60 protein-coding genes and 4 pseudogenes are annotated in these 93,772 nt (G+C 67.1%); 32 read left to right on the top strand and 32 right to left on the bottom strand.

From position 1 onward, the window contains the following. Both TSH64_RS28715 and TSH64_RS28720 read left to right on the top strand, forming a co-directional pair. A pseudogene (locus TSH64_RS28715) lies at positions 1-724 on the top strand (hypothetical protein); the annotation flags it as partial. Positions 725-829: 105 nt separating this feature from the next. After that, complete coding sequence (locus TSH64_RS28720) at positions 830-2,704, top strand: tetratricopeptide repeat protein (protein WP_109095172.1); 1,875 nt, start codon at positions 830-832, stop codon at positions 2,702-2,704. A gap of 29 nt (positions 2,705-2,733) precedes the next feature. Here the strand turns inward: TSH64_RS28720 and TSH64_RS28725 are convergent, their stop codons facing one another. The 3 genes from TSH64_RS28725 to gmd all read right to left on the bottom strand — a co-directional run bounded on the left by TSH64_RS28725 (position 2,734) and on the right by gmd (position 5,342). Continuing rightward, on the bottom strand, positions 2,734-3,165 hold the full coding sequence (locus tag TSH64_RS28725; protein WP_109095171.1) for a hypothetical protein: 432 nt from the start codon (positions 3,163-3,165) through the stop codon (positions 2,734-2,736). Between the two features lie 69 nt (positions 3,166-3,234). After that, on the bottom strand, positions 3,235-4,230 hold the full coding sequence (locus TSH64_RS28730) for a GDP-mannose 4,6-dehydratase (protein WP_109095170.1): 996 nt from the start codon (positions 4,228-4,230) through the stop codon (positions 3,235-3,237). Positions 4,231-4,286: 56 nt separating this feature from the next. After that, on the bottom strand, positions 4,287-5,342 hold the full coding sequence (gmd, locus tag TSH64_RS28735; protein ID WP_247872677.1) for a GDP-mannose 4,6-dehydratase: 1,056 nt from the start codon (positions 5,340-5,342) through the stop codon (positions 4,287-4,289). 282 nt (positions 5,343-5,624) lie between these two features. Between gmd and TSH64_RS28740 the strand changes: the two genes are divergently transcribed. The 4 genes from TSH64_RS28740 to TSH64_RS28755 all read left to right on the top strand — a co-directional run bounded on the left by TSH64_RS28740 (position 5,625) and on the right by TSH64_RS28755 (position 9,993). Next, positions 5,625-7,559 (top strand): tetratricopeptide repeat protein, encoded by a 1,935-nt coding sequence (locus TSH64_RS28740; RefSeq protein WP_109095168.1) that lies wholly within the window; start codon positions 5,625-5,627, stop codon positions 7,557-7,559. Between the two features lie 56 nt (positions 7,560-7,615). After that, positions 7,616-8,374, top strand: coding sequence for a class I SAM-dependent methyltransferase (locus TSH64_RS28745; protein WP_109095167.1), 759 nt, complete (start codon positions 7,616-7,618; stop codon positions 8,372-8,374). After that, complete coding sequence (locus TSH64_RS28750) at positions 8,367-9,287, top strand: class I SAM-dependent methyltransferase (protein WP_109095166.1); 921 nt, start codon at positions 8,367-8,369, stop codon at positions 9,285-9,287. The genes TSH64_RS28745 and TSH64_RS28750 overlap by 8 nt, the downstream gene beginning before the upstream one ends. A gap of 88 nt (positions 9,288-9,375) precedes the next feature. Then, entirely contained in the window at positions 9,376-9,993 is a 618-nt protein-coding gene (locus TSH64_RS28755) for a CatB-related O-acetyltransferase (RefSeq protein ID WP_109095165.1), read from the top strand. Positions 9,994-10,032: 39 nt separating this feature from the next. On the opposite strand, the gene TSH64_RS28760 is transcribed toward TSH64_RS28755, so the two are convergent. Next, positions 10,033-11,166: a glycosyltransferase family 4 protein gene (locus tag TSH64_RS28760; protein WP_158285312.1), complete on the bottom strand. Its 1,134-nt coding sequence runs from the start codon at positions 11,164-11,166 to the stop codon at positions 10,033-10,035. A gap of 251 nt (positions 11,167-11,417) precedes the next feature. Here TSH64_RS28760 and TSH64_RS28765 point away from each other — a divergent pair, with 251 nt between their 5' ends. Next, the gene (locus TSH64_RS28765) at positions 11,418-12,749 is read left to right on the top strand and encodes a glycosyltransferase family 10 (RefSeq protein WP_158285311.1); all 1,332 of its coding nucleotides are present in this window, start codon (positions 11,418-11,420) and stop codon (positions 12,747-12,749) included. Positions 12,750-12,915: 166 nt separating this feature from the next. Further along, positions 12,916-14,772 carry a tetratricopeptide repeat protein gene (locus tag TSH64_RS28770; protein ID WP_109095162.1) on the top strand — a complete coding sequence of 619 codons (1,857 nt, stop codon included), beginning with the start codon at positions 12,916-12,918 and terminating at the stop codon, positions 14,770-14,772. On the opposite strand, the gene TSH64_RS28775 is transcribed toward TSH64_RS28770, so the two are convergent. Continuing rightward, on the bottom strand, positions 14,769-15,437 hold the full coding sequence (locus tag TSH64_RS28775; protein ID WP_109095161.1) for a formyltransferase family protein: 669 nt from the start codon (positions 15,435-15,437) through the stop codon (positions 14,769-14,771). The two genes, TSH64_RS28770 and TSH64_RS28775, sit on opposite strands and share 4 nt — an antisense overlap. A 43-nt stretch (positions 15,438-15,480) precedes the next feature. Further along, on the bottom strand, positions 15,481-16,605 hold the full coding sequence (locus TSH64_RS28780; RefSeq protein WP_247872676.1) for a glycosyltransferase family 4 protein: 1,125 nt from the start codon (positions 16,603-16,605) through the stop codon (positions 15,481-15,483). Positions 16,606-16,841: 236 nt separating this feature from the next. Here TSH64_RS28780 and TSH64_RS28790 point away from each other — a divergent pair, with 236 nt between their 5' ends. Then, entirely contained in the window at positions 16,842-17,810 is a 969-nt protein-coding gene (locus tag TSH64_RS28790; protein ID WP_282188131.1) for a GDP-L-fucose synthase, read from the top strand. A gap of 87 nt (positions 17,811-17,897) precedes the next feature. On the opposite strand, the gene TSH64_RS28795 is transcribed toward TSH64_RS28790, so the two are convergent. Then, positions 17,898-19,856, bottom strand: coding sequence for a tetratricopeptide repeat protein (locus TSH64_RS28795; RefSeq protein ID WP_109095158.1), 1,959 nt, complete (start codon positions 19,854-19,856; stop codon positions 17,898-17,900). Between the two features lie 362 nt (positions 19,857-20,218). Between TSH64_RS28795 and TSH64_RS28800 the strand changes: the two genes are divergently transcribed. From TSH64_RS28800 to TSH64_RS28815, 4 genes are all read left to right on the top strand, one after another. Continuing rightward, positions 20,219-22,375, top strand: coding sequence for a peptidase domain-containing ABC transporter (locus TSH64_RS28800; RefSeq protein WP_109095177.1), 2,157 nt, complete (start codon positions 20,219-20,221; stop codon positions 22,373-22,375). 11 nt (positions 22,376-22,386) lie between these two features. Next, positions 22,387-23,808 carry an HlyD family type I secretion periplasmic adaptor subunit gene (locus tag TSH64_RS28805; RefSeq protein ID WP_247872675.1) on the top strand — a complete coding sequence of 474 codons (1,422 nt, stop codon included), beginning with the start codon at positions 22,387-22,389 and terminating at the stop codon, positions 23,806-23,808. Between the two features lie 2 nt (positions 23,809-23,810). Further along, positions 23,811-25,166 (top strand): SEL1-like repeat protein, encoded by a 1,356-nt coding sequence (locus tag TSH64_RS28810; protein WP_109095156.1) that lies wholly within the window; start codon positions 23,811-23,813, stop codon positions 25,164-25,166. A gap of 166 nt (positions 25,167-25,332) precedes the next feature. Next, a complete protein-coding gene (locus TSH64_RS28815) occupies positions 25,333-25,698 on the top strand; it encodes a hypothetical protein (RefSeq protein ID WP_109095155.1) in 366 nt (121 codons plus the stop codon). Between the two features lie 104 nt (positions 25,699-25,802). Here TSH64_RS28815 and TSH64_RS28820 read toward each other — a convergent pair whose 3' ends face one another. Continuing rightward, entirely contained in the window at positions 25,803-26,735 is a 933-nt protein-coding gene (locus TSH64_RS28820) for a hypothetical protein (protein ID WP_109095154.1), read from the bottom strand. 393 nt (positions 26,736-27,128) lie between these two features. Here TSH64_RS28820 and TSH64_RS28825 point away from each other — a divergent pair, with 393 nt between their 5' ends. The 3 genes and pseudogenes from TSH64_RS28825 to TSH64_RS28835 form a co-directional block, all read left to right on the top strand. Then, positions 27,129-27,953: a radical SAM protein gene (locus TSH64_RS28825; RefSeq protein ID WP_146207958.1), complete on the top strand. Its 825-nt coding sequence runs from the start codon at positions 27,129-27,131 to the stop codon at positions 27,951-27,953. Next, on the top strand, positions 27,946-28,362 hold the full coding sequence (locus tag TSH64_RS28830; protein WP_158285310.1) for an SPASM domain-containing protein: 417 nt from the start codon (positions 27,946-27,948) through the stop codon (positions 28,360-28,362). The genes TSH64_RS28825 and TSH64_RS28830 overlap by 8 nt, the downstream gene beginning before the upstream one ends. Before the next feature lie 24 nt (positions 28,363-28,386). Next, positions 28,387-28,608: pseudogene (locus TSH64_RS28835) on the top strand (tyrosine-type recombinase/integrase); the annotation flags it as partial. Between the two features lie 64 nt (positions 28,609-28,672). On the opposite strand, the gene TSH64_RS28840 reads toward TSH64_RS28835, so the two are convergent. The 14 genes from TSH64_RS28840 to TSH64_RS36040 form a co-directional block, all read right to left on the bottom strand. Continuing rightward, positions 28,673-29,665, bottom strand: coding sequence for a diacylglycerol kinase family protein (locus TSH64_RS28840; RefSeq protein WP_109095150.1), 993 nt, complete (start codon positions 29,663-29,665; stop codon positions 28,673-28,675). Beyond that, the gene (locus TSH64_RS28845; RefSeq protein ID WP_158285309.1) at positions 29,662-32,415 is read right to left on the bottom strand and encodes an LTA synthase family protein; all 2,754 of its coding nucleotides are present in this window, start codon (positions 32,413-32,415) and stop codon (positions 29,662-29,664) included. Before TSH64_RS28845 ends, TSH64_RS28840 begins: the two co-directional genes overlap by 4 nt. A gap of 379 nt (positions 32,416-32,794) precedes the next feature. Beyond that, positions 32,795-34,021, bottom strand: a complete 1,227-nt coding sequence (locus tag TSH64_RS28850) for an FkbM family methyltransferase (protein WP_109095148.1) — start codon at positions 34,019-34,021, stop codon at positions 32,795-32,797. A 34-nt stretch (positions 34,022-34,055) separates the two neighbouring features. Next, on the bottom strand, positions 34,056-35,294 hold the full coding sequence (locus TSH64_RS28855; RefSeq protein ID WP_158285308.1) for a class I SAM-dependent methyltransferase: 1,239 nt from the start codon (positions 35,292-35,294) through the stop codon (positions 34,056-34,058). Between the two features lie 119 nt (positions 35,295-35,413). After that, a complete protein-coding gene (locus TSH64_RS28860; RefSeq protein ID WP_109095146.1) occupies positions 35,414-35,800 on the bottom strand; it encodes a hypothetical protein in 387 nt (128 codons plus the stop codon). Then, on the bottom strand, positions 35,797-38,016 hold the full coding sequence (locus TSH64_RS28865; RefSeq protein ID WP_109095145.1) for a glycosyltransferase: 2,220 nt from the start codon (positions 38,014-38,016) through the stop codon (positions 35,797-35,799). The genes TSH64_RS28860 and TSH64_RS28865 overlap by 4 nt, the downstream gene beginning before the upstream one ends. Position 38,017: 1 nt before the next feature. Next, entirely contained in the window at positions 38,018-38,593 is a 576-nt protein-coding gene (locus TSH64_RS35445) for a hypothetical protein (RefSeq protein ID WP_146207955.1), read from the bottom strand. Between the two features lie 44 nt (positions 38,594-38,637). Further along, on the bottom strand, positions 38,638-39,138 hold the full coding sequence (locus TSH64_RS28870; RefSeq protein ID WP_109095144.1) for a cupin domain-containing protein: 501 nt from the start codon (positions 39,136-39,138) through the stop codon (positions 38,638-38,640). Next, a complete protein-coding gene (locus TSH64_RS28875; RefSeq protein WP_199237385.1) occupies positions 39,135-41,156 on the bottom strand; it encodes a glycosyltransferase family 4 protein in 2,022 nt (673 codons plus the stop codon). The genes TSH64_RS28870 and TSH64_RS28875 overlap by 4 nt, the downstream gene beginning before the upstream one ends. Positions 41,157-41,295: 139 nt before the next feature. Continuing rightward, positions 41,296-43,965: a glycosyltransferase gene (locus TSH64_RS28880; RefSeq protein WP_109095142.1), complete on the bottom strand. Its 2,670-nt coding sequence runs from the start codon at positions 43,963-43,965 to the stop codon at positions 41,296-41,298. 451 nt (positions 43,966-44,416) lie between these two features. Next, positions 44,417-46,729 (bottom strand): glycosyltransferase family 4 protein, encoded by a 2,313-nt coding sequence (locus TSH64_RS28885; protein ID WP_109095141.1) that lies wholly within the window; start codon positions 46,727-46,729, stop codon positions 44,417-44,419. 328 nt (positions 46,730-47,057) lie between these two features. Beyond that, positions 47,058-49,046, bottom strand: coding sequence for a tetratricopeptide repeat protein (locus tag TSH64_RS28890; protein WP_109095140.1), 1,989 nt, complete (start codon positions 49,044-49,046; stop codon positions 47,058-47,060). After that, complete coding sequence (locus tag TSH64_RS28895) at positions 49,043-50,578, bottom strand: tetratricopeptide repeat protein (protein ID WP_247872671.1); 1,536 nt, start codon at positions 50,576-50,578, stop codon at positions 49,043-49,045. Before TSH64_RS28895 ends, TSH64_RS28890 begins: the two co-directional genes overlap by 4 nt. A gap of 57 nt (positions 50,579-50,635) precedes the next feature. Beyond that, positions 50,636-50,875, bottom strand: coding sequence for a hypothetical protein (locus TSH64_RS36040; RefSeq protein WP_199237384.1), 240 nt, complete (start codon positions 50,873-50,875; stop codon positions 50,636-50,638). A 142-nt stretch (positions 50,876-51,017) separates the two neighbouring features. Here TSH64_RS36040 and TSH64_RS28905 point away from each other — a divergent pair. From TSH64_RS28905 to TSH64_RS28925, 4 genes and pseudogenes are all read left to right on the top strand, one after another. Then, positions 51,018-51,781 (top strand): IS5 family transposase gene (locus TSH64_RS28905; protein ID WP_109095138.1). Its coding sequence is split into 2 segments (ribosomal slippage): positions 51,018-51,348 and positions 51,348-51,781, totalling 765 coding nucleotides; the frame shifts between segments, so codons are not numbered across the junction. A 921-nt stretch (positions 51,782-52,702) separates the two neighbouring features. Next, positions 52,703-53,059, top strand: coding sequence for a transposase (locus TSH64_RS28915; RefSeq protein WP_109450337.1), 357 nt, complete (start codon positions 52,703-52,705; stop codon positions 53,057-53,059). Beyond that, positions 53,056-53,406 (top strand): IS66 family insertion sequence element accessory protein TnpB, encoded by a 351-nt coding sequence (gene tnpB / locus TSH64_RS28920; RefSeq protein ID WP_109095135.1) that lies wholly within the window; start codon positions 53,056-53,058, stop codon positions 53,404-53,406. The genes TSH64_RS28915 and tnpB overlap by 4 nt, the downstream gene beginning before the upstream one ends. Before the next feature lie 70 nt (positions 53,407-53,476). After that, positions 53,477-55,050: pseudogene (locus TSH64_RS28925) on the top strand (IS66 family transposase). 148 nt (positions 55,051-55,198) lie between these two features. Here the strand turns inward: TSH64_RS28925 and mobI are convergent. After that, positions 55,199-55,744, bottom strand: a complete 546-nt coding sequence (gene mobI, locus TSH64_RS28930) for a conjugative transfer protein MobI(A/C) (protein WP_109095134.1) — start codon at positions 55,742-55,744, stop codon at positions 55,199-55,201. 2,389 nt (positions 55,745-58,133) lie between these two features. On the opposite strand from mobI, the gene TSH64_RS28935 reads away from it, so the two are divergent. The 3 genes and pseudogenes from TSH64_RS28935 to TSH64_RS28945 all read left to right on the top strand — a co-directional run bounded on the left by TSH64_RS28935 (position 58,134) and on the right by TSH64_RS28945 (position 60,226). Then, on the top strand, positions 58,134-58,517 hold the full coding sequence (locus TSH64_RS28935) for a hypothetical protein (RefSeq protein WP_146207952.1): 384 nt from the start codon (positions 58,134-58,136) through the stop codon (positions 58,515-58,517). A gap of 240 nt (positions 58,518-58,757) precedes the next feature. Continuing rightward, positions 58,758-59,435 (top strand): annotated as a pseudogene (locus TSH64_RS28940) (IS630 family transposase); the annotation flags it as partial. A gap of 371 nt (positions 59,436-59,806) precedes the next feature. Beyond that, positions 59,807-60,226, top strand: a complete 420-nt coding sequence (locus tag TSH64_RS28945) for a hypothetical protein (RefSeq protein WP_146207951.1) — start codon at positions 59,807-59,809, stop codon at positions 60,224-60,226. A gap of 16 nt (positions 60,227-60,242) precedes the next feature. Here the strand turns inward: TSH64_RS28945 and TSH64_RS28950 are convergent, their stop codons facing one another. Continuing rightward, positions 60,243-61,067: a class I SAM-dependent methyltransferase gene (locus TSH64_RS28950; RefSeq protein ID WP_109095130.1), complete on the bottom strand. Its 825-nt coding sequence runs from the start codon at positions 61,065-61,067 to the stop codon at positions 60,243-60,245. A gap of 203 nt (positions 61,068-61,270) precedes the next feature. Here TSH64_RS28950 and TSH64_RS28955 point away from each other — a divergent pair, with 203 nt between their 5' ends. Continuing rightward, the gene (locus TSH64_RS28955; protein ID WP_109095129.1) at positions 61,271-62,122 is read left to right on the top strand and encodes a hypothetical protein; all 852 of its coding nucleotides are present in this window, start codon (positions 61,271-61,273) and stop codon (positions 62,120-62,122) included. Here the strand turns inward: TSH64_RS28955 and TSH64_RS28960 are convergent. Together TSH64_RS28960 and TSH64_RS28965 are read right to left on the bottom strand one after the other, a co-directional pair. Then, complete coding sequence (locus tag TSH64_RS28960; protein WP_109095128.1) at positions 62,104-63,816, bottom strand: tetratricopeptide repeat protein; 1,713 nt, start codon at positions 63,814-63,816, stop codon at positions 62,104-62,106. The genes TSH64_RS28955 and TSH64_RS28960 overlap by 19 nt on opposite strands. Before the next feature lie 8 nt (positions 63,817-63,824). Further along, positions 63,825-64,412, bottom strand: coding sequence for an SIS domain-containing protein (locus TSH64_RS28965; RefSeq protein ID WP_098734555.1), 588 nt, complete (start codon positions 64,410-64,412; stop codon positions 63,825-63,827). A gap of 217 nt (positions 64,413-64,629) precedes the next feature. Here TSH64_RS28965 and TSH64_RS28970 point away from each other — a divergent pair, with 217 nt between their 5' ends. From TSH64_RS28970 to TSH64_RS29005, 8 genes are all read left to right on the top strand, one after another. Continuing rightward, a complete protein-coding gene (locus TSH64_RS28970) occupies positions 64,630-65,172 on the top strand; it encodes a hypothetical protein (protein ID WP_247872667.1) in 543 nt (180 codons plus the stop codon). 124 nt (positions 65,173-65,296) lie between these two features. Next, a complete protein-coding gene (locus TSH64_RS28975; RefSeq protein WP_109095127.1) occupies positions 65,297-66,898 on the top strand; it encodes a tetratricopeptide repeat protein in 1,602 nt (533 codons plus the stop codon). 133 nt (positions 66,899-67,031) lie between these two features. Beyond that, positions 67,032-68,360, top strand: coding sequence for a hypothetical protein (locus tag TSH64_RS28980; RefSeq protein ID WP_109095126.1), 1,329 nt, complete (start codon positions 67,032-67,034; stop codon positions 68,358-68,360). A 127-nt stretch (positions 68,361-68,487) separates the two neighbouring features. After that, positions 68,488-69,726: a glycosyltransferase family 2 protein gene (locus TSH64_RS28985; RefSeq protein WP_158285307.1), complete on the top strand. Its 1,239-nt coding sequence runs from the start codon at positions 68,488-68,490 to the stop codon at positions 69,724-69,726. 64 nt (positions 69,727-69,790) lie between these two features. Beyond that, entirely contained in the window at positions 69,791-72,850 is a 3,060-nt protein-coding gene (locus tag TSH64_RS28990) for a glycosyltransferase (RefSeq protein WP_109095124.1), read from the top strand. Between the two features lie 158 nt (positions 72,851-73,008). Next, positions 73,009-73,674, top strand: coding sequence for a hypothetical protein (locus TSH64_RS28995; protein ID WP_146207950.1), 666 nt, complete (start codon positions 73,009-73,011; stop codon positions 73,672-73,674). A 426-nt stretch (positions 73,675-74,100) separates the two neighbouring features. Continuing rightward, a complete protein-coding gene (locus TSH64_RS29000) occupies positions 74,101-74,838 on the top strand; it encodes a hypothetical protein (RefSeq protein WP_146207949.1) in 738 nt (245 codons plus the stop codon). 148 nt (positions 74,839-74,986) lie between these two features. Beyond that, a complete protein-coding gene (locus TSH64_RS29005) occupies positions 74,987-78,094 on the top strand; it encodes a M10 family metallopeptidase C-terminal domain-containing protein (protein WP_109095175.1) in 3,108 nt (1,035 codons plus the stop codon). A 15-nt stretch (positions 78,095-78,109) separates the two neighbouring features. Here the strand turns inward: TSH64_RS29005 and TSH64_RS29010 are convergent, their stop codons facing one another. The 6 genes from TSH64_RS29010 to TSH64_RS29035 form a co-directional block, all read right to left on the bottom strand. Next, positions 78,110-78,973 (bottom strand): FkbM family methyltransferase, encoded by an 864-nt coding sequence (locus tag TSH64_RS29010; RefSeq protein ID WP_199237383.1) that lies wholly within the window; start codon positions 78,971-78,973, stop codon positions 78,110-78,112. A gap of 100 nt (positions 78,974-79,073) precedes the next feature. Beyond that, positions 79,074-81,335, bottom strand: coding sequence for a biotin/lipoyl-binding protein (locus tag TSH64_RS29015; RefSeq protein ID WP_109095120.1), 2,262 nt, complete (start codon positions 81,333-81,335; stop codon positions 79,074-79,076). 45 nt (positions 81,336-81,380) lie between these two features. After that, positions 81,381-82,841: an HlyD family efflux transporter periplasmic adaptor subunit gene (locus TSH64_RS29020; protein ID WP_109095119.1), complete on the bottom strand. Its 1,461-nt coding sequence runs from the start codon at positions 82,839-82,841 to the stop codon at positions 81,381-81,383. Continuing rightward, positions 82,838-83,701, bottom strand: coding sequence for an efflux RND transporter periplasmic adaptor subunit (locus TSH64_RS29025; protein ID WP_247872666.1), 864 nt, complete (start codon positions 83,699-83,701; stop codon positions 82,838-82,840). Before TSH64_RS29025 ends, TSH64_RS29020 begins: the two co-directional genes overlap by 4 nt. Beyond that, positions 83,698-85,878, bottom strand: a complete 2,181-nt coding sequence (locus TSH64_RS29030) for a TolC family protein (protein WP_247872665.1) — start codon at positions 85,876-85,878, stop codon at positions 83,698-83,700. Before TSH64_RS29030 ends, TSH64_RS29025 begins: the two co-directional genes overlap by 4 nt. Positions 85,879-86,001: 123 nt before the next feature. Continuing rightward, complete coding sequence (locus tag TSH64_RS29035) at positions 86,002-93,660, bottom strand: Ig-like domain-containing protein (RefSeq protein WP_247873203.1); 7,659 nt, start codon at positions 93,658-93,660, stop codon at positions 86,002-86,004. Positions 93,661-93,772: the final 112 nt, after the last annotated feature.

A 93,772-nucleotide genomic window follows, 5' to 3' on the forward strand; every position in this document is an offset into this window, starting at 1 on the left:
CTCCGGTTCCGACATCGTCAGCCTCGGCGACGGCGGCAACACGGTCCTGCTGCGCGGCATCGAGACGCTGACCGGCGGCGCCGGCAACGACGTCATCACGCTGGGCAACACCGGTGTGACGATGTCGGTCTCGGGCGTCGAGACGCTGGTCGGCGGCACGGGCACCGACGCCATCACGGTGACCGGCGGTGCGGGCATCCGCTTCCAGGCGGGTTCAGGCGACAGCATCGCCCTGGCTTCGGGCAGCGGCACCGACACGGTGGTGTACTCGTCCTTCACCGACATCTCGGCCCCCGACAACTCGACGTTGGGCGTGAACACCGGCTTCGTCTCGGTCTCGAACTTCCAGTCGGGCACCGACAAAGTGCAGCTGACCGGTACGGCCCGGACCGCTGCGGACAAGAATGGCGATGCCTCGCTCTCGACGGCCTCTGCTGCGACCAACGGCGTGAACATCGGCTCCAACGAGCTGGTGAGCCTGACCTCGGTCGTCAGCGGCAGCCTGACGGACGCTTCGCTGGCCAGCTTCCGCTCGGCCCTGGGGACGCTGACGAACTCGTCGGCTGGTGCAAGCACGCTGGTTCTGGCCAACAACGGCACCAGCTCCGGCCTGTACCAAGTGGTCGACACCAACGGCGACGGCCAGGTGGCCGCCACCGAGGTCCGGCTGCTCGGCGTCTACAACGGCACCGTCCTCTCGCTCTCCGACATCAACCTCGGTTGATGATGGGGGCCTGAGCCCAAGCCTGCTAAAAGGAGGGGGCGCCCGCAGGGGCGCCCCCTTTCCCTTTGTGCGGACCTATTCCGGTAAGCGGTGTTTCGGTTCCCGATGGCCTTGATCCAAGATGTCTTCACCCATGCCCAGCAGCGTCATGCCGCCGGGCATTTCGCCGAGGCAGCGGCGCTCGCGCGGGAGGTGCTGCGGCTGGCGCCCGATCATGCCGTCACCCGCCACATGCTCGGCACCGCCTTGTGCGCATCCGGCCATGGCGAGGAGGGGCTGGCCCACATTGGTACGGCCATGCTTCTTGATCCGGGCCAGCCGGTCTATGCGGTGAACCTGGCCATCCTGCTTCATTCCCTTGGTATCAAAGCCGATGCGGCTTTCCGTCGCGCCTTGCGGCTGCGGCCGGGCGATGCCCGGTTGCTCGACGGGTTGGGAAGCTGCATGAGCGAGCAGGGCGATAACCCGCAAGCGCTCACTCCCTTGAAGCATCGGCTGGCGCTGGAACCCAACGTGGCCGAGGCCTACCGCAAGGTCGCCATCGTTGCCCAGCGTGCCGGCCAACTGGAGGAGGCGCGGCGGGCTTACCGCCGGGCTTGGCGGTTGGGCGGAGGAGACGGGCTTTTGGTGCGCGAGGCGCTGACCTTGCCGGCCATCCCCCATTCAGCGGCCGAGATCGAGGAAAGCCGCGCCCATTGCGCCGCCGTGCTGCGGCAGGCGCGCGAGCACGGCCTGCGCATCGACAATCCGCTGCGCGAGGTCGGCGTCACGTCCTTTTTCCTGTCCTATCATGGGCTCGACAATCGTGCCTTGAACGGCGAACTGGCTGCCTTGTACCAGGAGGCTTGCCCCTCCTTGCTCTACACCGCCGCGCATTGCCGGGAGTCCGGATGGCCCAGCGCGGCGGAGGACAGGGCCGGTCGGCGGCTCCGCGTCGGCTTCATCTCCGACTATTTCCACAACCACACCATCGGCATGCTGAACGAGGGGCTGATCGAGCGGCTGTCGCGCGAACGCTTCGAGGTGGTGCTCTTCCTCACGCCAGGGCCGGACGACGACCTGCGGCGCCACTTGCGCACCGTGGCGGACCGCGCGGTCGACATTCCGCACGATCTCGGTGCCGCACGGCATATCGTCGCCGAGGAGCGCTTGGATGTCCTGTACTACACCGACATTGGCATGTCGCCCTTCACCTACTTCCTCGCCTTTGCCCGGCTGGCGCCGCGGCAATGCCTGAGCTGGGGGCATCCGGACACCACCGGCATTCCCACCTTGGACGTCTTCTTGAGCTGCGATGTGATGGAGCCGGAGGATGGCGAGGCTCATTACAGCGAACGCCTGATCCGCTTGCCTGGCCCGACCGTCTGCTACCGGCGCCCGCGGCTGGCCGAACCGCGCAAGACCCGCATCGATTTCGGCTTGGCCGCCGAAAGCCGGCTCTACCTCTGTCCGCAGAGCTTGTTCAAGATTCATCCCGTCTATGACGACGCCCTGATCGCCATTCTGCGACGGGATCGTGACGGCATCCTAGTCTTTGTCGATCCGCGCGGCCAAGGCGCTGCCCTGACGCGGCGGCTGAGCGCCAAGGGACCCGATGTGGCCGCCCGCATCCACCTGCTGCCGGGGCTGGGGACCGCGGATTTCATCGCACTGACCGCCGACGCCGATGTCATGCTCGACCCGTTCCATTACAGCGGTGGCAAGACAAGCCTGGAGGCCCTGGCCTTCGGCACGCCGGTGGTGACCTGGCCCGGCGCCTTCATGCGCGGACGCCATACCCTGGGCTTCTACAGGCTGATGGGGCTTGACGACTGCGTGGCGAACGATCCGGCCGATTATGTCGATCGGGCTGTCCGGCTCGGCACCGATCAGCGGCTGCGCGCCCAGGTCCGGCAGCGCATCCTTGAGCGAAGCGCCGTCCTGTTCGACGACGGGACGTCGATCCGGGCGATCGAACGCTTTTTCCAGGAAACGTCCTGACCGGAGCGCGGCCAAGCCGTTTGGGGGGATCAGTGCGCGGGCAGGGCCGACAGGCGGTCGGCCATCCGCAGGACGCCCTGGGCCAACCGGACGATGGCGGGAGAGCCGATGAACAGCTCCCGCAGGGCCGCCCCTTCGCCGAAGCGCAGGACAAAGCCGTTCGGGTTGAAGACCACAGCGACCTTGGCCGTCTCCGACAGGACATGCTGGGTGCGGCCCTGGAACACGGCGTCCAGGATCGACCGCGCAAGCTCGCGGGCGTCCTCGACGTCCAGGGAGGCTATCTCCGGCCCGAGCCGGCTTTCGTTGAACAGGAAGACGCCCTCCAACCGCAGGACGCCTTCGCCGTCCGCCGCTTCGCCTTCATGCAAGGCGATGTGGGACAGGAACTTTCCGTCCGGGAACAGGACGGTGCGGTCGTCCACCTCGATGTTGATGACGAGCTTGCTCCTGGCCGACATGGGGCGGGCTTTCTTCGGAAGGCTGTTCCGGACGGATTAGGGTCTCGGAAAGCGAATTGGGACGGGGACTCAGGCGACCGACCGGCGTGCCATTTCGGCATCCGCCAGCCCGGCGACCACCTGGGCCATGCGGCGTTCGGCACGCCATCCTAGCATCCGGTCCGCCTTGGCGGAGTTGCCCACGCTGAAGGCGATGTCCGAGGGGCGGAGCAGGTCCGGATTGCCGCTGACGTGACGGCGCCAGTCCAGGCCGAAATAGGAGAAGGCCTGGGCGACGAATTCCTCCAGCCGGTTCGCCTCGCCGGTGGCGATCACGAAATCATGGGGTTCGTCCAGAGCCAGCATGCGGGCCATGGCGTCGACATATTCCGGGGCCCAGCCCCAGTCGCGGGCGATCGACAGCGTCCCCAGCTCCAGGACGTCGGTCTTTCCCTCGGCGATGTCGGCAGCCCCGCGGATGATCTTCTGCGTGACGTAACGGGTGGGCCGCAACGGCGATTCATGATTGAACAGGATGCCGGAGCAGGCGAACAGGCCGTAGGCCTCGCGGTAGTTGGCGACCGCCCAGAAGGCGGCGGCCTTGCCGACGCCATAGGGGCTGCGCGGATGAAAGGGGGTGGATTCGTCCGCCGGCGCCTTGGTGTTGCCGAAACATTCGCTGGAGCAGGCGCTGTAGAAGCGGGTATCCAGCTTCAGGAAGCGGATCGCTTCCAGAATGTTGATGGTGCTGGAGATGGTGCTGTTCAGCGTCTCGACCGGCTGGTCGAAGGACAGTCCGACCGAGGCTTGGCTGGCGAGATTGTAGATCTCGGCCGGCCGGACCCGGGCGATGACCTCGACCACGCTGCGGAAGTCGGTCAGCACGGAGGAATGGAGGATCACCCGGCCGAAAATGCCGAGCCGCCGCAAATTGGCGAAGCCCGCCATCTCCCGGTCGCGCGAGGTGCCGTGGACCGCATAGCCCTTGTCCAGCAGAAGCTGGGAGAGATAGGCGCCATCCTGGCCCGAAACGCCGAAGATCAGTGCGGTCTTCGGCTCGCTTCGGGCCACTCCTCCAATGGTCATCGGACGGCGCCTACATCGGTTGCTGGGCGGTCACTGAGCGGCCGCGGGTGGCGGTGTCAGCGGTGATCGCCGCCGCCGGCGAGAAGACGCATGTCGGACTCGACCATCTCCCGGACCAGATCGCGGAACGCGGTGGTGTGGGTCCAGCCCAGCTTCTCGCGCGCCTTGCTGGGGTCGCCCAGCAGCAGGTCGACCTCGGTCGGGCGGAAATAGCGCGGGTCGATGCGGACCACCACCTTGCCGGTCTTCTGGCAGATGCCTTCCTCGTCTACGCCTTCGCCGCGCCATTCGATCCCGCGGCCGATGTGGCCGAAGGCCAGCTCGACGAACTCGCGCACGCTGTGGGTCTCGCCGGTGGCCAGCACGTAGTCGTCCGCCTCGTCCTGCTGCAGGATGCGCCACATGCCCTCGACATAGTCGCGCGCATGGCCCCAGTCGCGCTTGGCGTCCAGGTTGCCGAGATACAGGCAGTCCTGGCGGCCCTGCTCGATGCTGGCCACCGCGCGGGTGATCTTGCGGGTGACGAAGGTCTCGCCGCGGGTCGGGCCTTCATGGTTGAACAGGATGCCGTTGCTGGCGTGCATCCCGTAGGCCTCGCGGTAGTTCACCGTGATCCAGTAGGCGTACAGCTTGGCCGCGGCGTAGGGGCTGCGCGGGTAGAAGGGCGTGGTCTCGCGCTGCGGCGTCTCCTGTACCTTGCCGTACAGCTCCGAGGTGGAGGCCTGGTAGAAGCGCGCGGTCTTCTCCAGACCCAGGATACGGATCGCCTCCAGAAGACGCAGCGTGCCGATGCCGTCGGCGTTGGCGGTATATTCCGGCGTCTCGAAGCTCACATGCACGTGGCTCTGGGCCGCCAGATTGTAGATCTCGGTCGGCTGCACCTGCTGGACTAGGCGGATCAGGTTGGTGCTGTCCGTCAGGTCGCCGTAATGCATGAAGAAGCTGACGTCCTCCTCATGCGGATCCCGGTAGAGATGCTCCACCCGCCCCGTGTTGAAGGACGACGACCGGCGCTTGATGCCGTGGACGATATAGCCCTTCCCCAGCAGAAGCTCGGCAAGATACGCGCCATCCTGGCCGGTGGCGCCGGTGATGAGGGCAACTTTGCGCAAAGGACCGACCCTTGATCTGTACGGCGTTAATGATCGGGCACTATCCTCAAAGGATCCTGGCAAGGCAAGGGGCGTTGCGCCCGATCCCAGATAAGGCACGGGCATCGTGCCGCATTATCGGCTTTCCGGCAGGGCGATGGAGAAGTCGGCGGCGGCACGAACGGAGTTGAAGCGCCTATCGCGGAACGATAGGGTGCGCGCCGAACGGGCCGGCCATCCCCGGCGGCCCCGGTCGGGTGCGGCCGTGGAGCCGGGGCCGGAGGCCGCACAGCACGGATTGTCATGGCTACCGTCGCCGAAGCATTGCAGATCGCCGTGGGACTTCAGCGTGCCGACCGCCTGGACGAGGCGCGCGCGCTCTATCTGCGCATTCTGGAGGTCGATCCACGCAATGCCCATGCCCTGCATCTGCTGGGGCTGATCGAGCGGCGCCAGAACCGCCGGGACAAGGCGCTGGACCTGATCCGGGCCGCTCTCGACATCGCGCCGGAGATGGCGGACGCCGCCTGCAACCTTGGCAGCACCCTGTCCGAATTGGGGCAAGTGGATGCCGCCGCCGCGGCATACCACCGGGCGATCCAGCTTGACCCGTCGCTGGAAGGGGCGCATCTGGCGCTTGCCGCCCTGCTGGGCGGACGTGGCGGGCCGCGCGACTGGGCGACGGCCGCCATGGCCTATCGCCGCGCCCTGCGGCTGAACCCCCATCGTCCCGAAAGCTATCACGACCTCGGAATCGCGCTGCGGCAGGACGGAGCGGTGGATGAGGCGCAGGCAAGCCAGCAGAGGTCGCTCGCCCTGCATCCGGGCTTTGCCAGTGCCTATGCAAAGCTTGGAAACATCCAGCTTGAATTGGGCGATCCTTCCGGTGCCCTGGTCTCCTTCCGCCGCTCACTCATCCTTGAGCCGGGGCAGGGGAGTACACTCTACAACCAGGGCAACGCCCAGCATGCCGCCGGCCTCGCCGATGCGGCGGTCGACAGCTATGCCGCCGCGGCGCGTGCCGGCGTCACTCTGGCGCTGACCCGGCTGGCCGACGTGCTGACCGGCCTTGGCCGGCTGGCCGAGGCGGAACAGGTGCTGCGTCTGGCGCTGACCCGGCCGGGCACCGATGTGCACGGCGCCATCGACATGCTGTCGGCCCTGCTGGCGCGCCAGGGGCGGCATGAGGAGGCGCGGCGCTTCTTCGCCGACTACCGCTATCCGCATGCGGCCGATCCCAACGCCTTCAGGATCGAATGCCTGACCGCGGTCGCCGAGAACTGGCTGGCCGCCGGCGAGATCGACCGTGCGGTGGATGTGCTGGCCGGGGTTCATGGCCATGGCAGCCGCTTCTTCACGGTGAAGTCGATCGCCGGGCTGCAGCAGGCCCTGGCCCGGCAGGGCCGGCGGCTGGAACGTCCGGCCAACCCCGACCCGTCCCTGCCGCGCATCTGTTCGTCCACGCTGGCGACCCATGGCCGCTTTGCCCACAACGTCCTGGAATATGTGCTGCTGCGGCTCTATGCCGAGACCTACGGCTACCGGCTGGAGACGCCGGACTGGGTCGGCGGCTATTACTTCGATCTCGACGATCCCAGGCCCGGTGGCGGGCTGAAGCCGATGCATTTCGGCCGGCGCATCCTGAACGACCTGGTGACCGGGCGGCGCTGCGACCCGCGCCCCGGCGTCGACATCCTTTCGCCGCTGTTCCTGTTCGAGTATCGCGAGGCGTGGCGCGAGCGGGTGCAGTCCTGGCTGCGGCCGCGGCCCGACTGGCTGCCTTATGTCGATCCGGTGATGCAGGCATTGAAGGCACGCGGCAACACGGTGGTGGCCCTGCACATCCGCCGCGGTGACTTCGTCTGGTTCCGCTACACCATCACCGAGACCTCTTGGTACGTCGACTGGCTGAAGGCGCTGTGGCCGACGCTGGACCGGCCGGTGCTGTACATCGCCACCGACGACCCGGCGACCATTGGCGACTTCGCGGAGTTCGCGCCGGTTTCGCTCGACGATCTGGCGAAGGACGGGGCGGTCGAGCCGTGGAAGGGGCTGGAGTTCCTGCAGGATTTCCACGTGCTGATGAACGCCGACGTGCTGGGCGTCAGCGCCCAGAGCGGTTACAGCCAGCTTGCGGCCCTGCTGAACCGCAACGCCCGCCTGTTCGTCGAGCCGGATGCGGCGGCGCAGCGGATCAGGCCCTATTCCCCCTGGACGAGTTCGTCCGGCACCCCTTAAGACCACCGCCATCACGATCAACGCGACGCCCTCGAAAAGGGCAGGAGGGCAGCCCCATGGATCTCGCGACCAAGGAATTCTACGACGACTTCTGGCCCCGTTTCGTGCCGATCTACGACGAGACCAAGAAGTACATGCTGGAGACGCTGACCGAGCGGCAGATCGGCCAGGCTCTGGATGCCGGCTGCGGCCACGGCATCTGCTCCGTCATCCTGTCGGAAATGGCGGAGCGGGTGGTGTCGGTCGACGTCTCGTCGGACAGCCTCGCCACCGCCCGCCAGCAGGCCCAGCGCTTCGGCCGCGACAACATCGAATTCCACCACCAGGATCTGCAGGAGCTGGACACCAACCTCGGTCCGTTCGATCTGGTCTGGTGCTGGGGGGTCGCGATGATGGCGCCCGACCCGATGAAGGTGATGCGCAACCTGATGGCCGTCACCAAGCCGGGCGGCACCGTCTATCTCGGCCTCTACCTGAAGACCTGGCTGTCGCCGGTGCATGAGGGCGTGCGCCATTTCTGCCGCGCCTACATGGACACGCCGGCCCGGCGCAAGCTGGTCGGCGGCTTCTTCACCGGCCTGACCAAGGTCGCCTGTGCGCTGAAGGGTCAGGAGATCAACCGCCGCGCCGACAACGTGTCGATCCAGGCCCAGGTCGAGGACTGGTACTACCCGCCCTACAAGACCTTCTATTCGATCGAGGAGATCGTGGCGCTGTTCGAGCGCAACGGCTTCAAGGCCGACTGCATCCAGGACCGGCTGGGCCGGATGAAGAGCGCCACGATCTTCGTGATCCGGGCGACGAAGAATGGCTGAGGCGGCGGCGGGCTGGCAGGACCGGGCGGCTCCCCCCGACTGGGAGGAGCTGGGCCGGCTGCTGTCCCGCGGCTACATTGACAGCGGCTTCATCGGCGGCGTCACCCGCGTGCCGGTGAAGGACGTCGTGCGCGACATGCTGTCGGAGGCGCGCGCCGACGAACAGGTGGCGGAACTGCGGCGGACGGCCGCGGCTGCCGGCGTCGATGCCGGCAAGGCCCGCATCCTGGAGGTCGGGTCCGGCTGCGGCATGACCGTGGTGCGCGGGCACACGGCGCACGGGCTGGACATCCACGGCATCGAGCCCAGCATGGGCGAATACAGCTCCACGCTCGATGTCTGCCGCCGGCTGATCGAGCATTACGGCCTGCCGGCGGATGCGGTGCGCGACGCCACCGGCGAGGCGATCCCCTTTCCGGACGCCAGCTTCGACATCGTCTATTCCTCCAACGTGCTGGAGCATGTCGGCGATCCGGCGGCGGTGCTGGACGAGGCGCTGCGGGTGCTGAAGCCGGGCGGGCTGCTGCTGATCGTCGTGCCGAATTACGGCTCCTGGTGGGAGGGGCATTACGGCATCCTCTGGCTGCCGCGGATGCCGGCCGGTCTGGCGAAGCTCTATGTCCGGCTGTTCGGCCGCGACCCATCCTATGTCGACACCCTCAACCTGATCGACCGTCCCTGGTTCGACCGCTGGCTCGGCCGCCATCCTGGCCGGCTGGAGGTGCTGGACTGGGGCTGGGGCGTCTTCGAGCAGCGGCTGCGCACGCTGGGCTTCGGCGACTGGGCGGCTCTGTCGGTCGCCAAGCGCATCGTCACCTTCGTCCACCGCTCCGGCCTGCTGGAACCGGCGATCTGGCTCGCCCGGCGCCTGCATTGGGAAACGCCGATCATCTTCGTGGCGCGCAAGGAGTGAGACCCACGCAGACGTCGATCAGGCGTGCTATTCAGCCCGCAGGCGATCCAGAAATTCTGATTTACTGCGATAATCAGGTATAGAAACCATGTATATTGCATTCAATCATAAAGCAAAAGACAGAGACACCGCATACAGTTTTAGTGCAAATGGAAATCCGTGTTTGGTTTTCGTCGGAGCGTTCACCTATTTTTCTGCACCTCTTGAGATCGTTTCCTATGGGGAGTCTGGGCGGATCGAAATCGGAAGATTCTGTTCGGTTGCAGATGGCGTTCATATTTACTTTGGCGGAATGCACGCCATGGATGGTGTCTCGACCTACCCGGCCGAAATGCTGGCGGAATGGATGCCTGAACTTGCCGGGCCGAACAGCACGTTCAGCAAAGGTCCCGTCATCATCGGCAACGACGTGTGGATCGGGGAAGGGGCATCCATACTTTCCGGCGTCACTGTGGGGGATGGAGCCGTCATCGGCGCGCGCGCTGTCGTGTCCCGGGACATCCCGCCCTATAGTGTGGTGGCCGGGAATCCTGCCCACATCGTCCGCAAGCGGCTCCCCGACGCCGATGTCGACTTCCTTCTGTCGATACGCTGGTGGTCCTGGCCCAGCGACAAAATCCGCAAGTTGGCCCACCACATATTCGGCGGCGATGTGGAAGCACTCCGTCTTGCCGTAAGCAGCGAACCGAATGCCTCTCTGAAATGACCCGGCTTCCGCCGTTCGGCGGATCCGGTGACGGGCCGGTCAGCGCCCCATCCGGTACAGGGCGATCAGCGACTTCCATTCCAGCGCCCGGTTTTCCCAGCGGTAATTGGCGCCGATCGCCTGCCGCTGGTGCCGGAGCGACGCCTGGAGGTCCGCTCCGTCGCCGTCGCTCCACTGCCCGATCTTGGCGATCAGGGCGTCGGTGAAGGCCTTTTCGAACCCGCCCCCGCCCTCGCCATAGGGGACCATGGTGGCGAAGCCGGCCGCGCTTTCCGGCAGTGCGCCGCGGTCCGTGCAGACGAGGCTGCAGCCGGCGGCGAGCGCCTCGATGGGGGCGATGCCGGAGGTCTCCTCGAAGGCGGTGGGGTAGGCGACGACGGCGGTGTTCAGCAGCCGCTCGGTCAGGCGGGCATGGGAAAGCGGGCCGCGATAGTCGACGCCTTCCATCGTCATGCCGCTGAGCAGGCGGTGGATGGGGTCGTCGGCCTGCGCGACACCGTAGATCGACTGCCCGGAATAAACGGTCAGCGTTGCGGCCGGGCATTTCGCCCGCACCTCCGGCCACAGCTTCAACAGGGTTTCCAGTCCGCGCGTCGGTGCCGAGACATAGGCCACCTCCAGTGCCGCCCGCTTGGCCGCGAACAGCCCCGCCTCATCGTGATGCCGCCGCAGGACGAAGGGGTTGCAGGCGTTGCGGATCACATGGCACCGCTCCGCCGGGATGGTGTCCCTGAACTTCTCCAGGAAGACCCGCTTCTGCCATTCGCTGACAAACACGATGCCGTCGGCGGAGCGCGCGTGGTCGGTGTCCAGATAATGGGCCAGGCATTTCAGGTCGTGGAACCACACATCGTGCTGGATATGGACCCACAGGAAGACGGGCACGGAGGGGACAAAGCGCTTCACCGCCGTCACGTTGTCGGCGTTGTTGCTGACGATGACCGCGTCGGTCCCGGTCAGGTCCCCGGCGGTGATCTTGGTGCAGTCGACGACCTTGACCCCGCTGTGGCGCGCATCCTGCCCGCTGCCGATGGCAAGCATGACCTCGTGCCCCTCGGCGGCGAGGCAGTCGGACAGGTAGATCAGCGACGAGGCGATGCCACCCATTCCTTCCGTTTCGCTGTAGGCATCGCTCGCCTTCGTCAAATGGGAGTCGATGAGGAGGAGCTTCATGGGTCGAAAAGCCTTTTTCGGAAGGGCGGCAGGCAGCAAGGGGCCGGTGGAGCGGGACCGGTCGGCGATCCCGGAGTTATAGGCCGCCTGCCCGCCGGTTTCATAGCGTCTGCATCCGCCGGACGGCAGGTGCCGGACGATAAGCGCTTCATGTTGAAAAGGTGGGCGGACTGTCCGAGATTGGCCGCCTCTCAGCCTCATCCTTCGCCGTGACGGGCGGGGGAGACAACCTTTGAATGGTCAGCCGATCGATGCGTCAGCGCCTTCAGTTCACCGCCCCGGGCCAGTTCGAGGCCCTGCTGCGGCAGTGCGTCCACCGCCTGTCCATCGATCCGGCCGATGCCAACCAGTGGTTCGTCCTGGCCCAGGGGCTGGAGGGCGTCAGGCGGGACGGGCAGGCGCTTCGCCTTGCGCGACGGGCGATGGCCCTGCTTCCCGGCCAGCCCGTGCTGCTGCGTTTCGCCGGGGCGCTGTCCAAGCGCCTCAACCGGCTGGACGAGGCGAAGGACTGCTATGGCGAGCTTTCCCGCCTTCTGTCCGGCGACGAGAAAGCCCTGGCCGAACTGGCCGACATCGACAGCCGGCAGCGCATCCTGAACGCCCCCCTGCGCGTCCGGGCGGAGCCGAAGGGGGCACCGTCCGCTCCGATCACCGTCAACCTGCTGTACAAATGGTGGGACCAGCCCTGGCTGCGGCAAACCCCCGGCGGCACCGGGCGCTGGGGAAACCACCAGTTCGTCGCCAACCAACAGGGCGGGCAGTCGGACTGGGTGGTTGTCTACGAGGACTTGGACGTGCCGAGGACGGTGACCTGCCGGCAGGGCAACCTCGTCCTGGCGACCGGGGAGCCGCCGTCCCTGTCCCGCTACAGCCGCGGATATTTGGACCAGTTCGATCTGGTCGTCACCTCCCACGAGGATCTGGAGCATCCCCGCGTCCTGCTCTCGCAGGTTCCGCTGCCCTGGCACATCGGGCTGTCCGGTGTGGAGGCGTGGCCCGGCTCCGGACCCATCGGCTACGACCTGCTGTCCGGCGTGACGGGGCTGGACAAGGCCTTCGCCGTCTCCGCCATCGTATCCGACAAGGTGCTCACCGAGGGGCATGTCGTCCGCGGGGAGTTCCTGCGGCGGCTGAAGGACCTCATGGGTGACAAGCTTCACCTGTACGGCCGGGGCTATTGCGAGGTCGCCAACAAATGGGCGGCGATCGCTCCGTACAAATTCCATCTGTGCATAGAGAATTACCAGAGCAGCCATTACTGGACGGAGAAGCTTTCCGACGCCTATCTCGGCTGGTCGATCCCGATCTATCATGGGTTCACCAAGGTCAGGGAGGCATTCGATCCCTCGACCTTCTGCGAGATCGACATCCGCGATCCGGAAGCGACATACCGGCGGATCATGGATTTCATGGAACGGCACAGGGACACCGACGTGTCCGACCTGCTGGCCCGGCAGCGTGCCGCCGTCCTGAACGGCCACAATATGTTCAACCGCCTGGCCGAAATCTGCGCCGATGCCACGGGAACAGCCTGGCGTCAGGTGACCATTCATCCCGAGGTCTCCTTCCAGAAAGGCCGCTGACGGTCCACCCTCCGGGGATCGGGCCGCCGGGTTCATTTGACCGGCCAAATTGGCCTGTGCTATGCCGCCGGAAGGGCCGGGGATCGGGCGGGGTGCCGTTTTCCTCGCCCGAGTTCCTCGCCCAAGCGTCTGCTTTCCCCTGTTCTTCCCCGGTCAAGGCCACGCCATGGGACATGTCACCGATCGCGCCATCGAACTGTACAAGGCCGGGCGCCGGGACGAGGCGCTGTCCCTGGTCGAGCAGGTGCTGCGCGAGGATCCCGTCGACCGAGACGCCTTGAGCCTGGCGGGTGCCATCCTCTACCAGTCGGACCGGCTGGACGAGGCGGAGCGGATGCTGCATCGGTTGATTGCCGGCCATCCGCTGTTCGCGCAGGGGCGCATCAATCTCGCGACGGCGATGCTGGCGCGCGGAGCCAAGCAGGAGGCCCTCCGTCATCTGCGCGTCGCCTGCCTGCTGACGCCCGGGGATCCCGATGCGCACGGCCGTCTCGGCAACCTGCTGCACGGAACCGGCGATTACGCGGCGGCGACGCGCCACATGAGCCATGCCGCCCGGCTGTGCCCCGCCGATCCCGACCGGCAGGTCCTGCTGGCGGTGACCCTGCTGTCGCACTGCGACCATGCCGGGGCGGTGGAGGTGTTGACTCCCGTCCTGGCCCGGCATTCCGGCCATACCGATGCCCGCACCCATCTGGCCGCGGCCTGGCTATCGCTCGGCCGTCCGGATCTGGCGGAAGAGACCCTGCTGGCGGCGGGAAGCGCCCCGTCCGGCGACTTCCCTCCATCGGGTGGCGTGCAGGAGGCCGCGCAAAAAACCGCGCAGGGCGATCCCATACTGTCCCGCGCCCGGCTCTACCGCCAGGTCGCCGCCGACGCCCAGCGGCCCCACACGCCGGAGGGGCTGCTGGTCCGCGCCCCCTTCTCCGTGCTGTCCGGCTATGGCGACTTCGCCCAGCATTTCGTGCGCAGCCTGATGGAATGCGGGACGACCCTGCGGCTGGCCGGGCTGATGGGGGAGGAAAGCTGGCGCCCGGCCTTCACCGACCCGATCCTGCAGGCGGCCGCCCGGCGCCTCGGCGATCCGGTGCGGGCGCGGCTGGCGCTCAGCGTGCTGACCCCGCCACTGGTGGAGCCGGTCCCCGGTCTGCCGACGGTCAACTACACCATGTTCGAGGGGCCGCGCATCCCGGCCTCCTGGGCCGTCTGCAACCGGGCCCACGAGATGGTCGTCGTGCCGACCGACTCCTCGCGCCTGGCCTGGATCGCCGCCGGCCATCCCGAAGACCGCATCCGCGTCTGCCCGCCCGGCATCGCCCCCCATCCGGCCGATGCGGCGGCACAGCCGCTGCCCATCGTCGGTCCGGGCGGTCGCAGCGTGATGGATTACCGGGTGCGGGTTCTCAACATCTCCGACTTCGTCGCGCGGAAGAATCTCGCCGGGCTGCTGCGGGTCTGGCTGCGCGGCACCCGTGCCGACGACGATGCGATCCTGATCCTGAAGGTGGGAAAGGGCGGATCGTCCCTCATGGGCGAGATGCGCCGTCTGGTCGAGGGGGGCATGCGCGCCACCGGCCGGCGGCTGGATGAGGCGGCTCCCATCGCCCTGCTGACCGACCGCTACGACGATGCGGGAATTGCCGGCCTCTATGCCATGGCCACCCATTATCTCAGCCTGTCGCATGGCGAGGGCTGGGACCTGCCGATCACCCGCGCCGGCTGCCTGGGGGCCGGGCTGATCGCGCCCCGGCACAGCGCCTACACCGCCTATCTGAACGACCGGGTCGCCCACCTGATCCCCTGCACCACCGGCCCGGCGCTAATGCCGTACAGCAGCGCCTATTACCAGCCCTTCCATGGGCTGGACTGGTGGCATCCGGACGAGGATGCCGCGGCCGACATCCTGTCCCTCGTCATCCGCGACCCCGAGGGGGAGCGCCGCGACGCAGCCCGTCATCTGATGGACAATTTCACCTGGGACGCCGCCGCCCGCCGTCTGCTCGACGCCCTCGACGGCGTCTAATCCTCCAGCACGAAGCGGCGGCCATGCAGGGTGATGCGGGGGCGGATCCCCTCCTGCTCGACGCTGCGCAAGGCCCGGATGCGGCGCTCCATCTCTTGCGCACCGATGTCGGAGGGCAGGGTGCGGAGGTCGTCCAGCGCCTTGGCCGTGCAGCGGCGGCTGTGGTCCCAGGCAAGCTCGGTGCGGGGCAGAGGCCGGCCGGTCGCCGCCAGCTGGGGCGCCAGTATCACGAACAGATGGACCAGCGCGGTATGGGCCTGGTCGATCAGCCAGACCGGGTCGGGATCGGCGGGCAGGGCGAAGCTGAGTGCGCCGACGATCGGGCCGGCATCCACCCGCTCCACCATTTCGTGGGCGGTGACCCCATACTCCGCCACCCCGTCATAGAGTGCGAAGGCGAAGGGGTAGCGGCCGGGATAGGCGGGCGGGGCCGGGTGGAAATTGTAGGAGGGGCCCGAAACCCGCCGCAGCAGCTCCGCCGGCACCACGCAGTTGGTCCGGAAGGCGACGAGGCGGTCGATCTGCCCACGGTCCGCCATCGCGGCTTCCAGTTGCGGGCGGTCGGCGACCGTCACGACGGTCAGGTCGTGGTTGGCTCCGGCGAGGATGGCGGCAAGATGGCGCGCATCCCCCGGCTGGGCCAACAGGACCAAGTTGGCGGGCATAACCGGACCTCCTCCCTCAAAAATCCTGGCGAAAGCCCCGGTTTCACTGCGTGGCGTCGACGAACGCCTCGGCGAAGGCGCGCCAGCTGCGCTCGGTGCGGATGAAGGCCTTGGCGCGCGCGGCGCGTGCCTTGGCCGCGGCACGGTCGGCGTAGAGCCGCTCCAGCGCCTCCACCAGCTCGTCGACCGAGGATTCGCCCCAGCCGAAGCGGCTGCCTTCGCGGTCGGCGACCGGAACCTGACGGTCGAGCGTCAGGCAGAGGTCGTCGCCCTGGGTCGGGCTCTTCAGCAGGTCGCGGTGGCCGGTGTTGTTGGACAGAACCACCGGTACGCCGCAGGCCATCGCCTCCATGGCGACGAGGTTGGTCGCCCCCTCGCAGCGGTTGGGGAAGACGGCGGCGTGGCAGTCGGCAAGGATCCCGGCGATCTGGTGACGGCCGAGGAAGCCCAGATCGACGAAGCCCTCCTCGTCGGCGCCGTTCTCCATCGCCCAGCTCTTCACGTCGATCATGTTGTTGGGCATGACCCGCGGCGGCTTCGACGCCAGCGGCGATTCCGCCATCGTCATGCCGACCTCCGGCCAGGCGTTCTGCCAAGCGGTGACCAGCAGCGCGTCGGGATGGCGCTGACGGAAGGCGAGGAAGGCGGCCAGCACGATGTCCTGGCCCTTGCGGAACTCCAGCTTGCCGCCGGAAAAGACGACGAAGCGGTCGCCGAAGCGGCTGCTTGGGCGAGCCTCCACCATTTCGGTCGGGTCGATGCCCTGAAAGGCGAGGCCGACATTGTCGAAGCCCCAGATCTCCAGAAGCTGCTTGTTGTAGGTGGAATGCACGACGATGCGGTCGTACTGGCGGGCGCGGGCCATCACCTCGGGCGTGAAGCGGGTATCCTCATAGGCGATGACGCCGATGTTGCGCCGGCCGCGGAAGCGCGTCGACGGACCGCCTGCGGTGAAGCCGTTGCCCAGCGCGTGCAGGACGTCGAACTCCTTCAGCAGCAGCATGTGGCCCTTGGCGTTGTCGGCCATGGCGGCGATCTGCTGGTAGGGGGCTTCCAGCGGCTGCAGCTTTTCGCGGTTTTCCGGGCGCAGGGTGCCCATCAGCGGCTTTTCCAGCAGCAGCGGCGGCCGCCCGGCGTCGGCGAGGTAGAGGGCGGTGTGGACACCCACCAGCCCCCAACCGTGGACCTCCGTGAGCTGCCAGGTAAAAGCCAAGTTCGGAATCATGATGGAAACCCCAATTCTGGGTGCAGGTCAGCGAGCCCAGGCGGGCGCCGGGTGGGCGCCGGGCGGCGGGAAGATCCCGCGCCGGGGCGGCGCTTGTCAAGCCGAGCGGAGCGGACTGGATTCCCCGCCTGCCCGATGCTACGACAGCGGCGGCTTTCCATAGCGGGATGGTGCTCAAGGTGCGGACGGAATCGCTTTTCTCCCTGGAGGGCAAACGGGTCTGGGTGGCCGGGCATCGCGGCATGGCGGGCGCCGCCGTCGTCCGCCGGCTGGAGCGCGAACCCTGCGACCTGCTCACCGTCGGGCGCGACCGCGTAGACCTGCGCCGCCAGTCGGAGGTGGAGGACTGGATGGCCGAAACGAAGCCGGACGTGGTCTTCGTCGCCGCCGCCACCGTCGGCGGCATCCTCGCCAACTCCACCCGGCCGGCCGAGTTCCTCTACGACAACCTGGCGATCGAGATCAACATCATCCATGGCGCCTACCGGACGGCCGTGAAGAAGCTGGTCTTCCTGGGATCCTCCTGCATCTACCCGCGGCTGGCCGAGCAGCCGATGCGCGAGGACGCCCTGCTGACCGGCCCGCTGGAGCCGACCAACGAGTGGTATGCCATCGCCAAGATCGCCGGCATCAAGATGTGTCAGGCCTACCGGCGCCAGTATGGCTGCGACTTCATCTCGGCGATGCCGACCAATCTCTACGGACTGAACGACAATTTCGACCTGCAGGGCGGGCACGTCGCCGCAGCGTTGCTGGCCAAGATCCACCGGGCCAAGGTGGAGGGGTTGCCCTTCGTCGAGCTGTGGGGCACCGGAGCGCCCAGGCGCGAATTCCTGTTTGCCGACGATCTGGCCGATGGCCTGGTCTTCCTGGCCCAGCATTATTCGGGCGAACCGCACGTCAATGTCGGCACCGGGATCGAGGTGTCGATCCGGGAACTGGCCGAGCTGATCCGCGACGTCGTCGGCTATGAGGGCGAGTTCCGCTACGACACCTCCAAGCCGGACGGCAGCCCGCGCAAGCTGATGGACGTCAGCCGGATGAGCGGAATGGGCTGGACCGCAGCCACGTCCTTGCGCGACGGCTTCGCCACCACCTACCGCTGGTTCCTGGAGACTGTCGACCGCGGCGGCCTGCGGGGGGTGTGACCCCCGAACGGTGAAGCCTGCCGGGAGAGGGCGCGGCGCCGACGGGGCCGTGCCCTCTCCTCTTTCATCCCCTCGGGTGGCGTTCCCTCAGGCGGCGCTGCGGGCCACCCAGTCGCGCCACATGGCGCGGTAGGCCGCCTCGACCCCACGGGCGAAGCCCGTGTAGTCGGTCAGCGGGGCGGCGCTCAGCCGGCTGCGCATCGTCCGGCGCAACCGGTCCAGGCGGCCCGGGTCGCCGGCGAGCGCCACTGCGGTGGCGATGTAGCCCTCCATGTCGGAGGCCACCAGCTCCGTCAGCCCGCAATGGGTCAGCAGGCTGGCGCCGACGCGGGCGACATGGTTGGCGCCCGTCAGCGTCACCACCGGCACACCCATCCACAGGGCCTCGCAGGTGGTGGTGGTACCGTTGTAGGGGAAAGGGTCGAGCCCGATGTCGATGCGGTCGTAGGCGCGCAAATGCCCGTCGGCCGCGTCGATGCGGGCCAGAAGCTCGATCCGGCCGGCGTCGATCCCGCACTGGACGAAGGTGTTCAGATAGCGCCGGCGCGTCTCCTCGTCGCCCATCTGGGCGCTCTTGACGATCAGGCGCGAGCCCGGCACCCGCTTCAGGATCTCCGACCAGACACGCACCACCTCCCCTGTCACCTTGGAAGTGTTGTTGAAGGAGCCGAAGGTGACATGGCCGTTGGCGCGGAACGGCGGTTCGGCCGGCGGGGCGACGTCCAGCGGCGGGCGGTAGCTGTGGAAGCCCTGTGGCAGCCTGACGATGCGTTCCGCGCTCAGCCGGTCGGCCTCGCCCGGGGGCTCGGCGATGGCGTCGCTGAAGCGCCAGTCGATGGCGCGCATGCCGGTGGTGTCGGGATAGCCCAGCCACGTCGCCTGCACCGGCGCCGGCTTGCGGGCGAACAGGGTCAGCCGGTTGTTGGCGGTGTGGCCGGTCAGGTCGACCAGGATGTCGATGCCGTCCTGCTCGATCAGTGCCGCGGCGCGGGCATCGTCCACCCCCACCAGCGACCGCCAGCCGTCGGACAGCCCCTTCAGCCGTTCCGTGACCACGTCGGAGCGTGCGGACGCGGGGTAGCAGAAGACCTCGAAGTGCTCGCGGTCATGCTCGCGGATCAGCGGCTCCGCGAAGAAGGCGACCGAATGGGCGCAGAAGTCGGGCGAGACGTAGCCGATGCGCAGCCGGCGATCGGGATCGCGCGGGTTGGCATGGCGCCTGTCGGCGGGCAGCAGCGGGTCGGCATGACGCTGTGCCCACGCCATATGGGCCCTGAAGATGGTCTCGGGCGGAACGGCCGGGGTGTAGTGCAGGGCCAGCAGCAGGTTGGAATGCATCAGGGCGTGGGTGGGGTGCGCCTCCAGCCCCTTCTGGAAGACGCCGACCGCCTCCTCGATGCGTCCCATCTCCTTCAGCGTTTCGCCCAGGTTGTTCCAGGCCTCGGCCGATTTCGGATCGGCCTTCAGCGCGGCGACGAAGCACTCCACCGCGCGGGTGAGTTCGACCGCCCCCTTGTGCAGGTCGCCCAGGTTGCACAGCGCCGCCGCCATGTCCGGCTTCAGGCGCAGCGCCTCGCCATAGGCGGCCTTGGCCGCCTCGCGGTCGCCGCGGTTGCGCAGGATGTTGGCGAGGTTGAAGTGGGCCTCGGCATATTCGGGCTTCAACCGGATGGCGGTGCGCAGCGCCTCCTCCGCCTCGGCGCTTCGGCCCATGTCCTGCAGCAGGCAGCCATGGTTGCTGTGGACGAAGGGATCGGCCGCGTTGCGGGCAAGCGCCCGGCGGTAGCAGCCCAGCGCCTCCTCCCAGTCGCCGCGGGCGCGCAGGATGATGGCGAGGTTGTTGTTGGCGTTGGTGTGGCCGGCATCGGCAGCCAGCACGGCGCGGTATCCGGCCTCCGCCTCGGCCGTCCGGCCTTCCCGGTGCAGGCTCAGCGCCCGGCCGAAGGCGGCGTCCCCTGCCGAAGCCGCCGGAGCCGTGCTCTGCGGGGAGGGGGCCGGAATGGCCGGGCGCTTGGCCCTGGCCTGCTTGTGTGAAGGCTTTTTCATCGGGCTGACCGCTTGGCGTTAAGTCTTCGTCGGCAGAAAAGCCGTCCTGCCGGTCGATAGCAATGACCATGCGCTGCCGCAAGCGGCATCTCGTCTCCGGATGGATGTGCCGCAACGGCCACATGGGGTGGAGACATATGATGGATGGCGGATGGGCCCTGGGACAGATGGCTTGCCGCTGTTGGGCCAATTCTGCTATCTCAACGGAATCGCGTGGCTATGCATCGTTCGCAAGTGGCGGACTCTACGCGCTTCGTCGCGCCCTGGCCCCCAAGGAGCGCATGGTCGATCGAAACCGGGTGACCGAACGGTATGAAGACCTTGCCTTCGCGACGCATTCCACATTTTTCACGGCGGTTCCCATGACCTTAGCTGCGGAAGTCCCCTGCGCCCACACCGGGCTGCATTCCCTGGCTGTCGTCGCGCGCCAGCGTGGCCTCGACGTTTCGGCCGAGCGGCTTCAGCACAGCAACGTCATCGGAAACGAGGAGCTGGACACCGCGCGCTTGCTGCGCGTTGCCAAGTCGATCGGCCTGAAGGCCGAGGCGACGACGCTGGACTGGGACGATCTGGGCAAGCTCCAGGATGCCTTCCCCGCCATTCTGCGCCTGCGCAACGGCAACTCGATGGTGGTGGTCGGCTTCGGCAAGCAGGGCGACACCGACGTCGCCATTCTGCAGGATCCGCTGGCCGGGCAGGAGTTGATCCTGCCGGTCGACCGCATCCGCCTGAGCCAGGCCTGGGCCGGCGAGGTGGTGCTGCTGAAGCGCGACTACGGCCTGGCCGACGCCGAGCAGCCCTTCGGCCTGAAATGGTTCGTGGTGGAGATCCTGCGCCACAAGCGCATCTTCCGCGACATCGGCATCGCCGCGATCCTGATGAGCCTGTTCGCGCTCGCCGTGCCGATCTTCTTCCAGCTGGTGGTCGACCGCGTGCTGGTCCACCGCAGCCTGGGCACGCTGGGCGTGCTGATGGTCGGCATGATCGGCGTCATCCTGTTCGAGACGGCCTTCTCCTACCTGCGCCAGTACCTGATGCTCTACGCGACGAAGAAGATCGACGCGAAGATGAACGTCCAGGTCTTCAACAAGCTCGTCGGCTTGCCGATGCATTATTTCGAGAAGGTGTCGTCGGGCGAGATCGTCAAGAACGTCCAGCAGGCCGAGCGGATCCGCACCTTCCTCACCGGCCAGCTCTTCATGACGCTGCTGGACACGGTCTCGCTGGTCGTCTTCCTGCCGATCATGTTCATGTACAGCGTGCCGCTGACCGTCCTGGTCCTGGCCTTCTCCATCCTGATGGCGATCAACATCGGCATCATGATCCCGCTGATCAAAGGCCGGATGAAGGATCTCTACCAGGCCGAGGTGCGCCAGCAGTCCTTCCTGATCGAAAACATCCACGGCATGCGCACGGTGAAGTCGCTGGCGCTCGACGCCCGGCAGAAGCAGGAGTGGGACCACCGCGTCGCCCGCGCCGCCGAACAGCGCTTCGACGTCGGCCGCATCATGATCATCGGCCAGACGGTGGCCATGCCGCTGAACCAGCTGATGATGGCCTGCCTGCTCGGCCTCGGCACCTATCTGGCGCTGAACGGCGACATGATGATGGGCGCGCTCATCGCCTTCTACATCCTGGCCGGCCGCGTCACCCAGCCGCTGCTGCAGATGGCCCAGCTGGTCCAGCAGTTCCAGGAGGTGTCGATCTCGGTCCAGATGCTGGGCACGATCATGAACCACGCGCCGGAAGAGGGCCGCACCGGCCGCGGCCTGCGCACGCCGCTGCGCGGCACGGTCGAGTTCCAGGAGGTGCGCTTCCGCTACGCCCCCTCGGCGCCGCCGGCGCTCGACGGCGTGTCCTTCGCCGCCACCGAAGGCACCATCCTCGGCGTGATGGGCCGCTCCGGCTCGGGCAAGACCACCGTGACCCGTCTCCTGCAGGGGCTGCACCGGGCGCAGGAAGGCCTGATCCGCATCGACGGCCACGATCTGCGCGAATACGACCTCGACCATCTGCGCGCCTCGATCGGCGTCGTGCTGCAGGACAATTTCCTCTTTACCGGCACCATCCGCGACAACGTCGCCGCCGCCAAGCCGGGGGCGACGACCGACGAGATCCTGAAGGTGATCCAGCTGGCCGGCGCCGACGAGTTCGTGGAGCGGCTGCCCAAGGGCCTCGACACCATGCTGGAGGAAGGCTCGTCCAACCTGTCCGGCGGCCAGCGCCAGCGCCTGGCCATCGCCCGCGCCCTGCTGACCAACCCGAAGATCCTGATCATGGACGAGGCGACCTCGGCGCTCGACGCCGAGAGCGAGGCGATCGTCCAGGCCAACCTGATGAACATCGCCCGCGGCCGCACCATGATCATGATCTCGCACCGCCTGTCGTCGCTGGTGCCGTCGGACACCATCCTGGTGATGGACCGCGGCAAGGTGGTCGACAGCGGCCGCCATGACGAGCTGCTGGGGCGCTGCGACATCTACCAGCATCTCTGGCACCAGCAGAACCGGCACATCTAGGAGCGCGTCCCTTGACCGCACAGAAGCTTGCGAAAATTGAGACGACGCGCATCCCCGCGAACGATGCCGTAGCGCGCAACCCGGCCTCCCCGCTCGACAAGCGCGCCAAGGCGCGCGGCAAGGCGGCGGTCGGCGCCTTCCAGAAGGACACGGAGGCGATCCAGAACGCCCCCGATCCGTTCCTGGCGCGCATCACGCTGCATCTGCTGGCCCTGTTCGTCATCGGGGCGATCACCTGGGCGTCGCTGTCCTACCTGGACAAGATCGTCGCCTCCCAGGGCAAGATCATCTCGACCGAGCCCAACGTGATGATCCAGCCGCTGGAGATGGCGGCGATCAAGCAGGTCCTCGTCCGCGCCGGCGACGTCGTCCACCAGGGCCAGGCCCTGGCGACGCTGGACCCGACCTTCACCCAGGCCGACGTCCTGCAGCTGGAATCCCGGCTCGCAAGTGCCGACGCCCAGATCGCCCGGCTGGAGGCCGAGCATGACGGCAAGCCCTTCGTGGCGGGCAGCGACCGCTATGGCTACGGCACGCTGCAGCAGGCGCTGTGGCGCGAGCGCCAGGCGCAGTACCAGTCGCAGATGCAGAATTACGAGGAGAAGCTGGCCCGCCTGCAGTCCAACGTCTCCAAATACGAGATGGACCGCGTCCATCTGAACGAGCGGCTGAAGGTGGTGCGCGAGATCGAGACCATGCGCTCCTCGCTGCTGGCGACGCAGGTCGGCAGCAAGCTGAACCTGCTGCAGGCCACCAGCGACCGCATCGACATCGAGCGCAACCTGGTCCTGAACCAGAACGAGCTGCAGGGCAACCGCCACGACCTGCAGGCCCAGCTGGCCGAGCGCGACGTCTTCATCCAGCAGTGGAACGGCAAGATTATCGAGGAGCTGACCACCCAGCGCAACGACCGCGAGGCCGTGCGCGAGCAGCTGACCAAGGCGCGCAAGCGCCAGTCGCTGGTCCAGCTCGACGCACCGGTCGACGCCATCGTGCTGGAGGTCTCGCCCAAGGCCACCCCCGGCTCCATCGCCAAGGAGGCCGAGCCGCTCTTCACCCTGGTGCCGGTCGGCGCGCCCCTGGAGGTCGAGGCCAACATCGACGCCCGCGACCTCGCCTTCGTCCAGATCGGCGACAAGGTGCGGGTCAAGCTCGACGCCTATCCCTACATGCAGCACGGCTCGCTCGAGGGCGAGGTGGCGACGATCAGCGAGGACTCCTTCTCCAACAGCAAGGACAACACGAATGGGATGCTGTTCTACCGGGCGCGGATCAAGCTGCTGACCACCGGTCTGGACAATGTGCCGTCCAACTTCCGCCTGATCCCCGGCATGCCGCTGACCGCCGACATCAAGGTCGGCGAACGCCGGATCATCACCTATTTCCTGCGCCCCATCCTGCGCGGGTTCGACGAAAGCCTGCGGGAGCCCTGATCTTGTTCGGCAAGATGCTGAAGCGAAGCAAATCCACCACCGGTTCCCGCAAGCCCGATTTCCGGCGCGGCCTCGCCGCCTTCGAGGCGGAGGACTATGCCGCCGCCGTCGCCGACTGGATGCCGCTGGCCGAACGCGGCGACGCCGAGGCGCAGTACCGCATCGGCCAGCTCTATGCCCGCGGCCAGGGGGTGGTCCGCGATTTCGGCGACGCCGCCCACTGGTTCCGCAAGGCGGCGGAGCAGGGCCACCGGGACGCGCAGTTCTCGCTCGCCCTGTGCTACGCCAACGGCGAGGGCGCGGCGCAGGACAACGCGCTGCCGGTGCGCTGGTACAAGATCGTCTCCAAGGCGAGCCCGCCGACGGCCGACGCGAATCTCGCTCTGCTCTATCCCAACGGGCTGGGCATCGCACCGGACATCGCCCAGGCGGTGCATTGGTACCGGCTGGCCGCCGAGGCCGGCCATACCGAGGCGCAGCACCACATGGGGCTGCTGCATGCCTTCGGGCAGGGGGTGGCGCAGGACCATGCCGTCGCCGCCGACTGGTACCGCCGCTCCGCCGAGGCCGGCTATGCGGTGGCCCAGCATGCGCTCGCCTCGCTCTACGCCAACGGCCAGGGGGTGGAGCGCGACGTCGGCCAGGCGATCGCCTGGTACGGCCGAGCCGCCGAACAGGGCTTCGCCAACGCCCAGCTGGCGCTCGCCGTCATCCACGAGCACGGCACCGGGATGGAGCCCGACCCGGCCCGGGCGGCGGAGTTCTACCGCCAGGCGGCGGAACAGGGCCATCCGGTGGCGCAGGTCAATCTGGGCCTTCTCTATGCCCGCGGCCACGGCGTGCCCAAGGATTACCGCGAAACCCTGAAATGGTGCCGGCTGTCGGCCGAGAAGGGCAACGTCAACGCCCAGTTCAACCTGGGCCTGATCTATTCCAACGGGCTGGCCGGCTCCCCCGATTATGCCGAGGCGGCGGTCTGGTACCGCAAGGCGGCGTTGCAGGGCAATGTCGGCGCCCAGGTCAATCTGGGGCTGATGCTGGTCCATGGCTGGGGCGGCCGCCCCGACCTGGTCGAGGGGGTGGACTGGCTGCGCAAGGCCGCGGCGCAGGGCCACACCGGCGCCATGACCAACCTGGGCGCGCTCTACGCCAGCCCGGACAGCAAGGCCCACAACCCGGTGCAGGCCTATGTCTGGTATATCATGGCCGCTGCCGGCACCCAGCCCGGACCCGAGCGCGAGGAGCTGGAAGCCAAGGCGCATGAGCTGGGCAACCAGCTGACCAGCGAGGACCGCCACAAGGCCCAGGTCATCATGGAGGATTGGAAGAAGAACCCCAAGCTGGTGGCGAATGCCTAGCCGGCCGGCGTGATCGTCCGGCCCCGATCGGGGGCGTGACGGCCGCGGCCCCAGTGGGGGGGAGCGGCTATCCGCCTGATCAGGCAGGATTTTTCCCGGCATTGTTGACCGGTATCCTATCGCGTGCATTTATTCCTTGCGGATCAATCCGCATGGAGCCGCAGCGATGATGACCCCCTACACCCATGTCCAGCCGATCGCCGAGCTTCCCGGTTCGCTGGGGTTCACCGTCTGGGGCGTCGGGACCCGGGACGAGATGGCGACGGTGCTGGCGCCCGGCTATTTCGGCACCAACGCGCGCCTGATGAATGACGGCGACATCGTCATCGTGAACCGCCGCCCGCCCCGAAATGCGTCGGCAGGCGGTGCCGAAAAGCTGGTGCTGGCCGTGCACAAGGACCGGGAGGGAACGATCACCCTGCGGCAGGTCCTGCATATGCCGGCTTTGCCGCAGGAGGCGGCGGCATCCCCCGCTTCGGGAGAAAAGCCGAAAGGCTCAGGCAATGCCGGCCGGGGGGCGGCCCGCTCCTGATCTGCGGGGCGTCGTTTGGCTATAGCCCTATCATGCCTGGGCCGAGGACGGCCTCATGGCGGCGTGACCCCAAGCCAAAGGGCCTCCGGCAAACCAAGCGCGGTTCAAAGGGCCGCCTCATGGGAAGCCGGGGAAACGGATTGATGGGAAGAGACGGCGGGGATGACCAAGTCTTCCCGTTTCGCCCATCTTTCCAGAAAGTGGGATTTCGCCGCTTCTTCCATTTTTCTGTAAAGCGCTTCATCGCTGTTCGATTGGTGGCCACCATTGCTCGCGTTCGTCCAGCCATGAATGGTGTGATCGTACCAGTTCAAAAAGCGGTGCCCACGCAAGAAAAGCTGGCGGAACCAGTCCACTCCAGTGTCGAGACCCATCATGCCGATGGGATGGACATCTCCCCTGGGCGAAACCACGTCCCGGACTTTGCCGATGTCGATCAGGCAAAAGAACTCGTTCAGCCGGCATTCGGGCAGCGGCATCGGCTGCCGGCGATCCACCGTGTCGGGCGATGTCCGCGGTGACGGGTGCTTTTCGATCAGGGCGCAGATTTCTTCATAAGTCGGATTGTAGCTCTCGTACCGGGAGCCGTCGCAGACCCCGGCATGATGCGCCGGGCAGTTCCAGCATTGGCCGATTGGGCCGATGCCGCTGTATTCCGAGCCATCGATCTTCGACAGCATGTCCCCGATGACGTCCTGGGAGAAGAGACAGTCATTGTGCATGAGAAACAGGTATTTCTTGTCGGTATTCTCCCAGGCATATTGGTAACGGATGGAGTTCCGATAATCCTCATCGGACAGCCTGTTGGGATCGTGTGGATACCAGCCATGATGGATTGGCGGTATGTAGTGAATTATATCCGCGTCTTTGATGTGCGACTTGATGAATGAAAAGTCGGAGTCGAAGGGATGGCTTCTTTCTTCCTGGAAATAGATTTTGTCGATATGCGCGCCGCTATGGTCCAGCAGGGACAGGATCGAAACGGCGGTGTGGTATGGCTTTCCGTAAGCACAGATCGCAACATCGACTTTCTTCAACGCTGTTCCCCTGAGCTGCTCACGGACCGGATTCGACACAGCCGGGAGACGATCCGACCCACCCCTCGGTCGGCGTCACTGTAGGCTGACCATCCCCCGGCCGGAAAGTGGAATGACGATGGCAGGGGGCGACGCTCTCAAGCTGCCGGGCGGACTGACTGCCCGGCATGGGGGATGATCGACGGGGTCTGATCCACTGGTATTTCCAGCCTCCGGATCATCGCCGCCGACCCTCCGTCGCGGCTTTCTGGTTTCGCCTCGGCGATCATGCTATGTGGCTTTCCCAGCAGCGCACAATCAGGCGTTTGTGATGGATGGAGCGCATGCTTTCCAGGGTAGCGGAGATCACCGGAGGCTGTGCATGGGCGACGTGATGCCGGGAAGGATATTGTCGTGACCCCCAGGGACAACGAGGCACTCGCTCTGGCCGAGTGCCGGGCGAGGACCTGCGTGGTGGCGAGCACGCCGGTGATGGTGACGCTGGAGACGTCGTCGATCTGCAACCTGCGCTGCGTCATGTGCCCGCACAGCATCGGCGCCGTCGAGCGCCCCAAGCACCTGGAGGAGGCGCTTGCCGAGACGGTCGGTCGGTTCCTCGGCCAGGCGAAGAGCGTCCAGCTCCACGGCATCGGGGAGCCCCTGGCAAGCCCGGCCTTCTGGTCCGTGCTGGAACGGTTGCCCGAGGGCTGCGACGCCTCGATCAACACGAACCTGACGCTGCTGGATGACCGCAGGCTCTCGCGCCTCGTTGCCTCCAACATCGGCCTGATCAACGTCTCGGTCGACGCCGCGACGGCGGAGACCTACCGGAAGATCCGCGGGCACGCCTTCGAGGAACTGACCCGCAACGTCGAGCGCCTTATCGCGGCTCGCGCCGACGCCGGCAAGCCGCGCCCGCTCGTGTACCTGAACATGACCCTCATGCGGGCGAACATCGAGGAGGCGCCGGCCTTCGTCGAACTCGCGGCGGGGCTCGGCGCCGACGCCGTCTGCTTCTGGCATCTCAACCGCTGGCCGGACCAGGAAATGGCCCGCTACCGCACGGAAAAGGGCGGGTGGGTCTTCGATTATGCGGCTGAAGGACTGTGGAGTCACCCGGCGCTGTCGAACCGGTGTCTTCGGGAAGCGGTGGAGGAGGGCCGGCGTCTCGGCCTGCCGGTGCATCTCGACCACAACAAGGGCGTCTTCTTCGACGAGGAGGGCTCGGGCCATGACTGAGACCGTCAAGGACTGTCACTATCCCTGGACATGGATGATGGTCACGGCCGACGGCGCCGTGAAGCCCTGCTGCTTCGCCTCCGGGTTCCTCGGCAACCTGCATGAGGCCTCGGCCGAAGAGATCTGGAACGGCGCCGTCGCCGTGGAACTACGCCGGTTCATCAAGGAGGATCGTATCCATCCCGTCTGCGCCAAGGCGCCCTGCAAGTACGTCCAGGGCATGCAGGCGGCCATGGAAGAACTTCCAACGGGGATTCCGGTGGCCGACACGCCGGAGCAGTTCGATGAGGCTTGGTACCTCAATGCCTATCCAGACGTCGCCAAAGCGGTGCAGTCGGCGGCGTTTGCATCCGGGTGGCAGCACTACTGCCTGCACGGCCGGTCCGAGACACGACGTCCAAGGCCATAATGCACGTGCTATTACAATACCTGGAAGAGCGTGAAGGAGGCGGCGGGCCTGCCGACGGACCTGCGCCTCCACGATCTCCGCCACACCTTCGCCAGCACCCTCGTGTTGAAGGGGCGGACCCTCTACGAGGTCAGCCAGCTGCTCGGCCACAGCCAGATGTCGATGACGATGCGCTACGCCCACTTGGCATCACAGCGCCTGCTGGAGGCCACCAACGAGGTGCTTCCGGACCTGTCGTCGGTATGAATGGAGGTGCCCCATCTTTGGAGTCCTTCTTTTTCGTCGCCGCACGTATTCTCTTCAAGTCAGCTCAGAGCCTATGCCGGCAAGATGCTCTTGAAGCTGGCCCGCCAAGCGTGAGGCTTGCGGGCGCCAGCACCGGCAGCGGTCGCGCAGCCGACGCGATCTGCACCGGCAGGCGGGCGACGATGTCGCCGTCGGCCTGGACCGGTTCCCCCGCTGGCCCTTCAATGGACACTGTCCCAGCTGGGATTACGCGGTAGTCCGGCAGTCGGTGCAGGCGCCCCATGGCGATGCTGCACATGTAGCGCACCGCGTTCCACTGGCCTGGCCGACGGAACAAACAGACGTGCAGGCCGGGTACAGCAAGGCTGGCCTGCGGCGCGCAGACGAAGCGCCCGCCGTAGAAACGCCCGTTGGCGACGACCACCGACGCCACCTCCCAGCTCTCCTCATTCACCTTCACGTGGTAGACATGGTCGGTCCTCCCGCAGAGCTGGACGAGCGTGCTCGTGGCGTAGGCGGCTTTCCCCACCACGCGCTTGAAGCGGGTCGAAACGCCGTCGACCACCCGGGCATCGAGGCCCACGCCAGCCATCATGCTGAAATACCGGCCGTTCACCACGCCCAGGTGGATCGGGCGCCCCCCACCGGTCGCCAACAGCGCCGCAGTGCCGCTGGGGTCAAACGGCAGCCCTAGTTCATGCGCCAGGACGTTGGCGGTCCCCAATGGAATGATGCCGAGGGGAATGCCGACGGGGGCGGCGCAGGCGGCTAGACCGTTGATCGCCTCGCTAATGGTGCCGTCCCCGCCGGCGACGGCTATCACGTCATAGCGCCCTGACTTAACCGCCGCAGCCATTGCCTCGGCGTCGCCAGGCTTCGAGGTGGCCCACACCGTCACGTTGGCGCCATGACGCTGCGCCAGCTCCTCGATAGTGGCGTACAGGCGCAACGCCCGGCGCCCCCCGGCAACGGGATTATGGATGACCAGGACGCGCCGTGGTTTCGCGTCGGGCCGGAGCCAAGCGTCGGGCGCGGGAGAAGCGACGGTAGGTGTCAAGGCAAAAGGGCTCGCACGTTCGGCGCGCCGGCGGGATTGATCTCCTCCGCGGCTTCGACATCGGCCAAGGCGTCGGCCAAGCTGCCTCGCGCGACGTGCAGGCGGATGCGGTGGTAGAGAGCCCAGAACCGGTCCCCCATGGCAACTGCCCGGTCGAGCGCGGCCTTGACGCCGTCATCAATGCGCCCGACGTCGATCCGCGTTGCCGCCCAAAGCAGGTCCGCCTCAGGAGGTGATACGCCGGCCTCGACCAACGGCTCGAGAAGGGCCAGTGCGGCCTCCCGGTTCCCGGCTATGAAGACCGGCCGCACCAGCCCCATCAGGGCAGAGATCAGTTCCCCGTCCGGCTGCTGCCGGTCCCGCAGTAGCTGGGCCGCCGCCGCTGCGATTTCGCGGACGCGAGCGTGGTCCTGTCGGGCGAGAAGAAGGCGGAGATGGTGGTAATAGGCCCAGAACGGCTCCGGCGCAGCGGCGGCGCAATTCAGGGCGGTGTCGATGGCCGCATCAGTCCGTCCTACGTCGATCTGCATCGCCGCCCACACTAGATTCGCGCCCGGATTGCGTTCCCCGGCATTCACCAGCGGATCAAGCACGGCGAGCGCGCCTGGAAAATCGTTCAGTGCGAAGCGGCTTTTCCCGAGGGCAACGAGATTTGAGCTTTCTCCCGACCCAGTGGCATGTGCGGCTGCCACGTCGGCCGACACGGCGGCGTAGTCGCCCCGCATGAGGTTTAGCCGGGCACGATGGAAATAGCCCCAGAAGGGGTCCGGGCTGGCGATCACGTTGACCAGCGCCTGCACGACTTCGTCATCCGTGCGCCCTAGGTCGATCTGGCGCGCTGCCCAGAGGAGTTGGGCGCGGCCGATTAGGACGTCGTCCTTCGGAAGGGTCGCGTAGAGAGCGTCGAACTCGTCGTAACGCCCTTCTTTCATCAGCAGGAACAGAGTGTCAATTTGACGGCTGCTGGTGTTATAGCGGCCGTAAAGCTTTGAGTTGAGTTCGTAGCGCTCCCCCTCCGTCGTCGCGACGAGATCCTGCGTCAGGAGCTGCGCCCCGTAGATCGTATCATAGGCATAGACGGCACGATCCTCAGGAGCCATGCGACACGCCCGAAGGGCGCCGAACGCGGCCTCGTCGGCGATCCCCAGCCGGGCCAGGATCTCCGCCCCGAGGTCGTTGGCGTCAAGTGTACCGAAGGGGGTATCCGCCACGCCAGGAACGTTGGAGAATACGAAGAGGGGGGTCCGAAACAGGTCATCTTCCCGGACTTGGTCGTTTCCGAGAGTCATGAGGATGTCCCTCCAGACCTCAAGTCCATTCAGGCTGTTCGTGAAAAACGGTACATGGTCCCCGAAGACCACAAGGACATAGGGACGAGCCCGGCTCTCTAGGCCCCGGTGTAGGCGGGCCAGGGCGCGGTCGGTCGCTGCTGTGACCCTGCAGTACTGGTCGACCACCTTCTGAAGCGGCTGACCCTTGAAGAAGCTGGGATCGACGAAGTCGGTCCTGTCGTGCTCGGCTGGCGGGTAAGGGCCGTGCCCCATAATAGAGACGCCGAAGACGAAGTTCGGCCGGTCGGCCTCAAGCTTTGAAAGGATGAGGTCAACGAATGCGTTGTCGGAAATCCGGTCGAATTGCCGCGCCGCGCCGTAGAAGCTCTCATCGGCGAAGAACTCGTCGAAACCCAGCTTCCGGTACACTCTATCGCGGTTGTAAAACCACCGGTGGAAGGGGTGCACGGCGCAGCTCGTGTACCCGCGGCGCTTCAAACAATGGGGAAGCCCGTAGACGCCGTCGTTAAGCCTGCTCATATAGGGGAGCATTCCGCTCCCGTCCGACCCTGTGGGAATGCCCGTCAACACCTCGAACTCGGTATTACAGGTGTTTCCGCCGACGACGGGCACATTGAGACGGCCGCGAGCGCGCTCCGGCCCTTCCGCCTTGACATAGACAAGTGGTTCCGCCGCGAGTGGGATGCCAAGTTCCGCCAAATCGGCAAGGGACTCCATCATCAGCACAATGACATCAGGATCGCCTGCGGCTTCGCGGCATCCATCCGGCTGACCGCCGACCCGGCGCACCTTCGACAGAACGTCGATGCGCCGGTCAAACTCGTGGGGCTTGTGCGGTCTCGACATCCTGACTAGCAGGAGCCAGCCTTGTAGAAGGAAGCCGAGCCGCCGGACGTTAATGTTTTGGTCTGTCTGCGAGTAGGCGAGGGCATCGTCGACCTGTGGCCATGCGCGCGCCCGCCACCACAGTACGGCCCAGCCGGCCATGCTGGCCGGCAGAAGCCCGAGGCGGAACCTCGAACCCGACATAAAGGCCAGGGCGGCGTTGGCGCAGTGTCCCAGCAGCATTGCGCCAGCCGCAGCGAGGGCCAGGGCGATCGCTATGACGGCAAGGCGGCGCGGCGGCACATAGCTCGGCAGGAAGGTCAGCGCCTCACGGACGCTGTTTAGGTCTCCGGGCGACAGGACGCGGCCAAATAGTCTGTGCAGAGCGATGTTCGTAGCGTAAAGCGCAAGAATGACGCACGCAGCCAACTCTGTGCCGATGACGCCGGCCAGCGCGAACAAGGTGCCGTGCAGGGTGGCCGCGACGGCGGTGTTCCACCAGAAGCGGCGGTGGTTCGCAATCGGAGCCGTGTCATAGGCAAAAGCAAGCTGGTCCTCCAGCCGCCTTTGCAAGTATGCGCAAAGCAGTGCAAAGATAGAGCAGCCAGAAATATAAACAAAAAATATGACCATTGGGTTCCATATGTGCATATTCAAGAAAATTAAATCCGTGGCCCTTGCCGGTTAGGATCGCCTGTATATTCGAGTAATTGAAAGGTCATGCTCGTCATCTGATGAATGGTGATTTTTCCCCACTGTGGAGACGAGGGATGTATCTGAGCCCTGCTGGTGCGCCGCGGTCGGGGAGAGGTGCCGATGTGCCGCCCCTCCGTCGTAAGGTCAGGCGCTCATCGCCCCTTCTCGAACGGTACGCCGCGGCCACCGCCTACATCTCCGGCGGCCTGCTCTCGTTCGAGAAGGGGCGATGAGCGCCTGACATCTTCGGACAGATCAGATCCAGTCGGTTTCCGTCTTGTAGACAGTTCGGCCTGGAGTGGGTTCACCCGCCCATCTACCTCCAGCGGCCAGTGCCGGCCGCAGCAACCTCCCGCATCCGTTCGGTCGGAATGGCAAGCACGTCCCATTCGTACTGGTCGTCCAGAGAGCGCTTGGGGAAGCCTGCTGCCCCCACCTCGACGTCCGCCCGGTGCCGGAAGCCATAACCCAGGCCGCCGAGAAATTCGTAGATCACTCGATAATCATACCCAGCAAGTTGCATCCAATGGGGTGACACTTCGAAAAACACAAACGGACGGTGTTCGCGTAGGCACCGGTCAAGACCGCGCAGCACGAATAACTCGTAACTCTGGACGTCGATTTTGATGAACCCAATCCTGATGTCGGGAAAGGATTGCTGGAGAAGATCGTCCAGAGGTGCTGCGTCAACTGTTTCCGCAGCAGCATTCTCTGGCGGCTGTGGATTGATGCCAAGGCTCCCGAAATTGCACTCATGCTCGTAATCGATGGGGTACAGCGTCAATTTCCCAGGTCGATCCGACGCGGCGACATGCACCGTCCTAACGTTTCGGCAACCGTTCAGCACGCAGTTCGCATTCAGCAACTGGTACATGACCCGCTGCGCTTCGATTGAGACGACAACCCCCTCCGGCCCGACCAGTTGGGAGAAAACGACCGAGTGATGGCCGAAGTTCGCACCGACATCGAGCACGGCATCGCCGCGTCGGACACACGCCTTGAACAGCCCGATGTCGTCCCCGCCCCATGTCCCTGTGGACTGGATGACGTTGGGAATGTCCTTGTCTGTCAGCAGAACGAGGAAGCGCCCCCACTCGGCATTGATCAACTTGCAGCCGGGCGACAACGTCAGGACGTCTCCCCGCTCGTCCGGCAGAGCCTCCACGGCCAATCCGACAACCCAGACTTGATCGCCGCCGGACGTTGAGTTCCGCCGTCCGAGAACCCGGACAACGACTTCGGCAGCGCCGTGCGGACCGGCGTCGATATAATGAAAGAAGCCCTCGTCCTGGTGTTCGGCGTAGAGGTCAACCACAATGGAGTGGCCGGCGCAGGTGATCTCCACGAGCCCGCTCCATGCGTGCCGCAGCAGCCAAATGCCGACGCGGCCGGGCGGGCACATGAACGTCATAGTGGCCCCGGCCGTTTCCGCCATCTGGGCAACCGTCCCCAGCTTCGGCAGGTCGTAGGGTTTCCACTCCTGCGTTGTCGCCAGTGCGTATAATCCTCGACGTGTGATCTCAGGAACCTGAAGCTTAATCATTCTAATTGTCCTCGGAAGCAAGGCGCGCAGATAATCAGATTTTGGTACCGCACAACCAAACACCGTTGGCAATATATTTCAGTCGATCATATGTCACTAGCTTGTCCCATTCCTTTACTGTTTCCAAAATATTCTGAACTTTTCTGGAGTCCGCAAGTCGATCGACATGAGTGCATTGTATCATCCACTCGATCAAGAAACTCATGGAGCCCTCCCAGAAGACGTCATCGATCCGAAAATCCTTGAGCATCTCCTCAAGACCCCAAACCGTTCCATTGAAGAAGTGTTGTCCTTCGCTGTGGATCGGCTGCATGAACGCCATGCCGATGAGGACTTTCCCACCGGGCTTCGTGACGCGATAAATTTCCTTCCCAGCGAGATTTGGATCTTTCAGGTGCTCGATGACGCCGGTCGAATATATGAATTCAAAAGTGTCGCTCGCGAACGGCAACTTGAGCGCATCGCCGACGATGTCAGGTTCGTCATATGGAGCATAATCGAGGTTGACGTATCGGGGATCGTCTAACTGCCGGTTGCCACCTCCAATGTCGAGACACAGGCCGCTGGCCGGCACCGCTGCCAGCATTTCTCTGAACCGGTTCGTATAGCTGGCGCCCCGGACACGCAGCTTCTTCTCGAAACGGATAGGCTCGACCTTCTCCGTGGCAATTTCGCACCCCGAAAACAGGCACTGTTGGCCCATACTCTGCGTCGATTGGGTGCCCTTGGCATGGACGACGACTTCGGATGGGGTGTCCGGCCGGGCCGGCTTGACGGCGACGGTTCTCGGAACGGTCGTGTGCGGCTCGTAGAGGTCGAGCTGGTGGATCACTTCCCCATTGACGAGCACATCCACATGGCCCGACCAGGGATGCGCGCCGAAGATAATTTGGCATGGACGGTCGATCTGCCAGCGAATGGTTGTTGGCCTTGTTTCGCAATCCGTAACCACCATGTTCTCAATCGGGCGCCAGTCGCCGCTGTACGTGAACAGGGCATCGTTGGGAGGGAATGCGGTCCAGACTTGCTGCTGCTCCTCATACGACGGCAGGTGCCCTTCGACAATACGCGCTCGGATCGTACCCACGTCGATCCCCGACTGGAAACGCACGAAGTCGATCTGGAAGTTCCGGATCTCGCCGACGACGGACCCGAGCCGCGGGCTCCATAGGACTGCTTCCTTCACCGCTCCGGCCGACTGCACCAGAGGCAAGACCTCCAGCGCGCCGCGCGTTATCGGGCAGGCGAGCCGACCGAGGAGCTTCTGCTGCACGATCGCTGCGGACGAGAGAGTCGCTATTTCACTCATTTGCCAGAAGCCCAACTTACACGATAAAGACAGACACCAGAGCACATCATGCTGCGATCTTCCACACCGGACCGCATTCACCACTAGAGCGTCCCGTTCTTACCAACAGCAGCAATCTTGTTCTTCAGGCCAAGTATTTCGGTTTCGAGTTGATTGAGTTCTTCCGTCTTTGATACCCACCTTTTCTGCTTCTCGTAAAGATCATGAAGCAGAGAGCGCTTCATCCGCGCCCGTAGCAGAGCCGCGTCGGGAGAGGCGAGTAACGAGCGCGACATGGGCCCCGAGAGTTCCTGGAGGGTCGCCGCCACCTCCGGGTATTTGGCTAGGAAATCGGTGTTCAGCAATATGTGGCATAGCAGGTCCTTGGGACCTTCCACATAGGAGAGGAGCTTGCTCACCTCGATATCGGAGGGCTGAACATCCGTGAAGGTGTCAAGTGCCTGGACGACCATGTTTCGATCCAGCCTCATGATCTGACTTCCTCCAGCGCTGTGTTAGAAGACGTGTCCACCTCTTGGAAGGAGGCGTAAGCAGCCTCGATGCCTTCGACCATCTGCTCCAAGGTGTATTTCGCAAGGAAGCTCTGCCGGGCAGCATTTCCAAGTTGCCGGCGAAGGTTTCGGTCGTGGACGAGTTTGAGAACGGCCTGCGCGATTTCTTCGGGATCGTTAGGATCGACGAGAAGCCCCGTCTTCAACGGCTCAACAACCTCCGCAAGTCCACCTACGTTACCAGCAATAACGGGTTTTCCGTATCGCATTGCTTCGATGGCCACAAGGCCGAAGGATTCGAAGCGGGAGGGAGCGAGAAAAATGTCGCAGTTGGCGTAGGCTTCGGCCAGTTGGTCGTCCGGACGGTAGCCTTCGATATGGATCCGCTGTGCCAGCACCGCGGATGCGCCCTCTTGAAGACGATGGACCGCTCGCTTGCTGTTCTGGTCTTCCGTCGTGGCGCCGATAAAGCGGAATGAGACGTCGGGAACCTGCGCGCAGACACGAAGGGCCGCATCCAGCGCCGTGTCGAACCCCTTGCGGGTTTCCTGGCGCCCGACGAACAGGACTGTGATCTCGTCGCCCGCTTCCGTCTTCATAGTCTTTGGCATTTGCGGCACGGAGACACCGTGGGGGACGATGATCGTCCGCGGCGCGATGTCGACGCCGTAGGCGTCGTGGATTTCCTTCACGACCGCTTCCGTGTTGCCGAGGAAGTACGGTGCCTTTTCGAAGAGGAACTGTTCGGCCTTGATGACGCGCTGGACGTGGTTAAAGTCGTACAGGGGGCGGTGCCAGTCCGGCTTGTGAGGGTAGGCGAGCTTATAGGTGGTGTGCAGAGACGTCACCACGGGGATGGGCGAGAGTAGCAGGGGGACGAGTCCCTCGACGTCCCAAATTGGCGCGGAAACCAAATCTAGGTTCGTAAAACCGATCTCCTGCAGTTCCACGTACACGCCGGCCGACCAGTGGGCGAGGTCGCCCGGTATGTCGATCGCGGCGGTCACCTCACCGAGTTCTCCACCCTCAACAGCTCGCACCTTGTGGACCCAGACACCGTCCCGGAAATCGACCGTCGGTTCGGCTTCTGCGCGGGTAATGACATGAACCCGATGCCCGCGTGCCGCGAGGCCACTGGCGACATGCTCCGTCCACCGTGCGATGCCAGCGGTGTCGTTTGGAGGATATCCCTGAGAGACCAGCGCGATCCGCAGCTTTTGGGCGCCGCGGGCGTTGAACCCCTTGAAGGGCCTTTTGGCGACATCCGCCGCGCGTTCCAATAGGTTGGTGGGGGCGGGACGCCGGGACAGCTCACGGCCTTCCTCGATGCCGAGTTCCACCTCCTGGTTGAGGAGCGCTTCGGCAGCCGGGCTGAGATAGTTGTGCTCGCGGAGCCACCGGTTGTCCCGGCGCAAGCCGTCGCGGTACTTAACGATTTCGACCGTCACAGCGATCTCGTCTAGTGCCGTCACGCCATGTCGGTACATGAAGTAGGCCTTGCTTCGGCTGGGGATATGCAACGTGGTCGGAACCTTATTTGGGTTCCGCAGATGGCTCGGCGCGTAGCGATGATAGATAAGGGCATCGGGGGCGTACACGATCTGCCCACCTTGGTCCACGAGCCTTAAGCAGACGTCCGTCTCATCGAGGAAGTAAGCGAAGGTTTCGTCGAAGCCACCAATCTCTCGCAGCGCCGACGCGCGGAACGACGAGTTGGTCCCAAGAAGAGAGGGAAACAGAGGCGATCCGGGGAAGCAAAATATTTCGCGTGAAATCCCACTGGGTACAGTGTAGGCATTTCCCAGTCTATCGCAAAGTGTGGAAGTTGCTTGGTATCGCTTTCCTGTATGATCTCTGGTAAAGCCGCCAACCCCAACAACATCGTCTGAATTATACTTTTCCAGAAGCTTGTTTAACCAAGACGGATGGACCACTGCGTCGTCATCTATAAATGCAATAATGTCACCCATCGCGTTTGCAATACCAACATTCCGCGAAACGGAGAGATTTCTTTCTGGGCATTCGAGATATGTGATGGATGAAGCGTATTCGTTGCAGAGTGCTCGCGTCTCGTCTGTCGACGGACCGTTCACAACGACGACCTCGAATTGACCTTCGAGGTTGCGAAGGGCACGTAGGCAATCGCGGAGCTGAGATGCTCGATTATAAGTATTGATCACGATTGAGGTATTCATATTAATTGCCTTCAGTATTGGCGCGCAACAAAGCAATCACATCCATATTTTTCTCATGAAATTCGGGAGATCGAAACAGAGCAGCAAACAAGCTATCCTTAGATCTGTGCACAGATAACTGATGATTAATCGCGTCATCGCTCTCTGGGATACGATGAAATAGAAGTCCGAATACTGAAATAACGTCTTCTCTAGTCAATACGCAAGTGGGAAGGTTTTCCGTTAGCCTGATCTCAAGTAGTATATGCTGTTGTTTGCCGGAATCCACGACAATCTTCAACTTTCTCTCGTTTGCTCTCGGCTTCAAACGAACTCGAAACCCGACCTCGACTCTCGGCACACCAGCATCGTTAACATCAGGTCGAGCCAGATCTGCTTTTCCGCGACCGATTATTCCGGTGGACCCAAAGACCAGTATTTCAGGGGTACTGTCTGGGCTCGCCGCATCGAATGCCCAGCCGTATATCAGCGCAGCACCATGATCAAAATCGAGTCCGTCGAAATTGGCATAGATACTGGTCCCTTTAATAGCGGGAAGCGTAGCTAGAAGGCCCGCCGCCTCTATATATTGCTGCATATCACTTATCTCCTCATGTGAAAAATCGGGAATGAGAAATATTATTAAATCACGATCGAAGTATCCAACCTTGACCAATAACCATCGTCTAAGCGAATAATTTCATCTTCGCCGAGATAAGCCCTTGACTGAACCTCGATCAAGTGTAGTGGCACCTTTCCTGAATTTTCCAGCCGGTGCGTCGTTCCCATCGGGATGTAGACGGACTGGTTCCCGGAGACGAAGATCTCCTCCTCCCCGCGTCTGACCAGCGTCGTACCCTCGACCACGATCCAGTGCTCCGCCCGGTGTTGGTGCATCTGCAAGGACAGCCGCTCGCCCGGCTTGGCGGTGATCCGCTTGACCTGGAAACGGCTGCCACGGTACGAGCCCCAGGGGCGGTGCACGGTCTTGTGCAGGGCGTGCTCGTCGCGCCGCTCGGCCTTGAGGTGGTCGACGATGTGCTTCACGTCCTGCGCGTGGTCAGTGGCCAGGGTGGCATCGTCGGTGGCGATCACCATCACATCCTCCAGCCCGACCACATTCCCCCTGATCTGCCCGGTCATCGGACCGCACCCGCCTGTGCCGACCAGCCCAGCAGGGCGGCATATCCCGCGCCGACCGCTGCCGGCGCGTAGGTCGCCGCCGTCAGCCTCTGCCCCTGCTCGGCCAGCCGTCGGCGCAGCCAATCATCCTCGACCAGCCGCCGCATCCACCAGGCGGCGTGGGCTCCATCCGGCTCGGCCCACAGCTGGCCGCCGGCGAACGGGTATTCCTGCGGCGACACCGGGCGCAACCGGTGGTCGACCAGCGCCGCGCTGCCCGGTGTCGTGAAGTCCATGTTGCCCGAGAAGCCGGTGACGACTACCGGCTTGCCCAGCATCATCGCCTCGGCGATCCCGCGCCCGAAACCCTCGGCCCGGTGCAGCGAGACGAAGGCATCGCACGCCCGGTAGAGGTCGAGCACCGCGCCCCGGCTCAGCGTCTCGTCGATGATGGTGATGCGCCGGTCGGCCCGGGCCTCCTCCAAAAGCGCCTGCCAAACCGGGTTCTCCGGCGTCCCGCGCATCGCCTTGACCACCAGCCCGACCGGCTCATGCCCAAGCGGGAAGGCCTGCTTGAAGGCCCGCACGCAGGCCTGCGGGTTCTTCCGGGCCAAGCTGGACAGGACGTCGAAGGAAAAGACGAAGAGGAAGCGGTTCTCGGGCAGACCGAAGTCACGCCGGCTCAGCCCCGCGGTCGCGTCCACCGCAACCGCCATGGGCAGGTGCCGCACCGGCTTCGGGCTGCTCTTGGCAAAGGCCTCGTAGGTGTAGCGGCTCGACCCCCAGACCTCGTCGACGAGGTCATAGGCATGGTGCCACTCCTTGGGCCACTCCGGCAGCTCCCATGGCCAATAGCCGATGGTGCGGCGCCCGTCGAACAGCGCCGATCCTTCCACCGCGGCGAGGCGCGCGGTCTCGATGCCGGTCGTGCACAGCAAATTGACCGCATAGGGAAGCCGGTCGGTGATCAGCGCATCGACGCTGTCGTCGCCCTGGCACACCTCGCGCCCGGGCTCGACATTGTAGATGCTGAAGGGAATGCCGGCCGCCTGCATGGCGAGCGCCGCCATGCGGACATCCTCGCCGATGCCGAACTGCCCGCGGGCGTAGCCGATCAGGTTGAGGCCGAACGGCAGAGTGCGGTGGCTCGCCTGGACCGCAGGCGCCTTCATGGTCGCCGGGGGGGCCCTGTCCAGCATGTCCCTGTCCAGCATGTCCATATCGGCCAGCCGCTTGAGGATCAGGGAATGGTCAGGCCCCTCAATGCGCGCCCATCGAGCGAATTCGGGGCCGAGCGGGTCCGCGAAGCGCGCCTGGAGGGCGGCGTCGCTGGACCAGATCATCGCCAGGACCGGCGGCAGCCGTGGAGCCCCGGGGACGGGGACGAGAAGGGCGCGCGCCTGGGGGGCATCAACGATGTCGGCCAGCTGCGTCTCGGCAAGACCTTGCGTGAAGTACCACACCAGGAAGGCGAGGCGCCCGCTGTGGGCATCCAGCGGAAAGCGCGTCTGGAGGTCCGGACGCCGCAGCCACAGCTGCACCATCAGGCGGGTGATCGCCAGGGTGCCGAAGGCGGGGACGCGCCCGTCCGGCTCGTTCAGGAAACGCTTCTGCTCCTCGGTGACGAAACGGCCGAGGCGCAGTTCGGCCGAGCCCTGGATGAAATACCACCAGACGAAGCCTTGCTGGCACTCCACCGTCCGCAGGTCGAAGGCGTCCTGCAGGTCGGGCCGCATGGTCCGGACCAGCGTCATGAAGCGGGTCAGCGTCGGGCGCACCTCCGGGAGAGCCTCCGCCGCCGGCTCGGTCAGGAGATACGGGGAGACGGCAAAATCCGTCTCCGCCAGCGCGCGGTACTCGCGCGCGCCGTTCAGCAGCAGCCACCATTCGAAGCGTTCCAGGTCGTCCCCGCACAGCGCGCGCAGGTCGGGTCGGGTCAGCCAGATGGTCTGCCCGACCCCGCCCAGCCGCGGGCGCGCCGACGCGCCGGTGCGCTCGGCGGTGTTCTCCGACATTTCGACCGGGGAAATGGGGTTCACGGAACCATCCATCAGGCGGATGTCCAATGGCACGGGCCTAGAGCACGCTGCGTGAGAGGCCGGCAAGGCTTGTGCACGATCGGGAAGGCCCGATGGCTTGGAGGATTCGGCACCCTGTCCCTCGCCTCATGGCTTCGTCTCACAGCGTCATCCTCACGAAGGGCAACGCGATGCGGTTGAAGGCCGGGTTGTGGAACGGATCCTCCAGATACTCCGACCAGTCGGCCCGCAGCCGGTTCAGGTCGTTCTGATGGACGTCATGCGCGGCTTGACCGAACAGGTATCCGCGCGTCTTCGATTCATGGTGGTACAGGCAGACGGCGGGATCATAGACCACCCGCCGCCCGGCCTTGCGCGCCGCCAGACAATAGGTGATGTCGTTCCAGTTGACGGGCCAGCCGGCATCGAAGCCGCCGACCTCCTCGAACACCGCCCGGTGGGTGATCAGGCAGGCGCCGGTCACCGCGGCGGCGGAGCGCAGCACGAGGTTGCGGCCGAGATAGCCGCCTTCGTCGCCGCGCACGCCGATCGCCTCATGCACCGCCCCCTGCTCCTGGCTGGTGACCACGCCGGCATGCTGGATGCTGCCGTCGCCGTAGAGCAGGCGCGCGCCCACCACCCCCACCTCGGGCAGGCGCAGCGTCGCCACCGCGCGGGCCAGCCAGCGGGGGTCGGCGGCCATGGCGTCGTCGTTCAGGAAGACCAGCACCTCGCCGCTCGCCTGGGCGGCGGCCAGATTGTTCATCAGCGCCCAGTTGAAGGGACCGCGATAGGGCATGACGTCGACGCCGCGCTGGGCGCGCATGGCGGCGATCAGCCCGACGCTGTCGGGATCCTCGTTCTCGTGGTCGATCACCAGGATCTGCAGCGGCCCGCCATAGGCTTGGCGGGTGCGCAGCAGGGAATCCAGGCAGTTGCGCAGCAGGACCGGAGAGTTGCGGGTCGGCACGATGATGCTGACCGGCGGCAGATCGGCCGCGGGGAACTCGATGTCGCAGGCCTCGACCAGGGTCTGGCCGGCCTCGCCATCCTCGCTGACCAGCGGCGCCCGCCGCGCCCGCAGCTCCAGGCCGCGGCGTCCGGCCCAGGCCTCGACCGCCGCCGGCTCGCCGGCCAGCAGGCGGGGCAGGCCGGCGGGGTCGCGCAGGTCGACGGCCTGCTCCAGCCCGTAGAGCACCGATGCGATGTGGCGGATGCCGCCCGACGCGGCGCAATCGGCCAGCCGCAGCATCAGGTCGTGCATCCCGGACGGCGGCACCCCGTCGGCGACGGCGAAGGCCTTCAGCAGCGCGTCCGCGGCCACCATGGCGATCGGGCCGAGATAGTCGTAGGCCAGCAGCATCACCGGGTCGAAGTCCGGCTTGAACACCGGGAGGAGCTGCGCGGCCTTGCCGCCGCGGCCGGCGATGGCGACGTCATGGTCGCTGTAGGCGACGGCGGCGCGGCCGGCGGTCCCCGGCTCCAGCGCGCCGAGGAAGGCGGCCAGCGCGTCCGGCCGCAGGATGCCGGCGCGGCCGACCAGCAGATGGCCGCCGGCCGCCGCCAGGGCGGGATGGCCGGCCAGCAGGCGGGGCAGGGCCGCCGGGGCTGCGACCACCAGGCGGCCGGCATCCTCCAGCGGGCGGAGCAGCGCCCGCGCCTCGTCGCCGAGGCCGCCGCCGTCACTGTCGCCGCCGTCATCATCGTCCAGCACCGTCACCATCCAGCGGCCATGCGACTGCGCAGCCAGCGAGGCGAGCATGCGGCGCAGCGGCGCCGGCGCCAGGGCGCCCCCGTCCACAGGATGAGGCCACAGGATGAGGTTGACGGTGACGTCCGCCGCGGCGGCGGGAATGGCCTGTCCGGCCGGCGGGCGGTGGCAGGCCAGCAGTCCCTGCGCCTTCAGGCTGCCATAGGCCGACAGCGGCGGGCTGATATTGCGCAGGGCATGGGGAAGCTGCCGCTCCAGGCTGGCGAGGGTTTCCTTCACCGACTGGATGGCGGCCAGCATCTGGCCGAGCTCGTCGAGGGCGGCCGGCAAATTGCTCTTGACGTAGAGGTCGCTGCCGAAGGGGGCCTTGGACTGGGCGTCGCAGACCCGCAGCATCGCGCCGCGGGCGGCGAGGTCGGCATGGGCCGTCGGGATGTCGAAGCTGAAGCCGTGCTCGCCGCCGCTGCCGATGCGCTCGCCCAGGCCGGGGACGAAGCGGTCGCAGCACGCCGCGCCGATGAAGCGGCCGCCGAGCGTCAACTCCAGCACGATGCGCTCGGAAAAATCGCTGGCGTTGGCGCACCAGCCCGACACGGTGCCGGCTCCGCTGTGCGACAGCTCGCCGATCAGGCGGCGGGTGGGGGCGAGCTCCAGCGCCGCCAGCCGGCCCTCCAGGCCGCAGCCGGCCAGCCAGTCGCCCACCCCGGCCGGCAAGCCGGCGCGGAAGCCGTCGTCGCGCAGGATGGTCAGCAGCCAGAAGCGCCAGGAACGGCTGGTGGCAAGGCGCTCGCGCGCGGCGGCCGACAGGGGCAGGCGGTCCAGCGCCCAGTGCCTCAAGGCCTCGTCCGGCGCCGGTGCCAGGACGATGTGCGGCAGCACCGCCGTGCCGGTGAGGTTGGCGACGACGCCGTTGAGGAACTCCTTGCGCATCAGGTAGAGGCCGAGGAATTCACCGAGAGTGCAGCCGGTGGCGGCGGTGATCTCCTCGACGCTGGCCGGCTGGCGGCCGAAGAAGAGGCGATAGCCGTTGAACGCATCCTCGAGGCTGGTGCGCGCCGCGGTGCCCCGGCCTTGCGCCGGCGCCGCTGCGTTCCCAACCAGCTTCAGACCGCCATCCATCCCCATCTTCCCCATCCCGACGGTCAGGCCCGATCCCTCCGGATGACATACCGGAGGATGCAGTGACCGACCTCCATCACCTCTGATCCAGCCGTGGCAGTCAGTGCCAAGTTCCTATTCCGAGTCCCCAACCTTGGATGGGAACGCCAAATGGAATATCAGGGTAACTCCTGATCGGTCTATAGCCAAAGGACAAAAAGAAAATCAACCTTATTGTGTGGTTGTATAACTCATGTGACAATACAAGCGCACCAAATATAGATTTCTCAATCTTCGGTTAAGGATATTGTGTTTGCAGGGCGGGGGAGCATGAGAGAGCCGCTGTAGGTGGGGGAGAGGCGCGGAGCGAAGGATTAAAGAGGCTTCCGCCAAGTCTCATCTTGAATTGGCAGGGTATGGCGGGCTCCGGGGAGCCACCCTGCGGCATGCGGTCGCAGGGCTTGTCGGGCGATCATGCCTCCGCCATGGCTGAGACGCCGCTTTCCAACAAGGCATGAATCCGGGAGGCATAGAGGTCTTGCAGCACCGGGCGGGCAAAGCGGCTGCGGGCGACGGCCATGCCCGCCGTCGCCCGCCGTCTGGCCTCGCCGCGATCTTCCCACACCTGCCGCATCGCCTCGGCGGCCAGGCCGACATCGGGCTCGAACCAGCGGGCGCCGGGGGTGACGCCGAGATATTCGTCGCTCTCCAGATAGCGTTCCCGGCCACCGACCAGGAAGGCGGTCTCGTCGCTCATGTAATCGAGGTTGGCCGAATAGCGGGAGGCGATGACCGGCTTGCCCATCATCATCGCCTCCACCATGGTGTAGCCGAAGCCTTCCGCCCGGTGCAGCGAGACATAGGCGTCGCAAGCGCGCATCTCGGCCAGGGAATCGGCGTATGACAGCTCGCGGTCGCGCACGAGGATGCGGGGGTCGCTCCCGACCAGACGGTCGAGCTCCAGCTTGTGGGCGAGGTCGGCGACGCCCCGGCTGGCCTGCCGATAGCGGATGCGCAGGACGAGCCGCACCCCGGTCTCGCGGGGGAAGGCTTTCCGGAAGGCGCGGGCCACCGCCAGCGGGTTCTTGCGCGTGTACCAGCTGCGGGCATCGAAGCAGAAATAGAAGGTGAAGGGTTCGGCCTTCGGCCGCTCGCCGGCGGCGGCCTTCAGCACGCGCTCGTCGACGCAGTTGGGCACGACATGGATGGGACCGCTGAAATGCTGGGCCAGCGCGTCGGCGCAGAAGCTCGACATCGTCCACAGCTCGTCCATCAGCTCCAGCGTCAGATGGGCCGAGCGGGGCAGGGTGCTGGTCTCCCACAGGAAGAAGCCGATGTTGTAGGCCCCGGCGAAGCGTTCCAGCCCATGGTTGATCATGTCGCCCGGCGCGCCCAGCAGGCCGAAATGGATCAGGTTGACCGGGTAGAGCTCCTCGCCGGTGTGGCGGCCGGGTACGGCCATCATCGGCATCGTCACGCCGAAGCCGGTGTCCTGCAGGATATCGCGGGAGAACAGGGCGTTGCGGCTGATGCCGGTGCCGCCGTCGAAATAGCCGAACAGGTTGACGCCCTTGGCCTGGGCCGTGCGCGGCAGGTGGCGCACCACCGGCGCGCGCTGCCGCTGGCACAGCGCCGAAAGGCTCAGGCTCTGCGCCCCCGGGACGCCCAGCCGCGCGTAGAAATAGGCAAGCCCGGTCATGACCTGCCCTTCATGCCGGACCGGCGCGTCCAGCAGGGCGCGCACCTCCGGGGTCAGGAACAGATCGTCGAGATTCCAGCGCACCAGCCACAGCGAGATCGCCAGCAGCAGAAGAAACAGCGTCCGGTCGTCCTGCAGATCGAAGGCGGCGGCGAGATCGGGGTCGCGGCCATGCATGCCGGCGTAAAAGCGCGAGATCAGCCCATGGCGGTCGATCCCAGCCGGTGCATTCAGCTCCTCCACATGCCGCGGCGCCAACGCCTGCTTGGGGAGGCGGGCCTTGCCGAACATCCAGTGGGTCAGATCGCACAAGGCGTCCGTCCCGCTGTCCGCCGCCATTCCTGCCGCCGGCTGGTAGGCCGAGAACAGGCGCGAGCGGAAGTTGCCGGCGGCGTCCTCGTCGCCCGAAGCCAGATAGGCCGTCACGTCGGCCGGCAGCGGGCACCAGGCATGATCGGCCAAGCCGAAGCGCTCGGCGTGCAGCACCAGGAAACGGGTCAGGTCGGCGGCGCTGCGCAGATGGAAATTGGGCGCTTCCTGCAAGCGGTGGAGCTGGTGCGCCAGAAAACCGCCGACGGTCAGCTCGGCCCCCTCGAAGCCCTCGGCGGGGCGGATCAGCCGCGCATCCTCCGCCCGGTCGCGTCCGCGCTTGGTCTGGCTGGCCGCCTTGGACAGCGCGTTCACGCACAAGGCCTGGCGCTCCGGCGTCATGCCGGACAGCGCCTTGTCGATAACCGCCCGGCGGAGATTGGTGACGAGGGGAGCGCCCGGGATCGACGCCGCCGTCCCGTGGATTTTGACGTCCACGCAGCAGTCCTCGGTCGACAGCAGGCCCTCGGGCAGGGGAATGTTGAAAGCGAGAAAGCCGTTGCGGCCGGACAGGTTGGTCAGCGCCTTGTGATGCTCGTTGCAGGCATGGGTGCCGAGAAAACGGCCGTCGACGTACAGGTCGACCAGACATTCCTTGGCAGGGTTGCTTTGGTTGTGCAGCCAGCCGTAGATCTTGCGGCTGGTCACGAACTCCAGCCGGCCCTGGTAGGTGGCACTCTCCTGGGCGACGGCCCTGAACGGACTGAGCGCGTTCATCGCGCCTCTCCCGGCACGGCGGCCCGCCCGCGGCAAGGGCGATGGCGCGTTGAAGCGCACCGGAGCAGGCTCAACCCGTAGACCGTCGGGGATGTGGAAACGGTCAAAAGAAATTTAGAGACCAAAGTATTTCTCGGCATTGCGTCAGCCATACCAACAAAGGAATATCCTTAAGCGGTATGCTAGCAAAGTTGCTTACGACCTGGTTAGGGATTTTGCATCAAGTTGCAACTTTGAAACACGGTCGTTGCGCGACGATGCATGCTTAGATAGGCCTGCGGCGGAAAGCGGACCGGGACTAAGGACGTGTCCTCGTCCCGGTCCGGGCTCAGCCGGCCGGCAGGATGAACCCCTGGGGCGGCCGGCCGGCTTGGTGCAGCGACCACATGACCTGATAGGCGTGTTCCAGGTTGCGGGCGAAGCGGCGGCTGTCGAACAGCGGCGCCGTCATCCGACCCTCTTCCAGCCGCTTGCGGAAGCCGGCGCGCCGGTCGGGATCGCCGGCGAGCGCCACCGCCAGATCCTCGTAGTCGGCCAGCGACCGCGTCACCGTCTCCGGCAGGCCGGCGGCGTTCAGCAGGCTCGCCGCCACCCGGGAGGCGAAGGTCTCGCCCAGGCAGGTCACCACCGGGCAGCCCGCCCACAGCGCGTCGCTGGTGGTGGTGTGGCCGGTATAGGGCAGGGTGTCGAGCGCCAGGTCGGCGACGCGGTAGCGGGCGATGTGCGCGGCCAGCGGGCGGGGCGGGGCGAAGACCAGCCGGGCCGGGTCGACGCCCTGGGCCTCGGCCGCGGCCTTCAGGTTGCCGGCAGCCAGCGGGTTGGCCTCGAACAGCCACAGCACCGATCCCGGTACCCGCTTCAGGATGCGCATCCATAGGGCGAACATGGCGGGGCTGATCTTGTAGGCGGTGTTGAAGGCGGCGAAGACGACGCCGTCCTCCGGCAGGCCGCAGTCGGCCCGCGACGGCACCGCGTCGGGCAGCGGGCGGTGGCGGTCGTTGATCTGGTAGGCGTCGGGCAGGATCGCCAGCCGCTCGGCATAGAAGGGCTGGTGCTCCGGCGGGGTGACGAAGCGGTCGCCGATCACGTAATCCATGTGCGGGCAGCCGATGGTGCCGGGATAGCCCAGGTAACTGACCTCGACCGGCGCCAGCCGGCGCGACAGCAGGTCGAGCCGGGTCTGCTTCGTATAGCCCTTCAGGTCGACCATGATGTCGACGCCGTCGTCGGCCATGCGGCGGGCGACGGCGTCCAGCGGCACGCTGCGGATGTCGCGGAAGCGGTCGAAGGCCTTCACCAGCCGCTGGCGCATGGCGCTGCCGTCGTCGGGGCCGTAGGAATAGGCCAGCACCTCGAAGCGGTCGCGGGCGTGCAGTTCGAACAGCTCGGCCGCCAGATAGGCGGTGGCATGCTCGTGGAAATCGGCCGAGACATAGGCGATGCGCAGCCGGCCGTCGGGCCTGGGGGTGGCCCGCGCCGGCATCGGCGGGGTGGAGGCGCGCTTGACCAGGCGGTCGTAGAACAGCCGGGCCGAGCGGTCCTGCTGGGCCGGCGTGGTCTCGATCGACAGGGTGGCCAGCGGGATGACGACGCCGCCGTCGCGGTCGATGGTCTCCCTCACCCGGGCGCACAGCCGGTCGTAATCGCCCCAGGCGCACAGCGTCTGCTTGAGGTAGAGGTGGTAGCACAGGGCTTCGGTCTTGGCCGGCGTCAGCGTCACCGCGCGGGCATAGGCGGTCTCCGCCTCGCCCAGGCGGCTCAGTTCGCGCAGGGCGTGGGCATAGCCGAGCATCGCCTCGCCATTGCCGGGCTCGATGACCAGCGCCCGCGTCAGGGCGCGGATCGCCTCGGCCATCCGCTGCCCCTCGCGGAGCGCCACGCCGAGATTGGCGGCGGCGAGCACGTCGATCGGCCGCAGCCGGAGCGCGCGGGCGAAATCGGTCGCCGCCCCGTTGCGGTCGCCAAGCGCCAGCCGGGTCGATCCGCGGTTGACGTAGCCCTCCGGCGTGCCGGGGGTCAGCTGGACACAGCGGTCGTGGGCGGCCAGGGACTCGCCCATGCGGCCCAGCGACTGCAGCACGGTGCCGAGATTGCTGTGGCTGTCGGACAGATCGGGACGAATCGCGATCGACTGGCGCAGGATGGTCTCCGCCTCCTGCGGGCGGTTCTGCATCATCACCACCGTGCCCAGCAGCTGGGTAACCTCGCCCTGGTCGGGAACGGCGTTCAGGATCGCCCGGCACACCTGCTCCGCCTCGGCCGCACGGCCGGCCCGGAAATGGTCCAGCGCTAGCCGGAGCGCTTCGTTCAGGGTCATCGCCCCGCCTCCCCGGCGAGAACGCCTGTCCGGTTTCCGGCCTCGGCCGCCAAGGCCGCCGTCACCCTGGCCATCACCTCGGCCCAGTCGTTGGATCTCGCCTGTCGGAACAGGCGCATGGTCGGATACCAGGGGCTGTCGAGGCGGTCGCGCATCCAGCGCCAGTCGGCGAACCATTTCAGCACCACCCAGGTCGGCCGCCCCATGGCGCCGGCCAGATGGCAGACCGAGGTGTCGCAGGTGACGATCAGGTCCATGTTGGCCATCGCCGCGGCGGTGTCGAGGAAGGCGTCCGGTCCGGCGTCGAAATCCGCTCCCAGCTCGGTCACCGCCACCCGGTCGCGCAGCCGCTCCAGATGGTCGAGGCCCGACACCTTCTGCAGGCTGTAGAGCCGGACACCGGAGAGTTTCCCCATCGCCTCGAAGCACTCCAGCGGGATCGACTTGCCGGTCTCGTTGCCGTGCCAGTTGATGCCGATGCGCAAGGCCGGGCGATTGCCGCCCTCCAGCCGGTCCAGCCGCTCCGCCCAGCCGGCCTGCAGCTGCGGCTCGGCCCGCAGATAGGGCACGCCGCCGGGGACGCTGTCCGGCGTGGTGCCGAGCCGGTTCATCAGGCTCATCAGCGAGATGTGGTAATCGTAGGCCGGCAGCGGTTCGCCGAAGGCGAACAGCCCGTCCAGGTCGGGGGCGGTCGACAGCACGCGCTTCAGCGCCGGCTGGCATTCGTAGAGCACCCGTGCGCTCATCCGCTTCAGCACGCCGGCATAGCGGATGTACTGGAAGGAATCGCCCAGCCCCTGCTCGAAATGGACCAGCAGGGTCTTGCCCGCCAGCGGCTGGCCCTGCCACAGGACGCCCGGCATGTTGCGCTTGCGCCAGACCCCCTGCTCCAGCCGGCCCTCATAGGCGACGGTGCCGTTGGCGTAGTCGCCGGCCATCAGCAGGCAGGTGCCGAGATTCTTGCGGTATTCCGGCCTGCCGACGTCGATGGCGAGCGCCCGGCGGTAGGTCAGAGCCGCGTCCGCCAGATGGCCGAGGCTGAGGCTGACGGCGCCCAGGTTGTTGTGATTGACGGCCACGTCCGGCTCGACGGCCAGCGCCAGCCGGTAGACGGCGCGCGCCCGCGCGCCGTCGCCGCTGAACATGAACAGGTTGCCTAGCGTCAGCAGCGCCCCCGGATAGTCGGGCTTCAGCCTCGCCAGTTCGCGGAAGGCGATCAGCGCATGCTCGATGTGGCGCTGGTCCAGCAGAATGCCGCCCAGCGCGTTCAGCGCGTCCAGATGGTCGGGCTTCAGCCGCAGTGCCTGGCGCAGCGGTTCCATCGCCTCGGCCGGCCGGCCGGAGGCGCGCAGGCACAGGCCCAGCGCACCATGCAGGGTGGCGCCACGCGGTGCCGCAATGTCCGGGTTTTCGTCGATCAGGCGGCGGTAGACGGTGGCCGCCTCGTCGAAACGGCCGGCCTGGAACAGCGCCGCACCGGTGTTGTAGGCCTGGACGAAGGCCGGCGAGAACTCGGAAATGGCAACCCCCAACGCTTGGTCCACAACGCTTGACCGCGCGAATGACCGGTGGCGCGGAACCGGGGCTTCTTAACCCAAGACCCCGGCCGTCAGCAATAAAGGGCTGCCGCTTTCACTTCTTTGATTTACCCCTGTGACCTTAGGGACCTTACTCCTGTGGCCTCCGGGATTTTTCCCCTGCGGCCTTCGGCCGGTCGCCGCCCAGGAGATCTCGTTGACCCAGGCGAGCTGCACGTCTTCCAGGCCGGCGCCCGTCATCAGCGCTTCCACCTCCTCGCGGCGCCAGTCGTTGGCGATCTTCGGCAGCATCCGGGCGAAGACGATGGAGCGCAGGTGCGCGAAGTCTAAACAGCGGATCAGGCTTGTGGCGCCAAACTAGGCGGTAAACTCATAAATCGTCTTGGCCTAGAGAGTGGTGTCGTGATTCAAGGGTTTCCCGAAGGAGCCCTTGATGACGCGCCGCCGCGACGAACTCACGGACCAGGAATGGTCGATCCTATCGCCGCTACTGCCGAACAAGCCGCGCGGTGTGCGGCGTGTGGATGATCGCCGGGTTCTGAATGGTATTCTGTGGCGGTTCCGCACCGGATCGCCCTGGGCGGAGATACCGGAACGGTATGGTCCTTCGACGACCTGTTACAACCGGTTCGTGCGATGGCGGAAGGCCGGGGTCTGGGATCGGCTTCTGGAAGCGGTATCGGCAGCCTACGACGGCGACATCGTGATGATCGACAGCAGCTGTGTTCGCGTGCACCAGCACGCTGCCACGGGAAAAAGGGGGCTGGAGACGATGGCGGCATGGGACGTTCCCGTGGGGGCCTCACCAGCAAAATCCACGCGCTCGTCGATGCGGAAGGCCGCCCCGTCCGTCTGCGCCTGACTGCCGGGCAGGTTGCCGACTGCACCGAAGCCGACGCCCTGACGGAGGATCTTGGCGAGGGGGCCATCCTGTTGGCCGACAAAGGCTATGACAGCAATGCCATCCGCGCCAAAGCCGCCGGGCGGAAGGCTTGGGCCAACATTCCGCCCAAAACCAACCGCAAGGGCAGCTTCGTCTTCTCGTCCTGGGTCTATCGTCAGCGGAACCTTGTCGAAAGGTTCTTCAACAAGATCAAGCAGTTCAGAGGTATCGCCACCCGATACGACAAACGACCCGAAAATTTCCTGGTGGCCGTGAAGCTCGTCGCCGTCAGGCTATGGTGCCAGGGATTATGAGTCTACGGCCTAGGGGTCACCCCCGGCCCCGTGGACGGGATCGGGGGAGTTCGGGGCTAGCCAGCCCCTGCGTGCCACCGGACCGGGTGGGAAAGGGGAACACAGGGTCTCGCTCACCGTCTTGCGTGTTCCGTGGAACGGTGGCGAGACCCCGCCGCCCTCGACGATCACGGCTCTCGTCGGTCAGCAGTGGTGGCGGTGCGTTGGGGCCGCTGTCGGCTGCGTGTGACACAGCGCCGTGCTGGCGCGCCTCGTGGGTGGTTGGGGGGCGGTGTTGCGCAGCCGGCTGCGGGCGGCGCGGGGGGGCCTCAGCCACCACGCCGAGGCGCCGCAGCTCAAGCGCGAACCGCTCGCGCCAATGCTGGAGGTCGGCGGGACCTGGCGCCAACCGCCGGCCGTCGGCACCGACCGCGCGAACCGCGATGTGGACGTGGGGGTGTCCGGTGTCGTCGTGGCGGACCATGACCCAGTCGTGGGTGCCGGCGAAGGTGTCGTGCGCCCACCGCCACGCTGCGGTCTCCACCCGGTCGGTGGGGTGCCGGGCGGCATGGACAGCGTGAGGGCGACGCTCTGCGCGGCATTCGCCGCATCCCGGCCCCCACGGCGTTGGCCAGCAGCCAGTCGTCGTGTAGGGCGAGCAGCCGCGCGCGTTTGGTGATGCACTCGCCGTCGTGGGTTTCAGCGGGCAGGCTGCCGTTGCGGGTGATGTAGTCGAATTGGGCGAGCAGATGGCCGGCAACGCCCCAGGCGCGGCCGGTCAGCTTCACCATCGCTTCCGGCGTCTTGGCCGTATGCGGTGTTCTGTCCCCACCTTCCGGCGGGATCAAGGCGGAGCGAGTCTCCCGGATCGCATGATCGGGAGAACGGTTTGTGTCTACGCTCGACCTTACGCTTGACCCGGAGCCCGTGCAGGTGCGCCGCATGGAAGTAATCACGGGCGATGTAGGCCGCCGGACCTGGTCGCCGGAGGAGAAGGCGCGGATCCTGGCCGAGGCGGCGGTGCCCGAAGCGGTGGTTTCCGAAGTGGCCCGGCGTCATGGACTGCGGCCTCAGCAGGTGTTCGGCTGGCGTCGGGAAGCGCGCACCGCCAGCCGCTCCCAGGAGGGCATGGTGTTCGCCCCAGTGGTGCTGGACACCACACCGTCCTCCGCCACGCCGATGCCGAAGGAGCCCCCGGCCATCGAGGTGCAGATCGGCGATGCGATGGTGCGCGTGCCGGCCGGCATGGACGGCGCCACCGTCAGGGCGGTGCTGCGCGCGGTGAGGGCGTCGCGGTGATCGGCATCGAGGGCGCGGTGCGGGTCCTGGTCGCCGCCAAGCCGGTCGACTTCCGCAAGGGCATGGATGGGCTGGCCGCCCTGGTGCAGCAGATGGGGGCGGATCCCTTCAGCGGGGTCGTCTACGTCTTCCGCTCCAAGCGAGCCGATCGGGTCAAGCTCCTGCATTGGGACGGCACCGGCCTGGTTCTCGTCGCGAAGAGATTGGAGGCCGGCCAGTTCCGCTGGCCAGCGATCCGCGACGGCGTGATCCGGCTGACCCCGGCTCAGCTCTCGGCACTCGTGGAGGGTCTGGATTGGACCCGGGTACGGGGCGTGCGGGTGCCTCGGCCGACGTCCGCCGGTTGAGCTGCGACACAGCGACTCGGCCACCGCTTCGCAGGCGAGGACTGCACAAGCCGCCGTTATACTGGTGGACGTGACGACCGCGCCTGAAACCCTTCCCAGCGATCCTGACGAACTGCGTGCCCTGCTGCTGGCCGAACGGCTCCGGCATGCCGCGGAGCTGACGGCGGCCCGCTTCTCGGCCGAGGAGGAGATCGCCCGTCTGCGCCAGATCATCCGGGAGCTGCAGCGTCATCGCTTCGGCCGCCGGGCCGAGCGCCTTGATCCGGACCAGCTGGCCTTGGCCTTGGAGGACCTGGAGCAGACGCTGGCTGCCAAGGAGGCCGAGCCCGCCGGCTCCGCGGCGACCAAGCCGGCCCCTTCGCCGCCACGGCGTCGGGTGAACCGCGGCAACCTGCCGGCCGATCTGCCACGCGAGGAGATTCTCATCGATGTCGCCGACAAGACCTGCCCGTGTTGCGGCGGCACGCTGCACCCCATCGGCGAGGATGTCTCGCAGCGTCTCGACCTCGTCCCGGCCCGCTTCCGGGTGCTGGTGACCCGCCGACCGAAATACGCCTGCCGCCAGTGCGAGGAGGGCGTCGTGCAAGCCCCGGCGCCGGCGCGCATCGTGGACGCCGGCATCCCACCGAGGCGCTGATCGCCCACGTGCTGGTGTCCAAGTTTGCCGATCACCTGCCGCTCTACCGCCAAGCCCAGATCTACGCGCGCCAGGGTGTCGATCTCGACCGCTCCACCCTGGCCGACTGGGTCGGTCGGGCGGCGTGGTACCTGCGGCCCCTGCATGAGCGGTTGCTGGCCAACTTGAAGGCGTCGGGCAAGCTGTTTGCTGACGAGACAACGGCGCCGGTGCTCGACCCCGGACGGGGCAGCACGAAGACCGGCCAGCTCTGGGCCTACGCGCGCGACGATCGCCCCTGGAACGGACCGGAGCCGCCGGCGGTGGCCTACGTCTATGCTCCTGATCGCAAGGCGGAACGGCCAGTGGCACACCTGCGGGGATTCACCGGCGTGCTCCAGGTCGACGGCTATGCCGGCTATCGCAAACTGGCCGAGGGCGGAGCCGTGCGCCTCGCCTTCTGCTGGGCGCACGTCCGCCGGGCCTTCTATGATCTCCAGACCGGCGGTTCGGCGCCGATCGCCAGCGAAGCCTTGCGGCGCATCGCCCAGCTGTACGCGGTGGAGGCGGAGATCCGCGGCCGTGACCCCGAGGCGAGCCGCCGGGAGCGCCAGGCCCGCTCAACGCCGCTGATTGCGGAACTGAAGGCGTGGCTGGAAAAGCAGCTGGCGACGGTGTCGCGCAAATCGACATTGGCCGAGGCGATCCGCTACGCGCTCAGCCGCTGGGAGGGGCTGACGCTGTTCCTCGACGACGGCCGGGGGGAGATCGACAGCAACAGCGTGGAACGCAGCATCCACCCGCTGGCCCTCACGCGCAAGAATGCTCTGTTCGCCGGCAGCGACGGCGGCGGTGAACACTGGGCCACCGTCGCGTCGCTGGTGGAAACCTGCAAGCTCAGCGGCGTCAATCCGCAGACCTGGTTCGCCGATGTCCTGACTAAACTCGCCGACGGGCATCCAATCACTAGGCTCGATGAACTGCTGCCCTGGAGCTATGCCCGGCAGGCCGAAACCGCCGTGGCCTGAAAACACCGCTTACTCTTGGCCGCGGCGTCTCCGGACCGGACCTTGGCGCCGGAGGGGCCCTTCGGCGTGGCGCGATCCTGCCCGAGCCGGATGTTGCGGCCATGTTAGGTTGGCGGAAGGCTTCCTGGAAATGCAACCCCTGTCCCAACTAGCTTTCGTTGTCCAACACAGCGTTCAACCGCCCAGGGGATTGCCAGCCTTCGAGCACGCTCTGGTACACACCCGTGGTGCTCGCCGCAAGGTCCCGAGGCGGCTCCTTCGTAAACACGACCCCTTCCGCGCTGCCGGTCCCTTTCACCATCTGCACGATCGTGCCCAACAGCGCTGTGCGTCTCCGAATCTTCTCGAAGACATTTTCCGCCCGGATGATCTCGTCAATCTCCCACCCTCTCGCCTTCGGAAACTGCGACGGCGAGTAGCGATACTTCTGCCGCCGCCCAAATTCTTTCAGGCGCATCTTCCGCTTGGTTAGTGGCCCGTAAAACGTTAGGACCGCCCAGTAGCACCCTACCCCAGACGCCAACTCTCTGATGTAGGGCAGATAGCTCCCCCACTCGCTACTATCCCGCCGGTCTCGGGCCTCGAAATGCACGAGGCGGACCTGCGCCTCCACTGCCCTGGCTTCCGCCAACAGGCGCTGCTGCTCCTGCTCGACGTTTGCCAATATCGCCCAATAGACGTCCTCGGTTGGCATCGGTCGCACCCCTTCCTGCTGCTTCTGTATCCCCTCCCATATACCATACTCCTAATTGTATGGAACAAGGGGAGCTTGTTCCATATATGAATTGGTGGAAGGGCTCATTCCATACACGACTTGGCCGGGGCTCATTCCATATACGGCGCTGGCTCTACGGCTACATCCCCTTTTGGAACGCACACTCGTACACTGACGAGAGCTTTTTTGCTGTTCGCATGGGTGCCGCCATTGCATCATGCTCAATCCAGGATGCGTGCCGCTAAAGCACCCACGTTGCCACTGACGGCGCCCGCACGTCTTCGCCTTTTGTCGGAATACGCGGTCGCTTGATGGCATGACAGACGACAGCAACGGCGCGAACACCGCATTCTGCCAACGCCATTGTTCATTGCAAACCTTAGGTCCAATCACTCCACGATGCGGCAATTATACCGTCGCCACTGATGACGGGCGCGTGACGCCGGCGGGGTTCCGTTTGCTCGTTATAGCGCGTCTCCCCGCGCCATATGCACATCCCGTTGGCGCTCCACTTTGCAACCGACGTGTCTGCAGGCCGTCGCCTACTCGGCCGAAAGGACGGCGCAACGGCGTCCATTGGTGTCGCGAACGCCGTTATAATGGAGCCTTCCACCGTGATACTGACCGGTGGCGACATGCGCCCTGTACTGTCCGGTGTAACGCTGTTATTGCGCTTTCCACTGTCGTGTACGCCGGTTGCTTGATATGTGCCTTTGTCTGACGGCCTTCTCGCGCGACGGCGTTGCAGTCACGACGGATGAGGGCGCTTCTACCGTTCGTACAGACGACACAACCGGGTCAGCAGACCGGTGGCACTGGATCGCTAGGCCCGGCGCTACTCTTTGAGTCATGCGGCCCAGTGTGGCCGCTTGTGCACCATCGGTTGGCGCAAACGATGGAGCGCACGCAGACGGGATGCGGGCTTGTGGTCACGCTTTGCTGATAGCCGCCCCGCCCGCAACGGTGGCCTTGATATGCTCACTCGCATTTCTCTATGGCGACTGGCAAGCACGATGCACTGGGCCTTTATGCGGCCGCAATGTGCACTCACGGGCAACCTTCTCAGGGGAGACTTTGCTCGGGTCGGTACCCTAGTCTCCCGATCATGTTAATCATGAACTCGGTGTCTGACACATGCCCGCTCGCATACACTATGTGACCATCGCTGTCGTTGATAAGGCAGCAGAACGGCTAAGCCAGTTGCCACCAAAAGAGCCCGAGAACATACCGATAAGCGGGGCGATTCAGCGTCTTCGTCCAAAGATCGATGCGGCGCTGAACAACGGCTACTCACTCGATGACGCCGTCGAGATACTGCGCGATCTAGACGAAGTGTTCACGCGTGTTTCTGTGAAAACCATTCGGCGCTACTTCGATGCCGACGACGTTAATGTCAGCGGTTCACGGCCTAAGACTGCCCGCCGACGAACACGCAATGCAGGTGCACGGCCTCAACCACACGAGACTGGCTCAGGTCCTGCACAGAGTGCAGAACTGCCGTCGATGTCCGGTGGCACCGGCGTCGATAATGCCTCAGCGCCGTCGCCTTCGGCAGCCGGCGAGGTATTGCCCTCAGAACAAAATGCAGGCGCGATGGTGGACATGTCTGCCGCTCAGGCGTCTCCCACAGTCCCTTCGCTTCCCACCACATCGCCGGCATCACCGGTGCCTGCAGACCTTCAAACCACCGCGCCGGCGTCACCGGTATGTGTTGCCAGACGCTCTCACAATGGAGCTGGCACAGCGTCAGACAACGTCGCATTTCAGGAGACTATGTGATGTCCAAGAAACTCATTCTCGTGATCAGCGACAAGGGCGGCACCGGCAAGTCTACCTGGGCGCGCGCCTACGCTGATTGGCTGCGACGAAAGCACGACACCGCATTCATCGCGTACGCTGATGGGACCGTCGGCCAGCGACGCTGCTGCATGGAGGCAGCAAAAGCTGATGCTGGCGGGTTGGTGTTCCTGATCACACAACGCGGACAGCGTCCGAGGTGGAGCATGCGGTTCAGGACAAGGACGGCAACCGCGATCTCGGACTGTTGCGGTCATCGATTTGGAAGCGTAGGTCATCCCCGATCACGTATCACCGCGCCAAGCTCAGCGGTTCCTGTTAGCCCCATGGACCTATTCACCAGCATTGCTATCCGCGTTGCCACCTCATGACTGCTTCAGAATATCGGGCCCACCGGGCTGAGGCTTTCGCCCTCTGGCAATAGGAGACGTGCGCCCGCCAAATTGCGTAGCAGGTGTCTTTGGGGCACTGCTAACCCCTCTCCTTGCCTCCGGTCGGGTTAACGTGACAACGCCCTCTCACCAACTGGAAAACGGCAACAGCCGTTCCATTTTCCAGGAGATCAGGTACCGTGATGGATACCATGGCCTATGCACGGGCTCTTCGGACGGCAGGCATACAGAATGTGGATGCCTCCGCAGAGGCGCTCAAGGTGGTTCTCGACGAGCTATGCAAGGAGAGGCAGCGGATGCAATCCGATATGGCCGAGATCAGGAAAGGCATCGATGCCATTCTTCATCGGATGGACATCGCCGACCTCAAACTCGACGGTTGCTTCACGGGGGTCGACCGCCGTTGCAAAGAAGCCGAGGCACACCTCCGTACTGAAATCAAAAACACGGCGCTGGATTTGGCGACCATGAATAGGCAGAACAACCGCACGATCGCCATCATCTCGGCTATCGTTGGTTTGATCATCCTGGCGGTGAAATTTGGCAACGGTCTGCTGCCCTAAGGGCACATCGCCGTGTATTAGTTTCTGCTGTTTGCAACCCGAACAGCAACATGACGGATGCGGCCTGTGCCGTATTTTTACACTCCAACGGCGCACCTGTGCCCCTCTGAGGCCGTGGTGCGCCTCCTTCTATCAATCGGCTTCCAAAAACCAGCCAGTATCGGCGTCCAATATCCAGCCACGTCTAAGTGGTGCATCCACCAAGTTGTTTAGACATTTAGGAGCGCCGGAAAAACCTTTCATCCGCACAGCGTCGGGCGAACGTTGCGACGGCTGGGCTTGTCGCGCCAGAAGGCCCGTTCACCTGAAGCCGAGAGCAAAGCGCAGGAGAGCTTCAAAAAAAGGGGGCTTCGCAGCGCCCTGAAGGAGGCCGCCGAAGCGCACCCGGGCAAGGGCCTGCGCGTGTTTTTCCAGGATGAGGCGCGCTTTGGGCAGAAGGGGTGGCTGTGCCATCGCTGGTGGCTGAAGGGCCAGCGTCCCCCTGGCCTGTGCGACCAGAGGTTCGACTGGACTTATCTCTATGCCGCCGTTGAACCCACAACGGGGGACGGCTTGGCCCTCGTCCTGCCGACGGTGTCAACCATCGCCATGAGCCGCTTCCTCGCCGACTTCGCCACCACCCTGGCCCCGGACGACCACGCCGTCATGGTCCTCGATGGCGCCGGTTGGCACGCCAGCAAGAGCTTGGTCGTGCCCAACAACCTCACCCTCGTGCCGTTGCCGCCCTATTCGCCCGAATGCAACCTAGTCGAGCGAGTCTGGCTCTTCTTGCGCGAGAATCTGATGTCGTTGCGGGTCTTTCCCGATCAGGGCGCCATCATCGACGCTTGCTGCGACGCCTGGAACGCCCTCATCGCCGAAACCGGCCGCATCAAATCCCTCTGCTTCCCGCTTTGGCTCCAGAAAGTCATTTCATAAGAGACTCAGTATTATGGGGAAGCGGCGTGCATCGCGGGTTTTGCACGGTGCAAACGCAGGCGGGTCTTTGGGGACATCGGGAGCATGGAGGAAGGGCAAGGAGGGCAGAAGATGGTCGGAGGCTATGTCGACGCCGCTCTGGCCGAGCGGTTCCAGGCCTGGGCGCTACAGACCGATGGGGGCGGGGGGCGCCTCGGCCGCGCTGCGGCAGCTCATCCTCCAGGTGATGGACGGTCAGACGCCGGCCGCGCCGAGGTCACCAAGTCGGTGTCCGGTTCAAGGACGCCTAGCGTGCGGCCCTGGCCGAGGCAGCCCGGGCGCACGGCACCAGCCCGGCGACTTGGCTGCACTCGCTGGCCCTGGTGCACCTGATGGGCCAGCCACAATGGAGCCCGGTGGAGGTGGAGGCGCTGCGCGCGGCGTTCCGTGAGCTGCGGGCTATCGCAACCAGCCTCGACCGCAGCACCCACGCGCTGACCCAGGCCGTCGACGCCGGCCTGTGTCCGTCAGAGCACCGCGACACCGCGTGCGAAGCCGGCGATCTGGTCCGGGTCGAGATGCGTCGCGTCGTTGCGGTGATGACCGGCAGCTTCGACTATTGGGGCCTGCCGGACGCCGAGCGCCCGGATGTGGCGCCAGGGGCGGCCGAGCGTGCCGCAGCCGCGATCCGTGTGGCCGAAAAACGTTGGAAGAATCGGCCGCGCGCGGCCGTGAGGACGGAGGATACAAGCAGGCAAAGGGGCTGGCGTGACGCTTGGTGGACGCGAATTGAAGCGGTGCCGGTTGGATGAAACCCAATCAAAGCGATCAGTCGTGGGTCTTCGTTCCGATCGCCGCCCAAGAGATCTCGTTGACCCAGGTGAGCTGCACGTCCTCCAGCCCGGCACCCGTCATCAGCGCCTCCACCTCCGCGTGCGTCCAGTAGTTGGCGATCTTCGGCAGCATCTGGTCGAAGACGATCGAGCGCAGATGCGCGAAGTCGAAGCGGCGGATCAGGCGGAAATATTCCAGCCGGTCCAGTCCCAGCCGCAAGGCCAGCCACAAGAGCGCGGTCGGCGGCAGGGACAGCGCATGTACCAGCCCGATCGGCAGGCGGCTGAACAGCGCCTTGCGCAGCGGATCGGCGAAGCGGACGATCCAGCCGTTGTTCTCGCGGCCATAGACCCAGATCATCACCCGCCCGCCGGGCTTCACCGCGCGCACCATGTTGGCGAGCGCCGTTTCCGGATGAGCCAGATGGTGGATGACGCCGATGGAGAAGGCGAGGTCGAAGCGCTCCACCTCGTTCAACTCATAGGCGCTCTGGCGGCGCACTTCCATGGCCGAATGCGGCGCCAGCGTCGCGCGGGCGGACGCCAAGCTACGCTCGTCGATGTCGATAGCCAGCCCGCCGACCGCGCCATAGCTCATCGGCCAATGGCTGTTGCGTCCCATGCCGCAGCCGACGTCGACGAAGGTCAGGCCGCGCCAGTCTTCCGGCTTGAGGAAAGGCGTCCAGCGGCGGAACTGCTCTTCGTAGATACCCTTCAGCTCGGCATAGCGGCCCCACTCATAGCCGAAGCGGTCGGCCGACCCGCTGTGCACCGCGGATGCGGTGTCGGGGACGGGGGAAGAAGACGGCGCTTCGCTCATCGCGGCGGTCCGATGTGGTGGAAGGGGAAGACGGCGCTATCGGTAAAAGCCGGAGGGCGGGCTTGTCAAGCAAGGGGCAGGCAGGGCGGCCCAGGCAGGGGGCAGGGGGCAGGGGGCAAGGCAGGGTGCGGACAGACCGGTTCCTCCCGCCGCCGCGGACGGTTACCATGCCAGCCCTTGCCGTGAGACGAAGCCGCCCTTCCATGCCCAACCTCCTATTCGACAAGCCCGGCATTCCCATCCTGTTCGTCCATATCGGCCACAAGGCCGTTGTCGACATCGCGCTGAGGCAGGCGGCGCTTGCCTCGCCCGACAGCCCGGTAATCCTGCTGATCGACGAGATCCGCGACCTGCCCTTTGCGGTCCATCAGGCCGACATCCGCCTCTACATCAGCTCGTACCCCCGCTTCGACGCGGTGTACGAGCATCTTTCGGTGAATGGCGAAGGCTACGAGGCGATGTGCTACGGGCGCTGGTTCTTCGCGCAAGAGTTCGCCGTTCGCCATGGGCTGGGACGCTTCTGCGTGTTCGACAGCGACGTCATGCTCTATCGCCCGGCGGAGCGGTTCGCCGCCGCCTTCGCCGGGCGGATCGCCGGGAACTGGAGTTGGGCCAATTGCTTCGAGGGGCCGGAGGCGCTGGGCTTCTTCTGCGACCGCTTCGTGGAGATCTTCGCCGACAAGCCGAGGCTGCACGCCCTGGGCGACCGTTTCCGCATCGGCGGCCGGCCGCATGTCAGCGACATGCATCTGCTGATGGAGATCGCCGCCGCCGATCCCCGCTTCCTTGAGCAGGGAAGTCTGATCGCCCAGGGTTTCGACCACAACATCCGCGATGCGGACGGCTGCTTCGCCATGTGCGATGGGCTGAAGAGCGTCCGTTTCGGGACGGACGGCATTCCGGTCTGCACCCGCACCGACGGCGGCGCCCCGGTTCCCTTCACCTTCCTGCATTTCCAGCGGCTGGCGAAGGACCGGATGGGCGGCTTCGCCTGGCCGGCCGCGGGCCAACCGCCTGTAAATCGGCCGCCTGTGGATCAGCCGCCTGTGGACTGACTGTCTGACCGGCGCCGATCGCACCAGCGCTGCCACATCAGCCGGTAGGCGGTTTCCAGATTGCGCATGAAGCGCCCCTCGTCGCACAGCGCCGATGCCCGCAGCCGCTCGCGCATGCCCTTGCGCAGCCGCATCAGCCGGGTCAGGTCGCCGGCCAGACTGGCGGCGATGGCAGCGTATTGCTCGGGGGTGCCGGCGACCAGTTCGGGCAGGCCGGCGGCGGCCATTAGGCTGGCGCCGACGCGGGCGGCATGCCGGCTGCCCGCCAGCGTCACCAGCGGCGCCCCCATCCACAGCGTGTCGCAGGTGGTGATGGTGCCGTTATAGGGGTGCGGGTCCAGCGCGATGTCGATGCGGTTGTAGGCGGCCAGATGGCCGGCGGCATCCTTGATGAAGCCGACGAGGTCGAGCCGGGCCGGGTCGATGCCGGCGGCGGCGAAGCGCGCGCGCATCGCCGCCGCGGTGCCGGGGTCGGACAGCGGCCGGTCCTTCAGCAGCAGGCGGGAGTCCGGCACCCGCCGCAGAACCTCGGCCCACAGCGCGACGGTGCCGTCGGTGATCTTCGACAGCTTGTTGAAGGACCCGAACGTGACGGTTCCGCTGGCGCCTGCCGGCAGCGGAACCACCGGCGGGGCGGAGGCCGGCGGGCGGAAGCACAGGAAGGGGGCGGGCAGCCGGACCAGCATTTCCGCCGCATGGGTGTCGGTCGGGCCGACCGGGTCGCTGATCGGATCGACGATGCGGTAGTCGACCGAATCCATGCCGGTGCCGTTGGGATAGCCCAGCCAGGTCACCTGCACCGGCGCCGGGCGCCGGGCCAGCATCGGCAGACGGTTCAGTCCCGAATGGCCGGCGAGGTCGACCAGGATGTCGATGCCGTCGGCACGGATCTGCGCCGCCAGCGCCTCGTCGTCGAGATGGCCCACGGTGCGCCAGCCGTCGGCCTGCGCCTTGAAGCGGGCGGTGTGGGCGTCGGCATGGGTGTCCGGCAGGATCGAATAGCAGACGATCTCGAAGCGGCTGCGGTCGGCCGCCTCGAACAGGGGCGTCAGGAAATAGGCTCCCAGATGCTCGCGGAACTCGACCGACAGGTAGCCGATGCGCAGCCGCTTCTCCGGATCGGGCCGGTTGGCGTGCGGTGCCGCCGTCGGCAGCCTGCCGTCCTGCCGGCCGAACCGCTCGTCGAAGCGCCGGTGTTCGGCCAACAGGCGCTCGCCGGACAGATCCAGGTAGTTCAGGCACAGCAGCCGCTGGCTGGCGATCAGCGGGTCGGCGGGAGACAGCCGTTCGGCCTGGTCGAAGCACAGGGCCGCCGCATCGGCATTGCCGCGCATCTGGTGGGTGACGCCCAGATTGAACCAGACGCCGGTGTCCTGCCGCGGATTGGCGGCAATCGCCCGGGTCCAGCGCCGGACCGCCTCGTCCAGTCGGTTGGCGCCGTAGGCGCTGCTGCCCAGCCCGACCCAGGGTTTGTCGTAATCCGGCCTCAGGACCAGGGATTTGCGCAGCGCCGCCGCCGCCCCGTCGGGCTGGTTCAGGTCGGACAGGATGACGCCCAGGTTGTTCCAGACGTCGGCGGCCGTGCCGTCCTGCGCCAGCAGGGCGCGGCAAAGCGCTGCCGCTTCCTCCAGGCGCCCGGCGTTGAAAGCCTCCAGCGCCTGCCGCTTAAGCGTTTCCTGAACGGGGGCGGTCATGAACGCGCTCAGGCGAGCCGGGCTTCGACCTGTTCGCACAGGTAATGGTACAGGCAGATGTGGACCTGTTGGATCAGCGGGGTGGAGCGCGACGGCACGTCCAGCAGGATGTCGCTCAAGGCAGCCATCTTGCCGCCGCCCTCGCCGGTCATGGCGATGGTGGTCATGCCCAGCCGCTTCGCCACCTCGAAGGCGGCGATCACGTTGCGCGAGTTGCCGCTGGTGGAGATGCCCAGCAGGACGCCGCCCGGCTCGCCATAGGCTTCGGTCTGGCGGGCGAAGACGCTGTCGTAGGAATAGTCGTTGCTCCAGGCGGTCAGGACCGCCGCGTTGGAGCTGAGGCAGATCGCCTTCAGCCCGCGGCGCTCCTTCAGGAAACGGCCGACCAGTTCGCCGGTGATGTGCTGGGCATCCGACGCCGAGCCGCCGTTGCCGCAGACCAGCAGCGCCCGGTTGGCGCCCAGCGCGGTGGCGACCGCATCGACCGCCGCCTCGACCCGCGCCGGATCCAGACTGTCCATGGTGCGCCGCAGGACGTCGATGGCGGCGGTGAGGCAGCCGTGCAGCGAGGGGGCGGAGGTGGCCTGGGAATCCATGGGCGGAATACCTTTGCGTGACCGATGATGCGCGTCGACGGTGACGGGACGGGGCGGACCCTGCGCGCGTGCCCCATGTGCAGCGGCCAGTGCATCCTATGGATCGCGGGGGCCTGTCAACTGCAAGCCGCGCAATGACGGCTTTCCCAGACCGCCGGGAAAGCCTATTTTCGGTCCTGTGCCCCGGCGGCGGGGCTTGGGATGCCAAGGGTGGCCTATGACGACGCGGACGGTCCGGCTGGGCCCCCTCAGCGTGAAGATGTACTGTGCGATCGGCATGATCGCCGTGTCCTGGGCGCAGTTGGAAGACATGGTTTCGCTGTGCATCTCGCGCCTTCTCGGCACCGATCACACTGATTTCCTGCCGATTGCCTCCAACATGCAGATCAAGGCGCGCTTCGATGCGCTGAAGTCCATCGCCGGTCTGCGCCTGCCCGCGGACGAGGCCAAGGCCCTGATCGCCCGCTGCGACGAGGCGCTGGAGCTGGGGCGGGAGCGCAACAAGATCCTGCACGGCTCCTGGATCCAGGGCGAGACCGACGATGTCGCCATCCGCCTGAACTATCGCGCCCATGGCCGCATCTCCACCGACGCTCCCGTCATCTCCGCCCGCGAGATCGCGGAGATCAGCGACCGAATCACCATGCTGACCGAAGGCTTCGCACAGACCCTGCAACGCCTCGGCCTGTTCGATCCCAAGAACCCGATGCGCAGCCCGGCGCGCGATTCAGGCAGGACGCCGGAGCCGCCCCTAGATTGAAGGCCGGCCTCGGCGGCCTCCCGCCAACTCCCCTGCCAACTTTTCTGCCAGTTTCCCCGCCAACTCCCCGACCGATGCCGGTGACGGCACCGGCGCCTCGATTCCCGGTTTTTCCCGACAGGCCATGCCTTCCATCCACGATATCCTGACCAAGGCCGTCGCCCTTCACAACGGCGGCCAGCCGGAGCGCGCGGCGGCGCTCTACCGAGACGTCCTGGCGGTGGAGCCGGCCGAGCCGCACTCCCTGCATCTGCTGGGGCTGCAAATGCGCCGTGCCGGCCGCGAGGCGGAGGGGATTGCACTGATGGCGCGGTCGCTCTTGCTGGCTCCCACCCTTGCCCCCGCCCTCTTCAACCAGGCGCGCGCCTTGCAGGATTCGGGGCGGCTCGACGAGGCCATCGGGCATTTCCGCCGCAAGCTGGAGGTGGAGCCGGACTGCGGCGTGACGCTGATCACCCTGGGAAGCGAAGCGCTCGCCCGTGGCCGGCTGGACGAGGCCGAACGGATTTTGCGCCGCGCCGCCGCCCTGGAGGCGGGCGGCGCATTCGCATCCCGGCTGCGCCGGGCACTGGAGCGAGGCGCCACCGCCCGCGGGATCGCCCGCGATGCCGCCGACCCGTCGCTGCCGCCGGGGCTGGTGGTCCGCGGCGCCTTCCGCGACAACAGCGGCTATGCCCACAAGGTCCGCCAGTTCGTCCGCCATCTGGTCGATGCCGGAGTGCGGATCCGGCTGGTCGACCTGAACCATGACGATGTCGACAATCTGCCCGACGATCAGATCGATCCGCTCCTTCACACGCTCGATCGGCCGGTGCGGGCCAAGGCGGTGCTGAGCTTCACCACGCCGCTGGTGGTCGAGGCGGTGCCAAACCTGAAGACGATCAACTACACCGTGTTCGAGGCGCTCGACATTCCGCCCCTGTGGGCGACGCACAGCCGGCGCCACGACCATGTCGTCGTCGCCACCGACTCCTCCCGCCAGGCATGGCTCAATGCCGGCCATCCGGCCGGCCGCGTCCATGTCTGCCCGGAAGGGGTGGAACCGCTGGAGCCCGGCCGGGTGGCGCCCGCCGCCTTCCTTGGCCTGAACGGGCGCCGGATGACCGACTATCCGGTGCGCATCCTCAACATTTCCGACCTCAACAGCCGCAAGAACCTGGAGGGGCTGCTGCGGGTGTGGCTGCGCACGACGCGGGCGGAGGATGGCGCCGCCCTGCTGCTGAAGGCCGGCAAGGGGGGAGGGGCGTCCGGCAGCATCCGCGATCTTCTGGTCCGGCTGACGGCGGAGATCGGCCGGACATTGGAGCAGGCAGCCCCTCTGTTCCTGATCGAGGGCATGCTGTCGGATGCGGACATGATGTCGCTCCACGCCACCGCCACCCATTACTGGAGCATGTCGCATGGCGAGGGCTGGGACCTGCCGATGGCGCAGGCCGGCGCCATGGGGCTGACCCTGCTGGCCCCGGACCACAGCGCCTATCGCGCCTATCTGGACGGCCGGGTGGCCCACATGATTCCCAGCCGCGTCACCCCCGCCCTGGACGGCTATCGCGGCCGGGACTGGTGGACCCCCGACGAGGAGGCAGCCGCCCGGCTGCTGCGCGCGGTCATCGACGATCCCGACGGCACCCGAATGTCCGCCCGCGAGCGTCTGCTGGAGAATTTCAGCTGGCGGTCCGCCGCCCACCGGCTGATCGGCCTTCTGCGCGGGCTGGACGCCCTGTGACCGGCGGCCCCGACCTTCTCGGCATTGGCCCGGCCCCGGAGCGAGGGGCTCTTGCATCGTCGGGGGGAGCAGGGCAAAGAGCCATCTTCGGCCCTCAGCTTCGGCACGCACCTTAACGCAGGCGGGTTTGCGCATGGATCAGCAGAAATTCCGGCAGGTGATCGGCGGCATCGCCGCGGCCTGCGCAATCGACCATGCCGCCCTCGACCGCGAGCTTTGCGCCATCGAGGCGGCCGGCGACCGTCAGCGCCTCTACGACATCATGGCGCTGCTGATTTCCCGGATCGGCGACGGGGTGGAGAGGGGCCGGCTTGCCGACGCGCTGATCGGCTGCCGGCCCGATGACGAGGCCCTGTATCTCGCCCTGGCGCACCGGCTGGCCTATGCCGGCATGGGGGTCCTCGAACGCGATCCGGCCATCCCCCGGCAGGGCATCGACCTGCTCGGCCGGGCGCTGGAACGGGCGGCGCCATCCCCCCTGCGGCCGCAGGTCCATGCCAACCTGTCCTTCCTGTTCAACGAGGCCGGCCGCCCCGACCTGGCGGAGGTCCATGGCCGCGCCGCGGCCGGCTGCCAGAACGCCATCTTCCATCTCTGGCTCGGCGAAGCCCTGTTCCGGCAGGGAAAATACGCAAGCGACGGGCTCTGCGTCATCGACCTGTCGTCCCTGTCCTTCCGCCGGGCGGCCCAGGCCCTGGCCCAGGCGGATGCGGCGCCGCCCTTCGCCCCGGCCGGACGGCATGTGGTGCTGGTGTCGGTGGACGGCGCCTATTTCAAGCGCTACGCCGCAGCGCAGATCCTGAACCTCCACGCGCTCGGGTCGGCGGTGGCCGTCCACTACCACATCGTCAACGGCGATGCGGAGGTCGCCCAGCTGATCGAGCGGCTGCGGGGCATCGTCGGCGCCATGCCGGTCACCTTCTCGCACGAGCGCTGGGCGCTGCGGGGGGAGGCCATCGACAAGCCCTATTACGCGTCCTCCCGCTTCCTCATCGCGGCGGAGGCGATGCTGCTGCACAAGGCCGACGTGATCGTCTGCGATGCCGACGTGCTGTTCCGCGAGAAGCCGGAGGACATCGTCAGGCTCGCCGGCACCGCCGACGTCGCCCACACCGACTATCGCGGCGAGCCGCTGTGCAGCCGCTACAACGCCTCCTTCGTCTATTTCCGCCACAGCCGCAGCGGCTATCTGACGCTGCTGATGATCGCGGATTTCCTGCGGACCAACTTCGCCCGCTGCTACATCTGGATGATCGACCAGGTCGCCCTGTTCGCCTGCGTCGAACGCGCCGCGCAGCTGCTGGGGAGCGAGATGGCGCACGCCGCCTGGCCGGACAGCGTCCTGCCGCCGCGTGCCCCCGATGCGCTGCCGCTCGTCCTGACCGGCGCGCTCGCCGGAAAGCACGGCAACAGCCCCTACAGCGCGAAGCGGGACGAAATCCTGCGGGCATACGGCCTGTGAGGAGCGCGGGACGCCGGTCCGCCGGTTTGTCTTCGGCCGTGCATCGCGATTGCGGCTGCGGTAAGTAAGCGGCCGTCCTGCCCGCGCCCGAACGGCCCGGCAGATGGATTGCCCCGACGGAGCTTTCATGCCGACCCTCGAAGAAGCCTTCCGCATCGCCGTCGAGCACCACCATGCCGGACGGCTGGCCGAGGCCGAGGCCGTCTACGAGAGCATCCTCGTGGCGGTGCCCGACCAGCCGGAGGCGATGTCGAACCTGGGCTACGCCCAGCAGATGCAGGGCAGGCTGGGGGCGGCGGCGGCCACCTACCGCAAGGTCCTGGCCAAATGGCCCGACCGGCCGCAGGCCCATATCCGGCTGGGCGAGATGATGCAGTGGACCGGCCGCTGGGGGACCGCGGCCGACTGTTACGAGACCGCGGCGTCGCTGCTGCCGAACGATGAGGGGCTGGCGGCCCAGCTCGACCATGCCCTGTCGCTCGCCTCCCGCCACCAGGCGCTGCGCGAGCCGCTGCGCCGTGGCGGACGGCTGGACCTGCGCGACGTCACCTTCCTGGTGCCCTGCCGTATCGAATCCCCGGACCGCAGGCGCAACCTGCGCATCCTGGTCACCTATCTGCGGCGGTATCTGGACACCAACATCCTGATCTGCGAGGACAATCCGGAGCGCCAGGACGTCCCCGGCATCATGGCCGAACTGGGGCTGGGGTCCGCCGACTACGGCTATGTCCACCTGACCGGCAACGACAGCCCCTACACGCACAAGGCCAAGCAGATCAACCTCATGGCGGCGGCGGCGGCCACGCCGATCCTGGTCGTGCAGGACACCGACGTTCTGGTGGAGCCGACCCAGTATGTGCTGGCCCGGCAGGCCGTCCATGACGGCGCGGCGCTCGCCTGCCCGTTCAACGGCCTGTTCTTCGACGTCGCCCCCGACTTCGTGCCCGGCGTGGAGCGGACGCTGGCGGTGACCCAGATCGACCTGTTCGATCCGCGCAACGAGATGCTCTACAAGAACTCCTACGGCGGCTCGGTCTTCTTCGCCCGCCGGGTGTTCGACCGGCTCGGCGGCTTCAACGAGAGATTCGTCTCCTGGGGCTGGGAGGATTTCGAGATCTACCGCCGCCTGGAACTGCTGGGCGAGCGGGTGGAGCGGACGCTGGGGCCGCTGCTCCATCTCAGCCATGCGCGGTCGGCCAATTCGGTCACGGAAAACCCCTGGTACGCCCACAACACCGCCGAGTATGAGCGGGTGGTGTCGATGACCCCCGACCGGATCCGGGCGGAGATCGCCGGCGGCGGCTTCCGCCGTCCGCTGGTCGGCGCGGACACCGTCCCCGGCTGGGGGGAGCCGCCGGCCTCCTGAGTCCGGCCCATGGCGCGGCGGGCATAGGGTCCGCCGTTTCCCAACCCGCGTCCGAGACCTCCTCATGCCGCCGCACACGCAAGCCGCCTCCCTCCTCCCGCAGCCGGCAGCCGACGCTCCCCGCACGCTGTTCTGCTGCCTTGCCACGCCCGACTATTACCGCCGGCCGCTGTTCTCGGAGCGCGAGGTGTTCTGCGGGCCCGACTGCCCGACGGTGGAAACCGGCGACGGCTTCGCGTCGCTGAACACCCCGCCCGGCGAATATGATCTGTTGGCCATCGTCGCCCGACTGCCGGCGCACCAGCGTCCGGAGCTGATCGTGGTGAAGGCCGACGCCACCCGGCGCAACCTTCCCCGCGGGCTGGACCGGCTGCCGGGCACTAAGGTTCTGCTGGTCGGCGACACCCACCATTTCGCCGGCCCGCTGCGCACGCTGCTGGCCTATGGCGCGATGGAGAGCTTCGACGCCGTTGTTCTCGACCACACCCGCCAGCATGCCCATGCCTTCCTGGAGGCGGGGTTCGACCGCGTCTATTGGATCCCGGCGGTGGATTATGCGCTGCGCCGGCGCGACATTCCCGCAGTCCCCGACCGCCCCCTCACCTTCGTCGGCCAGGTCGGCGCCTTCCATCCCTGGCGGCGTCATGTGCTGGACCGGCTGACGGAAGCCGGGCTGCCGCTGACCGCGATGCGGGCGCCGCCGGAAATGGCGGCCGACATCTATGCCGGCTCGCAGATCACGCTGAACGTCTCGCTGAACGGCGACCTCAACCTGCGCGTCTTCGAGGCGCTGGGCGCCGGCGGCTTCCTGCTGACCGATGCGCTGTCGCCCGACGCCGGTCTGGAGCGCTGCTTCACCCTCGGCCGCCATCTCGCGACCTACCGTTCGCCCGGCGAGCTGGTGGAGATGGCCCGCCATTACCTCGACCACCCGGATCAGGCGATGGCGATCCGCCGGGCCGGACAGGCGCATCTGCTGGAATTCCACAGCCCGCGGGTCAAATGCGCCCAGTTCTACGCCGCGGTGTTGGACGACCGCGTCGATCCGGCGCTGGAGGTGCGCGGGGAACGGCGCGGACTGTCGGCCCTGCCGGCCCGGAGCGCCGGCTTCCGCTGCCGCCTCGCCGCCTACGAGGCATTGCAGCGGCTGCAGCTGACCGCGTCGCGGCTGACCGTCCATGCCGCCGCGGAGGACGGCTTCGCCGCCGACCTGCGCCTCATGGCCCGCGATCTGCCGCGGGTGGCCTTCGCCGCATTGGGCGACGCACTGGACGCCGAGGCCGCCCCGGTTGCCCTGCCGCTGCCGCCATCCCCCGACCGGGTGCGGGACGATGCGGTGACGCTGCTGCCCTGGCCGGGTGCCGGTTCCGATAGGGCCGAAGCCGACCGCCGGATGGCCCGGCTGTCCGGCGCCTTCGTCCTCTGCCCCGCCGCGTCGGCGCGCGACCATGCCGCGGCCTCCGCCCATCTGGCCGGCTGGGGCTTCGTGCCCACCGAACCCGGCGGCATCCTGTTCCAGTGCGCCGACGCCCTGCGCTATGCCGGACGCTCGCTGTCCAATCCGGATCTGGCGGCGGGACTGGCGCCGGATCTGCGGCGTGCGCGCCTGACGGCGCTGGAGCCGATGCTGAGGACCGCCGACCAGATGGTCGGCGCCGCCCGTCTGGCCGCCCGCTTCGGCGAGAACAGCCTGGCGGAACGGTTTCTGCTGGGTGCCGTCGGGCTGGACCGCCAGCAGCCGGATGCGCTCGCCGGGCTGGCCCGCCTGTGTGCGGTGGCGGGACGCGCGCTGGAGGCATTCGTCTATCTTTGCGAGGCCCGGCGTGCCGCCCGTCTCGCCGGAACCGCAGACCCGGCTCCGGATTTGGACGCCGCCGCCTTCGCCGCCGCCACCGGCGGCCATCCGGGGCTGGAGCGCTACCTCGGCCTGTTCCGGCAGGCGGCCGCCCCGTCGACCGGCCGGCCGCGCCGCATCCTGGTGGTCACCAACCTGTTCCCACCGCAGGAGTTCGGCGGCTATGGCCGCAAGCTGTGGGAGTTCTCGGCCGAACTGATCCGCCGCGGCCATGCGGTGACGGTGCTGACCGCCGACGTGCCCGAACTCGCCCGGCCCGGCATGGCCGGCACCGAGGATATCGAGGCGCATGTCGACCGCTCGCTTACCCTCTATGGCACCTGGAAGGACGGCCGCGCCTTCATCCACGACGATCCGGCCCATCGCGCCGCGCTGGTCCGCGCCAACATCCGCCGCGTGCTGGAGACCGCCCGCGACTTCCGCGCCGACGCCTGTCTGGCCGGCAACCTCGATCTGGTCGGAACTGAGTTTCTCGACCCGCTGACCCGGCAGATGGGCGTCCCGGTTCTGCACTGCCTGGGCAACCAGAATCCCGGCTACGCGCCGGAGACGGCACCCCGCTCCCCCCTCTACCGCGCCGGACCGGCCAGCGGCTGGGTGGCGGACCGGCTTGTCGCCGGCGGCTACGGCCTGCCCGCCACGGTGATCCATCCCGGCGCCCGCGTCGATTATTTCCACCGCGCGGCGATGCCCTCGACCGACCGGCTGCGCATCGCCTTCGCCAGCCTGTTCGTCAACTACAAGGGGCCGCAGACGCTGATCAACGCGCTTGCGATCCTGCACCGCGAGGGCATCGACTTCGACTGCACCTTCGCCGGGGAGGCGCCGGACGCCGATCTGGCGGCCCGCTGCCGCGACTTCATCGAGCGCCACGGCATGGCCGGCAAGGTGCGCTTCACCGGCTTCCTCGACCGCCGCGGCCTGTCCGACCTGTTCGCCCGCTGCAACGTGCTGGTCTTCCCCAGCGTCTTCCAGGAGCCCTTCGGCATCTCGCAGGTGGAGGCGATGGCCGCCGGCCTGACCGTGGTCGGCAGCGGCACCGGCGGCAGCGGCGAGGTGCTGCGCGACGGCGTGGACGGCCTGCTGTTCAAGGCGGAGGACCATGAGGCGCTTGCCGGCCGCCTGCGCAGCCTGGTCAAGGACCGCGATGCCTGGCTGCGCATGGCCTTGTCCGGCCGCGACCGCGCCCGCGACTTCACCGTCGCCCGGTCCGTCGACCGCATCGAAGCGGTGTTCGAGGAGCTGGCCAGAGTGAAAGATGGCCTCTAAAGTTGCCAATAATGAAGATTTTTGGTATTGTCGTCAAAGTTGTTGCCGAAAATACCTATTAGTTTTTGGATAAATTGAAGATGACAAATGTCCTCGTCACTTGTTGCAACTCCGAATATTACTCATCCTGCCTTCTTTTGATTAGTACTGTCCATAATTTGAGCGATTCGACTATTGATAAGATCCTTGTCTATAATCTCGGTCTTTTGGGCGAAGAGGTCGCTTTCCTAAAAAAGTGTCATAAGGTCCAAGTCGTGGAATTCCCGGCCTGGGTGTCCGACATATACCCCGAGTTCCTCACCCCCAAGCAGTATGCCTGGAAGACCTTTGTCATCAAGGATGCGGCATCCTACGGAGACAACATCTTCTATCTCGATTCCGGCGCGATGTTGGTAAGGGACATCAAGGACATCTACGAGAAGATCGAAAAGAATCACATTTTCGTCGTCGGCGGTTGGGGGCAAAACAAGACCTGGACCCATGATCTCTGCTTCAAGATCATGGGGGCCTCCGAGAAGGAAAAGAATGCCAATCAGATATCCGCAGGAATCCAGGGTTACAAACCCAACGGCCGGTTCCAGCGTTACGTGGATGAAGGGTTTCTTTACGCCTGCATCAAGAGCGCGATTTTCGGCGATCACAAGAACCATCGCCATGACCAGAGCATCTATTCCGTCCTGGTCAGCCGCTACGGCATAGAACCCGAGGACATAGGCATCTACGGCGAGTTGCAAGGCATTCTAAGGCCCGATCAGGCCATCTATGTCCACAGACGCGCTTTCCCGGTTTCCAAAATCCAGCTCAAGGCGAAGGGTCGGGAATGACCTGACGGGTCACTCCCGGAGCCCGGCGGTGAGAAAAAAGGTCCGGAGCAACCGCCCCTTTCGATAGGGGAATGAAAGGCTGTAGAGTGGCCGTGCCGCAGTCCGCGGTGCGGTTTTCCTCCCGGTCATGACAATCACCCTCTCCGACCTGCCCGACGCCCCAGGCGGCACGATGCCTGCCTGTTCCTGCCTGTTGTGCAGCGCTGCCGGTTGGAGAACTCCCGCCATCGTGATGCTTGGCTGCGCATGGCCCTGTCCGGCCGCGCCCGCGACTTCACCGTCGCCCGCTCGGTCGACCGGATCGAGGCGGTGTTCGAGGAGTTGATCGGAAGGAAAGTCAACCCGCCGGGTTGCTGATGCCGCGAGATTTCTGATAATGTCGGTCAAATTTTCCGGAAGAATTCCTGTGTCGGGGCAGTGCTGAAGATGTCGAATGTCCTTGTTACCTGCTGCAACTCCGCCTACTACGAATCCTGCCTTCTTCTGATCAGCACTGTTCATTCGACGAGCGATTCCACCATCGACAGAATCCTCGTCTACAATCTCGGTCTTTCAGGAGAACAGGTCGATTTGCTGAACAGGTGCCACAAGGTGCAGGTCGTGGAATTCCCGGCCTGGTTGTCCGACATATACCCCGAGTTCCTCACTCCCAAGCAGTATGCCTGGAAGACCTTCGTCATCAAGGATGCGGCATCCTACGGAGACAACATCTTCTATCTCGATTCCGGCGCGATGCTGGTGCGGGACATCAAGGACATCTACGAGAAGATCGAGCAGAACCATATCTTCGTCGTCGGCGATTCCCACAAGAACAGGACCTGGACGCACGATCTCTGCTTCAGGATCATGGGAGCGTCCGAAGAGGAAAAGAACGCCAACCAGATATGCGCGGGAATCCAGGGCTACAAGCCCAATGGGCGGTTCCAGCGCTATGTGGACGAGGGGTTCCTCTACGCCTGCATCAAGAGCGCGATTTTCGGCGACCATAAAAATCATCGCCATGACCAGAGCATCTATTCCGTCCTAGTCAAGCGCTATGGCATCGAACATGAGGACATCGACATCTACGGCGAGTGGAAAGGCATCCTGAGGCCCAATCAGGCCATCTATGTCCACAGGCGTTATTTCCCGGTCTCCAAGATCCATCTCAAGATGAAGGGGTGATGGGGTTGACCGGCCGGGATCCGGCCGATCGCCCCCCAAGGCACGTCGGTGAGAAAAAAGGTCCGGGTTTGCCTCCCCTTTCGATTGGGGAATGAAAGGTTGTAGAGTGGCGGAGCCGCAGATCCGCGGCCCGGATCCGCTCCCGTCCATGACGATCACCATTTCCGACCTGTCCGACGCCCCGGCCGGCACCGTGCCTGCCTGTTCCTGCCTGCTGTGCAATGCCGCCGGCTGGAGTGCCGCGCCGATTGCCGCAACCCCGGACCCGCAAGGTTCGGTTCCGCAGGGCGCCGCCTCCGCCACCGTCTCGGCCCTGCTGGCGACGGGGACGCCACGCTGGGGCAGCGGTGCTGCCGGCAGCGGGGCAACCGTCACCTACAGCTTCATGGAGCAGCTGCCGTCCTACGCCACCGTCTCGGACGGGACCGGTTTCGCGCCGCTGTCCGCCACGCAGCGCGACGCGGTGCGCCAGGCATTGGCCGCCTGGAGCGCGGTCGCCAACATCTTCTTCGTCGAGACCTCCGACAGCGCCAACAGCGGGCAGGGCGGGTCGATCCGCCTCGGCACCAACCGGCAAAGCTCCAGCGCCGCCTACGCCTATTATCCGAGCGGCTCGCTCTATGACGGCGGCGGCGACATCTACCTGTCCAACAGCAGTGCCGCCAACACCAGCCCGACGCTTGGAACCTACGGCTACCTGACCATCCTGCACGAGATCGGGCATGCCATCGGGCTGAAGCATCCCGGCAACTACAACGCCACCGGCGGCGGGGGCGAACCGCCCTACCTGTCCTCGGCCGAGGACAATTACCGCTACACGATCATGTCCTACAACAGGCACCCCAGCCTGGGTCTGAACGGGCTGGCGACGGGGCCGGCGCTGTACGACATCGCGGCGGCGCAGTACCTGTACGGTGCCAACACCAACACCCGCATCGGCGACGACCGCTATGCCTTCGCCAGCAACACGGTCGCGGTCAGCCAGTCCATCTGGGATGCCGGCGGCACCGACACCATCGATGCCGGCGGGCAGGCATCGGCTGTCAGCATCGACCTGACGCCCGGAGCCTTCAGCTCCATCGGCCCCAACGGGTCGGGCGGGCTGGCGGTGGGCAATGTGTCGATCGCCGCCGGCGTCACCATCGAGAACGCCATCGGCGGCAGCGGCAACGACATCCTGATCGGCAACGGCGCCAACAACCTGCTGATCGGCGGGGCGGGTGACGACACGCTGACCGGCGGGGCCGGCGACGACACGCTGCAGGGTGGCGGCGGAACCGACACCGCGGTCTACAACGGCAGCCGGTCCTCCTACACCGTCACCGTCACCTCCGACGGCGCCACCATTTCCGGCGGCGGCGAGGGCACCGACACGCTGACCGACGTCGAATTCGCCCTGTTCGCCGACACCCGCATCAGCCTGCTGCCTCCGGCGGTCGCCGCCAGGGCCGGCCGGGTTTCCATCGGTTCCTCCATCGCCATTGCCAGCCTGATCACGGCGACCGATCCGGCCGGCGGCCTCGTCACCCAGTATGAGCTGGTCGACAACACCAGCGGCGCCGGCTCCATCATGGTCGGCGGGACGGCCCAAGCTGCCGGCGCGGCGGTGCCGCTGACCGCGGCGGCCTTCGCCGGCGTCACCTTCGCCGCCTCCACCCTGCCCGGCATCGACGAGCTGTCGGTGCGCGCCTACAACGGCGTGGCGTGGAGCCGTTGGATCGGCTTCACCATCGCCTCGCGACCGGCCAACCGGCCGCCGGCCGTCCAGGGCGACAAGACCCTGACCGCCCTGGAGGCCGGGCCGGCCATCGCTCTCGGCATCGACCGGCCAAGCGACCCGGACGAAGGCGACAGCATGACGGTGACGCTGGTCCGCCTGCCGTCCGCCGGCACGCTCCGGCTCGCCAACGGCACCGCCGTCACGGCCGGGGTGACGCTGGGGGTGGCCGATCTGGCCGGCCTGACCTATCAGGCATCATCCGGCACCCCGGCGTCGCCGGGGTCCTTCGCCTACACCGTCACCGACAGCCAGGGGGCGGTCAGCGGCCAGACCGTGACCTTGCGGGTGACCACGCTGGCCGAGACGATGGCCGGCTTCGACCCGCTGGCCTATCTCGCCTCCAATCCCGACCTTGCCGCCGTCTTCGGCACCGACGCCGCGGCGGCGCGTGCGCATTACCTGTCCGTCGGCCGGGCGGAGGGGCGGGCGGCCCGGTCCTTCGACCCGCTCTCCTACCTCGCCGCCAATCCCGATCTGGTGGCGGCCTTCGGCTACGACCTTGCGGCGGCGAGCCGCCATTATCTGACCCTGGGCCGCCGGGAAGGGCGGTCGGCCGGCAGCTTCGACCCGCTGGCCTATCTCGCCGCCAACCCCGACCTCGCCGCCGTCTTCGGCACCGACACCACGGCCGCCACCCGCCATTATCTGTCCAGCGGCCAGCGGGAGGGGCGCAGCACCCGGTTCGACGGCTACGGCTATCTGGTGTCGAACCCGGATCTGGCGTCGGCCTTCGGGCTGGACCCGTCGGCGGCGGCCCGCCATTACGTGACCGCCGGCCGGGCCGAGGGGCGCGGCATCACCTTCGACAGCCTGGCCTATCTGGCCGCCAACCCCGACCTTGCCGCCGCCTTCGGCACCGACACCGCGCGGGCGGCCGGCCATTACCTGTCCAGCGGCCGGCGGGAGGGGCGCAGCACCAGCTTCGACGCGCTCTCCTATCTGGCGGCCAACCGCGACCTCGCCGCCGTCATCGGCAACGATCCCGTGCGGGCGGAGGAGCATTACATCCGCTATGGCCGGCTGGAGAACCGCAGCACCAGCTTCAACACCCACGACTATCTGCTGGCCAACCCGGATCTGCTGAGCGTCTTCCTGGGCAGCGAGCAGCAGGTGAAGCTCTATGTCGTCCTCTACGGCAACACGCCGCGGCGCGACGCCGCCGGCTTCGATGCGCTGAGCTATCTGGCCGCCAACCCGGATCTGGCGGCAACCTTCGGCACCGACACCGCCGCCGCCACCGCCCATTACCAGTCGACCGGACAGGCGGCCGGGCGGCCGACCCAATTCAACGCGCTTGCCTATCTGATGGCCAACCCCGACCTCCAGCGCGCTTTCGGCAGCGACCAGCAGCAGGCTCTGGTCCACTTCATCCAGTATGGCCGCAACGAGCCGCGCCCCAACCCGATCGGCTATGTCCGCCCGTCCACGGCGGGGTTTGCCGTGGACGGCGATGGGATGCTGGCGGCAGGAGGCTGATAGGGGGAGCAGGCTTCAGCGTTTGGCGATGCTGACGGCGGCAGGCTCGTTCGCCACGCTGTCCCAGACCCCGGCAACCGTTTCGATGCGGGAGAACAGGACGTTGCAGGTGTAGGTCTGCCTGACCTCGCTTCCGGGCGGCACGAGGCGGGGCAGGGCTCCGCCATGGTCGAGCAGGAACATGTGATAGCCGTGCTCCACCATGAACCGGCGCAGCTCGTGCTGGTTCGTGCGGTTCCTTGCCAGACCGGGAAGGTTGAGTTCGGCGGCGATGAAGTCGATCCTCTTCCCGTGAAGAAGCCCTTCGGCGCCCTTCAGGACATTCAACTCATGTCCCTCGGTGTCGATCTTCAGCAGGCGGATGCGCTCAAGGCCGTGCCGCTCCGCCAGACTGTCGAGCGTCTCGGCGCGGGCGACGAACTGCGTGATGGACTCGTTGCTTTCCAGCGCTTCTCCCGGCGTCTTCTCGGGCACGACGCCGCCATTGCTGTCGTTGGTCCCGTTCGATCCGAAGACGATCTCTCCGTTGCGATCGCTGATCGCAACGTTTTCGATGAAAAGATGCGAGACATCGTTCAGCGCGGCGCTGTCGCGGATCAGGGCCGCCAGTCCGGGATTGGCCTCGGCGGTGACCACGCGTCCCTGTGCGCCCACCGCGGTCGCGGCAAGCATGGTGAAATAGCCGGCATTGCCGCCGACATCGACGGCGGTATCGCCGGAGCGAAGAACCTTCAGGAACAGCAGCGACGTTTCGTGTTCGTACATCTGGCCGCCAAGGAAATGGGCGATGACGTCACGCTGGGCCATATCCTGCGGATCGAGCTGCAAAAAGAACGTCGTTCCATTCGAAGCAACGATGTTGAATTTTTGAAGAGCCATGGTCCGCCGATCCGTCGCTGAAAGCCGGAAGCACTTTATGAGCATGGGCTTTCCAGATCAACGCTTCCACCAGCGGCGGGATTTCAGGCGGGCCCAAGCTTCAGAACCCCGTCTCGCGGATCAGCACCGATGCGGCCATGCGCCAGAAGCGTTCGGCGATGCTGCGGGCCTCGCCCGCCACGCGGACGATGCCGCGGGTGACGCGCTCCGGCCCGTCCTGTGCGCCGGCTGTGGCACCCTGCCCGACCTTCACCGGTTCGACGTCCAGGGTGATGCGGTAGACCGCCTCCACCGGGGCGAGCGCGCTGCGGGTGGAGCCGCCATGGGGCTGCTGGCCCGGCTGGGAGCCCGCCTGCCCCTCCACCGCCACCGGCCCGCCATTGACCGAGGCCAGCGCCGGCACGTCCAGAACCGACACGGCGACCGGGTCGACCGCGCGCACCGTCGCCGCGCGCCGGGGGGCCAGTGGATCGTCGGGGTGGAACTGCGCTCCGGCCCCCGGGCTCAGCCGGTCGAAATCGCTTTCGCCGACATAGCCGACCAGCTCGCCGCTGCCCGGCGCCACCACCATCGCCAGCGGCAGTTTCGGACCGATCCAGCGGCCGGGGATCAGCGCATCCTCCATGTCGCGCACGGTGCCTGACAGGGGAGCGCGCACCACCAGCCGGTCGCGGCTGTCGAGAATGCCCTGCCGCTCGGCCAGGGCGGCGGCCAGATCCTCCTCCATCGCCCGCACGCGGTCGAGCTGCTCGCGGCTGGCGGTCAGGCGGGCGATCTGCTCCTGCATCCAGTCGATGCGCAGTTCGGCCTGCCGCAGCTTGCCCTCCAGGTCGGGGGCGGTCAGGCGGAACAGCGGTTCGCCCTCCACCACGCTCTGGCCGCGGGCGACCAGCGTCTCCTCCAGCCGGGCGGGGAAGGGGGCGTAGACGGTGGCGAACCCCGACGCCCGCCAGACCACCGGCACCGACACGGTGGCGGTCACCGGCAGCAGGGTCAGCCCGACCGCCGCCGCCAGCCCGGCCAGCGTCAGCCCGGTGCGCAGGTTCATATGGAAACGGTCGCGCAGAGACCACCAGGCCTTGGCCTCGGTTAGGAAGGGACGCGCGACGAACCAGCCGATCTCGATGACGAACAACAGGATCCCCAGAACCTTGATGGCGACGTGGTAGACCAGCAGCGCGATGCCGAGGAACAGCACCAGCCGGTAGACCCAGGTGGCGTAGGAATAGGCCAGCAGGATGCGCCGCCGCCCCGCAGGCATCTCCTCCGGCGGAGCCATGCCGAGGCCGAACAGCCACTCCCGCAGCTTCCAGCGCGCCATGGCGAAGGCGCGATCCTGCAGGTTGGGCACGTCCAGCGCGTCGGACAGCAGGTAATAGCCGTCGAAGCGCATGAAGGGGCTGAGGTTGATCGCCAGCGTGGTGACCCAGCTGACCGTCGCCAGGAAATAGGCGGCGCTGCGCAGTGGTCCGTCGGGCAGGAAGCTCCAGGCCAGCGTGGCGAAGACGGCGATCGTCAGCTCGGTGGCCATGCCGGCGGCCCCCACCGCCAGCCGCTGCCGGCGCGACACCAGCCTCCAGGCGTCGGTGGTGTCGGTGTAGAGCACCGGCCACATCACCAGGAAGGCCACCCCCATGGTCGGCACCCGGCAGCCGAAGCGCTTGGCGGTGTAGGCATGGCCAAGCTCGTGGCAGATCTTGGTGCCCAGCAGGGTGACGCCATAGAGCGCCAGCCCTTCGGGCGAGAAGAAATGCTGGAAGGTGTGCAGGAAGGCATCCCACTGCCGCGCCACCAGCAGCCCGGCCAGGAGCGCGGTCAGCAGCACCGCGACCATCCAGGCCCGGCTGTAGAGCGGCGCCACCAGCCCCACCGTCGCCGACAGGAAGCGGTCCGGCCGCACCAGCGGGATGCGGAAGAACAGGTAGTTGTGGACCAGCCACCAGAACCAGCCGGTGTGCCGCGCCGCCGCCTGCCGCGCCAGAAAGGCGGTGTCGGTCGTGACGGTCAGGTTGTTGGCCGCCAGGAACTGGTAGAAGCCGATGACGTCCTCGACCGTCGGCTCGAACAGGCTCTGCTCCGCCACCGCCGTGGCGATGGCGCGCGGGTTGGCATGGTGCCAGTGGGCGATCAGCGCGAAGCCTTCCGGCCCGATGCGGAAATAGCGGTTGCGCACCGGGTCGTGGATGGTCCAGCCCGGCGCCCCGTCCTGTCCCGCCGGCGCCGGCAGCAGGGCCAGGTCGTCGCGCAACCCCGGCAGCCGCAGGGACGCCAGCGGGTCGGCCGGGGCGAAGCTGGCTGCATGGCCTCCGGTGGAGGGGCCTTCGGTGGAGGAGCCGGCGGAAGGAGTGAGGGCGATGGACACGGGAGTCCTCGGGTTTGCCGTCGGGTTTGCCTTGGGAGGGCTGCCTCAGATGCCCAGCGACTGGCGCAGCAGGGCCAGCGGGCGGCGGAACAGGTAAAGCGCCAGCGGCACGCGGTCGCCCAGGATCTTGGCGGTGCCGCGCAGGCCGATGCGGGGCGGGGCCTCTCCCGCGTCCAGCGCCGCCTTGACCCGGTAGGACAGCACGCCGGCGGCCGACAGGCCGGCTTCGTAGCTGGCATGGGTCAGCCGCGCCCGCAGCGGGTGGAGCGGATCGACGTTCAGGAACAGCTCCACCGGGGAACCCGGCTCCAGCACCAGGGCGTCGCCGACCGGCACCATGATGTCGATCTCCGGCGCCTGCGGGTCGGCCAGGGTCAGCACGCGCTCGCCCACCGACACCGGCTTGCCCAGCCAGTCGTTGATGTCGGTGAAGACGGCGATGCCGGCGCGCTCGGCCTTCACCGTCACCCGCTCCAGCAGGTCGCGGGCGAGCGCCATCTCGGCCCGGCGCAACTCCACCTGGGCGCGGAGCTGGGCGATGCGCGCCTTGGTCTGCGGGTCGGCGAAGGCGGCCTGCGAGGCGGTCAGCAGTTCGGCCTCCGCCTGGGTCAGCCCCTTGCGCGCCACCTCGAAGCGGCTGCGCAGGACGGTGGACTCGAAACTGAACAGGGGCTGGCCGGCCGCCACCGGCTGGTTCGGCTGCACATGGAACCGCTCGATCACACCGTCCAGCGGGGCGGCGACGATCACCGGATTGCTGGTCTGGATCTCGGCCGGGGCCAGGGTCGACATCGGCACCGGGATGGCGAGCGCGCCGGCGACGGCCAGCAGCGCCAGCAGCGGCAGCAGGGTCCGGCGCAGCCCGTGCCGCTTCGTCCGCTTGCCCGACAGCGCCCACCAGGCATGGCCGTAGCCTTCGGCCAGATGGCTCAGCAGCAGGATTTCGCCGTCGGTCCAGGGCTCGTCACGGCCGAGCCACAGGCCGGCCAGCGGCGGTGCTGCCTTTTCCGCCGCGGCGGCGGGCGCCGCTCCCCCGGGGGCTTCCCGGGGCGCCTCCTGCGGGGATTGCGGCTTGCGCAGCGGGCACCACAGCACCTGCGCCGGCCCCCATTCCCCCCAGACGCTGCGCACGGAGGCGGGCAGGGTGGCGGGATCGACGACGTGGACGCTGTTGGCGTCGTGCCCGGTGGCGACGGCGCGCACCGCCTCCTCCAGCCATTGGGCGAAGGGGGCGTTCGGCTCCAGCACCGCGATGTTGGACACCGCCCCCAGCGTCGCCCGTCCGCGCTCGCCCACCGTCAGGAAGGCCGCCTGGCGATAGGCGATCAGCCGGCGGGTCTGGTTGACGATGTGATAGCGCAGCTCCGGCGCCGTCGCCTGCCGCCAGGCCTGCCGCTGCAACTCCAGCAGCATCAGCAGGCCGTTGACGGGCTGCGCGCCTCCCTGCGGCGTCCCTTGCGGCGGAGCCGCCTGCTGGGGCGGGGTCTGGGCCATGGCTGTGCTCATGGCTTCGCAGTTCCGGGTCTGGGGGCGCCGCCCTGATTTCCAGCCCCTTGGTTCCCGGTCGGCAGAGAAGACAGCGCGGGCTCGGGGAAGATGGCGGTGCCGCTCATGCCGGCGATCATGCCAGACGGAACGCCCTCGCCGGTCAGCTTGGCGGTGACCTTCACCGACTGGCTGGCCGGATCGACCTTGGCACCGGGCAGCACGACCTCGCCGGGCAGGGTGGCGCCGGTTTCGTCGACGCGCAGGTCGAAGCGCTGCCCCGGCCTCAGCCACACCAGCCAGGAGGAAGGAACGATCAGCTCCACCTTCAGGTCGCGGTCGGACAGGATCTCCAGCAGCGGCGCGCCGGCGGCGACCGACTCATGCTCCTGGATGCGGCGTTCGACCACCCGGCCGTCGAAGGGCGCCTTGACGTCGCAGCGCCGGGCCTGCACCTCGGCCTTGCGGACGTCGGCGCGGGCGACCTGGGCCTTGGCCTCGGCCAGCTGCACCTCCGCCTCGCCGATGGAGCGCAGGCTGTTCAGGCGCCGGTTGACCCGCGCCGTCACCTCGGCCGCGTTCAGCTGGGCGCGGGCGCCGTCCAGTTCCGCCTGATAGCTGGAGCAGTCGAAGCCGACCAGCAGCTCGCCGGCCTTGAAGCTCTGGCCGGCATCGACGCTCATGCGGGCGATGCGGCCGGGGATCTCGGAGGAGAGGACGGCGTGCCGCCGGGCCTCGATCAGGGCGCGGACCTGCCCCTGGGACGCGTCCTGAGCCACCGCCGGGGTGGAGGCGAGGCCCCCACCCACCAGCGCGATCAGGAGAGCGGCGCCGGCAGCAATGCCGGGCCAGCCACGGGGACGACCACCGGGACGGATCACAGCGACGCGAGCCGATCGGCGGTCTGGCTGTCGGACTGCTGCTCTTGGGCCGAAAGGGTACGAACAGTGCATTCCCGCTGACTATCCTTCACACGATGGCAGAACCGTTCGGCCGCGGCGCGGTCGGTGAAACCGCCTGCGCGCAGTTGGACGATGGTCTTGCCGTCTTGGCTGCGCCGGCTGGCGACATACAGGGCGCCAACCCCGCTGCCCTCCGTTTCCAGGCGTTTGGCGATGATACCCCATTCCTTCTCGGCAAGCCTGTGGCTTGCGTAAGCCCCGAGTTCAGCCTGGATGACGGGAGAGAAGGAGGCCGTCGCAACCGGGGAAGCGACCTGGGTGGCGGCTGGTGCCACCGGGGCAGGAGCGGAAACGGCAGCCTGAACCGGAGCGGGAACCGGCACCGGGGCAGGAGCGGGAGAGGACGCGGGCGCCTGCGCTGCGGAGGAGGCCGGCACGACGGGCATGGCGGCCGGAGCCGGTCCGGCTGCAACGGGAGCAGGGGCCGGAGTGGGGGTGGGGACGGTCGCGACCGGAACCGGCTTGTTGACCGGCTTTTGTTTCACCGCGTCCTGCTTGACCGGCTCCGGCTTCGGGGCTTCCTGGGCGGCGGTCTTGGGCGCAGCCATCAGGTCCTTGACGCGCATCACGCTGTTGGCCCGGTCCTGCCAGGAGGAGAGGCCCCGGCTCACCGCCTGGGTCAGGGTGGGCAGGTCGTTGGCGGCCATCGTCTCGGGCAGCGGGTCGACGCCGGCCGACACCATCACGCGGGCATAGGCGTTGTGCAGGTCGGCCAGCACCAGGTCGCGGCGCAGGTCGGACAGCAGCGCCGTCACCTCCGACTGGATCACGCCAAGCTCGCCGACCTGCCCGGCCTCGCCGACGTTGGTGTATTGCGAGCGGATGCGGGTGTCGAGGTCGGCCTGCTCGGCGGTCAGGGCGAACTCCTGCTTCAGCTCGCGGTACTGAAGCACCGCCACATGCACCTGGCTCAGCACCGCCATGCTCAGCGCCTGACGGCGGAAGGCGATCAGCTCCTCCTGCGCCTCAGCGTAGGATTTGGTGGCGGGGGCCGACACCAGATTGATCAGGTTCCAGCTGATCCGCGCGCCGTAATCGGCCCAGCGCTGGTTCAGCAGGAAGCTGTTGCTGTCGTAGCGCAGGGCGGCGTTGACGTCGATGCCCGGCAGCAGCTTCAGCAGCGACCGCCAGGTCTCGTCGGCGGAGATGCGCTGGTTGTAGCTCTCCTCCAGCAGCTCCGGCCGGTTCAGCAGGGCGTAGGTCTCCAGCGCCTCGGCGCCGACATCCAGCTTGGGCGGCGACTGCATGACGCTGGCCGCCGGCATCTCGATCTCGAACGGCTCGCCCGGCGGCAGGCCCATCAGCGCGCCCAGCTGCGACTTCGACGCCACCAGCTCGCGGCGCAGCGACTGCAGCTGGCGCAGCGTCTCGACCAGGGTGCGGGTGTAGTTGAGCGCCTGCAGCGGCGCCTGGACGCGCAACGCCTCCAGCGTGCGGGCATCGCGGCGGGCGCCCTCGACACGCTTCTCCAGCGGGGCCAGCCGCTTCAGCAGCCGCTCGGCGGCGACGGCGCGCCAATAGGCGGTGCGCACGTCCTGCATGATGCCCTGGACGACGCGGCGGCGGCGCTCGTCGGCGATCAGCACCAGATTGGCGTTCTGCCGCGCCCGCAGATAGCTGACGCCGAAGTCCAGCACGTTCCAGGTGAAGGCGAGGTCGCCGGTGCGGCGGTGCCTGTCGGTGGCGGTGGTGCTCTCGCCCGTCCGCCGGCCGGTGGCGAGGTTCAGGCTCTCCGACCCGGCGTCGTTGTTGCGCCCGACATAGCCGGCCGCCGCCACCACGCGCGGCAGCATGTCATAGCGCGACAGGTCCAGCTGGTCGGTGGCGACCGCCACCTCCATCAGCTTCACCCGTTCGTCGAGGTTGTACTTGATGGCCCGCGCCATCGCCTCGTCCATCGAGACCGCCTTGGTCAGCGGCTCCTGCGGCGTCAGGACGACACCCAGATCCTTGCGGACGCGCGCCAGATTCTCCTCGGCCGTCAGCGGCTCGGGTTTGACCGCGCAGCCCGCGGCCAGCAGGGATGCCGTCAGAACGGCGACGGGAACCACCGAAGAAAGCAAGCGGCGGCGGAGGTGAGCGGTCGAAGTCTTCATGGCGGGAGCAATTCCGTTCGGCGGAAAAGGATTGGATGAGGGAAAAGCGACGCGGGAATGAGAAGGACGGCGGGAAAGACCCCGGGTGAGAAGGATGGGTGGGGATGGGGAGCCGGGCCGCCGTCAGGCGGCCCGGCTGTCGGGCAGGATGTGGCTGGCGAGTGCGGCCAGCAGGTCGGCGGCGCCGGTCGGGCCGCCATGGGCGCGGGCGACCTGACGGGCGAAGCCGGGGGAGGCCGGCATGATCTCGGCGCGGGTGTCCGCTCCGCGCTCCGCCGGCCGGCCGCTGCCGTCCGCCGGGGTGCCGCCGCCATCCTGGGGAGCGCCCTGGTTTTGCGGCTGGCCCTGCTGCTCGCCCTGGCCCTGACCCTGCTGGCCCTGGCCTTGCTGACCCTGTTGGCCCTGGTTCCCCGGCTGTCCGGCCGTCGGGCCGCGGCCCTGCCCGGTGCCGAGGCCGGTCCCCCGGTCCTGGCCTTGGCCCTGAATCTGGCCCTGACCCTGACCCTGACCGTTGTTCTGGCCGGTGCCCTGGATGCCGGTCTGGCCGGGAGTGCCCTGGCCGTTGGTGCCGGTGCGCGTCGTGCCGCCCGTGCCGGTCGTGGTGCCGCCGCTGGCGGTTCCCGTGTTGCTTCCGGTCCCCGTGCCGGTCCCTCCGAGCGTGCCGCCGGTGCCGCCGGTGCCGCCGAGGCCCGTGCCGCCCAGGCTGCCGCCGCCCAGACCGCTACCAAGGCCGCCGCCACCGAGGCCACCCAAACCGCCGCCCAGCCCGCCACCGAGACTGCTTCCCCCCAGTCCGCTGCTGGAACTGCCGGAACCGGAGGAACTGCCGCCGATGCTGGTGAGCGTCACCGACCGGCCGGCATCCGTGCTGGCGGAGCTGCCGCCGACGCTGCCCAGCGTCACCGACCGGCCGGCATCCGTGCTGGCGGAGCTGCCGCCGACACTGCCCAGCGTCACCGAGCGACCGGCATCCGTGCTGGCCGAACTGCCGGGGATGCCGGCGCTGCCGCCGCTGCCGCCGCCCGGCAGGCTCGGGCCCGACCCGCCACCCAACACGCTGCCGCCCAGCACACTGCCCGAGGACGAGCCGTTGGAGGACGGGCCGTTCGACGAGGAACCGAGCGCCGAGCTGCCGGACTGTGACGGACCGTTGCCGCTGCCGGTGACCGGCGTGGTGATCGCCGGGCTGTTGGTCGTGTTGACGGTGGGGGTGGTCGTCGTGGTGGTGGTGACGCGGGCCACCGCGACCGTCACCGTGGTCGCGGTGGAGCTGTTGCCGACGAGGTCGCGGGCCTGGATGCTGATCGACCGGCTGGTCGCCGTGCCGGTGAAGCTCGGGTCGCTGGCGCTCGACCGCAGCCCGATCGCCCGCACCGCCGCCTGATAGTCGGCGGCCGACGCCACGCCGGTCAGCACGATGCCGGCGCCGTCGCGGGTCGCGGTGATGCCGGCCGGCAGGGCGCCGATCACCAGCTCGTCGCCGCTGCGGGCGTCGGTCAGGGTGACCGTCACCCGGTTCAGCGAGCTGGCGTCCGACAGCGACACCGCGGTTCCCAGCGTCGCCGTGCCGCCGGCGGTCAGCGTCGGGGCAGAGCCGCCGGACACCGTCGGGGCCTGGGTGTCGACCGTCAGGCTCAGCGTGCCCGAACGGCCGATGTTGCCGGCGCGGTCGGTGGCGGTGGTGACCACGTTGTGGCTGCCGTCGGCCAGCGGGGCGGTGACGGCGAAGCTCCAGCGCCCGTCGCTGCCGGTCGTGGCCGTGCCGACGGTGACGCCGTCGACGATGACCGTGACCGCGCTGTTCGGATCGGCGCTGCCGGTCAGGATCGGACGGCCGGTCGAGATGACGTTGGCCGAATTGTCGATACCGGAGATCGCCGGGGTCGACAGCACCGGCGCCGTGGCATCGATGGTCAGCGTCAGCGCCGCCGAGGTGCCGCTGCTGTTGCCGGCCCGGTCGGTCGCCCGGCTGGTGACGGCATGGGTGCCGTCGGCCAGCGGGGTGGCCGGCGTGAAGCTCCAGCTGCCGTCGGAGCCGGCGATGGTGGTGCCGACCGCCACGCCGTCGACCAGGACGGTGACGGTGGACCCGGCTTCCGCCGTGCCGCCCAGGGTCGGGCGGTTGAGGCTGGTCACCCCGTCGGTGGCGGAGCTGCCGGTGTCCTGCCCGGGCGCCAGCACCGGGGCCGGGGGGGTGTCCGGCGCCACGGTGTCGACCAGGACGTTCTGCAGGCCCGGCAGGCCGGTCAGCGCCGTGGGCAGCGGGAGGCCGGCCTTGTCGGCGATGCCGCCGCCGTTGAGGTTCAGCCCGGTGACGGCGATGCCGTCGGCGTCGCTGTCGCCCGCCTGCACCACATAGTCGAAGCGCAGGGTCGTCCCGCTGCTGCCCGTGGGGGTGTAGACCGCCTGGCGGGTCTGGCCGCCGATGTCCAGCGTGATCGTCGGGGTGCCGTTGACGATCACCACCTCGCTGGCCTGGATGTAGAAGCTCAGCGTCTTGCCGAGGCCGTACACGCCGTCGTTTGGCACGATGACGCTGCGGATCGCCGGCGCCGTGGTGTCGATGGCGATGTCCTTGTTCAGCCCCAGCGACCGCGCGTCACCCGGCATCGTCAGGGTCAGGATGCCGGCGTTGCCGGCAATGTCCGTGATCGATCCCGCCAGGGCCGAGGTGCCGATGGCATCCAGGTCGGCGGCGGTGTCGCCGGCCTGCACCGTGTAGGTGAAGGTCAGCGTGCTGGTCCCGGCCCCGCTGCTGTAGACGGCGGTGCGGCCGGTGTTCAGCGCCAGCGTCGGCGTGCCGCTGACGGCCACCGCCTCGCTGAAGCTCACCTGGATCGAGATGGTCTGGCCGGTGGTGTAGGTGCCGTTGTCGGTGCTGGAGGTGACGTTGGTGACGGTGGGAGGGACGCTGTCGATGCGGGCGCCGCCGGTATCGGCGACGTTGCCCGGCGTCCGCACCGCGGCGTTGCCGGCCAGGTCGGTGATCGTGCCGCCGGTCAGGGCGGAGACCAGGCGGACGCCGTCGCTGTCGCTCAAGCCCGCCTGCACCGTGTAGCGGAAGGTCAGGCTGGTGCCGCCCGACCCCGACACGTAGGCCGCCTGCACCACCGTGCCGTCGTCCAGCGTGATCGGCAGGATCGGGCTGCCCGTCACCGTCACCGCCTCGTTGAAGGCGACGGTGAACTCCATCACATCGCCGGCCTTGTAGATGCCGCCGGTCGGCACCGACACCGAGGACACCGTCGGCGCCGTGGTGTCGATGACGATGTTCTTGGTGCCGCCCAGCGACGATCCGCCGCCGACCGCCGGCAGGGTCGTCGCCGCGTCATTGCCGGCGGTGTCGGTGATCGTGCCGCCGTTCAGCGCCAGCGCGCCGGTGGAGGCGTAGTCGAGGTCGGCGGCGGTGTCGCCGGCCTGCACCGTGTAGGTGAAGGTCAGCGTGCCGGTCCCCGAGCTGCCGCTGTAGGTGGCGGTCCGCCCGTTGCTCAGCGTGATGGTCGGGGTGCCGTTGACGATCACCGTCTCGGACAGGCTGACCTGGATCGAGATGGTGTCGCCGGCCTTGTAGCTGCCGTCGGCGGTGGAGGAGGTGACGCCCGTCACCGTCGGCGCCGTGCTGTCCACCGTCACCGACAGCCCGCTCGAGGCGGGGGAGACGTTGCCGGCTGCGTCCGTCGCCTTGACGGTGAGGGTGTGCGGCCCGGTCGACAGGGCGGTGGCGACGGTGACCGAATAATTGCCGGAGCCGTCCGCCGTACCGGTGCCCAGCACCGTGGTGCCGTCGGTGTCGTACAGCGTCACCGTGCTGTTGGGCTCCGCCGTGCCGGTGATCGTCGGGGTGGTGGTCCTGGTGATGCCGTCGCTGGCGGAGATGCCGGTATCGCTCGCCGCCGGCAGGACCGGCGTGCCCGGTGTCGCCGGCGCGCTGGTGTCGACGGTGACCGACAGCCCGCCCGAGACGCTGGAGACGTTGCCGGCCGCGTCCGTCGCCTTGACGGTGAGGGTGTGGGTTCCCGGCGTCAGCGCCGTGGTGGCGGTGACCGAATAGTTGCCGGAGCCGTCCGTCGTGCCGGTGCCCAGCACCGTGGTGCCGTCGGTGTCGTACAGCGTCACCGTGCTGTTGGGCTCCGCCGTGCCGGTGAAGGTCGGCGTGGTGTTGCTGGTGACGTTGTCGGTGCTCGAGCTGCCGCTGTCGGTGCCCGCCGTCATGTCCGGGGCGGTCGGCGCGCCCGGCGCCGTGGTGTCGACGATGATCGCCTTGTTGGCGCCCAGCGAGTTCGCCGCCCCTGGCGCCGCCAGGGTGAGGATGGCCGCCAGGCTGGTGGAGCTGTCGGCGATCGTGCCGCCGTTCAGCGCCAGCGCAGCGGTGGAGGCGTAGTCGAGGTCGGCCGACGTATCGCCGGCCTGCACTGTGTAGGTGAAGGTCAGGGTCGTGCCGCCCGACCCGCTGGAATAGGTGGCCGTCCGCCCGGTGCCGAGCGCCAGGGTCGGCGTGCCGGTCACCGTCACCGCCCGGTTGAAGGTGATGGTGATCGAGATGGTGTCGCCGGCCTTGTAGCTGCCGTCGGCGGTGCTGGCGCTGACCGACGAGACGGTCGGGTTGACGATGCCGTTCAGCACCAGGTCGTTGCCGGTGCCGCCGGCATAGTCGACCGTATAGAGGTCGCCGTTGCTGGTCATGGTGGCGCCCTGCGCCAACCCCGACAGCGTGTTGGACAGCGTGCCGGCGCCGGTCTGGTCGATCACCCTGTAGCTGGCGTTGGTCGCGGCGAAGCCGTTGACGCGGGTGACGGTGATGGCGCTGGAGCCGCTGGACAGCGTGACGCCGCCGCTGACGATCACCTGGTCGTAGTCGGTGCCGGCGGTGGTGGTGCCGGCGATCTCGACCGCCAGGGTGCCGCTCAGCGACAGGTTGCCGTTGACGGTCAGGCTGCCGACGCCGTTGTTGGTCCCGGCGATACCGGGCGCCAGGGTGGCGCCGGACGCGACCGTCAGCGTGTTGGACGAGCTGGCGGCGAAGATCGAGCCGGTGCCTCCCAGCGTCGCCCCCGACGCCACCGAGACGGCGCTGGTGCCGCCGAGCGCCCCGGTCACCAGCAGGGTGCCCACCGACACGGTGGTCGGTCCGGCGTAGCTGCTGGTGCCCGACAGGGTCAGCGTGCCGCTGCCCGTCTTGGTCAGTCCGTCGTTGCCGCCGATGGCGCCAGACAGCGTCACGGCGACGCCGGTGTCGATGGTGGCGCCGTTGACCCCGGTGTCGAAGGCGTTGTCGATGGTGCCGGCCCCGGTCACCGTCAGCGTGCCGCCGTTCAGCGTCACCGTGCCGGTGCCCAGGTTGTCGTCGCCGGCCACGCTCAGCGTGCCGCCGCTCCGCACCCTCATCTCTCCGCTGAAGCCGCCGCTGTTGGAGCCCGACAGCGTCATCGTGCCGCTGCCGTCGAGACTGAAGGCACCGCTGCCGGTCAGGGTGCCGGAGAAGGTGGTCGAGCTGTTGTTCACCCCGGTGGTCAGGGTGTTGGCGCCGATCGCCACCGTGCCGGATCCGCTCAGCGAACCGATGGTCTCGTCGCTCGACAGGGTCAGGGTGGTGCCGGTGGCGACGGACACCGCGCTGCTGTCGCCGATCGCCGACCCGCCCGACACCGTCAGCCCGCCGCCCGACAGGGTGGTCGCGCCGCTGTAGCTGTTGGCCCCGGACAGGGTCAGCGTGCCGCTGCCCGCCTTGGTGAAGCCGCCCAGTCCGCCGATCACGCCCGCCATGGTGGCGTTGCTGCCATAGGTGGCAGTTAGGACCATGCCGTTGTCGATGGTGACGTCGGTGGCGGCGCTGCTGTTGCCGGTCAGCGCGCCGACCGTCTCGCTGGCGCTGACCCGGAACACGCCGGAGCCGCTGAGGGTGACGGAGCTGGAATCGCCGATCGCCGACCCGCCCGAGGCGATCAGCGTGCCGGCCGAGATCGCCCAGTTGCCGGTATGGGTGTTGGTGCCGCCGAGCGTCAGGGCGCCGGCCCCCTGTTTCTCGACGGCGTTCGTGCCGGAGATCACCCCCGACAGCGTCACCGCGCTCGCGTTGGAGATGATCGCCGCATCGTTGTTGATGACGATGGCGTTGGTGACCGTGGTGCTGGCGCCGGTGATCTTCAGCGTCGTGTTCAAGGTGACGGCGCCGCTGCCCAGATTGTCCGAACCGGTCACCGAAAGGCCGTTCGCCCCGCTGACCGTGGTGCCGCCCGAATAGCTGTTGCTCCCGCTCAGCGTCAGCAGCTGGCCGCCGGTCTTGGCCAGCGACCCGCTGCCGGTGATGGCGCCCGACAGGATGGCGGCCGAGCTGGCGACATTGACCGTGCCGTTCGACGACCCCAGCGCGATGTCGTTGTCCACCGTGCCGCCGCCGAGGTTGCTGAGCAGCAGCGTGCCGCCGTTCAGCGTGACCGTGCCGGTTCCCAGATTGCTGTCGGAGCCGATCCCCAGGGTGCCCGCCGTGACGCTGATGGTGTTCAGCCCGGTGCCCGAGGTGCCGCCGGACGTCGTGTTGTTGGTGCCGCCCAGCACCAGCCTGCCGTCCCCGCTCTTGCTCAGGGCCGAGGTGACGGTGCCGTCGTCGGCCAGGGTGGAGTTGATCGTCAGCATGTCGCCCGTGGCGACGCTGATGCCCAGACCGCTGCCCAGCGTAAAGCCGTTGCCGGTGATGGTCAGCGAGCGGCTGTTGCCGCTGCTATCCATCGCCAGGGTGACGCCGTCGCGCACCGTGTAGGTGCCGCCCAGCGTGATGGTGCCGGACAGGCTGGAGGCAAACCGGATGGTGATCGGTCCGGACTGGTTGTTGGCGATGGCCAGGGCCTCGTACAGGTCGAGACCGCCGCCATCCGCCACGTCCGACGAATAGGTGCCGGTGGGGGCGCTGGAATCTATGGCGTTGACCGTCACCACCAGATCCCCGGCGACGGTGACGGTGACGGTCTGGTCGGTGGTGCCGCCATGGCCGTCATCCGCACGGACCACGACCGTGTAGCTGCCGGCCGTCAGGTTGGCGGCGTTGACCGCGGTCAGCGCGCCGGTGGACCCGTCGATGGCGAATTTCGCGAAATCACCGCCGCTGGAGACGCTGTTGACGCTGACCAGGCTGTAGCTGCGGGTGTCGTTCTCCGCATCGCTTGCCGCCGCGGTGATCACCGCGGCATTGGTTCCGTCATAGATGCTCAGGCTGGCGCTGGTGGACGAGGTGAAGACCGGTGCGCTGTTGGTGATGGCGGTGTAGGCCGAGGTCGCCGTCTGGGTGCCGCCCTGTCCATCGTTGGCGGTCACCACCACGCGCAGGTACTTGTGGCCGTCCGAACTGCTCAGCGTGTAGTTGGCGCTGGTCGCACCGCTGATCGCGGTCAGGTTGGTGCCGCTGTTGTCGTCGGCCCTGTACCATTGGTAGCTGTAGGTCCGGCCATCGCCGTCGGCATCGCTCCAGGTGCCGTTGGTGGTGCTCAATGCGTTGCCGACCGTCGCCGTGCCCGACACGCTCGGCACCACGCTGTTCACCGGCGCGCTGTTGGTGATGGCGGTGTAGGCAGCGGTCGCCGTCTGGGTGCCGCCCTGTCCATCGTTGGCGGTGACCACCACGCGCAGATACTTGTGGGCATCGGACGTGGTCAGCGTGTAGCTGGCGCTGGTCGCACCGCTGATCGCGGTCAGGTTGGTGCCGCTGTTGTCGTCGGCCCGGTACCATTGGTAGCTGTAGGTCCGGCCATCGCCGTCGGCATCGCTCCAGGTGCCGTTGGTGGTGCTCAACGCGTTGCCCACCGTCGCCGTGCCCGACACGCTCGGCACCACGCTGTTCACCGGCGCGCTGTTGGTGATGGCGGTGTAGGCCGAATAGGCGGTCGTCGTGTTGGAGTTGCCG

Origin of the sequence: Azospirillum sp. TSH64 (assembly GCF_003116035.1) — a bacterium.
Lineage (GTDB): Bacteria > Pseudomonadota > Alphaproteobacteria > Azospirillales > Azospirillaceae > Azospirillum.

What these genes read in the sequence shown, in the direction of transcription:
- TSH64_RS28720 (WP_109095172.1), top strand. Translation starts at nt 830, where the DNA reads ATGGCCTTGATCCAAGATGTCTTCACCCATGCCCAGCAGCGTCATGCC.
- TSH64_RS28725 (WP_109095171.1), bottom strand. Translation starts at nt 3,165, where the DNA reads ATGTCGGCCAGGAGCAAGCTCGTCATCAACATCGAGGTGGACGACCGC.
- TSH64_RS28730 (WP_109095170.1), bottom strand. Translation starts at nt 4,230, where the DNA reads ATGACCATTGGAGGAGTGGCCCGAAGCGAGCCGAAGACCGCACTGATC.
- TSH64_RS28740 (WP_109095168.1), top strand. Translation starts at nt 5,625, where the DNA reads ATGGCTACCGTCGCCGAAGCATTGCAGATCGCCGTGGGACTTCAGCGT.
- TSH64_RS28745 (WP_109095167.1), top strand. Translation starts at nt 7,616, where the DNA reads ATGGATCTCGCGACCAAGGAATTCTACGACGACTTCTGGCCCCGTTTC.
- TSH64_RS28750 (WP_109095166.1), top strand. Translation starts at nt 8,367, where the DNA reads ATGGCTGAGGCGGCGGCGGGCTGGCAGGACCGGGCGGCTCCCCCCGAC.
- TSH64_RS28755 (WP_109095165.1), top strand. Translation starts at nt 9,376, where the DNA reads ATGTATATTGCATTCAATCATAAAGCAAAAGACAGAGACACCGCATAC.
- TSH64_RS28760 (WP_158285312.1), bottom strand. Translation starts at nt 11,166, where the DNA reads ATGAAGCTCCTCCTCATCGACTCCCATTTGACGAAGGCGAGCGATGCC.
- TSH64_RS28765 (WP_158285311.1), top strand. Translation starts at nt 11,418, where the DNA reads ATGCGTCAGCGCCTTCAGTTCACCGCCCCGGGCCAGTTCGAGGCCCTG.
- TSH64_RS28770 (WP_109095162.1), top strand. Translation starts at nt 12,916, where the DNA reads ATGGGACATGTCACCGATCGCGCCATCGAACTGTACAAGGCCGGGCGC.
- TSH64_RS28775 (WP_109095161.1), bottom strand. Translation starts at nt 15,437, where the DNA reads ATGCCCGCCAACTTGGTCCTGTTGGCCCAGCCGGGGGATGCGCGCCAT.
- TSH64_RS28795 (WP_109095158.1), bottom strand. Translation starts at nt 19,856, where the DNA reads ATGAAAAAGCCTTCACACAAGCAGGCCAGGGCCAAGCGCCCGGCCATT.
- TSH64_RS28800 (WP_109095177.1), top strand. Translation starts at nt 20,219, where the DNA reads ATGACCTTAGCTGCGGAAGTCCCCTGCGCCCACACCGGGCTGCATTCC.
- TSH64_RS28815 (WP_109095155.1), top strand. Translation starts at nt 25,333, where the DNA reads ATGATGACCCCCTACACCCATGTCCAGCCGATCGCCGAGCTTCCCGGT.
- TSH64_RS28830 (WP_158285310.1), top strand. Translation starts at nt 27,946, where the DNA reads ATGACTGAGACCGTCAAGGACTGTCACTATCCCTGGACATGGATGATG.
- TSH64_RS28845 (WP_158285309.1), bottom strand. Translation starts at nt 32,415, where the DNA reads ATGGTCATATTTTTTGTTTATATTTCTGGCTGCTCTATCTTTGCACTG.
- TSH64_RS28850 (WP_109095148.1), bottom strand. Translation starts at nt 34,021, where the DNA reads ATGATTAAGCTTCAGGTTCCTGAGATCACACGTCGAGGATTATACGCA.
- TSH64_RS28860 (WP_109095146.1), bottom strand. Translation starts at nt 35,800, where the DNA reads ATGAGGCTGGATCGAAACATGGTCGTCCAGGCACTTGACACCTTCACG.
- TSH64_RS28865 (WP_109095145.1), bottom strand. Translation starts at nt 38,016, where the DNA reads ATGAATACCTCAATCGTGATCAATACTTATAATCGAGCATCTCAGCTC.
- TSH64_RS35445 (WP_146207955.1), bottom strand. Translation starts at nt 38,593, where the DNA reads ATGCAGCAATATATAGAGGCGGCGGGCCTTCTAGCTACGCTTCCCGCT.
- TSH64_RS28870 (WP_109095144.1), bottom strand. Translation starts at nt 39,138, where the DNA reads ATGACCGGGCAGATCAGGGGGAATGTGGTCGGGCTGGAGGATGTGATG.
- TSH64_RS28880 (WP_109095142.1), bottom strand. Translation starts at nt 43,965, where the DNA reads ATGGATGGCGGTCTGAAGCTGGTTGGGAACGCAGCGGCGCCGGCGCAA.
- TSH64_RS28885 (WP_109095141.1), bottom strand. Translation starts at nt 46,729, where the DNA reads ATGAACGCGCTCAGTCCGTTCAGGGCCGTCGCCCAGGAGAGTGCCACC.
- TSH64_RS28890 (WP_109095140.1), bottom strand. Translation starts at nt 49,046, where the DNA reads ATGACCCTGAACGAAGCGCTCCGGCTAGCGCTGGACCATTTCCGGGCC.
- TSH64_RS36040 (WP_199237384.1), bottom strand. Translation starts at nt 50,875, where the DNA reads ATGCTGCCGAAGATCGCCAACGACTGGCGCCGCGAGGAGGTGGAAGCG.
- TSH64_RS28915 (WP_109450337.1), top strand. Translation starts at nt 52,703, where the DNA reads ATGGAAGTAATCACGGGCGATGTAGGCCGCCGGACCTGGTCGCCGGAG.
- mobI (WP_109095134.1), bottom strand. Translation starts at nt 55,744, where the DNA reads ATGCCAACCGAGGACGTCTATTGGGCGATATTGGCAAACGTCGAGCAG.
- TSH64_RS28945 (WP_146207951.1), top strand. Translation starts at nt 59,807, where the DNA reads ATGGGCCAGCCACAATGGAGCCCGGTGGAGGTGGAGGCGCTGCGCGCG.
- TSH64_RS28950 (WP_109095130.1), bottom strand. Translation starts at nt 61,067, where the DNA reads ATGAGCGAAGCGCCGTCTTCTTCCCCCGTCCCCGACACCGCATCCGCG.
- TSH64_RS28955 (WP_109095129.1), top strand. Translation starts at nt 61,271, where the DNA reads ATGCCCAACCTCCTATTCGACAAGCCCGGCATTCCCATCCTGTTCGTC.
- TSH64_RS28960 (WP_109095128.1), bottom strand. Translation starts at nt 63,816, where the DNA reads ATGACCGCCCCCGTTCAGGAAACGCTTAAGCGGCAGGCGCTGGAGGCT.
- TSH64_RS28965 (WP_098734555.1), bottom strand. Translation starts at nt 64,412, where the DNA reads ATGGATTCCCAGGCCACCTCCGCCCCCTCGCTGCACGGCTGCCTCACC.
- TSH64_RS28970 (WP_247872667.1), top strand. Translation starts at nt 64,630, where the DNA reads ATGACGACGCGGACGGTCCGGCTGGGCCCCCTCAGCGTGAAGATGTAC.
- TSH64_RS28975 (WP_109095127.1), top strand. Translation starts at nt 65,297, where the DNA reads ATGCCTTCCATCCACGATATCCTGACCAAGGCCGTCGCCCTTCACAAC.
- TSH64_RS28980 (WP_109095126.1), top strand. Translation starts at nt 67,032, where the DNA reads ATGGATCAGCAGAAATTCCGGCAGGTGATCGGCGGCATCGCCGCGGCC.
- TSH64_RS28985 (WP_158285307.1), top strand. Translation starts at nt 68,488, where the DNA reads ATGCCGACCCTCGAAGAAGCCTTCCGCATCGCCGTCGAGCACCACCAT.
- TSH64_RS28990 (WP_109095124.1), top strand. Translation starts at nt 69,791, where the DNA reads ATGCCGCCGCACACGCAAGCCGCCTCCCTCCTCCCGCAGCCGGCAGCC.
- TSH64_RS29000 (WP_146207949.1), top strand. Translation starts at nt 74,101, where the DNA reads ATGTCGAATGTCCTTGTTACCTGCTGCAACTCCGCCTACTACGAATCC.
- TSH64_RS29005 (WP_109095175.1), top strand. Translation starts at nt 74,987, where the DNA reads ATGACGATCACCATTTCCGACCTGTCCGACGCCCCGGCCGGCACCGTG.
- TSH64_RS29010 (WP_199237383.1), bottom strand. Translation starts at nt 78,973, where the DNA reads ATGGCTCTTCAAAAATTCAACATCGTTGCTTCGAATGGAACGACGTTC.
- TSH64_RS29020 (WP_109095119.1), bottom strand. Translation starts at nt 82,841, where the DNA reads ATGAGCACAGCCATGGCCCAGACCCCGCCCCAGCAGGCGGCTCCGCCG.
- TSH64_RS29030 (WP_247872665.1), bottom strand. Translation starts at nt 85,878, where the DNA reads ATGAAGACTTCGACCGCTCACCTCCGCCGCCGCTTGCTTTCTTCGGTG.